Below are 115343 nucleotides of genomic sequence, written 5' to 3' on the forward strand. Positions count from 1 at the left end.
ACACGCTGCTCTCCCGGGCCCTGGACAACGGACTGTTCCAGTCGTACGAGGCGAAGGGCTCCGACCGGATCAAGCCGCAGTACCGGGTCGACCAGGACAAGCACCGGGTCACGCCCATCGACTCCGGCGACATCTGCGTCAACTACGACAAGGCCTACTTCAGCAAGCACAAGCTGACCCCGCCGCAGTCCTTCGACGACCTGGTCAAGCCCGAGTACAAGAACCTCCTCGTCACCGAGAACGCCGCCACCTCATCGCCCGGCCTCGGCTTCCTGCTCGGCTCCGCCGCGCAGTACGGGAACGACGGCTGGCAGGGCTACTGGAAGAAGCTCAAGGCCAACGGCGTCAAGGTCGTCGACGGCTGGGAGCAGGCCTACAACGAGGAGTTCTCCGGCTCGGCCGGCGGCAAGAAGGCCAAGGGCGACCGGCCGCTCGTCGTCTCCTACGCCTCCTCGCCGCCCGCGGAGGTCGTCTACGCCGACCCGAGGCCGAAGACCGCGCCGACCGGAGTGTCGTACGGCACCTGCTTCCGGCAGATCGAGTACGCGGGACTGCTCAGCAACGCGCACAACGACAAGGGCGGCAAGGCGTTCATCGACTTCCTGGTGACCAAGGAGTTCCAGGAGGACATGCCGCTCAACATGTTCGTCTATCCGGTGACCGAAGGGGCCGCGGTGCCCAAGGAGTTCACCGAGTACGGTCCCGCCGCCAAGGACCCCGAGACGATGGCCCCCGCGAAGATCGCCGCCAACCGTGACCAGTGGGTCAAGTCGTGGACGTCACTCGTACTGAAGTAGCGAACCGCCCCTCCAGGGCAAGGGCTCGGCGCGGGAGCGCGGCTCGGCTCGGGCTGCTCGCCGTGCCCGTCGCGTTCTTCGCGCTGTTCTTCGCCTGGCCCGTCGCCGCGATCGTCGCGCGCGGGCTGAAGGTCGACGGGGTGTGGCGGTTCGGGCGGATCGCGGACGTCGTCACCCAGTCCGACATCCGGCACGTCCTGTGGTTCACCACCTGGCAGGCGCTCGCCTCGACCGCGCTCACCCTCCTGGTCGCCCTCCCCGGCGCCTACGTCTTCGCGCGCTTCGAGTTCCCGGGCCGACAGGTGCTGCGGGCCGTCGTCACCGTCCCGTTCGTCCTGCCGACGGTCGTCGTCGGGACCGCCTTCCTCGCGCTCGTCGGACGCGGCGGACTGCTCGACGAGTTGTGGGGCGTACGGCTGGACACGACCGTGTGGGCCATCCTGCTGGCGCACGTCTTCTTCAACTACGCGGTCGTCGTACGGACCGTGGGCGGCCTGTGGGCGCAACTGGACCCGCGGCAGGAGGAGGCCGCGCGGATGCTGGGCGCGTCCCCGCTGCGCGCCTGGCGCAGGGTCACTCTGCCGGCCCTCGCGCCCGCCGTGGCCGCCGCCGCGCTGATGGTGTTCCTCTTCACCTTCACCTCCTTCGGCGTCGTCCAGATCCTCGGCGGCCCCACCTTCTCCACCCTGGAAGTCGAGATCTACCGGCAGACCTCCGAGATCTTCGACCTGTCCACGGCCGCCGTGCTCACGATCGTCCAGTTCGTGGCCGTCGGCGCGATCCTCGCCGTGCACGCCTGGACAGTACGGCGGCGGGAGAGCGCCCTGCGGCTCGTGGACGCGTCCGTGACGGCCCGGCGGCCGCGCGGGGCGCGCCAGTGGGCGCTGCTGGCCGGTGTCCTCGTCACCGTCGCCGTCCTGCTCCTGCTGCCGCTCGCCGTGCTGGTGCAACGGTCGCTGGACGCGCCGGACTTCCGCTACTACCGGGCGCTGACCGGCGAGGTCGGCGACACCTTCCTCGTCCCGCCGATCGATGCGATCGGCAACTCGCTCGAGTACGCCCTCGCCGCGACCGCCATCGCCGTCGTGATCGGCGCTCTGGCCGCCGCGGCCCTCGCCCGCCGGGACGCCGGACGACTGGTGCGCGGCTTCGACGCGCTGCTGATGCTGCCGCTCGGCGTCTCCGCGGTGACCGTCGGCTTCGGCTTCCTGATCGCCCTCGACAAGCCCCCACTGGACCTGCGCCAGTCCTGGATCCTGGTGCCGCTGGCACAGGCGCTGGTGGGCGTGCCCTTCGTCGTACGGACCATGCTGCCGGTGCTGCGGGCCGTGGACGCCCGGCTGCGGGAGGCGGCTGCCGTGCTCGGGGCCTCGCCCTGGCGGGTGTGGCGGGAGGTCGATCTGCCCCTGGTACGGCGGGCGTTGCTGGTCGCCGCCGGGTTCGCCTTCGCCGTGTCGCTGGGGGAGTTCGGGGCGACCGTGTTCATCGCACGGCCCGACAACCCGACCCTGCCGGTCGCCGTGGCGCGGCTGCTCGGGCGGCCCGGCGAACTCAACTACGGCCAGGCGATGGCCCTTTCGACGATCCTGATGGTGGTGTGCGCGGTGGCGCTGCTGGTGCTCGAGCGGCTCCGTACCGACCGGACCGGGGAGTTCTAGATGCTGCTGAGCCTGGAAGAGGCCACCGTCCGCTTCGGTGCGCGGGCCGTGCTCGACGCCGTCGGCCTCGAGGTCGCCGAGCACGAGGTGGTGTGCGTGCTCGGGCCCAGCGGCAGCGGCAAGTCCACGCTGCTGCGGGCGGTGGCCGGGCTGCAACCGCTGGACGCCGGACGGGTGTTGCTCGACGGCCGCGACCAGGCCGGTGTGCCCGCGCACAAGCGTGGGGTCGGCCTGATGTTCCAGGACCACCAGCTCTTCCCGCAGCGGGACGTGGGCGGCAACGTCGCCTTCGGCCTGCGGATGCACGGGGCGCCGAGAGGCGAACAGCAGGAACGTGTGCGGGAGTTGCTGGAACTCGTCGGGCTGCCCGGCGCCGAGCGGCGGGCCGTGGGCGCGCTGTCCGGCGGTGAGCAGCAGCGCGTGGCGCTGGCCCGGGCCCTCGCGCCCCGGCCGCGGCTGCTGATGCTGGACGAGCCGCTCGGTCAGCTCGACCGCTCGCTGCGGGAGCGGCTGGTCGTCGAACTCCGGGAGCTGTTCGGCCGGTTGGGCACCACCGTGCTCGCGGTGACGCACGACCAGGGCGAGGCCTTCGCGCTCGCCGACCGGGTGGTGGTGATGCGGGAGGGACGGATCGCCCAGTCCGGTACGCCCCTGGAGGTCTGGCAGCGGCCGGCGGACGAGTTCGTGGCCCGGTTCCTCGGCTTCGAGAACGTGGTCGAGGGCACGGTCGCGGGGGAGGCCGCGGACACGCCCTGGGGCAAGGTCCCGGTGCCCGAGGACGCCCCCCAGGGCACCCGCGGCCTCCTGGTCCGCCCCGCCGGCGTCCGGCTCGTCCCCGCCGACGAGGGCCTGCCCTGCACGGTCGCCGCCCGCACCTTCAAGGGCACCCATGTCGCCGTACACCTGCAGCCCGAGGACGCACCCCGGCTGGAGGCGGCGTGCGCGCTGCGCGAGGCGCCGGAGGTCGGGGACGTGGTCGGGGTGGAGTTCGACGCGGCGGAAATCGTGGTGCTGGGCTGACGGGTCCGCGCATAGGGTGCGGCCCATGACCTTGCTTGCGTACGACCGCTACTGCGACGAGATAACCCACCAGGTGGCCGAGTTGCGGACCGTGGTGACCTCCGGCGCCGACCTGTCCGCGAAGGTGCCGACTTGCCCGGACTGGACCCTCGAACAACTCGTCCTGCACATGGGCGGGGTGCTGCGCTGGGTGGAGGTGCTGGTCAGGACCCGGGCCGAGGAGGATGTACGGGACGAGGACATCCCCCGCGGCGACGGTCCGGAGACCACGGGCGACGCCGCCGAACTCGATGCCTGGCTCGCCGAAGCCGGTGAACTGGTCGTTCGCGCGCTTCGGGAGGCCGGCCCGGACGCCAAGGTGTGGTCGTGGGCCGGAATGCTCGGCTCCGGCTTCTGGGCGCGCCGGATGACCCACGAGATCACCGTCCACCGGGCGGACGCCACACTGGCCGCCGGACTGCCCTACGAGGTCGCGCCCGACGTCGCGGCCGACGCGATCGACGAGTGGTTGCAGCTCGTGGGGCTGGCGGGCGAGCGCAGGGAGATGGAGCGGCCGCTCGCCGCAGGGCGCAGTCTGCACCTCCACGCCACCGACACCGCACCGGAGTCGAACGCCGAGTGGTTCGTGGAAGGGACCGAGCAGGGCGTCACCTGGCGCCGCGGGCACGAGAGGGCCGACGTCGCCCTGCGCGGCCCGCTCACCTCGCTGCTCCTCGCCTTCTACCGCCGACTGCCGCTGGACGGCTCGGGGTTGGAGGTCCTCGGTGACCGGCAGTTGCTCGAATTCTGGCTGGAACGGGCGACGTTCGGCTGAACGACGAAGGCCCGTCCCCCGGGGATACGGGGAGGGCCTTCGCGATGGTGCTGGTGAGGCGTCAGCGGCCGCTGTTGGCCCCACGACGGCGCATGCCGAAGAACACGGCACCGCCGCCGACGACGACGAGGGCGCCCGCGACACCGGCGATCAGGCCGGTGTTGGAGTTCGCACCGGTCTCGGCGAGGTTGGAGTCACCGGCCGCCGGGGACGGGGCGTTGTCCGTCGTGGTTGCCGGAGCGGTGGTGCTGTCCGAGGCCGACGCGGTCGGGGTGGGGGTCTCCGAGGCCGGGGTGGTGGCCGGGGGAGTCGTGGCGGGCGCAGTGGTGGCCGGCGCCGTGGTCTCGCCCTTCGAGCAAGCCTCGGACGGGGTGGTCACGTTCGGCTTGATGTCCTTGTCGAACTTGAACTTCGCGGTGTCGACCGTGACGTGGACGCGGTACTCCGCGTTCGGCTTCCAGTCCTCGGCGAACGTGACATCCGTGCCCGTGGCCGAGCCCTTGACGGTCTGCGGCTGGCCGACCGGAGTCTCGTTGCCGGCCGGACCCTCGAGGAACACGGTGATGGTGGCGGTCTGGCCGGAGGCGTCCTTGTCCGTGACGGTGATGACGCCCTTGCTGCCGTCGCAGGAAGCCGCGGCGGAGAAGTCCCGGATGTTGCACGCGAGCGCGGAGCCCGCGGCGCTCATGGCGAGCGCTGTCGAGGCCGCGGCGACGCCCAGGATCTGCGCGGAACGTCGGGCGGTACGGCGAGATATGGTCACTTTTGCCCTTCACGGGGATATGCAACTGAGGGGGGTTGTAAGAGAAGTGAGGCAACAGTGAGGTGAGGCTTCACTCTCCCCAGGAGGCTCACAGGTCTATAAGTGTTTCATAAGGAGTGTCAACGCATATGCCCGCCCGGGGCGTTGACTTTACCTTCTCATTAACCACCGACATGTTTCAACGCGTCAGGTGCGTCCTCGATCCGGTCAACGAGGGCGATACGGGACTCCATCGAGCGTTCCCGGGCGAGTGACCGCAAGAGGGGCCATGCCGGCAGCCGCTCCGTCCAGTGCTCCCGGTCGACGAGCACCATCGGCGTCGGCTCGCCGCGCGACTCGTAGTAGTTGGGCGTCGCGTTGTCGAAGATCTCCTGTACGGTCCCGGCCGCGCCCGGCAGGAACACCACGCCCGCGTTGCACCGGGCCAGCAGTCCGTCCTCGCGGGTGGCGTTGGCGAAGTACTTGGCGATGTGCGAGGCGAAGGGGTTCGGCGGCTCGTGGCCGTAGAACCAGGTGGGGATGCCGATGGAGTGGTTGCCTTTCGGCCAGCGGGAGCGCACCTCGAAGGCGGCCCGCGCCCACTCGGTGATCGAGGGGGTGAACGAGGGGGATCCGCCGAGGAGTTCGCATGCCTCGTCCAGCATCGCGTCCTTGTACGGCGCCGCGTACGCGCCCAGGTTCGCCGCCTCCATCGCGCCCGGGCCGCCGCCGGTCGCCACGGTCAGCCCGGCGCGGCTCAGCTCCCGGCCGAGGCGCGCGGCACCGGCGTACGCCTCCGTGCCGCGTGCCATCGCGTGGCCGCCCATCACGCCCACCACCCGGGCGCCGCGCAGGAGTTCGTCCAGGGCGTCGGAGACGGAGTCGTCGTGGACGGCGCGCAGCATCGAGGCGTATATGTCGCCGTCCGCCCTGGTGCGCTGGAACCAGGCGTAGGCGAGGGCGTCGGGTGTCTGCTCGTAGCCCTGGTCCAGGGAGGCGAACAGCTCGTCGGCGGTGTAGAGGTGGCCGCGGTAGGGGTCGAAGGGGAGATGCGGGACCGGGGGGAAGACCAGGGCGCCGTCGGTCCGGATCTTCTGCTCGGCGTCCGCCCGCATCGGGCAGCCCAGGAAGACCGCGCCCGCGGTGTCCGTGGTCAGCAACTCCCTGGTCCGGTCCGTCAGATCGACGCCCTGTACGCGGTGGCCGGCTAGGGTGCCGCGGGCCGAGACCGTCGCGTCGAAGTCCTCGAGCGTCTCGATCTCGCGCTCGTCGTGGTGGGCCGCATGGGCCGGGCTCGTCTGCACGGGCCCATGCTAGGCACCCCGCGGGTTCAGCTCTGGACCGCCGCCGGGTCCATCCACACGACCTCCCAGGAGTGGCCGTCGAGGTCGTCGAAGGAGCGGCCGTACATGTAACCGTGGTCCTGGACGTCGTCGTTGGCCCTGCCGCCCGCGGCGACGGCCTTCTCGACCAGCTCGTCGACCTTCTCGCGGCTCTCGGCGCTCAGACAGATCAGCACCTCGCTGGTCCGCGTCGAGTCCGCGATCTCCTTCTTGGTGAAGTCGGCGTAGCGCTGCTTGCTGAGCAGCATCGTCACGATGGTGTCGCTGATCACGACGCAGGCGCAGTCGTCGCCGCTGAACTGGGGGTTGATCGTGTAGCCGAGCTCCGTGAAGAACTTCTTCGACGCGTCGACGTCGTCGGTGGCCAGGTTCACGAAGATCATCTGCTGGTACATGAGGGTCTCTCCCATCGGGCGGGGTGTGCTGTTCGGTGGGGTAGACCGGGGGCGCCGGCGGAACTCATCGGTGGCCGGCAGATGCGTTTTCCGGGTGCGCTCAGCGGGTGAGGGGCAGCGCCGCGAGTTCGGCCACCAGCAGGGTCAGCGGGGTGAAGAGGGTCAGCAGGGCGGCGGCGCGCAGAGCGGCGGCGGTGCGGAGCATCGTGGCGGGGGCGCCCAGGCGGACCAGGGCCGCCGTGGTGTCGGCCCGGGCCTGTCTGGCCTCCACGGCGGCCGTCAGGAGGGTGGCGAGGGCGCAGCCGGTGACCAGCACGGTGCCGAGGGTGGCGAGGGGCCCGAAGGAGGGCTCCGAGGGGTCGTAGAGCGTGGTCATGGCGTACGCGGCGGAGGCGACGGCGCAGACGATGCCGAGGGGGCGGCCGATGCGGGTGGCCTCCTCCATGAGGACGCGGCCCGCCAGGAGGCGCAGGGCGCCGGGGCCGGCGGACTGGAGCAGGCGGCCGGTGAGATGGGTGAGGGCGGGGGCGGCGAGGGCCAGACCGAGGACGGTCAGGGCGAGGCCGACGAGGACGGCGGGGGTGGCGGTGGTGGTGAGGCCGCCGGGGAGTTCGAAAGTCCGGTTCTGGGTCGTGCGGCTCGCGTAGGCCTCCACGGCGAGGCCCGCGGCGAGGGTCGCGATGCCCCAGGGGAGGCCGGAGGGAGCGGTGCGGGGGACCGGGGGCCGGGTGGGGTCCTGGTCCTGCGGGGGTGTGTCCGTGACGGGTGGCGTTTCGCCGGACCGCGCCGGTGCGGCGCCCGCCGCGCCGTGCCCGTCCCTGGGCGGACGTGACGCGGCGCGGCCCCCTCGGAGGTGGGCGCCGAAGCGGCCGTACGCCCCGACCGTCTCCCGCGTGGCCGATCTGCCGTAGGCGCCGAAGCGGCCGTACGAGCGGGCCGTGCCGCGTGTGGCGCCCGGCCGTGTGTCACGGGGGCGCAGGACGAGAGCCACCGCCGCCGACGCCAGGGCCGGCACCAGGGACAGGAGCGTCACGGACGCCGGGAGGGGCAACGGCCGGCCCGCCGCCAGGGCGTCCGCCGCCGCGCCGTCGAAGGGGATGCCCGTCAGGTCGCCCCGCAGATGCAGGAAGAGCAGGAGGGCCAGCAGGGAGCCCAGGGTGGTGGACAGGGCCGTCGTCGTGGCCGCGATGGTCATCAGACGGGCCGGGCCCAGACCGATGGAGGACAGGCCCGGGCGGGGCTTCGTGGCCGGGTCGGTACGGGAGACCGCGACCGCCAGATGGACCGTGGCCGCCAGTGGCGTCAGACACCAGGCCAGGCGGAGGGCCGAGGCGGACGGGGACTCGGGGTGGCTCAGGGCGTGGCCGAGGCTGCACAGGAGGAGGAAGCCGGTGCCGCCCGAGGCGAGGGTCACCAGCAGACGGCGCAGATGGACGGCCGGACGGGCGGTGCGGGTCAGACGGAGAGCGAGCACGCGGCCCCCTGGCCTTCGGACCCGGTCCCCCGGCCGCCCGGCCCGTTCCGTCGGCTCTCCGCTCCCCGCGCCTCCGCCTCCGCCATCGGCGGGAGGTGGACCGTGTTCACGCGACGGCCGTCCAGCAGCGCCACCGTGCGGTCGGCGAGAGCCGCCGTCTCCGCGTCGTGGGTCGCCAGGACCACCGTGATGCCGTGCGAGCGGGCCGCGGTGGTCAGCGTCCGCAGGACGTGCGCCCGGTCCGCGCGGTGCAGCGGGGCCGTCGGCTCGTCGGCGAACAGGACCGTCGGCGCGGGGGCCAGGGCGCGGGCGATGGAGACGCGCTGGCGTTCCGCCTGGGTCAGTTCGTGCGGACGGTGGCGGGAGCGGTCGCCGACGTCGAGGCGTTCCAGCCACTCCAGCGCGGCCGTCCTGGCCCGGCGGCGGCTCGTGCCGCGCAGCATCAGCGGGAGCGCCGCGTTCTCCCAGACGTTGAGCTCGGGGACCAGGACCGGCGCCGGGTCGATCCAGCCGAACCGGTCGCGGCGCAGCCGTTCCCGGGTCAGCGGGCTCATCGTGTGGACGGGCACGCTGTTGAACCAGACCTCGCCGCGCTGGGCCGGCACCAGTCCGGACAGACAGCGCAGCAGGGTCGTCTTGCCGCTGCCGCGCGGGCCGCTGACGGCGAGGATCTCGCCCTCCTGGACGCCGATGGAGACGCCGAGAAGCGCGGGCGAGCCGTCGCTGTGCTGGAAGTGCAGGGCGCGTGCCCAGAGCACGTCGTTGTCCGGCGGGGCCACCATGGGCGTACACCTCGAGTCAGATCCGTTTGTGCCGTGCCGATCCCCCGTGCGGGGGAACGAAGACAGGGCCGATCGGTCACTCGCACGCTAGGCAGGCATCGCCCGGAGGACGGACAGCACACGGCCCCGGGCGCCCGTTTCTCACTCGAACGGGCGGCACCGGGGCCGTTGTTGATCACAGAGTCAGCTCATCAGAGCTTCGTCCACGCCTCCGTCAGCGTCGCGCGCAGGATCTGCTCGATCTCGTCGAACGTGTCCTGGTTGGAGATCAGCGGCGGAGCGAGCTGGACGACCGGGTCGCCGCGGTCGTCGGCACGGCAGTACAGGCCGTTGTCGAAGAGGGCCTTGGAGAGGAAGCCGTACAGGACGCGCTCGGTCTCCTCGTCGTTGAAGGACTCCTTGGTGGCCTTGTCCTTCACCAGCTCGATGCCGTAGAAGAAGCCGTTGCCGCGGACGTCGCCGACGATCGGCAGGTCGTGCAGCTTCTGCAGGGTGGACAGGAAGGCGCCCTCGTTGTCCAGCACGTGCTGGTTGAGGCCCTCGCGCTCGAAGAGGTCGAGGTTGGCCAGGCCCACCGCGGCGGAGACCGGGTGGCCGCCGAAGGTGTAGCCGTGCAGGAAGGTGTTGTCGCCCTTGTAGAAGGGCTCGGCGAGGCGGTCGGAGACGATGCAGGCGCCGATCGGGGAGTAGCCCGAGGTCATGCCCTTGGCACAGGTGATCATGTCCGGGACGTAGCCGAACTTGTCGCAGGCGAACATCGTGCCGAGGCGGCCGAAGGCGCAGATGACCTCGTCCGACACGAGCAGCACGTCGTACTGGTCGCAGATCTCGCGCACCCGCTGGAAGTAGCCGGGCGGGGGCGGGAAGCAGCCGCCGGCGTTCTGGACCGGCTCCAGGAAGACCGCGGCGACCGTGTCCGGGCCCTCGAAGAGGATCTGCTGCTCGATCTGGTCGGCGGCCCAGCGGCCGAAGGCCTCGGGGTCGTCGCCGAAGATCGGGGCGCGGTAGATGTTGGTGTTCGGCACCTTGTGAGCGCCCGGGACCAGCGGCTCGAACGGTGCCTTCAGGCCGGGGAGACCGGTGATGGACAGGGCGCCCTGCGGGGTGCCGTGGTAGGCGACCGCGCGGGAGATGACCTTGTACTTGGTGGGCTTGCCGACCAGCTTGAAGTACTGCTTGGCCAGCTTCCAGGCGGTCTCGACGGCCTCGCCGCCGCCGGTGGTGAAGAAGACCTTGTTCAGGTCGCCCGGGGCGTGGTCGGCCAGCCGCTCGGCCAGCTCCACGGCCTTGGGGTGGGCGTAGGACCAGACCGGGAAGAACGCCAGCTCCTGGGCCTGCTTGAAGGCGGTCTCGGCGAGTTCCGTGCGGCCGTGACCGGCCTGGACCACGAACAGACCGGCGAGACCGTCGAGGTAGCGCTTGCCCTTGTCGTCGTAGATGTAGGTGCCCTCGCCGCGCACGATCGTCGGGACGGGGGAGTTCTCGTACGAGGACATGCGGGTGAAGTGCATCCACAAGTGGTCGTACGCGGTCTTGCTGAGGTCCTTCTGGCTCACGGTTATCGGGTTCCCCACATGTAGGTCTGCTTCTTGAGCTTGAGGTAGACGAAGCTCTCGGTGGAGCGCACGCCGGGCAGTGACCGGATGCGTTTGTTGATGACGTCCAGCAGGTGGTCGTCGTCCTCGCAGACGATCTCGGCGAGGATGTCGAACGAGCCCGCGGTCATCACCACGTACTCGACTTCCGACATGTCAGTCAGCGCTTCGGCGATCTTCTCGACATCGCCCTCGACGTTGATCCCGACCATCGCCTGCCGGCGGAAGCCCACGGTGAGCGGGTCCGTGACGGCGACGATCTGCATCACGCCCTGGTCGAGCAGCTTCTGCACGCGCTGGCGCACGGCCGCCTCGGACAGGCCCACGGCCTTGCCGATCGCGGCGTACGGACGCCTGCCGTCCTCCTGGAGCTGCTCGATGATGGCGAGGGAGACGGCATCCAGATGGGGAGTGCCGTTCCTGGACTCGCGGGTGGAGTCCCTCTGCTCTGCGCTTCGACTGGCCACGAGGTCACTGTGCACGACGTCTCGACAGTTCCGCAAGCCATGAACAATGAAATTCGTTGTTTACGTGACTGAGATCTGCGGAATTCGCAGGATCGGTGCGAGCGGGGGTGTTGAAAACGTGGGCTCGCGGATTAGGGTGGTGTCTCAGGTAATGGACACCGAACTTGGAGGGCCGGCAGTGAGCACCGAGCTGCGTCGTCTGCGCAACTACATCGACGGTGAGTTCCGGGACGCCGCCGACGGACGGACCACCGAGGTGGTCAACCCCGTGACCGGCGAGGCCTACGCGACCGCGCCGCTGTCCGGTCAGGCGGACGTCGACGCCGCGATGGCGGCCGCCGCCGCGGCCTTCCCGGCCTGGCGCGACACGACTCCGGCCGAGCGGCAGAAGCACCTGCTGAAGATCGCGGACGCCTTCGAGGAGCGCGCCGAGGAACTCATCGCGGCCGAGGTCGAGAACACGGGCAAGCCGATCGGGCTCACGCGGTCCGAGGAGATCCCGCCCATGGTCGACCAGATCCGCTTCTTCGCGGGCGCGGCCCGGATGCTGGAGGGGCGCTCGGCCGGCGAGTACATGGAGGGGCTCACCTCGATCGTCCGCCGCGAGCCGGTCGGCGTCTGCGCGCAGGTCGCGCCGTGGAACTACCCGATGATGATGGCCGTGTGGAAGTTCGCGCCGGCGATCGCGGCCGGCAACACGGTGGTGCTGAAGCCCTCCGACACCACGCCCGCCTCGACCGTGCTGATCGCGGAGATCATCGGGGAGATCCTGCCGAAGGGCGTCTTCAACGTCATCACCGGCGACCGGGAGACGGGCCGGCTGATGGTCGAGCACCCCACCCCGGCGATGGCCTCCATCACCGGGTCCGTGCGCGCCGGTATGCAGGTCGCCGAGTCCGCGTCCAAGGACCTGAAGCGGGTCCACCTGGAGCTGGGCGGCAAGGCGCCGGTCGTCGTCTTCGAGGACACGGACATCGCCAAGGCCGTGGAGGACATCTCCGTGGCCGGCTTCTTCAACGCCGGACAGGACTGTACGGCGGCCACGCGCGTCCTCGTCCACGAGTCCATTCACGACGAGTTCGTCGCGGCGCTCGCGAAGGCGGCCGGCGAGACGAAGACCGGGCAGCCGGACGACGAGGACGTGCTCTTCGGTCCGCTGAACAACCCCAACCAGCTCAAGCAGGTGACCGGGTTCATCGAGCGGCTGCCCGCGCACGCCAAGGTCGAGACCGGTGGCCACCAGGTCGGTGACAAGGGCTACTTCTACGCGCCGACCGTCGTCTCCGGACTCAAGCAGGACGACGAGATCATCCAGAAGGAGGTCTTCGGACCCGTCATCACCGTCCAGTCCTTCCGGGACGAGGACCAGGCCGTGGAGTGGGCCAACGGCGTCGAGTACGCCCTCGCCTCCTCGGTGTGGACCAAGGACCACGGACGCGCCATGCGGATGTCGAAGAAGCTGGACTTCGGATGCGTGTGGATCAACACGCACATCCCGCTGGTCGCGGAGATGCCGCACGGCGGCTTCAAGAAGTCGGGCTACGGCAAGGACCTCTCGGGCTACGGCTTCGAGGACTACACGCGGATCAAGCACGTGATGACGTCGCTGGAGGCGTGAGCAGCAGGGGTACACGGGGACCGGCCATCGACAAGGTGTCCGGTCCCGCCGCCTCCCTCCTCGACGCGGCGTCGATTGTCGCCGCGCGGGCGGGGGCGGGATGCTGCGCCCATGCCCCTGACGCCGAAGAACCTTTCGCTTCCCCGTCGTTCACTGCTGCTCGCGCTCCTCGGCACAGTGGCCGGCTGCGGAGTGCCCGCGGCCTATGTACGGCCGGGTGAGCGCGCCGTCGCGGACCTGTCGGCCCGTCAGAAGAGACTGACCTGGGCGAACTGGCCGCTGTACATCGACGTCGACGACGCCGACCCGAACCGGCGGCCCACGCTCGACGCCTTCGAGAAGCGCACCGGGATCTCCGTCAAGTACACCGAGGAGATCAACGACAACGACGAGTTCTTCGGCAAGATCAGCCCGGCGCTGATGAACCATCAGCAGACCGGACGGGACCTGATCGTCATGTCCGACTGGATGTGCGCGCGGTTCGTCCGGCTGGGGTGGGTCCAGCAGATGGACCGGGCCCGCCAGCCGAACGTGGCCAAGTACCTCGACCCGCAGCTGAGTTCCCCCGCCTTCGACCCGGGCCGCAGGTACACCGTGCCGTGGCAGTCGGGCATCACCGGCATCGCCTACAACCACAGGAGGCTCGGCCGGGAGATCCGTCATGTCTCCGACCTGTGGGCGAAGGACCTCAAGGGCCGGGTGACCCTGCTCTCCGGTCTGGACGAGGCGTTCGCGCTGCTGATGCAGGGCAACGGCGTCGACATCACCCGGTGGACCGCCGCCGACTTCCACACGGTGTGCGACCAGGTGGAGAAGTACGTCAGCGACGGCCAGATCCGCCGCTTCACCGGCAACGACTACACGAAGGACCTGGTGACCGGTGACGTCCTCGCCTGTCAGGCCTACTCCGGTGACGTCATCCAACTCCAGGCCGACAACCCCGACATCCGCTTCGTCGTCCCCGAGGAGGGCGCCGAGCTGTGGTCGGACTCCCTGATGATCCCCGACCGCGCCCTGCACAAGCGCAACGCGGAACGGCTCGTCGACTACTACTACGCCCCCGAGACCGCCGCCGAACTCGCCGCCTGGGTCAACTACGTCTGCCCCGTCCCCGCCGCCCGTGAGGTCCTGGCCTCCTCCAAGGACAAGGACACCGCCGCCCTCGCCGAGAACCCGCTGATCTTCCCCGACACCAAGATGCGCCGACGGCTGGCGATCGCACGGGACATCACGTCGAGGGAGCGGGTGGAGTTCGCGAGGCGGTGGAACGCGATCGTGGGGTTGTAGGTACCACCGCACACGACGGCGCCACGGTGGCCGGCGTCCGTCACCGGCCACCGAGGCGCGCCCGGTTGTGCGTGTGGTCAGGAGGAGTTGGCGTTGGACGGGCCGAAGAACTCGATCTCGGCGATCGCGACCTGCTTGCTGGCGTCCGCGCCGTAGGCAGACTCGATGGTGAAGCGGACCGCGGTGACCTCGCCGACGCGGAAGGGCTCGCGCTGGCTGCCCGGCCCCTGGTCGAGGACGAGTTGGCGGGTGGTCTTCTTGCCGTTGGCCAGGGTGACGGTCGCCTCGATGCGGTGCGGGCGGGCCGACTGCTGGAGCTGGTCGGCGCGGGTGGAGACGCCCGGGGTGATGCGCAGGTCCAGCAGACGCGTCGGCTCGTTGAACTTCGCCTCGATCCACTGGCCCTGGCCCGAGTCCGACACACCCGGGCCCCACCAGGTGTTGTTGAACTTGTCGAAGGCAAGGGCGGGCTTGTGGCCCGGGTAGGAGCGGGAGGCGCTGTAGCTGTCCGGGTCGACCGGGGCGCGCTTGGAGAAGTGGTCCCGGGTCGCCTGGATGCCCTGGGGGAGGTTGACGGCGCCCACGATCAGCAGGGTCAGGACGACCGCCGCGCCGAGCCAGGTCAGTACGCGGTCGAAGGCGCGGCGCAGACGGGGGCGGTCGCCGGCCCACGGGGTCTCGCGGTTGCCCGCCCCGAACAGCCGCCGCCACCAGGGCAGTCGGCCGGGGGACTGGGCATCGCCGGTCATCGGCATCGCGCAGCGCGTGCAGAAGTGCCGGTCGGGGCGATTGCGGGTGCCGCACCAGGGACACGGGGTGCCGCCGTCCGCGCCGAGTTCCTCACCGGGGGCGCGTACGACCTGCGGCCGCTGGGGGACGGGGCGGCCGGGGAGGACGGGGGCGACGGAGGGGGCCGCCGCGGGGCGGGGCTCCGGGTCGGCGACGGGGACGAGGAGTTGGCGGGCGCGGTCGGTGAGGCCGCCCGGGTCCGAGGGGGTTCGAGGCGGGGTGGGCGCGGGCGCCACTTCGGGAAGCGGCGTCGTAGCGGCCGCCGCGGGGACCGGTTCGGTCGGGGCTGTGTCGTCCAGGGGCGGGGCGGGGGTCGAAGAGGCGCTCGGGGAGGGCGAGTTCGGTGCGGCGGCGGGCGCCGGTGCGGCGGCCGGGGCGGGGGGATTGCCGGCGGTGGGGTCGGTACCGGGTGCGGCTGGGTCCGGGTCGGTGGCGGTACCGGAGACCAAGAGGTCCCTGGGGGTACGGGCCAGACCGGCGCCGCCGTCCGGCCGCGAGAAGGCGTTCCAGCCGGGGCCGTGGTCGGAGGCAGCGGAGGAGGCCGGACCGGCCGCCGCCGAGGTGGCTGAAGGGGCGGTCGTGCCGGGTCCCGCCGCGGAGGTGGCTGAAGGCGGGGTCGTGCCGGGTCCCGCCGCCGAGGTCGAGGCGGGGGCGTCTCCCGGCCCACTGCGGCCCGTCGGCTCACCGGAGACCCCGGTGCCTGCGCCGGAGCCGTCCGCACGACCGGCCCCGCCACCAACCGCCCGCCCGACGGCCTCACCCGCGCCACCGGTGCTGGCGTCCGTGCCGGAGGTGTGGTGGGTGGCGCCGCCGGATCCGCTGCTCGGGCCAGCCGTATTGCCGAACCCGGCGCCGGATCCGCCGACCGCGCCGTCCGGCCCGTTGCCCGCGCCAGCCGCGCCAGCCGCGCCAGCCGCGCCAGCCGCGCCAGCCGTACCGCCGAACCCGCCGTCGACGGCGCCGGCCCCGGTTTGCGCGTCGGCCCCGCTGCTGGCGCTGCCGCTCGTGTCGGTCAACACGCCGGCGGAAGCCTCCCGTCGGCCCGCCGTGCCGTCCGATTCGTTGCTCGGGTCGGGCGTGGGGTCCGCGGCCGTCGATGGGCGGTTGCTTCTTGGCTCGCGGTCCTTCCAGCTGAGTACCGCGCCGCAGGCGTCGCAGAATGACTGGCCCGGTTCCGCGCGGGTGCCGCATTCGGCGCAGTTCTGGGTGGTCGTCATGGGGACGGGGTCCTTTCGGCGGGAGCGGTGGCGGTCACCTGGACCGTGTACGGCATATGGGCGGGGCGGGCGGTCGCCACGAGGGTGTCCAGGCGGTGGTGGTCCGCCGGAGTGGGCGCGGGGAGGCGGAGGTGGACGTGGAGACGGGGGCGGGGGGTGCCGGGGAACGGGCCGAGCGGGCGGGCGCTCCAGGACGCGCCGCCGCTCTCCGTGATCTCCGGTTCGACGCCGAACGCCAGCCGCACGGCCTCCGCCAGCCCGCGCCGCGTGCCACGGATGCGGTGGAGGTACGCCGCCGCGGCCACGGCCGCCCGCAGCAGCGGCTCCGGTTCGCCGCCGTCCGTCTCAGCGCCCACCCAACTCCCCAGCCACTGGACGAAGTCGAGCGGGGCGAGGGACGGCCTGAAGTAGGTGTCGAGGCAGTCCAGCACGCTGTGGATCGGCGCGACCGTCTCGTCGAGCCCCGCGACGAACCGCTGGGCGAGATCGTCGTCCGCGAAGACGGCCGGCAGCATCATGCCGATCGGCGCGGAGGAGCCGAGACCGTCGATGGACCCCCTCATGCGCCGTCCCCGATCACGCGGACGCGGTGGTCGAACGAGAAGACCAGCGACGGGGCCGAGAGGTCGATGCGGTCCGTCGCCTCGCCCCGCTTGCCGGTCAGCGGGTCCGCCGGGTGCAGGACCACCTCGTCGACCAGTTCCACCCCGGGCACCCGTTGCAGCACCGCGAACACCTCGCCGGCCTGGACGGGACGGCCGAACGGCCAGCCCGTGCCGTTCGCGCCCCCGGTCAGCGGATCCAGGTGCCGGTAGAGCGCGTCATGGGCCTCGCGTCGCACCTTGTCCGTGTCGACGCCCCGGAAGGCGTGGACGGTGGCGACGACGGTCACGCCCTGGTAGTACGGCGGCCCGACCGCCAACCTCGTGCCGATCAGCCGGCGTTCGTCCAGATGGCGCGTGATGCGGTCCAACAGGGCGTCGCCGGGCACCAGTTGCTCGAAGCGCAGCCTGCCGCCGGGGTCCGGGACGGCCTGCGGCACCACCAACACCCGTACCGCGTAGGCCCCGTGCTCGCCCTCCTCGCCCTCCAGGCAGGTGATGCGCGCGGTCTCCGGGGCGGCGCGACGGGCCAGCTCCTCGTAGTCCCGCAGGGTCACCGCCCGCTCCTGGGCCCGCAGCGTGATCGGCGCCCGTACCTTCGCCTCCTCGACCGTCTCGCCGTCCACCCCGCCGCGCGCGGCCTCACGGTTGACGACCTCGGAGACGTACGGGATGGAGGTGCGCAGGATCTGCACCGCGCCCCGGGCCACGTTGCCGGCCCGGCCGCCGCCGGTGCGGTAGCGGCGGGCGCGGATCGGGGAGCCCTTGGGCGCGACCGTGCCGTACTGCCGCAGCGTGCCGTCCGGTTCGCGCACCGCCGGTCCGAAGGCGATCTCCCCGGTCGTCGCGTCGAGGGTGATGTGCCGGTCGTACGGCCCCGAGCCGGCGAAGTTGGGGACCACCTGCCAGTCGACCCAGCCCTCGTGCTCGGCCGTCTGCAGCAGCACCGGCGGGTCGTCGCCGACCACGGGCGCGTGCATCAGCCGAAGCCGCTGACCGGGCAGGCCGGTCGACTCGCCGAGCGCCTCGTCGTACACCGTCTCGGCGTGGACGACACCCGTGGTGCCGCCGACGGTGAAGGCCTCGGCGGCGCGGATGGTGGGCGAGGTGGTGTAGAAGGGCTGGCCGGGCAGCGGCTCGGTGACCCGGCAACGGATCCAGCCGCCCTCCTGACCGGCGTTGCGGGACAGCACGTGCCCGCCGGGCACGTGCAGGACCACCTCACCGGGACGGTTCAGACCGCCGGTGCCGTCCCGGTCGACCTCGCAGGTCTGCCAGCCGTCCGCGGTCCATGCCTCCCACACCAGCGGCGGCTGCCGCGGGTCCACGCCGACGCCGTCCACCCGGCTGTCCAGGTCCAGCGCGACCGCGCAGTGCGGCACGGCCGCGCTCAGCCCCAGCAGCATGCAGTCACCCGGGTCCGGGGACTCCGAGAAGCAGAGCAGGTCCTTGTCGTCCTCGGCCAGGTCATGTGTGCGCTCCACCGCAGCCTCGCCCTTGTGCTGCACCAACAGATGCCGCAACTCGCACGGCACGACGGTCAGTTCGCGCTCGGTGGCGAAGACCACCGCCTCCTCGCTCTCGGTGCGCATGGTGGCCACCTCGGTGCCCAGCGGCACCGCGATCGACTCCTCCTGGGGCGCCGACAGCCAGAACGTCACGTCCGTGCGCGCGGCCGAGGGCGGGAACAGGGTGATCCCGACCAGGTCCAGGAAGGCCAGATGGTTCTTCTCCGGCACCCGGTTGAGCCGGTAGACGATCTGGTCCGCCATGTGCGCCACCGTCTCGACGAGGGTGACGCCCGGGTCGGAGACGTTGTGGTCGGTCCACTCCGGGGCGCGCTGCTGGATGTAGCGCTTGGCGTCGTCGACGAACTGCTGGAAGCGGCGGTCGTCGAGATTGGGGGAGGGCAGGGCCATCAGCGGTCGCTTTCAGGGGAGTTGCCCGCGCCGGGGCCGGCGTCGGGCTCCTCGTGGGACGGAATGACGTAGAACGGGAAGACCAGGCTGCGCGGGTTGTTGGTGCCGCGGATCGAGTAGCGGACGTCGATGAACAGCACGCTCTGGTCGGCGCCCGCCGTGACCTCGACGTCCTCGACCTCGATACGCGGCTCCCAGCGGTCGAGGCTGACGTGCACCTCGTGCTGGATACGGCCCGCGGTCTGCTCGTTGACCGGCGCGAACACCAGGTCGTGGATCGCGCAGCCGAAGTCCGGCCGCATGGGCCGTTCGCCCGGCGAGGTCGACAGGACGAGCCGGATCGCCTCCTCGATCTCGCGCTCCCCGCTGACCAGAGCGATTCCGCCGGTCGGCCCGATGCGCAACGGGAACGACCAGCCGGAACCGACGAACTGCTCGGCCATCAGAACTCCACCTGCCTTGCTCGGGAACGGTTCACAGCGGCGCCGGTACGGGGATGGTGGCGCACAGGAACGTGGGGGCAGCGACCGTGAAGTTGGCTCCCTTGACCGTCGTCAGTGGGGAGTTGAGCTGGAGGGTCGTGAGGCCGGTGAGGTTGGTGAGGGTGCCCGTCATGTTCAGGGCGCCCGTCGCCGTCAGCCCGATCTCGGGCGCGCGCACGTTGACCATGCCGCCCTGGATGCTCAGCGCGGCGCCGCTCTTGATGGTCAGGTTGCGCCGGGCGCTGAGCGACAGATCGGTGCCCGCCTCCACCGAGACCGACCGGCTGCCCTTGATGGTGACCGATCCCTTGCTGTCGATGGTGATCTCGGTCTTCGTCCGGTCCAGGTTGATGGTCAGCTGCTTGTCGCCGGAGATCAGCCGGACCCCCTGTCTGCGCAGGCCGGTCTTCTGGCTGAGCAGGTCCATCCGGTTGCCGTCCCGGTCGGAGACGGTGTGCCGGCTCGCCTTCTTCCGTACGGTGTCGTGCAGCGGCACATCGCTCACCACGGTCGGTTTGTCCCGGCCGTTGTAGAGCCCGCCGATCACGAACGGATGGTCCAGCGCGCCCCGGTCGAAGGCGACCAGCACCTCGTCGTTGACGTCCAGCGGGAAGATCCCGCCCCCGCCGAGGCCGCCCATCTGCACGGTCCGCGTCCAGTCGCTGACATAGGTGTCGTCCAGCCACGGGAACTGCAGCTTCACCCGACCCTGCTTGAGCGGGTCGTTGACGTCGGTGACCAGCGCGTTGGCCACGCTGGGCAGCCGGGGCGCGGTGTCCGCCCCGCCCGAGGCCAGCCCGTACAGCGACCGCCACTGCCGGCCGCTGACCGTCACCCACGACTCGTAGTGCTTGCCGTCCCCGAACACGTGCCGTACGGACGTCACCGTGTACTTGCCCTCGAACGGCACCCCGACGTCCGCGAGCGCCACCGGAACTCCCGGGCGCAGCTTGGGGTTTCCGCGCGCGACGACCTCCAGCTCGGCGAACGAGCCGGTGACGTCGTCGGCGAGCGCGTCCGCGGCGAACTTCACCTCGTTCTGCTTGTCGTAGGGCGTGCCCGTCTCCACGAGCGTCGCCGACGTGAACTTCCCGGCCGCCGCGCCCGGCGAAGTGCCGATGGTGATACCGGGGTTGGAGGAGGCCGGCGAGGTGGCCGTCAGCTTCTTCTTCGTGGTCACGTCCCATCCGCGGGACTCGACCTTGCCCACCTGGTCGGCGGCGGTGACGGCGGCCCGCAGCCGCAGGATGTCGTGCCCGGCCTGCAGGACGAACGGGCTCTTGTCGCCGTCGGTGTCCGGAGAGGGCGCCCCCGCCGCCGACTTGGGCCGCACGAACTGGAACTTGCCGTCCGCGTCGACGGACATCACCATCTCGTTCTCGTCCGCGAGCCGGGCGAGGAAGTCCCAGTCGGTCACATTGGACTGGGAGATGAACTCGTACACCGTCTTCGTCGACTCGATCCGCCCGATCGGCACACCGTCCTTGGCGGCCAGCTTGCGGGCGATGTCGGAGGCGCTCTGGTTGCGGTAGGCGGCCACGCGGCGCTGGCGCAGCAGCCGGTGGCCGAGGTCGTAGCCGCGGATGACGGTGTAGGAGCCGGTGCCGTCGTAGTCGGCCTCAAGTCCCGTGACCTCACCGGTCAGCAGCGGGTCCCCGGCACCCTCGCCGTCCGCCACGGGAGCGAACACCACCTTGGTGCCGAAGGTGATGTTCAGCTTGCCCAGCAGCAGCCGGTACGGGTCGCGGAAGGTCAGCCGGAACGCGGCCGGGACGCCGACGCCCTGGTCGACGTAACTGTCCACCAGGTCCGGGGCGAACTCGGGCGGCAGCTTGGCACCGCCGATCTTCACGTCGACGACGTTGGAGAAAGCGGACTGCACCATCAAGTACGCACCTCCTCGGCGGCCGGCAGCACCAGTTCGACGCCGGTGCGCAGCTGTTGGGGGTCGTCGATGCCGTTGGCCTCGGCGATGGAACGCCAGGCGGCCGCGTTGCCGTACTCGCGCCAGGCCAGCGACTGCAGGGAGTCGCCCGCCACGACCCGGTGCACGCGCTGCGCGGTGAGCGCGCCGGAGGTCGGGTTCTGCCCCTTGGTCTTGCTGGGGATCTCGTGCAACTGGAGCTTGCAGGTGGCGCGGATGGGCACGCCGGTCGTCGAGAACAGCGTGTAACTGGCCTCGACCGAGCTGACGTACGCCGTGAACCGGGCCGTCGAGAACGACCCCCACTGGAAGACGACCCACGGCGGCGAGGGCTGCTTCGCGGCGATGCTCTTGCTCGTCACCTCGCAGCAGGCCAGCAGCGACTCGACCTTCTTCAGCACGGTGTTGCTGGTCGGCTCGTCGGAGGTGTCGAGGAAGATCTCCACACCCATCTCCCGCGGCTCGGCGCCCATGAACTCCGGGAGCGGGCCGTCCCGTTCGATCTGCGCCGGGGTCACCTTCCACTGCGCGCGGCGGGTCAGCGACAGCTGCGCCGGGTTGAAGTCGAAGCCGAACGTCTTGATGATCCCGCCGGGCGTCCTGCTCTTGCCCTTCGGCGGTTCGTGGATCGCGAGCGTGGCGCGTACGAGGCTCTTGCCGGCGCCGCTCTTGCTGCCCTTGGCCATGTCTGCGGTCCCTCTCAGTCCGTGAACCCGTGGTGGGCGATCTCCAGCACCTCGGTCGCCACGGCCGGGCTGGCGGGGTCCAGGGAGGGGCCGGTCCAGCTGACCGGCAGCACGTCGATCAGCCCCCACCGCGCGACTTCCGAACCGTCCGCCCTGAGCGCCGCGATCTGCGCCGTGGGGCGCTTGATGCCGGTCTGCACGGACGAGATCCACTTGGCGACCTTCGCCGTGTCCGGGGTCAGCGGGCGGGTCAGCCGGATGTTCGAGAACGTCACGCGGGTCGGCAGCTGCCAGACGAAGCCGTTGTTGCCGCCCTCCTGGCGCTGCTCGATCTCCACCTGCGACGACAGTCCCTCACAGCCGTTGAAGTAGCCGAGGCTCTCACCGTCGATGCTGAGGGAGAACCAGATGGTGGAGCCCGGGTCCTGGCGGGACATCGCGGCCGGCCTTTCTGTCGTTCGGGGTGGATGGCGGTTGGGGTCGGATGCGGTCAGTGACGGGGGTCGCGGAGCTTGCCGATGCGTTCGCGGTCCAGGCGGAGTTCGGTACGGATCAGGCGGGTGATGCGGCCGATGATCCGGTGCACGAGCTCGTCGAGCTGGAAGTCGGTGAGTTCGCGGGGGTCGAAGGCGCCGGCAGGGATCTCCGTGTACGCGGGCGGGGGTGTGGCCGGTGGGGTGTAGGGCGGGGGCGGTTCGTACGGCGGCGGGGCGGCGGCCGACGCGCTGTACGGGGGCGGGGGGCTGCCGTGCGACTGCGCCTGCGAGTGCGACGGCCGGTGGATGGGGGCGGGCGTGGCGGAGGCGACGACGGCCGCGGCCGACGCGGCGAGGGCACCGGTGGCGGACTTCGCCGGAGGTCTGGCGGGGGACTTGGTCTTCTTGCCGAACCCGAGGCGCTGGACGACGGGTGGGGGAGTGAGGGGGGCCACGGGGAGGGGAGAGGGGGCGCCGGGGGTGGTGGTACGGGGTGCCGGCTGATGTAGGGGGGCGACCTTGAGGGGGGTGGGCGCGGGGGCCGGGTTCGAGGTCGGGGCCGGGGTGGTCGGTGTTGTGGTGCGCTGGACCGGGGGTGGGGGGAGGAGAGTTGGGGGCGTCGGGGCCGCGGGGGGCTGGGGAGTGGGGTGGTGCGGTACCGCGGCGGATCCGAGGAGGGGGGTGGTGTCGGCGGGGGTTGTGGGAAGGGGCGCGCCCAGGGCGGGGCGGCGGGATGTCGTGGAGGGGGCGGTGCTCGGCGGGGAGATGGACTTGGTCCGCTGGACGGAGGGGGTCGGTGTGTCGGTCGTCGAGGCCGCGGAGGTCGTCGGGCGCGGGGGTGAACCGGGGCCTGAGGAGGGCGAGGTGGTGTCGGTGCGCGGGATCGGCGATGCCGACGGGGAAGCGGGCGGTGCGGGAGTCGCTTTGGGCGCAGGGGAGTTGACCGCCGCAGACCCCCGGTGCGCGCTTCGGGAGGGGGCGGGCTGGGAGGCGATCGGGGCTCCGAGACCGGGGCGGTTGGCGGTTCGCTGGACCGGTGGCGCAGGGGGCGCAGAGGGTGTGGAGCGCGGGGTGACGGGCTTGGGGGCTCGCTGGATGGGGGCGCCGACGGGGACGGATGACGTGGGGTGCGTCGGGCGAACTGCCGTCGGATTGGGCGTCGTCGGCTGCGGTGCGGGCGGGTTGGGGGTGCTGCTGGGGGTGGCGTGCCGCTGAACCGGTGAAGGAGCGGTGACGGAGGACTGCTCCGTCCGCTGGATGGCCGGGCCGGTTCCGATTCCGGTTTCGGTACGCGTGGTGGAGGCCGGAGTGTGGGGCTGTGGCTCCGGGGCCACGGGTGCGCCGCTGCTCGGACTGGCGGTGTTCGAGGCCGGCGTGGCCGCCGTCCGCTGGACAGGCGTGGGATGCGCGGTCGACGCCGTCCCCGACCGATGCGCGGCGGGGGGTGCTGCGGGGCTCGGGGCGCTCGTGGGCGTTGTGCTCGACGGCGCCCCGGGCCGATGTGCCGTGGACGCGGTGGTCGTTGCCCGCTGTACGGAGGGCGCTGCCGGGGAGCCGGTAACGGTGCTGGCCGGCTCCGTGCGCTGGGTGGGGCTCGGGGTGTGTGTCGGCGCGGTGCTCGACGTGGACGTCGGCAGGTGCGACGCCGGTGTGGTCGGCGCGTGCTGGGTCGACGTGGGGTTCGTGTCCGACGTTGGGCGCGGTTGGTGCGCTGGGGCCGTGACACGCTGCACCGGGGGTGACGTCGGGGTGTCGGCGATGGGGGCAGTCGGCTCGCTGCCCTGGACTGGGGCCTCGGAAGAGTTCTGCGTCTGGGTGGGTGCGCTGGTCGGCGTCGGTACCGGCCGGTGAGGGGCGGGCGCGGCCACCGTGCGCTGGACGGACATGGGGCCCGAGTTCGAAGCACCCCCCGCCCGCTGTACGGGGGCTCCCGCGGGGACGCCCGTCGCAGGAGTGGTCGGCCGTGCTCCGGACGGACCGGTAGGTGCGCCGGCCCCCGTGCGCTGTACGTCGACCGGAGGCGCTGCGGGCGAACCGGCCTGGCCGGCCGGTGTGTTCACGGACGTCGGCTGGGACGGAGACGGTGCCGTGGTGCCAGGCGCACTGAGATTCGCAGTCGTCGCGCGGGCACGCTGGACGGGTACCGGTGCCGGGAGTGCCGTACCGCTGCTGTTGCTGGACGAGGAGTGTGAACCGCCGGGGGCTGGGAGTGCCGTATCGCTGCTGTTGCTGGATGAGGAGTGTGATCCGCCGGGGGCTGGGAGTGCCGTATCGCTGCTGTTGCTGGATGAGGAGTGTGATCCGCCGGGGGCTGGGAGTGCCGTACCGCTGCTGTTGCTGGACGAGGGCCGTGATCCGCCGGGGGCCCGGAGTGCCGTACCGCCGCTGTCGCTGGACGAGGGCCGTGAACCGCCGGAGGCCGGAGGTGCCGCACCGCCGCCGTCGTTCGAGGAGGACCGGGGACCGTCCGAGCCGGAGACCGCGCGGCGTTGGACGTCGGGGGATGCCGGGACCGCCGGGATGCGCGGGGGCATGGGCGCCGTCACTGTGCCGCCACTGGACGAGTTCCCGTGCGTGGGCTGCCCCTGTGCAGGCGCATCCGGCGCGACACCGGAAGGCCGACCGGGACCCCGTACAGGACCAGACGGCTCAGCACCCGTGACGGCCCTCGTGCTCCCCGAAGCCGGACCGGCCGGCGTCCGCTGAACCGACGCTCCCACGCCACCGTCGTTCGAGACCGTCCCGGCCGGTGAGGAGGAGGATGTCGGCTCAGGTGCAACTTGGCCCGTGGCACTGTCAGTTGATGCCGACACCGACTCGCTCGCAGGCGTCGGAGTCTGTCGGGCCACCGGCAGGGTCCGTCGCTGTACGGCCGCTGTCCCGGTCCGGGTCTTCGTCAGGGACCTCGGTGGAGATGACGAAGAAGCGGCCGGTACCGGGGTCACCCGGACCCCGGGAGCTGGGCGCGGCGCTGCTGCGGGGGCCTGTGTCGGAGCCGCCCGCCACTGGGGTGCACGAGCCGAAGCCGAGGGGACCGGGGCCTGTTCCCCGTTGCCCGAACCGGAGGTCGGCACAGCCGCGCTCCGCGTCCCCGTCCCCACTCCCGTCCCCGACTCCCGCGCCGGAAGCGCCCGCAGCGGTACCGCCGGAGTGCGCTGCACCGGGGTGACGGGGTCGGCCAGGGGCAGGGCGCCGGCGTGGCGTTCGAGGCCCGGCACCGGCCGGCCCACGGCCGTACGCGGCGCGTCACCGGCGAGACTCGCGCTCGCGCGTCCGTCCAGCACCGCAGGGGAGGCCGTACCCGCGAACGACGGGTTCTGCCAGGTCGGCAACCGCCCACCGAACCCGGCGTCCGCCACCTCGGCCCGCCCGGGCACCACGGCCCGCTGAATCGGCGGCAACCCAGGCCATGAGGCGGCCACGACGGGGCGCGCCCGCGTGTCCGCGGCAGAGGCGGCAGGGTGAGGGCTCGCGGGCTCCACCGCCCGCACACCACCCTCACCGTCAGCCGTGACGTCGACCCGAGGCACGTCCGCGCCTTCGGTCCGCTTCCGCAACCGGTCCAGGAACCCCACCGTTCAGCCCTCCGCCCCGGCCCGGGTCACCAGGGACGCGATCTCGTCCGTGAAGCGGCGGCGGTCGTGGTGCTCCAGGTCCAGGATCTCGTCCATGCTCCAGTGGAAGTGGTAGGCGACGTACGCGATCTCCTCGTGCAGCCGGTCGGTCGCGTACGTCACGATTCCCCCAGGCGGCTCCCGCCGAGTTCCACCTCGAAGGGCTCCGAGCAGTGCGGACACCGGACCGCCGCCCGGGTGTGCCCCTCCGCGTTGATCTGGCGGTAGAAGTCCTGCAGGAACGCCAGGTCGGAGGCGAACATGTTCTCCACGATCCCGTCGTGCACCATGGGCAGCGTGCCCAGACGGGTGATGACCCGGCCGAGCAGGACCACGGACAGGTACGCCGGGTTCTCCTGCACACGGACGTCCCGCAGCGGCACCAGCTCGTCCCGTGCCGTCGACAGACGCATCACGCCGTCCCGGTGGACGGTGCCCGTCTCGTCGACGTACCCGCGCGGCAGCTGGAAGGGGAACTCCGTGCGCAGTGACTCCTGTTGGCGCACGGGGGCCGACGCGGGAGCCGGGGCCGGTGTCGCCTCCGGCCCCGGCAGCTCCCGGTCCGTCTCCGGCGCGGACGCCGCCGCGTCCGCGCCGGAGTACGTGACGGCGGCGCCGGCCCTGGCAGCCGAACGCCGCATTACTCGATGACCAGTTCTTCGAACGCGATGGTCACGGTCTCGGTGAGCGCGGCGGCCTCGCCCGCCTTCACCGTGCTCGCGTCGATCTTGTTGCACCAGGCGTTGCGCAGGTGGTAGCGCTTCACCGGGTTGTTCTGGAAGTCCATCATGATGATCGACGCGTTCTTGCGGGCCGTCGTCATCTGACCGCTGATCGACTCGTTGATCCACTGGGTGAACGAGGCCGACTGGGTCATACCGCGGACGACCGTACAGGTGCCGTTCTTCTTCACGCCCGGCAGGTTCTTGACCACGTTCTGGCCGTTCGGGGTGTTCTGCTGGTAGGTGATGACGTCCTGCTCAATGCTCAGACCGCTGACCTCGGCGAGGTACTCGACCATCACGCCGTCGATCTGCAGGCCGAAATTGTGTGAGGTGAGGGCGTCACCCGGCTGGAGACTCATGTTTTCGCTGTCCTTCTAAGGGTCTCGAAAAGGGCCGTACGGAGGCTCGGCGCGCGGCCTACTCCTCCAACTCCCCGCTGCCGCTGGAGAACTGGGCCAGCCGGAAGATCACGAACTCGGCCGGCTTGACCGGCGCGATGCCGATCTCGCAGACCACCCGGCCGACGTCGACCGACTCCGGCGGGTTGGTCTCCTCGTCACACTTGACGTAGAACGCCTCCTCGGGCCGCTGGCCGAACAGGGCGCCGCTGCGCCACTCGTTGACCAGGAACGCCGAGATGTTGCGCCGGATCCGGGCCCACAGGGCGTGGTCGTTCGGCTCGAACACCACCCACTGGGTGCCGATCAGGATCGACTCCTCCAGGTAGTTGAAGTACCGGCGGATGTTCAGGTAGCGCCAGGCCGGGTCGGAGGAGAGGGTGCGGGCGCCCCAGACGCGGATGCCCCGGCCCGGGAAGGCACGGATGCAGTTGACGCCGATGGGGTTGAGCAGGTCCTGCTCACCGCGGGTGATCTGGATCTCCAGGTCCACCGCGCCGCGGACGACCTCGTTGGCGGGCGCCTTGTGCACACCGCGCTCGGAGTCGTTGCGGGCCCAGATGCCGGCCACGTGACCGCTCGGCGGGATCAGCCGCGAGGAGCCGCTGGCGGGGTCGAAGGTCTTGATCCAGGGGTAGTACAGGGCCGCGTACTTGGAGTCGTAGCCGGCCGTCTCCTGGCGCCAGACCCGGATCTGACGGGCGTTCAGGCCCGGCGGGGGGTCGATGACCGCGACGCGGTCGCCCATCAGCTCGCAGTGCGCGATCAGACCCAGCTGGACCGCCTTGACGGCCTCCAGGTCGATCGCGCCGCGCTGGTAGGCGGCCATCAGGTCGGGCACGGCGACCATGGAGATCTCGTCCACGGCCTCCAGACCGCCGAAGCCGGTGCGGTCGGCGGAGTCGCCGAGGTACTGGGCGGGACCGGGGTGCGAGCCGTTCTCGACGGCCTTGTCCGGTACGGCGGGCGCGGGCGCCGGGGCCGCGAGGGCCACCGTCTGGTTGTCCGGGCGGACCAGCTGCGCGGCCGGCGCGGCCTCGGTCACGGTGATGAGCTTCGAGCGCTCCTTCACCTGCGTGACCACGTAGTTGCGGCCGCCCTTCTTGGCGGTCACGTCGAAGCTCTCGACGGCCTTGTCGCCGTCCTTGACGATCAGCTTGAACCGCTCGGCGGGGCCCTCGCCCTCCGGGTCGGCGACCTCGACGCTCAGCGAGCCGTTGCTGCCGGAGGCGATGGCCGTCACGGAGAACGTGCCGATCTGCTTCGGCTCGGCCGCCGGCAGCGCGGCCTTCGCGGCGGAGCCGGTCACGGCGGCGGGGGTGGCGCCGGCCGCGGCCGCGGCGTCGTCGGCGGAACCGCCCACGCGCACGACGTACGCGGCGCTGCCGCCGTTCTGGAAGAAGCCGTAGACCGAGTGCGCGAGGTAGTACCCGTCGGTGAACTCACCGAAGCTCGCGACGTACTGGCTCCAGTTGGTCACCAGCGTCGGCTCGTCGAGCGGACCGGTCGGGGCGAGCCCCACGAAGGCCGCGACCGACGTGCCCACCCCTTCGATGGGACGCGAGCCGCTGGCCACCTCCTCGACGTAGACGCCGGGCGACAGGTAGGACGGCATGCTCTGCTCTCCTCGGGGTACGAGACAGGAACGCCCTCAGCCTCACGCGCGCGCAAGCTCCCGGGAAACGGCCTCCGGTGCCGGACCTCGGGCAACCCGGCTGCCCCCAAGGGCAGTCGCGTGCTGCCCGCGCCCCGCTCCGCCGCGGGATCTGCCCGCGGGTCTGCCCCTGAGGTCCTTCCCCTCTTGCGCCCGAGCCGTTATCCCGGGAGTCAGACATCCCGTCCGCGACCGGGAAGGCCCATGCGCGCACACGAAGAGAACCGCTCGTCCGCCGACCGCACACCCGCACCCGCCCGGTCCGCCGCCCCGCTGCCGCCGCTGCTCGCCCTGCAGCGCGCCGCCGGCAACGCCGCCGTCACGCGCGCCCTCCAGGAGGCGCGGCACGAGCACGGCCCCGACTGCGGCCACACCGCAGAGGTCCAGCGGGACGCGTCCGCGCAGCCGGCCGTTCAGCGCCGCGCGTCGGTGTTCGAGGCGACGAGCTCGCCGGGCAGCCGGCTGGAGCCGCGGATCCAGGCGAAGGCGGAGCAGGCGTACGGCATGAGCTTCGCCCATGTCCGGGTGCACTCCGGGCCGGTGGCACAGCGCTCGGCCCTGGAGTACGGTGCCCGCGCCTACACCTCCGGCTCCGACATCGTGGTGGGCGCCCAGGGCATCGACGACGAGACGCTGTTCCACGAGATCGACCACGTCCACCAGCAGAGCTCGGGGCCCGTGGCCGGCACCGACGACGGCTCGGGCGCACGGGTCTCCGACCCCGGCGACCCCTTCGAGCGCAGGGCCGCCGCCAACGGCCGCAGGATGGCCCAGGGCGCCGCCCCGGACCTGGGCGGCGCCTGACGGTCCGAGTCCGGCCTATTCGTCGTCCCGGAAGCTCAGCAGGTTCGGGTTCGCCTTCTTTTTCTTCTTCGGCTTCCGGACGACGGTCCCGGGCTCGTCGTCGGGCCGTACCGGCGACTGCGACGCGGGGCGCCGCCTGCTCGGCGCCGCGGGCCGGGGCGCCATCTCCTCGGGCTCCTCCTGGAGGTGCTGGAAGTACTGCCGGAGGTGTTCGGGGACGTTCCCCTCGAACATCGAGTCCCATGTCTCCCGGTCGTTCTCCCGGCGGCCGAGCCGGAACTCCCGCTCCATGAGGTTCCTGCGGGCGTCGAGGTCCATCTCCCTGATGGCGTCCTCGACACCGAACACCTTCGTGACCGCGCCCGCCGGGATCGTGCCCTTGATGAGCACTTCCTGGTCGCTCGTCGCCATGGAACCGATGTCCGACCGCTCCGCCAGGTTGGTCTGCCCGTGGACGGCTGGGTCTCCGAGGTTCACCAGCCGGGTCCCGGAGCCGAGGCCGCTCACGTCGATCTCGATCACCGGGGCCCACTGCTTGACCCGGCGCGGCTTCTGGCCGTATTCCAGGTTCTCCGCGGGCCCCTCCTTGAAGTTGTACCTGGAGTAGGTGGTGGCCCGTTCGCGGCTCGGGCTGAAGGAGATGTACTGCGTGCCGTAGTTGTCTCCCGCCACGTGGTGGGCCACGGTCAACGTCGCGTGCGGATCGACGGGTTCGATGTCCCGGCCCTCCGGCCACTGCCTGAGGGTCTGGTAGATCCGTTTCACCTCGGCGGAGGTCGAGATCCCCTCGCCGAGGTTCCCGTCGGCCCTCGCCGTGACGGACGACGCGTCCTGGCGGCGCTTGACCTGCGACTCGATCCGGATCGCCCGGTACAGCTTCTGCGGTCCGCCCGCGGCGAGGTACTCGGCGACGGTCTGCTCGTACGGCTGGTGCTGCGGCTGCGTCCCGGTCGCCGGCTCCTGGGTGGTCGCCGTGCGCTGAACCGTCCGCGCGGCCGCCGCGTTCCCCGCCGATGCCTGGATCGCGGCCATCGAGCCGGGGCTGAGCGCCCCCCGGGACCGTGGGTCCGTCACGGCCGGGACGGGATGGGGCGGCGGCGTACGGCGAGGTGTCGTCACCCGTGCGCCACCGGCCCGCTGCTCCGTGACTCTTGTGCCGTCCTGGGTGTGCATGCAACCTCTTCCTGGCCGGGAACGCGGTAGGGCTACTCCTCGATACCCGGGCCGGCCGGCCGACGCCAGGTACGGAAGGCCGCAACGGCGCGGCCGAAGGGGCAGACCCTGTCGCACGAGGGGGCCGGAAGCCCTCCGGCCCTGCCCTCGATGGCCCCGAGGGCAGGGAGCTGTGCACGGAAGACTCCTGACCGCCCGCCCGCGCCCGCCTAGCGTCGACGCGTGAGCCTGTGGACTTCCCTGGAACCCGCCTCCGCGACTGTGGACCCGGGTGGCAGTGCACGTGTGCGGTTGCGGTTGCGCAATACCGGTGACGTGGTGGACGAGTACCGGTTCGAGCCGGTGGGGCCGGTGGCGCCCTGGACGAGGGTCGAGCCGCAGTCGTTGCGGTTGTATCCGGGGACGACGGGGACGGTGGAGCTGACGTTCGCTCCGCCGCGTACGCCGGATGCGGCGGCGGGCCCGAATCCGTATGCGGTGCGGATCACGCCGACGGAGCATCCGGAGGCGACGACGGTTCCGGAGGGGAATCTGACGATCACGCCGTTCACGGAGGTGCGGGCGGAGTTGGTGCCGCCGACGGTGAAGGGGCGTTTTCGGGGCCGGCCGCGGCTGGCGGTGGACAATCTGGGCAACACGAAGCTGACGGCGTCCATCGGCGGCAGCGACAACGGTGATCAGTTGTCGTACGACATCCATCCGAGCAATGTGCAGATCGAGCCGGGGCGTGCGGCGTTCGTGAAGGCGACGCTGAAGCCGCGCCGGATCATCTGGTTCGGGAGCAGGGAGCAGCATCCCTACACGCTGAACGTGGTCCGTTCGGGCACCAACCCGCTTCCGGTGGAGGGGACTTACCTGCAGCGGGGGTTCCTGCCCCGGTGGCTTGCGACGTTCTTCGGTGTCTTCATGGCGCTCGGGATCACCTTCGTGATGCTGTGGATCGCCTACAAGCCCGCCGTCAACTCCGGCGCCACCGAGAAGACCGTCGAGGCCGGTGCCACCCTCGCGCCCAGCCCCTCGGCCACCTCGGCGCCGGTGATGCCGGCGCCCCCCGCCACGACCAGCGCCCCGCCGCCCGCCAACTCGGGGGCCGACGCAGGGGCGAACGGATCCGGCGGCGGAGGCGGGGGCGGTGCTTCGGCCCCGAAGCCGGCCAAGCCCAAGCCGGACACCGCGGCGACCGCCGTGAACCGGCTGGCGAAGAACGACCCCGGCGGCCGGCACGTCTGCTACCGCGCCTACGTCCAGGGCGACGGCTGGCAGAAGCCGGTGTGCGACGGCACCGTGGCCGGCACGGTCGGTCAGGGCCAGGCGATCATGGCCCTCAACGTCGCGGTGTACGGCGTCCAGGGGTCCGCCGGCAACGCCATGGTCTACAACCCCCAGTCGACCAACGGCCAGGGCACCTGGAAGCCGAACTGGACGGCCATCGTCGCGGACCGCAAGGACAACTACATCGGCAGCACCAAGGAGGGTGCCCCCTACATGGTGACCTTCGTCTGGAACGTCGGCTCCGGTCAGCTGTGCAGCGTGGTCAAGATCAGCGGCCAGAACTGGGACGGCCAGACCTGCAACAACGCCCGCCCCGACCTCAACACGGCCGGCCACTTCGACAATTCGCGCTTCGTCGAGGCGATCAAGCTGACGGTGTGACGCGTGAGCCTGTGGACTTCCCTGGAACCCGCCTCCGCGACTGTGGACCCGGGTGGCAGTGCACGTGTGCGGTTGCGGTTGCGCAATACCGGTGACGTGGTGGACGAGTACCGGTTCGAGCCGGTGGGGCCGGTGGCGCCCTGGACGAGGGTCGAGCCGCAGTCGTTGCGGTTGTATCCGGGGACGACGGGGACGGTGGAGCTGACGTTCGCTCCGCCGCGTACGCCGGATGCGGCGGCGGGCCCGAATCCGTATGCGGTGCGGATCACGCCGACGGAGCATCCGGAGGCGACGACGGTTCCGGAGGGGAATCTGACGATCACGCCGTTCACGGAGGTGCGGGCGGAGTTGGTGCCGCCGACGGTGAAGGGGCGTTTTCGGGGCCGGCCGCGGCTGGCGGTGGACAATCTGGGCAACACGAAGCTGACGGCGTCCATCGGCGGCAGCGACAACGGTGATCAGTTGTCGTACGACATCCATCCGAGCAATGTGCAGATCGAGCCGGGGCGTGCGGCGTTCGTGAAGGCGACGCTGAAGCCGCGCCGGATCATCTGGTTCGGGAGCAGGGAGCAGCATCCCTACACGCTGAACGTGGTCCGTTCGGGCACCAACCCGCTTCCGGTGGAGGGGACTTACCTGCAGCGGGGGTTCCTGCCCCGGTGGCTTGCGACGTTCTTCGGTGTCTTCATGGCGCTCGGGATCACCTTCGTGATGCTGTGGATCGCCTACAAGCCCGCCGTCAACTCCGGCGCCACCGAGAAGACCGTCGAGGCGGCCAACACACTGGCCCCGACGCCCACGCCGACACCCGCCCTCACGCCCGCCGCCCCTCCGGCGTCCACCCCCGTGCAGGGCGGTGGCGCCGAGCAGCCCAAGGGGAGCGGGGACTCGGGGACTTCGCAGGGGTCCGGCTCGTCCGCGGGCGGTGGCAAGAAGTCCGGGGGCGGGACCTCGAAGGCCACGCCCAGGAAGACCGCGACCCCCGTCGTGGGGCAACTCATCATCGGGCAGGGCTCGAACCGCTGCATCGACGTCACCGACGCGCAGAACGGCGTCGGCAAGGACGGGAAGCAGCTGCAGCTGTGGGACTGTGCCGGAAGCGCCAACCAGAAGTGGGACTTCCGCGGTGACGGCACCGTCCGCTCCGTCGGGATGTGCATGGACGTGGCGTGGGGCTCCAAGGACGACGGGGCGCACATCCAGCTGGCGCGGTGCAGCGGCAACCCGGCCCAGCAGTTCGTCCTGAGCCAGGCCGGCGACCTGGTCAACCCGCAGGCCGACAAGTGCGTGGACGCCACGGACAACGGCACCGGCAATGGCACCAAGCTCCAGCTGTGGACCTGCTCCGGCACACCCAACCAGAAGTGGCGCGTGCAGAACTGATCCGGGAGGGCGCCGCTACCAGGCGCCCTCGCCCGGCACCAGACGGCCGGCCTTGCGGTACTCGCGCCGGGCGCCCTCCAGCAGATCGGTCGCGGTGACCAGGTCGCCGCGGCCGGCGGCCAGGTACGCGGCCGTCACCACGGCGCTGCGGATGGAACCGCCCGCCAGCTCGAAGTCGGCCGCCACCGGCCCGAGTTGGACGTCCTCGGCGCACGGCACATGGGACAGGCTGTGCCGCCACAGCGCGAGCCGCTGCTCGGCGTCCGGGAACGGGAAGTCGACCACCAGGTCCAGCCGACGGGTGAACGCCTCGTCGATGTTGGCCCGCAGGTTGGTGGTGAGCAGGGCGATCCCGTCGAAGGACTCCAGCCGCTGGAGGAGATAGGCGCTCTCCATGTTGGCGTACCGGTCGTGCGCGTCCTTCACCTCGGAGCGCTTGCCGAAGACGGCGTCGGCCTCGTCGAAGAGGAGCACGGCGTCCGTGCGGTCGGCCTCGGTGAAGATGCGTTCGAGGTTCTTCTCCGTCTCACCGACGTACTTGTCGACGACCGAGGACAGCTGGACGACATAGAGATCGAGGCCGAGTTCGGCGGCCACGACCTCCGCGCTCAGCGTCTTTCCGGTGCCGGACTCGCCCGCGAACAGACCCAGCACGCCCCGGCCCCGGCCACCACCGGCGCTCAGCCGCCAGTCGCCGAGAACCCGGTCACGGTGCCGGGCACGCAGCGCGAGCTCGCGCAGCTGGGTGAGCGGGCGGTCGGGCAGCACGAGGTCGGTCCAGTCCACGGCCGGGCGGATCCGGCGGGCGTGCTGCTCCAGCCCCGAGGCGGACTGCTGCCGGGCGGCCAGGCGCAGATGGGCGGGGGAGAGCGGGGTCCCCTCGAAGCGGGCCAGGTCGAGAGCGGCCCGCGCCGCCCGGGAGATGTGCTCGCCGGGGAGGTGGTACGGGGCGACGGTGGCCGCCAGATCGAAGCCGTGGACGTTCTCCGCGCCGAGCGCGGCCGTCCAGGCGTCCACCGCCCCCGCGTGCTGCCGGGGCACGTCCAGCACGAGGGGGTCGTGGTCACACCAGTGGGGGTCGTAGGGGCGCGGGGCCGTGATCAGCACGGGTACGTCGGCGGCTGCCACCAACTGCCGTATCAGACCGGCGGGTTGGTCCGGCACCCCGGACACGACCACCGTCAGCCCGCCCAGCCGGGCCTCCCGCAGCAGGTCGGGGACCCGGTCCTCGGGCCCGGAGAAACGCAGGGCGGGGACGCCGGCGGCACGCAGAGCGGCGGCCGCACAAGCGAGCCCGTCGCCCTCACGGCGCTCGCGGAGATAGACGGTGAGCGGGGGGCCCGCGCCGAGGCGGGCGGCCAGCCGTTCGACGAACCGTCCGAACTCGTCCTCGGTCCCGCCGTCCGACGGCGCGCTCAGCGGATGCAGATGCCCGGCGAGCGCCGCGTCGGGGGTGTCGTCGCCGAGAAGGTGGGCGGCCAGACGGTCCGGGACGCGCAAGGAGCGGCCGAGGAAGGGGCGTTCGGGTTCCTCGACCGTGAGGAGACCGAGCGCGGACAGGGGGGCGGCCGGCTGGAACCGGGCCCGTCCGGCCGGGGAGTGGACGGGGACGCCGACCAGGTCCAGGGCGAGCGCGACGGTGGCCCGGCGGCGGCTGACGTCGTCGTTGAGGTAGCCGTACAGCGGCTCGAAGGTGCGGTCCAGGTCGGGCGCGAGGGCGATGAGCAGCAGCATCGCGTCGAGCTCGGTCAGCCCGAGCCGCGCGGACAGCTCGCCCAGCCGGTCGTACGGCTGCTCGGCGGAGTCGGGAAGAGGGAGCCGCACCGGCGGCACCGGCCGCAGCAGATGCCGTACCGCCTCCTCCGACAGATACAGCCCGCGCAGCGGATCGGCCGCCGTCGGATCGTCCGCGGACCGCTGCTCCACGACCAGGGCGACCCGCTCGCGCAGTGCCTGGAGCCGCGCGACGAGGGCGACGGTGGGATCGGTTTCGGCCAACTCGGCCATGTCGTACGGCACGTGGGGCGCCTCGGCCCCCGGGGTACGAGGCGTCACGGTGTCCGGTCCGTGGTGCGGGCCGCCGCTCGGGCCTCCCTGGCTGCCGCCACCTGGGCCGGGCGGTGGGCGCGTTCGTCCGTGACCGGGGCGTCGTCCAGGGTGCGGACGCGGACCGCGGCGCCCTCGGTGACCGGCGGACCGGCGTCGTACTCGGGGTAGGCCGGGAAGGGGGCCGTGACCACCAGGTCCAGGGACGGCTTGAGTTCGCCGCCGAGCGCGGACCAGATCTCGGCAAGCGAGCGGGACTCGGTCTGGATTCCGGCCACCGACAACGGGATCGTCAGGCCCAGCGCGCCGAGCGCGCCCGGGAGTTCGGACGGTCCGATCAGCTCACGCGGGATCAGTGTGGCGAGCACCGCGGACAGCAGCCGGTGTTCGTCCTGCGGCCGCTTCGTCCACGCCGTCACCAGGTACGACAGCCGGAACCAGCGTGGCGGCTGGCGTCGCTTGACGATCACGTCCCGCTCGTCGTGCACGGCGACATGACCCCGCTGCCGGCGGTTGATGTCCTCCCGGATGTCGTACAAGTAGGCGTTGATCGTGGGCGAGTTGCGGCGCGCGGCCCAGTCGCGGGTCGGGGCGTCGAAGGCGACGTCGATGCCCGAGCCGGACAACGCGCCGCCGCTCAGCAGGCCCTTGAGGACCTCGTCCACCTCGTGGATCACCGTCTTGCTCCCGCCCCGCGATGCCCCGCACCGCATGAAACCCGCTGCCGTACCCGATCCTGCCCTCCGTCCCGGCCGTCCGCGCAGGCGCGCGGGGGACGGCTCACGGGCGCACTCCGCTGCCCAAGGGGGCGCAGTGGGCTGCCCGTTCGGTCAGATGTAGCCTTCCCGTAGGGCATGCGCGACCGCGTGCGCCCGGTTGCGCAGATGCAGCCGGGTGGTCAGCCCGTGGATCACGTTCTTGACGGTGCGTTCGGAGTAGGACAGCTTGCCGGCGATCTCTCCGGTGTCGAGGCCCTCGGCGACCAGACGCAGCACGTCGACCTCGCGCGGGGTCAGTCCCGAGGACGGTCCGCCGGGCCGTCCGGCCGCGCTGCGGTGCAGGGTCCCCACCTGGTTGATCAGCCGGCCCAGCAGGTCGGCGGGCAGATCGCCGTCGCCGCGCGCCGCCGCGAGCACGGCCTGCACCAGCCGGGTGGAGGTGGCCTCGTGCCGCCAGACGATGGCGCCGACCCCGCACTCGATCACGTCGAGCAGTTCGCTCTCGCGCAGGGAGCCGACGACGAGCACCGCCCGTGCCCCCTCACTGCGCACCAGCCGGCGCAGCCGGGTCAGCGCGGTCTCGTCGAGCGCGTCGCCGACGAGCAGCGCCACCGTGCCGGGGCCGGACTCCTCGCGCAGGTCGATCTCGGGGTACCGGCGCAGCTGGCCGGTCGCCCCCTCGCGCAGGATCGGGTCGGAGGCGAGCACCGCCACGGGTATCCGCTCGGGCACTTCGGCCGTACCGGAGCGTGTGGTCCGCGATGAGCTGAGCAAGCGTTTCCCCTATGTCCACGTGCACGCAACCTCTGGGGGGTTGGTGACAGGCGTGCGTTTCCCACACTCGTGTGACGGGTGGGGCGGCCGCAATCGTGGAGGACCACGAGCAGCACCACGAGATCGGCCGTACGACTACCACGACGGCGGCCGGCCGCCCGGTTCCGCGAGGGCCGGATCCGGCCGCCGTGGGACTTGTCACGCCACCGCCGCGGGACGAGGGCCGTCCTCGACTGCGGAACACGTCCGGTCCGAGCAAGGAGGCAGGCATGGCCCTAGCACAGGGTGAGCAGCCGCGCGAACACCGGGAAGCCGCCGCGCTGTTGGCGGACGCCGCGGCGCGCGCCCGCACCGGGGCGGGCGGTCTGGTGCTGCTGCGCGGCGCCACCGGCACCGGCCGGACCACCGTGCTGGAGGCCGCCGCCGAGGCCGCCGCCGCGCACGGCATGCGGGTGCTGCGCGCCCGCTGCGCCCCCGCCGACGCCGCGGTGCCCTTCGCCGCCGTCTTCCAACTCCTCGGCCGGGTGACGGGGTTCGACGCGGCCGACACCGAACGCGAGCAGGGCGCCGTGCTGCAAAGGGCGTTGGACGCCCGCGCCGAACGCTCGCCGCTGCTGGTCGCCGTGGACGACGTCCACCTCGCCGACGCGCCCTCGTACCGCTGGCTGGTGGAGTACGCCCGCCATGTGGACCGATTAGCCCTGCCGATCCTGTTGGCCGTCACCGAGCGCAGCCAGTACGACGTCGAACTGCCCGCGCCGGGCTTCACCCACACCCTCTCGCCGGCCCTCGTCGGCACCCACACCCTCGCCCCGCTCACCCCGGAGTCGGCGGCCGCCCTGGTGCGCGCCGAGTTCCCCGGCGTGGCCGCGTCCTGGGTGGACGACTGCGTCCGGGCCGGCGCGGGCAGCCCCCTGCTGCTGCGGGCCCTCCTCGACGATCTGCGGGCGTCGAGCGAGCCCGCGTCCGTGCCGGAGAGCTGCGCCGCGCTGTATCCGGGGGCGTATCCGGCGGCCGTGTCCTGGTGGCTGGACAGCGCCGGTCCGGGCACCGCGGAGGTGGCCCGCGTCCTGGCCGTGCTCGACGAGGGCTGGGACCACAAGGGGCCGTCCCGAACGGGCCGTGCGTACACGGATCTGGGCGAGGTGCGCGGCGCCTTCAGCGGCTCAGACGAGCGGTGGGAGCGCTCCGCCCCCGAGTTCGGCCGTGTCCCCGAGCGGCTCGGCGCCCTGCTCGCCGAGCTGGCCGGGGCCGACCCCGCCCGGGTGGTGGGCTGGCTCACCGCCATGACCGGGCTCGGTCTGCTGCGCCCCGACGGCCACGGCCGCCCGCGCTACGGCCATCCGCTGCTGCGGGACGCCGTGCTCACCGGCGTGCCCGTGTCCCGGCGGCGGGCCGCGCACCGTACGGCCGCCGAGACCATGCTGCACCGCGGCGCCCCCGTCGAACCCGTGGCCCGGCAACTGCTGCTGGCGGACCCGGTGCACGCCCCCTGGGCCTCGACCGTACTGCAGGACGCCGCCTCGTTCGCCCTGCGCGACGACCGCGCCGAGGACGCGGTGGCCTTTCTGCGCCGGGCCCTGGACGAGCCGCTGGCCGACGAGCGCCGGCAGCGGCTGCTGACCGAACTGGGCTCCCTGGAGGTCGCCGACCGCACATCCTCGGCCGGCATCCCCCGGCTCACCCAGGCGCTGCGGCTGCCCGGCACCCCGCAGGACCGGGTGCGCGCGGCGATCGCCCTCGGTACCGCGCTCGCCGGGCGCGGCCGGCCCCGCGCCGCCGTGGACGTCCTGCGCTCCGTCGGCGAACAGCTCGCCGACCGGCCCGAACTCGCCGCCACTCTGCAGAGCGCCTCCGCCCTGCTCTCCGAACAGGACCAGACGGTCCGCCGCGAGGTGTACCGCGAGCTGTGCGACACCGCGGAGAACGCGCCGGAGCTGCTCGGCCCGGCCACCCGGGCCCTTCTCGTCCGGTACGCGGCCACCGCCGGACTGACCTCGGCGGCCGAGGCGATGCACCGGGTGCGCGCCCTGCTCGCCGAGCCCGCCGACCCGCTGACCGAGCCCTTCCTGCTGGGCACGGCCGCCGCCCTCGCCCAGTGGGCCGACGAACTCGACGAGGCGGAACGGCTGGTGGAGCGCGGCCTGGCCGGCCAGCGCCCCGGGCTGCTGCACCCGATGCACCAGGCGCTGCTCAGCACCCGCGACGACATCGCGGCGGCCCGCGGCGAGTTCGGGCGCCTCCCGGCCGAACCGCCCGTGCTGCCCGCCACCGGCCCCTCCAACGCGCACGCCCACATCCTGCTGGCGCTCGTGGAGACCGGCCGCGCGGCGGAGGCGCAGCGCCTCGCGGACGGCTTCGACCTGCGCGAGGCCCCGGACAGCTGGGAGTTGAACCGCTTCCTGTACGCGCGTGGGGTGCAGCGCGCCGCCGCGGGCGATCCGGCGGGGGGCTTGCACGACTTCATGGAGTGCGGGCGCCGTCAGTCGGCGCGCGAGGTGGTCAGTCCGGTCGTCACCCCGTGGCGGTCGGCCGCCGCCGAGTGCTGGTTCGCCCTCGGCAACCCGAAGGAGGCCCTCGCCCTGGCCGAGGAGGAGCTGCGGCTGGCCCGCGAATGGGGCACGCCCCGCACGGTGGGCCGTGCCCTGCGCACCCTCGGCTCCGTCACGGGCGGCCGCCGGGGCCTGAAGCTGACCGAGGAGGCCGTACGACTGCTGCGGGACGCGCCCGCCGCGACGGAACCGGAGCTGGCGGCCGCGCTGCTGGCGCAGGGCCGGCTGCTGACCGCCGCCGGGGAGCGCGGCAGGGCCCGGGAGTGTCTGCGGGAGGCGGCCGAACGTGCCGAAAGACTGGGCGCGTTGCGGCTGCGGGAGCTCGCCGAGGAGGCGCTGCGCGAGGGCGGCGCACGTCGCCCCGCCCTCGTCCGCACCGGCTCGGGCTCCCTCACCGGCAGCGAGCTGCGCATCGCCCGCCTCGCCGCCGACGGCCGCACGAACACCGAGATCGCCGGGCTGCTGCACCTCGCCCGGCGCACCGTGGAGACCCATCTCACCAGCGCCTACAAGAAGTTGGGCATCCGGCGGCGCGGCGAGCTGAAAGAGGCGCTGAGCGCCGACTAGGGGGCCGGCGGGGGCGGCGGCGCGACCGTCGCCGTGACGCCCAAGTGGTTGTCGGGGTCCTGGAGTCGCGCGCCCTCCGTCGTCAGCATGCGGCGGACCATCGGCTCCGGCATACGGATCACCACCGGCGTCGGCAGGGTCAGCTCGCGCACCGCCGTGTTCGTACGGCCGCTGCGGACCCGGTTGGTCACCTTGGCCACCACCCTGACGTCCAGCGTGAACTGGACCAGGACCGCCTTCATCTTCGGCTTGTGCAGCGGCATCGAGCCCGCCGAGTTGGCCGCGGCGTCCGAGACACCGCCCGATCCGCCCGTATTGGCCATCAGCTGGTTGAGCCGGAACTCGTCCGCGTTGAGCAGCCCCGCGCCGCCGAGCGCCCGGGCCTGTCTGCCGTGCTCGGCGGAGCTCACGCCGTCGGTCTGGGTGGGCCGGGGCGCCTGGAGGTGGCTCTGGCCCACCGTCTCGAACGTCATCGTGTCACCCAGGCCCAGCACCCGCCCGTCCCGCATCCGCGCGTGCAGGGAGGCCCGCAGGTCCTGCCCCTCCGCGCCGGAGGCGTGCACCGGCGGCAGGCCCACGCCGGCGGAGGTGAGCAGCGGCAGCGCGGCGATCATCCACTCGGTGGAGACGGCCTCGTTGAGCGCGTACGCGGCGGCCTGTCCCTTGTCCCGGAACCGCTCGCCGCCGCCCGCCTGCCGGACCGCCGCGGTCACCAACTCCCGTACCCTGGGCGCCCCTTGGAAGCCGTTGACCTGCGCCTCCATCGGCAGCCGCACCCCGCCCGCGTGCCAGGAGCCGAGTCCGGACGGGCCGTCGTCGCGTGGGCCCCGCACCGGGGGCGCCGTGGCCCGCACCGGTGCGGTCACCCGGCTCAGCGCGGCCAGGTCCTTGTGCAGCACACGGTGGGTCAGCGCCAGGTTGTCCATGCGGGCCAGCGCCAGCCGGGTACCGCCCTTGTACAGTTCGAGGCTCGCCCGCACCGGCAGCCGCATCCTGGCGGACGGCGCGGACTTCGCCTCGGCGACCGTCTTCATGCCGAGCTGGCCACGGCTCGCCGCACCGCTGCGCCGTGAGTCGCCGGAGGCGTAGCCGACGCCCGCCGCGCCGCCGGTGCTCTTCAACTGCCCGGCACCCCCGTCCGGTTTGCCCGATCCGGCGAGGACGCCCTCGACGCCGGTCACCGTGCCCTCGTCGTGGGAGACGGCCTGCTGGGAGACGGCCGCGGTGATGTACTCCATGTCCCGGCCGTCGCCCGCGTCGCCCGTGTACGCGCCCTCGCCCCTGCGGTCGACGCGGAACACCGCCCAGTAGGGCGTCCTGCGGCCGTCGAGCAGTTCCACCGTGACCCCGCCGTCCATGGCGCTGGACAGCAGCCCGGCCGAGCCGTCCCGGTCCAGGACGCGCAGCAGCCGCTGCACGTTGTCGTTGCGGTCCTTGAGCTGCTGCCGGGGCAGCAGGTCGTCGGCGACGTCCTGGTGCCGGTTCCGGACCAGGTCGGACCGCAGCCGTCCCAGCAGCGGCACGAAGTCCGGCAGGTCCTCGACCATGCCGAAGCCGAGGGGCAGCCCGCTGCCGAAGCCGGGTCGATCCGTCCGCGAGGACGCGGGTCCACCGCTGCTCCGGGCCGGCGCGGACGAGGACGTACCCGCGGTGGCCCGCGCCCGTTCGGCGGCCATCCGGGAACTCTCCGCCCTGCTCGCGCCCGGCGCCGCCGGGGGGCGCATGACGAGGTCGGCGTCGGCGTCGAGGTTCAGCTGCCGCCTGATCCGCTGCGGCAGCTGTGCCTCCGTCAGCCACACCGCCGCAGCGCCCGGCAGCGTGCGGGCGCCCTGGCTCACATAGGGGCCGCCGCCGGTGACCTTGACCTCCGCGACCATGTTGACCAGCACATCGCACTGGACCAGATACAGCGGGGCCTTCTTCGGCGTGTGCGCGTTGCGCTCCACCGTGCCGGACAGCGCGGCGGCCCGGCTGTCACCGTGGCCCGTGGTGCGGAACGTCGACAGCCCCTGCCCGGTGCGCCACTCGGGGCCGTTCTCGGAGCCGGTCGCCCCGAACTGCACGGTGCTGGTGGTCCCTTGGCCCACCTGACCGGCGGACTGGTGGCCGCCCAGGATGAAGGTCTCGGTGCCCGGCCCCTCGCCCTTGTGCACGAACTTCGGGTTGGCCAGCGTCAGCCGGGTGCCGACCGCGCCGTTGAGGGCCGCGAGCCGGCGCGGATAGCGGAGGTTCTTCACCACCCAGCCGGAGGACGCGGCCTGCCTCAGGGCCGCCTTGACCGCCCGCTCGCCGAACCGGTCCTCCAGTGCCAGCCGGGGCGCGAGCCCCTCCGTCGCCAGCGCCGGATCCTCTCGCAGCCCCTTGTTGCGGGCCGCGGCCTGCGCCAGCAGCTGGAAGGCGAGCGCCCGGACCGGCTCCGAGTCGAGGTTCTCCACCAACTGCCAGTCGCGCAGCGCCCGCCCGGTGGACGGCCGCGGGGTGATCGAGGCCAGGTCGCCGATGCCCTCGGCGTTGAAGGCGTGATCCGGGGCGGGCGCCTGCGCCCTGCGCGCCCCCGCCACCGCGTCCCGCCGGTCCCGGCCCTCCTGGTCCAGCGTGAACTCCGCCGGGGTGAGCAGCCGTACGTCCTGCGGCTCCATGTGCAGCCCCGCCAGCAGCTTGGCGTCCGGCGCGTCCTGGCCGGGCGAGCCGACGCTGAGGCCGCGTGCGAGCTTGCGGGGCCGGGAGGTCATGGTGACGTCCACGTGCATGCTCAGGGCCGCCGCGAAGGCGCTCGCGGTCTCCGAGCCGTTGGTCAGGATGTCCGAACGGCCCGTGGGTCCCGCCTGGTTGCGGCGGGTGCCGGTGCTGTGCCTCTCGTAGCGGGCCGCGCCGGTCAGCGCCCCCGGGATCAGCCGGGCCTGTCCGAGGACCAGACCGCCGATCGAGCGCGAACTGCTGCGCCCGCTGGTCGAGTTGCTGGTGACGCCGGAGTGGGCGCGCACCATCCAGTCCTTGATGTCACCCTGGTACTCGGCGTCCGACATCTCGCCCTTGACGAGGAGTTGCACGTCGTGCGAGTGCAGGGAGGTCTTGCGGCGCAGCCGCACCCGGATGCCGGTGGACAGCAACTGGTCCTTGTTGACCCGGAGGTTGGTCTCCGACAGGACGGTCATCAGCTCGCGGTAGTTGCGGCGCTGGGCCTCGGCCTCCTCGTCGCTGGTCCGCAGGGCCGGCGGAGTGGCGCCGAGGGCCGGCAGATAGCCCGCCAGCCTCGGGTCGGTGGCGAACAGCTCCCGCACGGCCCGAACCATGGGCCCGGTGTCGAGCCGGCTCAGCGTGACACTCGATCCCTTCGCGCCGTACGGGAGATGGCGCTCGACCTCCGCCTCCTCGCCGTTCTCGTCGGTCCGCCGGGGCTTCTCGGCGAACGGCCCGGCGTTGGTGCCCTGCGGCAGCGGCAGGCCCAACTCCTGTGCCTCGTCGGCCCGCAGGCTCATCCACACGTTCATCGAGTGGGTGGCGACCCGGCGCCCGGGATTCAGGATGTGCTCGGCCGAGCGCGGGCCCGTGCCCTCCGCGGTGAACAGCACCGTCCCGAAGTACAGCACCTTCTCGCCCCGCACCTCCGCGCCCTGCCGGGTGGAGACGGTCTGCTCGGTCACGCTGAAGCGGGCCTTGCGGGCCGCCGCGACCGGCATCGCGGTCCCCCGCACCACGGCCGCGTTGCCCGCCGCGCCGACACCGATCGCCGGGCCCAGACCGGCGGCTACGGCCCGGCCCTTGCCCGCGGACTCGGTCACCGTGTGCTGGGTCTGCTGATGGGTGCGCAGCTGGGTCTTGCCGGTGCCCCAGGCGGGGGAGAGGCCGGTCAGCGCCGCCCGCAGGTGGTAACTGCCCGCCGTCTTCCCGTCCTTGGACTGCAGGTCCTCGCCGACCACGCCATCGCGCAGCAGCCGGGGCATGTCCTCCAGCACGGTCGCCGTGGCGGTCGCCTCGTACAGCCGGGCCCGGCCCGGCGCGCCCGGCGCGGTGAGCGAGGGGTGCAGCACGGAGGCGACCGCGTCGAAGAGCCCACGGCCGCTCTGGTGCGGGGCCGCCGTGTCGGTGATCGCGACCGGGGCCAGGGAGTCGGCGAGCGAGACGCTGTGCGCGGTGTCCGCGGCGAGCGGCCGCCCGGGCGCCGGTGCGCCCGTGCCGACCGGGACCAGATGCTCGGTCGGCACCCGCTGGGTGAGCGTCCCCTTGTCCCGGAAGGTCTGCGTCTCCTCGGTGCCGGTCTTGTGCACCCGTACCTCGTAGACCACCTTGCGGTGGACCTCGACCGAGCCCTTGTCGCTGCGCAGGACGCGCGGCTCGGCCACGTTCCTCTGGTGCCGGGACTCCCGCGAGGACTGCCAGGGCTGGACGTTGCCGGTGGTGGCGCCGCCGACCCACAGGCCGGGCGCCACGGGAGCCAGCCCGAACGCCAGCCCGCCGACGCCCTTGGAGGACGAGCCGCCGGCCGTACTGCTCACCGTGGCCGCGGTGTTGTGCTGGACGTCGACCTTGGTGTCCTTGCCCTCCGGATCCTCCAGCTCGGCCACCTCGTCGGTGCCGGAGACGGCGGCGGCCGGCAGGTCCTTGGAGCGGAAGACGGGCGGCCGGTCGTCGGGGGCCCGGCGGACGGCGACCGTGACGTCGTACCACTCCTTGCCGGTGCGGCCCCGCACGGCGAAGGCGCGGCCCTGTCCGAAGAAGCTCTCCGGCCGTCCGGCCAGTTCGGCCGCGATGTCACCGACCGTGCCGTCGGCGTGCCCCACCGCGGCGGCCACGGCGTGCCGCACGAACTCGTGCCCGGTCAGCCCGTACGCCGTCGACAGCCCGGCCGCCTCCAGCCCCATCAGGTACGACGGCAGCTCGAACCCGGCCTCGGCGCGCTCCTCGATGCCCGGCAGTGCGGGCCGGGAGCGATCGGTGCGCGCCCGCCGCACCGCCCGGGCCGTGGCCGCGTTCCCCGCGGACTGCTGGAAGGCGAGCAGGGGATGGGCGGGTGGTCCGGCGGTGCGGGGCGCCGGGGGCGCCTGCTGGGAAGTGCCGGTTCTGCCGTCCCGTGGCTGCTGCTGGTTCCACACGGCCTCAACGTAATCAAGGCACACGCACGGCAGACGCCCCTTGGGCCACCCCGGTCCCATTCGCCGCGCCCACGCCATCGGTGGGCCAACTCCCGTACATCTGAAGGACATTCGACGACTTTGCCAGCTCTTTACAACCCACTCCCGTGCTGTCTCGTCTCTCCGCTCGATCCACGCCACAGCCCGCCCGGCCCGACCGCCGGGCGGACCGACGAAAGAGAGCGATTCATGCGCCGAACCGGCCTCAGTGCCATGGTGATCGCGGCCACCGCCGTCCTGGCGGGCGCGGTGCCCGCGTTCGCCGCGGGGACGTCCGCGACCCCGAGCCCCACCGAGCGGGCCACCACCGCTCCCAGCGCCGTCCCGACCAAGACCCGTCCGGCCGGCCAGGAGCCCAGCGCCGTCCCCACCAAGCGCCGTCCCGGCACCCTGGCCCCGAGCCCCGTCCCGAGCCGGGTGCCCTCGGGCGGCCAGGTCTCCGTCGTGCCGAGCGGCGCGCCGAACACCGGCGTGGCGACCACCTCGGACTCCTCGAACACGGGCGCGCTGATCGGCGGGGGCGCCGCCGTGGCCGTCGTCGTGGGCGGCGGCGCGGTCTTCCTCCTGCGCCGTCGGCAGGCGAACGGGGCGAACGGGGAATGAGCCGCCTCTCCGGGCGCGCCCTCGCCGGCCTCGCGCTGGCCGCGCTGCTCGTGGGCTGCGGCGGCCCCGGAGCCACGACCGGAAGCGCCCCGCAGGGGAGTTCCGAGAGCACCTCGTCCTCGGCGTCGTCCTCGTCCTCGGCGCCGCCCGCCGCGAAGCAGGTGCCGGCGGTGGGGCGATCCGTCCCGGTCGGGCTCCGGATACCGGCCATCGGGGTCGACACCCCGGTGATGAAGCTGGGGCTGGCCGCCGGCGGGACCGTACAGGTGCCGCCGATCCAGGCGCACGACCGGGCGGGCTGGTACGAGAACTCGCCGACGCCGGGACAGACCGGACCGTCGGTGATCCTCGGTCATGTCACCGTCGGCGCCTACGGGGACGGCGTCTTCCGCCACCTCGGGGAACTGCGCCGGGGCGAGCGGATCGAGGCGCGCCTGGAGAACGGCACCACTGCGGTGTTCACCGTGACGGACATACGGACGGTGGCCAAGGCGGACTTCCCGACCAAGGAGGTGTACGGGAACGTGGACCGGCCGGAGCTGCGCCTGATCACCTGCGGCGGGGAGCGCACCGGTGACGGCTACCGCGACAACGTCATCGTCTTCGCGGTACTGACCGGCACCGGCCACTGACCACCGACCGGAACCCGGGCCCGCGGAACGTACGCCGCAGGCCCGGGCTCTTCCTCCACGAGTGACCCCCCACGAACCCGGGAGAACGTTGAAACGGTCCCGCGAGAAGGCCGCGTCCGAGCTGTTCGCCGCCCTCTATCCGCGTCTCGCCGGCTGGTGCCGCCGTCTCGTCGACGACGACGAGACGGCCCACGAGATCGCCTCGGAGGCGTTCACCCGGCTGTGGGCGCGCTGGACGGCCGTCACCGAACCGCGCGGCTTCCTCTACGTCACCGCGGCCAACCTCGTCCGGGACCACTGGCGCAAGCTGGAGCGCGAGCGCCGGGCCGTGCGGCGCGCCACCAACGAGGTCGCGGTGAGCGCGCCGACCGAACAGGCGGACCCCTCGGTGCGGCTGCTCGTGCAGTCCCTGCCCGAACGCCTGCGCGTGCCGATCCTGCTGCACTACTACGCTGACATGCCGATCCGGGAGGTGTCCGTGCTGACCGGACGCAAGGAGGGAACCGTCAAGGCCGACCTGCACGCCGCCCGTGAACTGCTCCGCGCCCACCTGAGGAGAAGCGTTGACCACACACTCTGACGAGGGCCCGGACTCCAACCACGAGAACGAGCGCCCTCACTTTGGCGCCGAGAGCACCGGAAAGGGCTCCGGCAATGAAAACGCCGGGCGGAGCTCCGGGGCGGAGGACACTGATCGGGGCTCTGGGTTCGGGGATGCCGGGCGGGGCTTCGGTTCTGCGGGCGGCGGACGGGATTTCGATGCCGAGGGCACCGGGTGGGGCTTCGGGGGTGAGGGGGCCGGGCGGGGTTTCCAGGCTGCGTATGCCGACGGCCCCGGGGGCGATTTCCCCGGTGGGCGGCGGGAGTTCGGCTTCGGTGGCGATGAGCACGTAAACCTGGACTCCGACGACGAGCTCACCGTGCTTCTACGCCCGCCGGCCGAGTACCTCGGCCCGCCCCCCGGTCGTTACGAGGCGATCCGGCGTGGTGCGTCCCGGCGGCGTCTGCTGCGCGCGGCCGCCGGTGCGGCACTGACGTGCGGAGTGGCGGCTCTGGTGATCCTGCCCCTGCGCCTGACGGCCTCCGACGCCCCATCCTCCCCGACGGTTCCGATGGCCCCGCCCCGGGTCAGCAGCACCTCCGCCCCACCGTCCCGTACTCCCACCCCCGAGCCGTCGAGCGCCACACCCGGCCCGGACCGGCGCACCCTCGTCCCGAGCGTGCCGCCCACCACCAGCGACCGCACCAGCCCCTCCACCGCCCCCTCCGCCGCGACGCGCACCCAACTCCCCTCGGCCCGCCCGTCCAAGACCCGCTCCGACGTCCGGGCGACCCCGACGAGCGTGCCCTCCGCCGTGGAGGGCCGCTGACCCGAGCCCTCCCGAAAGAGTTTTGAACACGTTCAATTACAGGCGTACGCTGCCCCCATGAGCGACAGAGCCGCCCTTCTCAGGGGCATCCGCGTCTGGCTGGTCCTGTTCGTCGTCTGCCTGGTGCTCAGCGGCGCCACGGCCTTCCCCCTGGTGCACGAACTGCGCTGGACCGAGGACGTGTTGCGGTCCCTGCCCACACCGGACCCGCTCATGGACTGGATCGCCCGCGTCCGGCGCGGACTCGACACCGCCGACACCGACTACCCGTTCCTCCTCTACGGCACGGACTGGCTGGCCTTCGCCCACCTCGTCATCGCCGTCGCCTTCTACGGGCCCTACCGCGACCCCGTACGCAACATCTGGGTCGTCGAGTTCGCGATGATCGCCTGCGCCGGCATCATCCCGCTCGCCCTGATCTGCGGGCCGATCCGGGGCATCCCCTTCTGGTGGTCGGTGATCGACATGTCCTTCGGGGTGGTCGGGGTGATCCCGCTGTACGTCCTGCGCAGGAAGATCAATCGCCTCGAAGCGCTCACCCTGAACCCCGGCCCCACCCCCGCGCTCGCTACCTGAGCGCGGCCAGCGCGACGCGTTCGGCGACCGGGTTCATCGACTCCCCCTTGGCGGCGGTGGAGCCGACCGAGTAGACGAGGGTACGGCTCAGGTCCCGGGTCGCCGCCACGACCGCGCTGTAGCCGTACCGCGCCCCCGACTTCAGCCAGTACACCCGGCCCCCGTACTCGAACCGCTGGAGCCCCGCGCTGTAAGTGGCGCCCTTGATGCCCGCCGGAACCGTGAACATCTCCTCCAGCTGCGGCCCGGGCACGATCCGGCCCCGGAACAGCGCCGTGACCAGCCGCTCCAGGTCGGCGGTGGTCGAGATCATGTCCCCGGCCGCCATCCGGTCCGCCTGGTTCCAGTCGGTGACGTCGACGAACTCGGTACCGCCGTCGGCCCGTCGGACCACCTGGTAGCCGTGGTTGTGCGGTCCGCGGATGCGGGGATCGGCGCCCGGGAAGTACGTGTCCCACATCCCGGCCGGCCGCAGCACGAGCCGCGTGGCCTCCTCGGCGTACGAGTGCCCGGTCACCTTCTCGATCAGCAGCCCCAGGATCGTGTAGTTGATGTTCAGGTACTCCTGCCGGGTGCCCGGCTGGAACTCCGGTCCCTTCGCCACCGCCGACGCCACCACCTGCCGCGGTGTGAGCGTGTCGAAGCGGTGCGCGTACTGCGTCTCGAAGGAGTCGCCCCAGCCGTCCCCGGCCCGGATGCCGCTGGTGTGGTTCAGCAACTGCCGTACGGTGACCGGCTTGAAGGCGGACGTCAGCAGCCCCGGCAGATAACGCTGGACCGGCCCGTCCAGATCGACCCTGCCCTGCGCCGCGAGCCTCAGCACGGCCGCCGCCGTCACGACTTTCGTCGTGGACCCGGCGCGGAAGCGTGCGTCCGGGTCCGCCGCCCGGCCGCTCGCCAGATCGTGCACGCCCGCGCTGCCGCGCCAGGTGCCGTCGCGACCACCTACCCGGACGAGGGCGGCGGTCGCGTCCGCGTCCGGGAGTCCGGCGATCGCGGCCCGCAGGGCGTCGGCGTCGGGTCCCGAGCCGGCGTGCGCCGAGCTCGCCGAGGTGACGGCGAGGGCGGGCGCGGCGAGCGGACCGGCGGACAGGGCGAGGACGAGACAGGCGGCGAGGATCGGGGTGCGGGCGCGCATCGGCTGCTCCGGGGGCCTTGGCGGTCAGTGTCGTCGATCATCCTGGGCGCGGGCGAGGCACCGCGGATCGTCGGCGGGGAGGGGCCGCGCCCCTGACCGGACCCGGATCAAATGCTGTACGCGGTAAGGGAGTTGCCGGGGTCTTCCCCTACGGGGACCGACGGCGGGGTGGCGGGCGCGACGACACCCCCGTCCCGCAGTACGTCACCCGCTCGACCCCGGCCGACCCCGCGACGGTGCCTCAGCGCTCCCGCGGGTAGTCCCGCAGCGCGCACAGCAGGTCGATGCGGTTGCTGGTGATCGAGTCGACGCCCAGATCGATCAGCCGGCGCATGGAACGGCGGGTGTCCGGGGTCCACACGGACAGCAGACAGCCGTCGTGGTGGACGCGGGCCGCGAGGTCGCGGTCGACCAGGGAGAAACGGTAGTTGAGCCAGCGCGGCTTGACCGCGTCCAGCAGGGCGGGACGCGGGGGAGCGAGACTGGTGCAGGTCAGGGCGATCTCGGCGGCCGGATCGGCGCCGCGCACGGCGAGCATCGCGGCGGCGTCGGCGCAGTAGTAGACCCGGTCGGCCGCGCCCGCCTCCCGGACGACGTCCACGACCCGCCGCGCGGTGCGCACCTCCCGGGTCCCCGGCAGGTCCAGCATCACCCGGCTGCCCCCGGTCGCCGCGAGCGCCTCCGCGAGGGTCGGCACCGCTCCCGCCGTCAGCCCGCGCACCTCGGCCGCGGACAGCGCGAGCAGCGGACGGTCCTGCTCCCACAGCCGCTTCAGCGTCTCGTCGTGCAGCAGCACGGGTACGCCGTCCTTCGTGAGCCGCACGTCGATCTCGACCGCGTCCGCGCCCCGGTCGAGCGCGGAACGCAGCGAGTCGATCGTGTTCTCACGGAAGCGGTAGGGGTCGCCGCGATGGGCCACGGCAGTCAGCGTCTGCATGCGCCCATTGTGTCGGGACGTACCAGGACCGGGGGAGGCGAGGTGACTCTGGGAGGCGAGGTGACTCAGGGAGCGAGCCAGTCCGTCGTGTACGTGTCGATCTCGTCCTTGACACGGCGCTTGCCGGCCTCGTCCAGGAAGGACGCCTCGACCGCGTTCTTCGCGAGGTCGGCCAGTCCCCGCTCGTCGAGGTCCAGCAGGCGGGCGGCGACGGCGTACTCGTTGTCGAGGTCGGTGCCGAACATCGGCGGGTCGTCGGAGTTGATCGTGACCAGGACGCCGGCCTTCACGAACTGCGCCAGCGGGTGCTCGTCGAGGGTGCGGACGGCGCGGGTGGCGATGTTGGAGGTCGGGCAGACCTCCAGCGCGATGCGGTGCTCGGCGAGATGGGCGAGCAGCTTCTGGTCCTGGGCGGAGCTGGTGCCGTGTCCGATGCGCTCGGCGCGCAGGTGGGTGAGCGCGTCCCAGACCGTCTCCGGGCCGGTGGTCTCGCCCGCGTGCGGCACGGAGTGCAGGCCGGCGGCGATGGCACGGTCGAAATACGGCTTGAACTGCGGCCGCGGTACGCCGATCTCGGGGCCGCCGAGACCGAAGGAGACCAGGCCCTCCGGGCGCAGCCTGTCGTCGGTGGCGAGCCGCGCGGTCTCCTCGGCGGCCTCCAGGCCGGCCTCGCCGGGGATGTCGAAGCACCACCGCAGTACGGTCCCGAACTCGGCCTCCGCGGCCTTGCGGGCGTCCTCGATCGCCTCCATGAAGGCACGCTCGTCGATGCCGCGCCGGGTCGAGGAGAACGGCGTGATCGTCAGCTCGGCGTACCGCACCTGCTGCCGGGCCAGGTCGCGCGCCACCTCGTACGTCAGCAGCCGGACGTCCTCCGGGGTACGGATGAGGTCGACGACGGACAGATACACCTCGATGAAGTGGGCGAAGTCCGTGAACGTGAAGTAGTCGGCCAGGGCCTCGGGGTCGCTCGGCACCCGGGAGTCGGGGTGCCGGGCCGCCAGTTCCGACACGATACGGGGGGAGGCGGAGCCGACGTGGTGGACGTGCAGTTCGGCCTTCGGCAGCGAGGCGATGAAGGCGTGCAGATCACGTGGTACCCGCGGCTCGACAAGATGCTCGGACAAGGTTCCTCCCCGGAACGGCGCCCCGAGCGCTGCGGCACGGGACGCGGGTGATCGGCTGATCGATGACTCGAGATCATCGTAGGCCGGGGGTGACGGGTGGATGGGGGTGGTGGGGATGGCGAGGACGGGAGCGTGTGGGGCGCCGGGACGGCTTGCGGTGGTGGCATGGACGGTGGCGTGGCTTTGACTCCGGGGTTGCGCCGGTGGGGAGTTGGTGGTCGGTGACCGGGCGGTGAGCCAGGTGGAGTGAGCATTTACCATGGCGTGACGATCGACTGAGGGGGACGGGGACGTGGCGGATCAGACACAGCCGGGTGGGGGCGCGGGAGCCGAACAGGACCCGTGGGCGCCGCCGGAGCGCAAGACCTCGCTGGACAAGGGCGCCTCGTCGGCCCCCGGTACGCAGCCCGTGCCGCAGGACCGGCAGCCGTCCGTGCACGACCAGGCCACGGTGACGTCCTTCCCGTCAGACGGCTTCGGCCCACCAGCCCAGGGCACCCCCGGCCAGTCCACCCCCGGCTTCGGCGCGCCGGTCCCGCCCGCACCGGCGTCCGGTTTCGCCGCCCCGGGCCAGGACGCCTCCGGCCAGGGCACCCCCGCCCAGGGCACCCCCGGTTTCGGTACCCCCTCCTACGCCCCGCCCGGCACCCCCGGCGCGCCGAACGGCTGGGCCGAGTCCGCCGTGCCGCCCCCGCCCGTCGCGCCCGGCGCGGGTGGTGGATACGGCTACCCCGCCTACCCGCAGGGCTACGGCTGGCCCGGTATGCAGGCGCCCCCGCAGAACGGCATGGGCACCGCGGCGATGGTGCTGGGCATCCTGTCCTGCTGCCTGTTCTGCCTCTACGGCGTCGTCGGCCTGATCCTCGGCGTCCTCGCGGTCGTCTTCGGCGTCAAGGGCAAGCGGCGCGCGGACCGCGGCGAGGCGACCAACCGCGGACAGGCCCAGGCGGGCTTCATCACCGGCATCATCGGCATCATCCTGGGCCTCGCCACCATCGCCCTGCTGATCGTCGGCATAGTCCTCGCCATCAACGACGAGAAAAACCGCACGGACGACGAACCGTCCTACAACTCCGCCCCCAGCATCTCCGCCCCCCTCGTCGTCCAGAACTGACGGCGCCAGACTGACGGCGCCAGACTGACGGCGCAGGGCTGAGCGGGGGCGAACCCCCGCTCGGCCCCGGCTCACCCCTCCCGCAACCGCCCCCGCGCCTCCATCAACGCGAACCCCAGTAGGTTCGGTCCCCTCCACCGGTCCGGATCCGTTGCCGCCTCGTCGTCCGCCGGGAGGCCGATGCCCCATACGCGGTCCACGGGGCTCGCCTCCACCAGCACCCGGTCACCCGTGCCCAGCAGAAAGTCCCGCAGGTCGGCGTGCGCGGCGAACTTGTGGACGCTGCCCTCGACGACGATCCCGAAGCGCTCGCGCTCCCAGACCGCCTCGTCGAAGCCCCGCACCAGCCGCCCCGCCTTTTTGGCCTGCGAGGGATGCCCGGCCTCCAGGGCCCGCCGCTCCGCCTCCGCGTCGCCGAACAGCCGCGCCTTGCGCGCCATCATCCAGTGCTCGGCGGTCGCGTAGGTGACCCCGTCCACCGTGAACGGCGACGGCCACCACTGGCTCAGACAGCTCGCCCCGACCTGTCCGTCCGCCCGCGGCCGATGCCCCCAGAAGTGCAAGTACTTGATCTTCGCCCCCGCGCGGACCTCCCTGACCAGGGCCTCCCGCGAGTCGATCCTCCCCGTGATCCTCTCCATGCATGCGAGTCTCGCAGCCACCACTGACACTCCGTCCCCCCTTTTCCGCCCTCACTCGACACCTGGTCGACAGATTTCGTCGCGTAACCGAAAGGCAACAACGGAATCACTTGTCGACCGCCATTCCCTCTGTCAGGATCGGCACTCAAATCGAGCTGGAGCTACGCCACCCGCCCCCTTCCCCGTGGGGCGACGGCGGAGGAGAGCGACATGCAGAACCCGGGCACCGCCACCCCGGAACGATTCCCCGCACAGGACCGCCTCGCGGACGGCGCGCAGTACATCGCGGGACGCCTGACCAAGGGCACGTCCGGCCGTACGCACGCCGTCGTCGACCCGGCGACCGGCGAGGAGGTCTACACGTACGAGCTGGCCGGCCCGGACGACGTGGACGCGGCCGTCGCCGCCGCCCGCGAGGCCTTCCCGGGCTGGGCGGGTGCCACCCCGGGCGAGCGCTCGGACGCCCTGCACCGTTTCGCCGCCGTGATCGCCGACCGTGCCGAGGAGTTCGCGCGCGCCGAGGCACTGCAGTGCGGCAAGCCGCTGAAGCTGACCCGCGAGTTCGACGTGCCGGGCACCATCGACAACACCGCCTTCTTCGCGGGCGCCGCCCGGCACCTGCAGGGACAGTCGGCCGGCGAGTACTCCGGCGACCACACCTCGTACGTCCGCCGCGAACCGATCGGCGTCGTCGGCTCCATCGCGCCCTGGAACTACCCCCTCCAGATGGCCGCCTGGAAGATCCTCCCGGCGATCGCCGCGGGCAACACCATCGTGCTGAAGCCCGCCGAGCTGACCCCGCTCACCTCGCTGCTGTTCGCCCGGGCCGCCACCGACGCCGGCATCCCGGACGGTGTCGTCAACATCGTCACCGGGACCGGCAAGGAGGCCGGCGAGCACCTGGTCGGTCACCCCGACGTGGCCATGACCTCCTTCACCGGCTCCACCGCCGTCGGCAAGCGCGTCGCCGAGATCGCCACCGCGACCGTCAAGCGCCTGCACCTGGAGCTCGGCGGCAAGGCCCCCTTCGTCGTCTTCGACGACGCCGACCTGGAGGCGGCCGTCAACGGCGCGGTCGCGGGCGCCCTCATCAACACCGGGCAGGACTGCACGGCCGCCACGCGCGCGTACGTGCAGCGGCCCCTCTACGAGGCGTTCGTCGAGCGGACGGCCGCCCTCATGGAGACCGTCCGTCTCGGCGACCCGTTCGCGCCGGGCACCGACCTCGGACCGCTGATCTCGCACGTCCAGCGCGACCGCGTCGCCGGTTTCGTCGATCGGGCGCGCTCCTACGCGCGCGTGGTCACCGGCGGCGAGGCTCCGCAGGGGGAGCTGAAGAACGGCGCCTACTACCGCCCGACCCTGGTCGCCGACGCCGCCCAGGACAGCGAGATCGTCCAATCCGAGATCTTCGGCCCGGTGTTGGTGGTCCTGCCGTTCGACAGCGACGATGAAGGCATCGGACTCGCCAACGACACGCCGTACGGCCTCGCCGCCTCGGCCTGGAGCCGGGACGTCTACCGGGCGAACCGCGCGACCCGCGAGATCAAGGCGGGCTGCGTGTGGGTCAACGACCACATTCCGATCATCAGCGAGATGCCGCACGGCGGGTACAAGGCGTCCGGCTTCGGCAAGGACATGTCCGCGTACTCGTTCGAGGAGTACACCCAGATCAAACACGTCATGTTCGACAACACGGCGGTGGCCCGCAAGGACTGGCACCGCACGATCTTCGGGGACCGACAGCAGTAGAGCAGGCCGCCCGACCCGCGGCCGCGACTCCCGAAAGGGCAGCAGCGCATGGAGCAGTACGAGCCCGACCGCCTGTCACCGGCCGTGGCGGCCGCGATGCGGCGCAGCCTTCGCAACGGCCGGGCGGCGATGACCCGCCGGTCCCTGTTGCGCGCCTCCGCGGGCGGCGCCCTCACCCTCGGCGGCCTCGGCGCGCTGAGCGCCTGCGGCATCCCCGCGGCCGGCAAGACGAGCGGCGGTGTCTCCGCGGACGACCACTCGGCCAAGGAGAAGGAGGTCAACTTCTCCAACTGGCCCGAGTACATCGACGTCGACGACAGCGGGAAGCACCACCCCACGCTGGACGCGTTCCGCAAGCGGACCGGCATCACGGTCAAGTACACCGAGGACATCAACGACAACGACGAGTTCTTCGGCAAGATCCAGCCGCAGCTCGCCGCCGGGCAGGACACCGGCCGTGACCTGATCGTCCTCACCGACTGGCTGGCGGCCCGCATGATCCGGCTCGGCTACGTGCAGAAACTGGACGCGTCGAACCTGCCGCACGCCTTCGCCAACCTCTCGGACCAGTTCCGCAGTCCCGACTGGGACCCGGGCCGCGCCTACTCGTACGTGTGGCAGGGCATCTCGACCGTCATCGCGTACAACAAGAAGGCGCTCGACGGTGTCGAGGTGAAGTCGGTCTCCGATCTGCTCGACAACCCCAAGCTCAAGGGCCGGGTCGGCCTGCTGACCGAGATGCGTGACACCGTCGGCATGACCATGCTGGACATGGGCAAGGACCCGGCGAAGTTCACCGACGACGACTACGACGCCGTCATCGCCCGCCTCCAGAAGGCCGTCGACAAGGGCCAGATCCGCCGCTTCACCGGCAACGACTACACGTCCGACCTCACCAAGGGCGACTTCGCCGCGTGCGTGGCCTGGGGCGGCGACATCGTCCAGCTGCAGGCGGACAACCCGCACGTCGGCTACGTCATCCCCGACAGCGGCTACATGACCTCGACGGACAACATGATGATCCCCAACAAGGCCCGTCACAAGACGAACGCCGAGCGGCTCATCGACTACTACTACGAGCCCGAACCGGCCGCCGAGCTCGCCGCCTACGTCAACTACGTCAGCCCCGTCGCGGGAGTGGTGCCCTACCTTGCCAAGATCGACAAGTCGGCGGCGAGCAACCCGTTGATCGTCCCCGACCGGGCCATGCAGGCCAAGTCCCACGCCTTCCGCGCCCTGAGCTCGAAGGAAGAGACGGCCTACCAGCAGAAGTTCGCGAAGCTCACAGGGGCGTGACGAAGATGACCAAGGACACCAGCGGCGACGTCCGCCTCTCCGGTATCAGCAAGACGTACGACAACGGTTTCACGGCGGTGCACCCGCTCGAGCTGACCGTGCCGCAGGGCTCCTTCTTCGCCCTGCTCGGCGCCTCCGGCTGCGGCAAGACCACCACCCTGCGCATGATCGCCGGCCTGGAGGACCCCACCAGCGGCACCGTCCACCTCGGCGAGCAGGAGGTCACCCAGCTCCCGCCCTACAAGCGGCCGGTGAACACCGTCTTCCAGTCGTACGCCCTCTTCCCGCACCTCGACATCTTCGAGAACGTCGCCTTCGGCCTGCGCCGGCGCGGCATCAAGAGCGTGAAGAAGCAGGTCGAGGACATGCTGGAGCTGGTCCAGCTCGGCGAGCAGGCCCGCAAGAAACCGCACCAGCTCTCCGGCGGCCAGCAGCAGCGCGTCGCCGTCGCCCGCGCCCTGATCAACCACCCCAAGGTGCTGCTGCTCGACGAGCCCCTCGGCGCCCTCGACCTCAAGCTGCGCCGCCAGATGCAGCTGGAGCTCAAGCGCATCCAGACCGAGGTCGGCATCACCTTCATCCATGTCACGCACGACCAGGAGGAGGCCATGACCATGGCCGACACGGTCGCCGTGATGAACGCGGGCCGTGTGGAGCAGCTCGGCTCCCCGACCGACCTGTACGAGAACCCGCAGACCACGTTCGTCGCCAACTTCCTCGGCACGTCCAACCTGATCGAGGCCGAGGTCGACTCCAAGAGCGGCGACGACATCGTGCTGAAGGCGGGCGGCGGCAAGCTCGTGCTGCCCGAGGCGCGCTGTTCGGCGCCCACCACGACCGGCGGCAAGGTCCTGGTCGGTGTGCGCCCCGAGAAGATCTCCCTCACCCACGCCGACGACGCGGGCGAGATCGCCGAGGGCCGCAACCGCATCACCGGGAGGATCGCCGACTCCTCCTTCATCGGCGTCTCCACCCAGTACGTCATCGACAGCCCCGTCTGCCCCGAGTTCGAGGTCTACGCGCAGAACATCGACCGCGACGCCCGGCTGGTGCCCGGCGCCGAGGTCGTCCTGCACTGGAACCCGGCCCACACCTTCGGTCTCGACGCGGCGCAGGACATCGACGCCGGTGTCGCCGAGGTCGAGGAGGAGGCAGCCTGATGGCCGCCGTCACCGAGGCGCCGCCCCTGGCGCCGGCCCCCGAGAAGAAGCCCCCGCGCAAGCGGGGCCGCCTGGTGCCGTACTGGCTGCTGCTGCCCGGCATCCTCTGGCTGATCATCTTCTTTGCGCTGCCGATGATCTACCAGGCCTCCACGTCCGTGCAGACGGGCTCCCTGGAGGAGGGCTACAAGGTCACCTGGCACTTCGCCACCTACTGGGACGCCCTGTCCGAGTACTGGCCGCAGTTCCTGCGCTCGGTCCTCTACGCCACCGCGGCGACCGTGCTGTGCCTGCTGCTGGGGTACCCGCTGGCGTACCTGATCGCGTTCCGGGCGGGACGCTGGCGGAACCTGATCATGATCCTGGTGATCGCGCCGTTCTTCACCAGCTTCCTGATCCGCACCCTGGCCTGGAAGACGATCCTCGCCGACAACGGCCCGGTCGTGCACACCCTCAACTCGCTGCACATCCTGGACCTGACCAACTGGCTGGGCTGGACGGCCGGTGACCGTGTGCTGGCCACACCGCTCGCGGTGGTGTGCGGACTGACGTACAACTTCCTGCCGTTCATGATCCTGCCGCTGTACACCTCGCTGGAGCGCATCGACGGGCGGCTGCACGAGGCGGCGGGCGACCTGTACGCGAAGCCGTTCACCACCTTCCGCAAGGTGACCTTCCCGCTGTCGATGCCGGGCGTGGTCTCCGGCACGCTGCTGACCTTCATCCCGGCGGCCGGCGACTACGTCAACGCGGACCTGCTCGGTTCGACGGACACCCGCATGGTCGGAAACGTCATCCAGACGCAGTTCCTGAGAATTCTCGACTATCCGACGGCCGCCGCCCTTTCCTTCATCCTCATGGCCGCGATCCTCGTCATGGTCACCTTCTACATCCGCAGGTCCGGGACGGAGGATCTGGTTTAAATGGCCTTCGTCAACTGGCTCAAGCGCCATCTCGTCGTCATCGCGGGGCTGATCACCCTCGGATATCTCCTGCTCCCCAACGTCATCGTGACGGTGTTCTCCTTCAACAAACCGAAGGGGCGCTTCAACTACGAGTGGCAGCAGTTCTCCCTGGACGCCTGGAAACAGCCCTGCGGGGTCGCCGACATGTGCGGCTCGCTCTCCATCAGCCTGCGGATCGCCACGCTCGCGACCATCGGCGCGACGATCCTCGGCACGATGATCGCCTTCGCGCTGGTCCGCTACCGCTTCCGCGCGCGGGGCGCCGTGAACTCGCTGATCTTCCTGCCGATGGCGATGCCCGAGGTCGTCATGGCGGCCTCGCTGCTCACCCTGTTCCTCAACCTGGGTGCCCAGCTGGGCTTCTGGACGATCCTGATCGCCCACATCATGTTCTGCCTCAGCTTCGTCGTCGTCGCCGTCAAGGCGCGCGTGATGTCGATGGACCCGCGCCTCGAGGAGGCCGCGCGGGATCTGTACGCCAGCCCGGCGCAGACCTTCCTCAGGGTCACCCTGCCGATCGCGGCACCGGGAATCGCCGCGGGCGCGCTGCTGTCCTTCGCGCTCTCCTTCGACGATTTCATCATCACCAACTTCAACGCGGGCTCGACCGTCACCTTCCCCATGTTCGTCTGGGGTTCGGCACAGCGCGGAACGCCCGTTCAGATCAACGTCATCGGCACGACCATGTTCCTGGTCGCCGTCCTGCTGGTCCTGACGTCCATGGTGATCAGTAATCGCAGGAACAAGCAAAAGGCATAAGCCTGTAGGGAGTTGACATCATGGCCCCAGGCGCCATGAACCGCTGGACGACATCTCTTTCCGACGCGCAGCCGGTCCCGTACTGGCTGGAGGACCCCGGCAAGCCCCACCCCGAGCCCGCGCTCACCGGTACCGAGACCTGCGATCTGCTGGTCGTCGGCGGTGGCTACAACGGACTGTGGACCGCGCTGATCGCCAAGGAGCGCGACCCCGGACGGGATGTCGTCCTGCTGGAAGGCCGGGAGGCGGGCTGGGCCGCCTCCGGGCGCAACGGCGGCTTCTGCGCCGCCTCCCTCACCCACGGCCTGTCCAACGGCCTGACCCGCTGGCCGGACGAGATCCACAAGCTCCAGGAACTCGGCGCCCGCAACCTCGACGAGATCGAGAAGGCGGTCGACCGCCACGGCCTGGACTGCGACTTCGAGCGCACCGGTGAGATCGACGTGGCCACCGAGACCTACCAGGCCTGGGAACTGCGGGACTGGTACGAGGAGATGGAGCGCCAGGGGCTCGCCGAGGGCGTCGAGTTCCTGGACGCCGACGCGGTCCGCGAACAGGTCGACTCACCGACCTTCCAGGCGGGCCTGTGGGACCGCAGGGGCGTCGCCATGCTGCACCCCGCCAAGCTGGCCTGGGGCCTCAAGCGGGCCTGTCTCCGCCTCGGTGTCCGCATCCACGAGCACACCCCGGCCCTCACCCTGAAGCCGTACGGCGCGGGGATGGCCGTACGCACGCCGTACGGCTCGGTGCGCGCTCGCAAGGTCGCGCTCGGCACCAACGTCTTCCCGAACCTGCTCAGACGGGTGCGGGCGTACACCGTCCCGGTCTACGACTACGCCCTGATGACCGAGCCGCTGACCGCCGACCAGCTGGCCTCCGTCGGCTGGAAGAACCGCCAGGGTCTCGGCGACTCGGCGAACCAGTTCCACTACTTCCGTCTCTCCGCCGACAACCGCATCCTGTGGGGCGGTTACGACGCGGTCCACCACTACGGCGGCCGGGTGCGCGCCGAGTACGACGACCGTCCGGAGACCTACGCCAAGCTCGCCGGGCACTTCTTCACCTGCTTCCCGCAGCTGGAGGGCGTCCGCTTCACGCACGCGTGGGGCGGCGCGATCGACACCTGCTCCCGTTTCTCCGCGTTCTTCGGCACCGCGCACCAGGGCCGGGTGGCGTACGCGGCCGGCTACACGGGCCTGGGCGTCGGCGCCACCCGCTTCGGCGCCGAGGTCATGCTCGACCTGCTGGCGGGGGAGGCCACGGAGCGCACGTCGCTGGAGATGGTCCGCAAGAAGCCGCTCCCCTTCCCGCCCGAACCCTTCGCCTGGACCGGCATCGCCCTCACCAAGTGGTCCCTCGCCCGGGCCGACTCCCACGCCGGCCACCGCAACCTGTGGCTGCGCACGATGGACAGACTCGGACTCGGTTTCGACAGCTAGTCGTTCACATGTGACCCGGTTCACTCCGAAGGGTGAACGAAACCCGCGTAATGCAGACCAGGAGACCTCGCTCTCTCCCGTGACGTGACCAGCGTCCAGGAGAGAGGGAGGTCTTCTCATGGCTGGGGAGAAGACGGCGGTCGAGTGGCTGGCATCCGTTGCTCCGGATCCCGAGGCCTGCCGCTGGGAGTGGGAGCGCAACCCCCTCGGGGTCGCGCTGCTGCCCGCCGGCAAGGCCTGGGACGTGCTGATCCTGCCGGGCGAGCTCGGCTATCCCACGCTCGACGTCCTCACCCGCATCCTCGACCAGCTCGGCCCGGTGCTGGTCGACTTCGGGGACGCGCGCATGGGCTTCTTCGTGCCGCCCGGAACCGCCGCCCGCTGGCTGGGCACCGGCATCCGTACGGCGGGCGCCGGCACCTGGATCGTGGTGCCGTACCCGGGCCGCTCCACCGGCGGCGTCCGCTGGCTGGTGCCGCCGGACGGCTCGGGCACCCTCACGGACCCGGCGCTGCTGGAACTGGCCATGCACGAAGCTGCCGCGGGCTTGGCCGAGGACGACTGAGCGCCGTGGGGCGGGAGGCCGTTGGCCGTCTGAGGCGCCGTGGGGGCCGGTCGCGCAGTTCCCCGCGCCCCTTCGGGACGTCGGCAGACCGGCTGCCGGGTTGTTGCCGTAGCCCTTGACAACACAATTGGTCTGGACCAAGTTGGGCGCTCCGCCCCCGTAACGCCCTCCAAATCCCCCATGCCCGGAGGCTCTTGTGGACCGCCCCAGACGCATCAGATCCCTCCTCGCCGTGCTCACGGCCACCGTGCTGGCCCTGCCCGGCCTCACCGCGCTCTCGTCGGCCGCCCGTGCGGCCGACGCGGACCTGGCGCGCAACGGCGGCTTCGAGTCCGGCCTCGACGGCTGGAGTTGCAGCGCCGGCACGACGGTCGGCTCACCCGTGCACAGCGGAAACGCGGCACTGCGGGCGACCCCGGCCGGCAGCGACAACGCCCAGTGCGCGCAGACGGTGACCGTCCAGCCCAACTCCACCTACACGCTGAGCGGTTACGTCCGCGGTTCGTACGTCTACCTCGGCGCGTCCGGCACCGGCACCACCGACGTCTCCACCTGGACACCGACCGCCGCCGACTGGCAGAAGCTGACCACCACCTTCACCACCGGCGCGGCCACGACCAAGGTCACCATCTACACCCACGGCTGGTACGGCACCGGCGCCTACAACGCCGACGACATCTCGCTCGTCGGCCCGGGCGGCGGCTCCACCGGACAGCCCCCGGCCGCCCCCACCGGCCTCAGGGCCGACGCTGTCACCTCTTCCTCGGTCACCCTGTCCTGGTCCGCCGTCACCGGCGCGACGAGCTACGCCGTCTACCGCGACGGCGCCAAGGTCCAGTCGGCGAGCGGCACTTCGGCCACCGTCTCCGGACTGTCCGCGTCCACCGCGTACAGCTTCCAGGTCACCGCCGTGAACGACGCCGGCGAGTCCGCGAAGTCGGCCGCCGTGACGGCCACGACCACGACCGGCTCGACCGGCGGGACGCCGGACCTGCCCGCCCACGCCCTGGTGGGCTACCTCCACGCGAGCTTCGCCAACGGCTCCGGCTACACCCGCCTGGCCGACGTCCCGGCGAGCTGGGACGTCATCGACCTGGCCTTCGGCGAGCCGACCTCCGTCACCTCCGGCGACATCCGCTTCACCCGCTGCCCGGTCACCGAGTGCCCGAACGTCGAGTCCGACGCCGAGTTCAAGGCGGCGATCAAGGCCAAGCAGGCGGTCGGCAAGAAGGTGCTGATCTCGATCGGCGGCCAGAACGGCCAGGTCCAGCTGACCACCACCGCGGCCCGTGACACCTTCGTCTCCTCGGTCTCGAACATCATCGACACCTACGGACTCGACGGCCTGGACATCGACTTCGAGGGCCACTCCCTCTCCCTCAACGCCGACGACACCGACTTCAAGCACCCGACCACCCCCGTGATCGTCAACCTGATCTCCGCGCTGAAGACCCTGAAGGCGAAGTACGGCAGCGGGTTCGTGCTCACCATGGGCCCGGAGACCTTCTTCGTGCAGATGGGCTACCAGTACTACGGCACCGGCAAGTGGGGCGGCCAGGACCCCCGTTGCGGCGCCTACCTCCCGGTCATCCACGCCCTGCGCGACGACCTGACCCTGCTGCACGTCCAGGACTACAACTCGGGCCCGATCATGGGGCTGGACAACCAGTACCACTCGATGGGCGGCGCCGACTTCCACATCGCCATGACCGACATGCTGCTCACCGGCTTCCCGGTCGCCGGCGACCCGGCCAACGTCTTCCCGCCGCTGCGCCCCGACCAGGTGGCCATCGGCATGCCCGCCTCGACGAACGCGGGCAACGGCTACGTGGCCCCCGCCGAGGTCGTGAAGACCCTCGACTGCCTGACCAGGAAGGCGAACTGCGGCTCGTACCCCACCCATGGCACCTGGCCGGCGCTGCGCGGCCTGATGACCTGGTCGATCAACTGGGACCGCTACTCGAACGGGGAGTTCCAGAAGACGTTCGACGGCTATTTCGGCTGACGAGCATCCAGAAGCCCGTCAGCAGCGGCGCGCACAGGCACCAACTGGCCACGACATCCAGTGGCCAGTGGTAGCCGCGCCGCACGAGGCCGTAGCCGACGGCGAGATTCACCACCGCGCAGGCGACGACGAGTCCCCGCCGGGCGTACACCGCGCGGAGCCGGGGGAGGAGGAGCAGGACCGCCGCGCCGTACGCGACGGAGGCGGTGGCGGTGTGGCCGGACGGGTAGTAGCCGGTGCCCGGGCCCGTGACCGGTGGCCCCGGACGGTCGATCAGCACCTTGAGCGGGACGACCAGGGCCGGGACCAGGGCCATCAGGACGGCCGCCGCGAGGGGCGGCAGCCACCAGCGGTCTGTACCGGTGGCGCGCCCGCGCCAGGCGACGTAACCGATGGCGACGGCGAGCACGGGGACGGCGACACCGATGTTGCCCAGGTCGGCGAGGACCTCGTAGAAGCGCCGCGGGTCCACGAGCGCGTGGCTGACCCGCCTGTCCACGCGCACCAGCAGGCCGCCGGCCGCGACCTGCCAGGTGATCAGCGTGAAGAGCAGGGCGGGAAGCCCGAGGAAGAGAAGGAAGAAGGAGGCCGGCCGCCCCGGAACAGGGGGGGGCGTTCCGAGGCGGCCGATCTGACCGGATGGACGCCCACCCCGGGGGGTTTGGGGCGGGCGACTGTCCGATCGGTGAGGAGATCCGGAGCCTGAGACTCCGGGTGTGTGCGCGAGGGCACGACCAGGTCGTAGCTGGGGAGGCCACGGCCTGAAGTCGCCCACAGTCCCCTGTGGGCGGGGTGTATCTCTCATCTGGGTAGAACCTACGGCAGTCCGGTGGCCGAAGACAGGCGGAATCGAGTCCCGACAGACACCTCGCACACGTTCTTCACACGGCCTGCCGCTCGCCGCCCCAGCCGCGGCGCCCCGGCGCTCGAAAGGGCTGGGACGGCTGGGGCGCGGGAGACCGGTTTCCTGTGCGTGAGCTGCGGATTCCCTGTGTCTCAGATCCGTGCGAGGGCCTGCTCGATGATATCGAGACCCTCGTTCAGCAGGTCCTCGCCGATGACCAGCGGGGGCAGGAAGCGGAGGACGTTTCCGTAGGTGCCACAGGTCAGGACCAGCAGGCCCTCCTGGTGGCAGGCCTTGGCCAGCGCGGCGGTCGCCTCCGGGTTCGGCTCCTTGGTCGTACGGTCCTTGACCAGCTCGACGGCGATCATGGCGCCGCGGCCGCGGACGTCGCCGATCACGTCGAACTTGTCGGCCATGGCGGTCAGCCGGGGCTTCATGATCGACTCGATGGTCTTCGCCCGGGCGTTGAGGTCGAGCTCCTTCATGGTCTCGATGGAACCCAGCGCACCCGCGCAGGCGACGGGGTTGCCGCCGTACGTGCCGCCCAGTCCGCCCGCGTGCGCGGCGTCCATGATCTCGGCGCGACCGGTGACGGCGGCGAGCGGGAGCCCGCCCGCGATGCCCTTGGCGGTGGTGATCAGGTCCGGGACGATCCCCTCGTCCTCGCACGCGAACCACTGGCCGGTGCGGCAGAACCCGGACTGGATCTCGTCGGCGACGAAGACGATGCCGTTGTCCGCGGCGAACTTGCGGATCGCCGGCAGGAAGCCCTTCGCCGGCTCGATGAAGCCGCCCTCGCCGAGCACCGGCTCGATGATGATCGCGGCCACGTTGTCCGGACCGACCTGCTTGCTGATCTGGTCGATGGCCTGCGCGGCGGCCTCCGGACCGGCGTTCTCCGGACCGGTCGGCCAGCGGTAGCCGTAGGCCACGGGCACCCGGTACACCTCGGGCGCGAACGGACCGAAGCCGTGCTTGTACGGCATGTTCTTCGCGGTGAGCGCCATCGTCAGGTTGGTCCGCCCGTGGTACCCGTGGTCGAAGACCACCACGGCCTGCCGCTTGGTGTACGCCCGCGCGATCTTCACGGCGTTCTCGACGGCCTCGGCGCCGGAGTTGAACAGCGCCGACTTCTTCGCGTGGTCACCCGGGGTGAGCTCGGCGAGGGCCTCGGCGACCTCCACGTAGCCCTCGTACGGGGTGACCATGAAACAGGTGTGGGTGAAGTCGGCGAGCTGGGCGGAGGCCCGGCGTACGACGGCCTCGGCGGACGCGCCGACGGACGTCACGGCGATGCCGGAACCGAAGTCGATCAGCCGGTTGCCGTCGACGTCCTCGATGATCCCGCCGCCCGCGCGCGCGGTGAACACGGGCAGCACGGAGCCCACGCCCTGCGCGACCGCGGCGGTACGGCGGGCCTGCAGCTCCTGCGACTTCGGGCCGGGGATGGCGGTGACGACGCGGCGCTCCTGCGGAAGGTCGCTCATGAGGGGCTCCTGGGGGGAATTGCGGTTTCTTGCCTTCTTTTCTCGCAGGCTAGGACGGGGAGCGGGGGGTGGGCATGCTCCATGTGGGCGTTGTCGGCGGATCGGGTTGTCCGCGGTGGACATGGCGCATCCGGGAGCACCCGGGCCCGCTCGGCCGCGCAATCGGTGAACTCCCTTGGTGAGGGCGTTAGATTGACCGCTGAAGGTGGACGGAAGCGGCTGGTCAGGGAGCGAGGGTGATGGACAGCGACGGGACGCGGGACGCGCGGGAGACGCATGCGAATCCTGTGCCGCGGGCACGCTCCGCGGTGCCACCGATGCCCTCGCGGGCGCCGTCGGTGCCGCCACCGGACAGCTCGGCGTTCCTGACCTGGCTGCGGGCGCCCCGCCCGGAGGCGCTGCCCGGGGTGTGGCGGTTCGGGCACAAGCCCCGCGCGCAGGAGGAACCGGAGCTCATCCCCGCCCGCCAGCTGATCAGCGGCGCGCTGATCGCCTTCCTCGTCGGCTGGCTCGTCTGGTCGCTGCTGTGGAACGGCTACCTCGGCGGCTGGTGGCTCCTGCCGCTCTACGCGATGATCCCGGACTCCTGGGCCGAGCCGCACAGCTTCGCCTCGGTCGTGGTCGTCTACGCCTACTACGTGCTGATCGCCCTGATCATCATGCTGGCCGTCGGCAGGCTCGGCCGCTGGAACGAGATCTGGCGCCGCTACGGCCCGCCCGCCTGGCGCGGCAAGACCGCTCCCCGCACCGAGCGTCCGCCCGCCCCCGACCACGACCCCGCCGAGTGGCCGCAGCTGCGCGCCGCCGGAGCCGTCGACGCCGCCGAGCGGCTCGCCGCCGAGGCGCGTGCCGGGAGGATGCGGGACGTCGACCACGCGCGGATCGTCCGGGCCTGGCAGGGCGTGCGCAGCGGCCGGTTCAACCTCGCCTCGTTCACCGGTGCCGTGCTCAAGGACGGCGCCGCCGCCTGTCTGCACCCCTCCGGCGAGCGCGACCTGCCCACCCGGATCGCCCGCCACGACCTGCTCACCGGCCAGGTACGGCTGGGCACCACCGCCGACGACCCCCGCAACCCCTACGCCTACCGCGGCGCCGGGCTCGGTCTCGGCACCGAACTGCTCGGCACCTCCCTGCTCGCGGTCGGCCCGGCCGGCTCCGGCAAGACGGGCACCGTGGTGCGCCCGCTCGCCGAGTCGCTGTGCCTGCACGCGCTGGCCGGACGGGCCGCGGTCGTCGTGGTCGGCGCGGCGGGCGCGGGGCTCGGACCGGCCGACGCCTTCGACGTCGTCGTACGGATCGGGAATCCGGAGTCGGAGTACGACCTGGACCTGTACGGCGGGAGCGCCGATCCCGACGAGGCGGCGGCCGTGCTCGCCGAGGCGCTGGTCGGGGACCTCGCCGATCCGCACCCGGGCAGCGACAGCCGGCGCTCCACGACCGTGCTCGCCCAGCTGCTCGGACCGTTCCGGGCGGTCCACGGCCGCTTCCCCTCCGTACCCGAGCTGCGCCGGCTGCTCGACGGAGCGCCCGAGCCGCTGCGGGAGCTGCGCACCGCGTTGCAGGGCTCCGGGCAGGAGTCGCTGATCCGTGAACTCGACGCGCGGGAGCGGCAGTCGGGGCATCCGGGCGATGTGGCGGCGGTGCTCGCGGACCGGGTGGCGCTGCTCGACCGGCCGGCCTTCGCCGGGTTCTTCGACACCTCCGGTCAGTCCAAGCCGTTCTCCCTCAAGGCCCTCGACCACCCGGTCCGGGTGCGGATCGACCTGCCCGAGCGCGGACACGCGGACGCCTCCCGGATGCTGGCGCGGCTGGTGCTCGCGCAGTTCACGGCCAGCGTGGCGGTACGGGAGGACCGGTCGCTGTTCGCCTGTCTGGTGCTGGACGACGCGACGGGCGTCGTCACCCCGGAGGCGGTGCGCGGCATCCAGCGGCTGCGGTCGGGGAACGCCGGCGTCGTGCTGACCCTGCGCACCCTGGACGACGTACCCAGGCCCCTGCGCGGTCCGCTGCTCGGTGCCGTCGGCTGCCGGATGGCGCTGTCCGGGCTTACCCCCTGGGACGGACAGGACTTCGCCGAGGTGTGGGGCAAGGAGTGGATCGAGGCGCGGGACGTCACCGACCGGCAGATCATCGCCGAGACTCCGGCCGGCAAGGCCCTGCACATACTGCGCCGGGTGATCACCGGAAAGGCGCCCACGCAGCGCGCGGTGACCGTGCGTCAGGTGGAGCGGGAGCGCTGGTCGGCGTCGGAGCTGGCGCACGGGGTGCCGCCGGGCCACGCGGTGCTGTCCCTGACGAACGTGAAGGGGGAGCACGCGCCGCCGCTGCTGGTGGACCTCAGGGGCTGAAACCGGATCGTACGGTACGGCGGAGTCGGCATAGTCTGTTCATACACGGCGGCCAAGTGATCACAGGGATCACGCTGCCCACACAGACCTGAAGGCCCCATGCCCCCGACGCTCGCCTCGCTCGTCCACCACTCCGCGCTCAAGCTGACGGTGCGCGCGGGCGAGGACCGGCTGGACGTGCCCGTCCGCTGGGCGCACGTCAGCGAACTCGCCGACCCCGTGCCGTACATGGAGGGCGGCGAGCTGCTGCTGATCACCGCGCTGAAGCTGGACGCGGAGGACCCTGAGGCGATGCGGCGGTATGTGAAGCGGCTGGTGGGCGCCGGGGTCGTCGGACTCGGCTTCGCGGTCGGGGTCAACTACGAGGAGATCCCCAAGGCCCTCGTCGACGCGGCGGAACAGGAGGGGCTGCCCCTGCTGGAGGTGCCGCGCCGGACGCCGTTTCTCGCCATCAGCAAGGCCGTGTCCGCCGCGATCGCGGCCGAACAGTACCGGGCGGTCACGGCCGGCTTCGCCGCCCAGCGGGAACTGACCAGGCAGGCGCTCGCCGAAGGCCCGGAGGGACTGCTCGCCGCGCTCGCCGGACAGGTCGACGGCTGGGCCGCGCTGTATGACGCCTCCGGTGCCGTCGTCGCGACCGCGCCGGACTGGGCGGGGCGGCGGGCCGCGCGGCTCACGGCGGACGTGGAGCGGCTGCGGGAACGGCCGGCCCCGGCGTCCTCCGTGGTCGGCGGCCCGGACAACGAGGACCGGGTCGAGCTGCACTCGCTCGGCACGGGACGCCGGCCGCGGGCCGCGCTCGCGGTGGGGACGGCTTCGGCGCTCGGCACGGCCGAGCGGTACGCGGTCCATTCGGCGATCGCCCTGCTGACGCTCACCACCGAGCGGTCCCGCTCGCTGCGCGCCGCCGAGCAGCGGATCGGGGTGGCGGTGCTGCGGATGCTGCTGGCGGGAGAACCGGACCACGCGCGAGCTGTCGCCGGGGACCTGTACGGCGGGCTCCTGGACGCCCCCTTCCGGATGATCGTCGCCGAGTCGGCCCCGGCCGTCCGGATGAGCGTCGACTCCCACGCGCACCTGGAGACGGCCCGAACCGGGACCGACGCCGTCGGCGCCGATCCGCTGGCCGCGCTCGCCGAGGCCGCGGAGTCCGCCGCCGCGCGGGCGGGGGAGGCCCTGCTGGTCGTACCCGACGGGGAGCGGCTGATGGTGCTCGCGGCCGACGAGGGCGCGGTTCTGGCGGCCTGCGCGGACTTCGCGGCGGGCCTGGAGGCCGCGCGGACGGGGGCGGCCCGGGAGCAGCTGGGCGGCGACGAGGACGAACTGGTCGTCGGCGTGTCGGCGCCGGTCGGCCCGATCGCCGTGGCGGCGGCCTACAAGCAGGCCGAGCAGGCGCTGTCGGTCGCCCGGCGACGCGGGCGGGTGTACGTGGCCCATGAGCAGCTGGCCTCCGGTTCCGTGGTGCCGCTGCTGGCCGACGACGCGGTGAAGGCCTTCGCGGACGGCCTGCTGCGCCCGCTGTACGAGCACGACGCGACCGGCCGGGGCGACCTGGTGGCCTCGCTGCGGGCCTGGCTGTCACGGCACGGCCAGTGGGACGCGGCAGCGGCCGACCTGGGCGTCCACCGCCACACCTTGCGCTACCGGATGCGCCGCGTAGAGGAGATCCTCGGCCGCTCCCTGGACGACCCGGACGTACGCATGGAGCTGTGGCTGGCGCTTAAGGCGACGTCGGCGGAGTAGGGACGCGCCGAAGAGGAGCACGCGGCTGGTCGACAGCTGCCCGCCGGAGGCACCCGTGTCCGGTGCTTCGGGAGATGGGCGACTACGGGTAGGCGTACGCGGCTGGTCACCCGCTGCCCGCCGGGGTCCTCGTGTCCGGCGCTGCGACGAGATGGCCGATGAGGCGTGCGCGGGTGGTCGACCGGCGCCTACCGGAGGCACTTGTGCGCGGCGCTTCGAGGTGATGGCTAATGGGGCCAATGTGGTTGGGATACAGCTGCCCGCCGAGGGGACTCTGTCCGGCGCGTCGAGGAGATCCGCGGACTGGCCGGTGAAGCAGACGCGGCTGGTCGAGCTGCCCGCCGGAGGCCCTCCAGCCCGGCGCTTCGAGGAGATGGGCGAGTAGGCGCACGCGGCTGGTCGACGGTTGCCTGCCGGACGCCAGCCCCCTTGCTCGGCACGGGCGAGGAGATCCGCGGACTGGCCGGTGAGGCGTGCGAGGCTGATCGACAGCTGCCCGCCGGAGGCACTCGTGTCCGGCGTGTCGAGGAGATCCGCGGACTGGCCGGTGAGGCGCACGCGGCTGGTCGGCCGTTGCTCGCCGGACGCCCCCCGCCCGGGCTTCGCGGACTCGGCAAAGAGGCGCGTCCGCCCGGTCGGCCGTTGCTCGCCGGACGCCCCCCGCCCGGTCTCCGCGGACTCGCCAAAGAGGCGCGTCCGCTCGGTCGACCACTACATGCCGGACAAACGCACCCCCGTCCGCCGCGGCCTACCGTGGACGCGAACCCCCTGTACATCCCAACGGAAGGGCCGGGATCCCGCAATGACTTCCACCACCGCCTTCTGGCTCGCCGGCCGCCAGGTCACCGGCGAGGACACCGTCGACGTCACCTCCCCGTGGGACGGCCGCGTGGTCGGACGGGTGAGCGTGCCGACGGACGCGCAGGTCGAGGAGGCCGTCGCCGCCGCGTACGCCGTGCGCGACGAGTTCGCCGCCACCCCCGCCCACGTCCGTGCCGCCGCCCTGGACCACGTCAGCCGCCGTCTCGCGGAGCGCACCGAGGAGATCGCGCGGCTGATCTCCGCCGAGAACGGCAAGCCCGTCAAGTGGGCGCGCGGCGAGGTCGGCCGTGCCGTCTCCGTGTTCCGGTTCGCCGCCGAGGAGGCCCGGCGCTTCAACAGCGGCGAGGCCCAGCGCCTCGACACCGACCTCGGCGGCCAGGGCCGGCTCGCGCTGACCCGCCGCTTCCCCAAGGGTGTCGTCCTCGGCATCGCGCCGTTCAACTTCCCGCTCAACCTCTGCGCCCACAAGATCGCCCCGGCGATCGCCGCCGGTGCGCCGATCATTCTGAAGCCCGCCCCGGCCACCCCGCTCTCCGGCCTGATCATCGGTGACCTCCTCGCGGAGACCGAGCTCCCGGCCGGCTCCTGGAGCATCCTGCCGGTCGCCAACGACAAGATGCCCGCCCTGGTCCAGGACGAGCGGCTGCCGGTCATCTCCTTCACGGGCTCCGACAAGGTCGGCTACGCGATCATGGACTCGGTGCCGCGCAAGCACCTCACGCTGGAGCTCGGCGGCAACGGCGCGGCCGTCGTCCTCGCCGACTTCGCGAGCGACGCCGACCTCGACTGGGCCGCCACCCGCATCGCCACCTTCTCCAACTACCAGGGCGGCCAGTCCTGCATCTCCGTGCAGCGGGTCATCGCCGACGCCTCCGTCCACGACCGTCTGCTGCCGCGCATCGTCGCCGCCGTCGAGGCCCAGGTCACCGGCGACCCGAGCGACGACAAGACGGACGTCGGCCCGCTGGTCAGCGAGGACGCGGCCAAGCGCGTCGAGTCGTGGGTCAAGGAGGCCGTGGAGGCGGGCGCGACCCTGCTCACCGGCGGCGACCGTGACGGCGCCTCCTACGCTCCGACCGTCCTCACCGACGTTCCGGCCGACGTGACCATCTCCTGCGAGGAGGTCTTCGGTCCCGTCCTGACCGTGCAGAAGGCGGACGGCGAGGACGCGGCCTTCGCGGCCGTCAACTCCTCCAAGTACGGCCTCCAGGCAGGGGTGTTCACCCACGACCTGCAGGCCGCCTTCCGCGCCCACCGCGCCCTCGAGGTCGGCGGCGTCGTCATCGGCGACGTCCCCTCCTACCGCGCCGACCAGATGCCGTACGGCGGTGCCAAGCAGTCCGGTGTGGGCCGCGAGGGCGTGAAGTTCGCGATGGACGACTACACCTACGAGCGCGTCCTCGTGCTGACCGGCCTCGCCCTCTGAGCCGACCCCTCTGGCTAATGGGAACCATTTTCATATAGGCTCCCCGAAGGGGCCCGGCACCGATGCCTTCCGGTGCCGGGCCCCTTCCTCACGCCGGCCTTCCCCGGCCCCTCAACCGGAGAAGCCGACACGCGCGAGCCGCAGCGGGCCGCGCAGCCTGAGACGCACGTCGTGCACGCCCTCGGCGACGATGTCGGCGCGCAGCGTGGTGTAGTCGTACGGCCCCGGGGTGGGCGTCCTCGGACTGAGCACGGCCAGCACCGCGCCCCCGTCCAGGGACACCTCGACGGCTCCCTCGCCCGCCACCGTCACCCGCACCTCGCTGACGCCGTCCCCCAAGTCGCAGTCCCGGTAGAGCAGTTCGGCGACCCGATCGGCCTCCGGCGTCACCGCGTCCGCCGCCACCTTCGTCCGGTCGACGAGGACGGCCCCGCTCTGCTCGTCGAAGTCGGCCGCCTCCAGCCCGCGTCGGAGCACCGGCCGCGGGGCGCCGGGCTCACCGTCCAGGATCACCGTCGTACGCAGCCGGACGTCCTCGCTGGAGGCGCCCGCCAGGATGTCGTACGGGCCCGGCTCCAGCCGCCACCCGCCCCGTGCCACGTCCCAGAACTCGAAGGCGGACAGCGGGACTTCGAAGTCCAGCTCCGCCCGCTCGCCCGGCGCGAGCGTGACCCGGCGGTGCGCGAGCAGCTCGCGCCGCGGACGCGGCACCGTGGGCTCCACGGCCCGGGTGTAGAGCTGGGCGACCTCGTCTGCCGTCACGTCGCCGGTGTTGGTGACCGTGAAGGAGACGCGCAGCGCGTCGCCCTCCATCCCGGCCGTCAGGTCGCCGTAGGAGAAGGCGGCGTAGGACAGGCCGTGTCCGAACGGGAACAGTGGCGTGCCCTCGAAGTACAGACAGGTCTGCCGGCCGCCGATCACGTCGTAGTCGAGCAGCCCGGGCAGATCGGCGTCGCTCTCGTACCAGGTCTGCGGGAGCCGGCCGGCCGGGGAGACGTCTCCGGCCAGCACTCGGGCGAGCGCGGTGCCGGTCGCCTGGCCGCCGTGCGCGGTCCACAGCACCGCCGGGAGCGAGGTGGTCCGTACGGCGTACGGATAGGCCGAGACCAGTGCCAGCACCGTGCGCGGGTTGGCGGCGCGGGCCGCGCGCAGCAGGCGCTCCTGGTGGCCGGGCAGCCGCAGCGTCGTACGGTCCTCGGTCTCGCGGCCGTTGATGTGCGGGTCGTTGCCGGCGACGACCACGACCACGTCCGCCTGCTCGGCGACCCTGCGCACGGCCTCCTCGCCCCGCTCGGCGAAGACCAGCTCGAAGACTTCCGGATTCCCGTCGGCAACCTTCACTCCGTCGGCGGCGACAGTGACATGGCGACCTGTGCCGAGGTGCCGGAGGAGGTGACCGTTCTCGTGGCGTTCCAGGCGGAAGGTCTCCTGGACGACCCAGCCGCCGGGCTGGTCCGCGGAGGCGCGAACGCGGCCTTCGTCGGCGACCGAGAGGTAACGGCCGTCGGGGGCCCGGAGCGTGAGGACGCCGTCCCCCCAGTCCACCAGGGCGAGTTCGGTGCCGACCGGACCGGTGGTCAGCGGTGGCAGGTCGGTGCGGCCGGCCAGCAGCGCCGGGTCCAACGCCCCTTCCGCGCCGCGCACTTCGTCGTCCGCGTCGGCCGAGGGGACCTCCACGTACGCGCCGGACGAGGTCCTGAGGCGGACGCGGTCGACGCCCTCCGCGAACTCCACGCGGTCCGCGCCGAAGCGTTCGTACAGACCCTCCAGCGGGGTGGAGCGGTGGATCAACGTGCCGCTGTACCAGTCGAGTTTGCACTCGTCGGCCAGCAGACCCACCACGGCCACGCGGGTGTCGGGGGCGAGGGGCAGCAGACCGTCGTTCTTCAGCAGCACGATCGCCTGCTCGGCCGCCTCCCGGGCGAGCGCGCGGTGCGCCGGGGTGTCGAAGTCGAGGGTGCCCGCGTGCGGATCGTGGAGCGGGTCGAACTCGCCGAGACGGAAACGTACCGAGAGCTGGCGGCGGACGGCCGTGTCGATGTCGGCCTCCGTCAGCAGGCCCTGGTCCAGGGCCCCCCGGACCCGGGCGGTGATCTTCGAGGGGTCCGTCCCGTGATCGGTGAAGCTGTCCACGCCCGCGTGCAGCGCGGCAGCCGTCGCCTCCTCGTGCGTGTCGAAGTAGTGCTCGAAGTCGACCAGGTTGGAGGGCGCGCCCGCGTCCGAACAGACCAGCAGCTCCTCCTCGGTCCAGGTGCGCAGATGCTCGCGCAGATACGGCGAGACGTGGTTGGGGCGGCCGTTGACCAGGTTGTACGCGGGCATCACCCCGGCGACCGCGCCCGCCTCGACCGTCTCGCGGAAGGCGCGCAGGTCGTACTCGTGCAGGACGCGCGGACGCACCGAGGAGGACGAAGTGGCGCGGTCCGTCTCGTTGTTGTGGGCGAGCCAGTGCTTGAGGACCGGCGCCGTGCGCCAGTACGTCGGGTGGTCGCCACGCAGACCCCGGGTGTACGCCGTCGCGATGGCCGAGGTCAGTTTCGGGTCCTCCGAGTAGCCCTCCTCGTTGCGGCCCCACAGCGGATGCCGCAGCAGATTCACCGTCGGGGACCAGACGTTGAGGCCCACGCGGTCGTCCCGTGCGCGCATCGCGCGGATCTCCTTCGAGACCGCCTCGCCGACGCGGCGCACCAGGTCCGGGTTCCAGGTGGCGCCGAGGCCGACGGCCTGCGGGAAGACCGTCGCCGGACCCATCCAGGCGACGCCGTGCAGGGCCTCCTGGCCCGTGCGGAACGCGGCGATGCCGAGCCGCTCCACGGCGGGCGCGAACTGGTGCAGGAAGGAGATCTTCTCATCGAGCGTCAACCGCTCCAGCAGGTCGTCGATGCGCTTCGCGAAGGGCAGCTGCGGATCGCGGAACGGCGGCGTGGGCGGCGTCTGTTCGGTCACGTGGGGATCCCCTTGCGATGGAGCGACGGAACGCTTTCGAAGCGCTTCGATGCTCATTCGACGGATGGGCGGGTGTCAAGAGAGAGGCACGTTTACTTCATGCGGCATATGCGAACCGGTCGAGTGTGAGGGAGCGTAGGAATCTTGGAATCGACCCTTGTGCACCCCCAGGCGTTCACCTAACCTCACACCGACATCGAAGCGCTTCGACTAATCGAATGCACTCGCCTGATCGAATGCACCCGCACCGTGTCGAAGGACCGCTTCAGCTCAGCCAGTTCCACTCAAGACACCGCAGCCGACGGCCACCGCCGGGTGTCCTGGTGTGCCACGAAGGGTTGACGCAATGACGCCGAACGCCGCTTATCCCTCCGGGCCGAGCCGGAGAAGCTTCCTCGCCTCGACCGCGGTCGTCACCGCGGCGATCGCCGGCGGGATGCCGCTGCTGGCCGCGTGCGGAGGGTCGGACAGCAGCTCGCGCGGCGGGACCACCTCGGGCAAGGACGCGAAGAAACTGCTTCCGGCCTACGTGGCCAGCAACGTGGTGACGCCCGACATCCCGGCCAAGAACGGCTCGGCGATGGGCTTCACCCGTGAGCTCGCGATCGCCGACCTCAAGACCTCGGTCCCCAAGAAGCTCGGCAAGGGCGGCAAGGTCACCGTCATGTCGCCGTTCTGGGGCTCCCCGCCGAAGCAGGGCAACCCCTACTACAAGGCGATGAACGACCTGATCGGCGTCGACGTCCAGTGGCGGAACCAGGACGGCAACACCTACGACCAGAAACTCGGCGCGGTCCTCGCCTCCAGCGACATCCCGGACGTGGTCGTGATCCCCGGCTGGAACATGACCGGCCGGATACCCAGCGCCATCACGGGCAAGTTCGCCGACCTCGGCCCCTACCTGTCCGGGGACAAGGCCAAGGAGTACGCGAACCTCGCGGCGATCCCCAGCGACGCCTGGCAGCGGTCCATCTTCGGCGGCAAGCTGCTGGGCCTGCCGATGCCCGCCCCGTTCGTCCAGAACATCGTGCCCCTCTACCGCCAGGACATCTTCGACAAGGAGGGCTACGACGTCCCGAAGTCCGCCGACGAGTTCACGGCCCTGTGCAAGGAGATCACCCGGCCCAAGTCCAAGCGGTGGGCCTGCGGTGACATGAAGTGGACCGCGTTCAACACCTTCGGCGTGATCAGCGGCGGGGAGAAGTCGCTCGGCTGGACCGTGGTCGACGGCAAGATGATCAACCGTATCGAGACTCCGGAGTACCTCGAAGCGCTGGAGTGGGCGCGCAAGCTGATGGCCGCGGGTTACGTCCACCCGCAGTTCCGGCTGGGCAAGAGCCAGATCGGCGACCCCGCCCCGCTGTTCGCCGCCGGCGAGTTCCTGATCTGGAACGACGACATCTCCAACTGGTACGGCCGGCAGGCCTCCCAGATCACCCAGAACCCCGACTTCAAGGTCTGGGGCATGGACCTCTGGGGCCACGACGGCGGCACCCCGAAGCTGTGGGCCGCGAATCCGGCCGGCATCTTCGCCTTCGTCAACAAGAAGGCCTCCGAGTCCGTCATCCACGACGTCCTGGCGGTCGCCAACGTCACCGCGGCGCCGTACGGCACCAAGGAGTGGATGATGACCAACTACGGCGTCGAGGGCACCCACTACACCCTCAAGAACGGCGTGCCCGTCAAGAACGACAAGGGCAACAACGAGGTCGTCAACGCCTTCGTCATGGTCGCCAGTCCGGCCGCCACCATCGCGCACCCCGACCTCCCGGACTACACCAAGGGCATGGTCGGGTGGCAGCAGCGGATGGGCTCCTTCACCAGCAAGTCGTCCTTCTGGGGCCTGCAGGTCGCCGAGCCGAACCGTTACACCAACCTCGCCGACAACTTCGAGCAGCTCGAGGACGACATCGTCCGCGGCCACAAGAAGATCAGCGACATGCAGCAGGCCATCGCCGACTGGAAGTCGAAGGGGGGCGACAAACTGCGCGACTGGTACAAGAAGCTGCTCGACGAGAACGGCTCGGCCGCGAGCTGATCAGCCCCCGAGGCAAGGAGAACCGCCGTGTCCCACAGCACGGTGCCTCGGAGCAGTGCCGAGGCCAGCATGCTCGAGAAGACCCCGGTGGCGTCCCACGACGCCACCGGTTCCAGGGAGAAGCGACGTCCGGGGAGACTGAGCCTGCGCGTCAGGTTCCGGCGCGACCGAGTCCTGCTCCTCATGACGCTGCCGGCCGTCGTGCTGCTCCTGGTCTTCAACTACCTGCCGATCCTCGGCAACATCGTCGCCTTCCAGGACTACGACCCCTACGTCAGCGACAACGGCATCGTCTCCATCCTGCACAGCCCCTTCGTGGGACTGGAGAACTTCCAGCAGGTCTTCGCGGACTCCGCGTTCTGGAGCGCCGTCGAGAACACGCTGGTGCTGTTCCTCGTCCAGCTCGTGCTGTTCTTCCCCGTCCCGATCCTGCTCGCGCTGCTCATCAACAGCCTCGTCCGGCCCCGGGTACGGGCCGTCGCACAGGCCGTCCTCTATCTGCCGCACTTCTTCTCCTGGGTCCTGGTCATCGCCGTCTTCCAGCAGATGTTCGGCGGCGCGGGCATGCTCTCCCAACTGCTGCGGCAGCACGGCTACAACGGCTTCGACATCATGACCGACCCGAACACCTTCCCCCTCCTGGTCACCGCGCAGAGCGTCTGGAAGGACGCCGGATGGGGGATCATCGTCTTCCTCGCCGCGCTCGCCTCGGTTCCCCCGGACCTGTACGAAGCCGCCGCGATGGACGGTGCCGGCCGCTGGCGCCGGATGTGGCACGTGACGCTCCCCGCCCTGCGCCCGGTGATCGCCCTGCTTCTCGTGCTGCGCGTCGGCGACGCCCTGACCGTCGGGTTCGAACAGATCCTGCTCCAACGCGATGCCGTCGGACCGGACGCGGGTGAGGTCCTCGACACGTTCGTGTGGTGGAACGGCGTACGCAACCAGGACTTCGGCTACGCGGCCGCCGCCGGTCTGATCAAGGGCGTGGTCAGCATCGGCCTGGTCCTCACCGCGAACAAGGTGGCCCATCTCATGGGCGAGCAGGGGGTGTACAAGAAGTGACCACTGTCATCGACGAACCGGCGACCAAGCCGTACCGGTGGGCCGCAGCCGAGCGCCCGGCGTGGGAGGAGGAGCCCTCGAAGGCCGGCCTCGCGGGCAAGGGGCTGGTCCTGACGTTCGCCTGCCTGGCGGTCCTCTTCCCGCTGTGGATCGTGGTCGTCACCAGCCTCTCCTCGCGCAGGACCATCGACGAGGCGGGCGGCCTGGTGATCGTGCCCAAGGGGATCACCCTCATCGCCTACAAGGAACTGCTCAGCGGCGGTCAGGTCACCCGGGCCACGATGGTCAGCGTTCTCGTCACCCTGGTCGGCACGCTGTTCTCCATGGCGGTGTCCGTCCTGTGCGCCTACGGCCTGTCCCGCAGCGGCTCGCTCGCCCACCGCGGGATTCTCATGACGCTGCTGGCGACCATGTTCTTCAGCGCCGGCCTCATCCCCACCTATCTGCTGGTGCAGTCCGTCGGCCTGACGGACTCCTACCTCGCGCTGATCCTGCCGAGCGCGGTGAGCGTCTTCAACATCCTGGTCCTGCGCGGGTTCTTCATGGGGATCTCGCAGGAACTCATCGACAGCGCGCGCATCGACGGGGCCGGGGACTTCCGGATCCTGTGGACGATCGTGATGCCGCTGTCACGGGCCGTCCTCGCGGTGATCACGCTGTTCTACGCCGTCGGGTACTGGAGTGCCTGGTTCAACGCCTCGCTCTACCTGAACGACCAGGACAAGATGCCGTTGCAGAACGTCATGATCCAACTGGTGCAGAGGCAGCAGCAGCCGGTCGGGCTGGGGCAGGCCATCAGGACCGGTCAGCTGTCCGGGCTCGCCATCCAGATGGCGGTCATGGTGATGGCGCTGCTGCCGGTGGCTGTGCTGTCGCCGTTCGTGCAGCGGCATTTCAAGAAGGGGATGTTGACCGGAGCGGTGAAGGGGTGACCGGCGCCCACTGAAGTGGGGGCTGTTGTCCGACGGCGGCTGCGGGTTGTCAGTGGCTGGTCGCGCCGTTCCCCGCGCCCCTTTGGGGCGCTCTCCAGACCGTCGATAATGAGAACGAGGTATGTGTCATGTTCACGTCCCGTCTGAGTCGCCGGGCCGTTCTTGCCGGTACCGCTGCTGCTGCAGTCACCACCGTGCCGTTTCTTCCCGGCCCTGCGCAAGCAGCCGGAGCCCCCGCCACTGCCCCCTCCTACCGCTGGCGCAACGCCGTCATCGGAGGGACCGGGTTCGTGACCGGTGTGCTGTTCCATCCTGCCGTCCCCGGTCTCGCCTACGCCCGTACCGACATCGGCGGGGCCTATCGCTGGGACGATCGCTCCGCGCGCTGGATCCCCCTCATCGATCACATCGGGTGGGACGACTGGAACCTGCTGGGCGTCGAGGCGATCGCCGTCGATCCCGTTCACCCGGACCGGCTTTATCTCGCTCTCGGCACCTACACGCAGTCCTGGGCGGGCAACGGTGCCGTCCTGCGGTCCGAGGACAGGGGCGTGACCTGGAGCCGTAGCGACCTGACCGTGAAGCTCGGTGCCAATGAGGACGGGCGGGGGGCGGGGGAGCGGTTGCTCGTCGATCCCCGGGACAGTGACGTGCTGTGGCTGGGGACGCGGCACGACGGGCTCCTGAAGTCCACTGACCGTGGCGCGACCTGGGCGGCCGTCAGCTCCTTCCCGGGCATCCCGAGCGCGGGCGGGCAGGGCGTGACCCTGCTCGTCGCCGTCGGGCGCCGCGTCCATGCCGGGTGGGGAGACGGAGACGGCTCCTCCCCGAACCTCTTCCGGACCGCCGACGGCAGCAGGTGGGAAGCCGTGCCCGGGCAGCCCTCCGGTGCGTCCGCCAAGGTGCCGATCCGGGCCGCGTACGACTGCCACGCCCGTGAGCTGTACGTGACGTACGCCGACGCGCCCGGGCCCAACGGGCAGGCGAACGGCAGTGTGCACAAGCTCGCCACCGGCAGCGGGAAGTGGACCGAGGTCACCCCCGTGAAGCCCGGCGGGACCGCCGATGGGGGCACCGCCCGCTCGAGCGAAGCCGAGAGTGGGGGAGGGTCCGCCGACACCTTCGGCTACGGCGGTGTCGCCGTCGACGCCCGTCGTCCCGGGACCGTCGTCGTCTCCACCAACAACCGGTGGGCGGCCGTGGACACCCTGTACCGGACCACCGACGGCGGTCGCAGCTGGACCTCCCTCAAGGACAAGGCGGTCCTCGACGTCTCCGAGACCCCCTTTCTCACGTTCGGCGCCGAGCAGCCGAAGTTCGGCTGGTGGATCCAGGCCGTCGCCGTCGATCCGTACGACTCCCGGCATGTCGTGTACGGCACCGGCGCGACGCTCTACGGCACACGGGACCTCGTCCACTGGGCTCCGCGGATCCGGGGCCTGGAGGAGACGTCCGTGCGTCAGCTGATCTCGCCCCCGGTCGGGGAGGCGCACCTGATCAGCGGGTCCGGGGACATCGGCGTGCTGTACCACGAGCGGCTCACCGCCTCGCCCTCCCGCGGCACGGCGACGAACCCCGTGTTCGGGTCGGCGACGGGACTCGCGCAGGCCGCGGACAGGCCGGCGTACGTGGTGCGCACCGGCTGGGGCGACAACGGCAACGGCGCGTACTCGAACGACGGCGGACGGACCTGGGCGCCCTTCGCGGGCTCGCCCTCCATCGCGCACGACGCACCGGGGCCGATCGCCATCAACGCCGACGGCAGTGTGCTGCTGTGGTCCTTCGTGCACTGGGACGGCACGAAGTACGCTGCTCACCGCTCGGCGGACAACGGCACGACCTGGACCGAGATCTCCTCCTTCCCGAAGGGCGCCACGCCGGTCGCCGACCCGGCCGACCCGACGCTCTTCTACGCGTACGACACCGATACAGGAACGCTACTCGCCAGCACTGACAGTGGCCGTTCCTTCACCGTACGTGCGAGCGGGCTGCCCTCCGGCGACAGTCAGTTCAAGGTGGTCGCGGCGCCCGGGCGCTCCGGTGACCTGTGGCTGAGCGCCAAGGGGAACGGGCTTTTCCGGTCCGTCGACGGCGGTGCCACCTTCTCGAAGGTGGACAGCTGCAGGGCCTCGTACACGCTGGGCTTCGGCAAGGCCGCCGACGGGGCGGATTATCCGGCTGTCTACCAGGTGGGTTCGACCGAGAGCGGCACCGCCGTCCACCGCTCCGACGACGGTGCCAGGACCTGGGTGCGGATCAATGACGACCGGCATCAGTGGGGGTACATCGGCGATGTGATCGTCGGTGATCCCCGGATCCACGGGCGGGTCTACCTCGCCACCAACGGGCGGGGGATCCAGTACGGGGAGCCCGTCTGATGCCGGGGCTCGGTGACGCCACCCGTGGCCGCATCCTCTTCGGCGGCGACTACAACCCGGAGCAGTGGCCCGAGGAGACCTGGTACGAGGACGTCCGGCTGATGAAGGACGCCGGCGTCAACTCCGTCACCCTCGGCGTCTTCTCCTGGTCGAAGCTCGAACCCCGGCCGGGGGAGCGGGACTTCGGCTGGCTGGACCGTTTGACGGACCTCCTGCACGACAACGGCATCGGTGTCGTCCTCGCCACCCCGACCTCCTCGCCGCCGCCCTGGCTGGGACACCTCCACCCCGAGACCCTGCCCCGTGACGAGGACGGCCGTGTCGAGTGGTGGGGCGGACGGCAGCACTTCTCGCACTCCAGCGCCGTCTACCGCCGCTACGCCGCCGCCATCACCGAGGACCTCGCCGCCCGCTACGGCGGCCACCCCGCCCTCACCATGTGGCACATCAACAACGAGTACTGCACCTACGACTGGGGCGACGAGGCCGCCGCCCGCTTCCGCGACTGGCTGCGGACGAGGTACGGCACGCTCGACGCCCTCAACTCCGCCTGGGGAACCGCCTTCTGGAGCCAGGGATACGGGTCGTGGGAGGAGGTGCTGCCGCCGCGCCACGCCCACTATCTGAAGAACCCCGGGCAGGTGCTGGACTTCAAGCGGTTCACCTCCGACATGCTCCTGGAGTGCTACGTCGCCGAGCGGGACATCGTCCGCCGGCACTCCCCGGCCCACATCCCGGTCACCACCAACTTCATGCCGCTGTGGGCCGGACAGGACGCCTGGCGGTGGGCCGAGGAGGAGGACGTCGTCTCCGTCGACCTGTATCCCGACCCGCGTGACCCGTTCGGCGCCCAGCACGGCGCCCTCGTACAGGACATGACCCGCTCACAGGCCCGCGGTCCCTGGATGCTGATGGAGCAGGCGGCCGGGCCGGTGAACTGGCGGGGGGTCAACCACCCCAAGCCGCGCGGACTCAACCGGCTCTGGTCCCTCCAGGCCGTCGCCCGCGGCGCCGACGCCGTCTGCTACTTCCAGTGGCGGCAGTCACGACAGGGCGCGGAGAAGTTCCACTCCGGGATGGTCCCTCACGCGGGGGAGGAGGGGCGCACCTTCCAGGAGATCAAGCGGATCGGTGCCGAACTCGCGCGCGTCGGCGGCGAGGTGGCGGGCAGTCACACCGACGGCGACATCGCGATCCTTCACGACTGGCACTCCTGGTGGGCCGCCTCCCACGAGGGCCGGCTCTCCACCGAGGTCGACCACCCGCAGCTCCTCACCGCCTGGCACCGGGCGCTCTGGCAGGCCCACCTCGCCACCGACTTCGCCCACCCCGAGCACGACCTCACCCGGTACAAGCTGGTCGTCGTCCCGCAGTCGTACGCCCTCACGGACGCGGCGACCGACAACCTCCTCTCCTACGTCCGCGGCGGCGGAACCCTCGTCTGCGGTTTCCTGACCGGCGTCGCCGACCAGGACGACCGGGTGCGCCCCGGCGGCATGGACGCCCGGCTGCGCGCACTGCTCGGCATCCGCACGCTGCACGAGTGGTGGCCGCTGGACGAGGACGAGACGGTCGAGACCGACCGGTTCCGCGGGATCCTGTGGTCGGAGGAGATCGACCCCGCCGAGGACGCCTCGGTGGAGGCCGTGTACAAGGGCGGGGAACTCGACGGCCTGCCCGCCGTGCTGCGCAACGGCCGTGCCTGGTACGTCTCCACGCTCCCCGAGCCGCACGCGCTGCGTGTCCTGCTCGCCCGGATCGCGGCCGGGGCGGGGGTCCGTCCCGTCCTCGACGGTCTGCCGGACCAGGTCGAGGCGGTCCGCCGCGGGGATCTGCTCTTCCTGCTCAACCACGGGCGGGAATCGGTGGCCGTGGAGGTCCCGGGCAGCCATCAGGACGTGCTCACGGGGGTGAAAGTCGGGGGCGAGGTCACACTCGACCGGTACGGCGTGGTGGTGTTGCGCCCATGACCATCACGCACGGTACCTGGGAACCCCGCCCCGCAGAACGCTGGGAGGACGGCTTCCTCAGCGGCAACGGCCACCACGGCGCTCTTGTGTTCGGCGATCCGGACGACGAGCGGACCGTCGTCACCCATCACGCCCTCGTCCGCCCGAACGGCGGGGAGAAGGCTCGTCCGCCCCGGCTCGCCGCGCAACTGCCACTGCTGAAGGATCAGTTGCTCGCGGGCGAGCTGCGCGCCGCCGAGGCATTCACCGACGGCCGGGACCTGCAGTGGGTGCAGCCCTTCCATCCCGCCTTCCAGGTACGGCTGCGCAGGGCGCCCGGCGAGGAGCCGCACCGCTACCGCCGCTCGGTCGACTTCACGACCGGTGTCGTCGAGACGGAGTGCGGTGCCCGGCACAGCCGGGTGTTCGTGTCGCGGGCCGACGACGTGATCGTCCAGTACACAAGCGGCGGCGACCTCGACATCGCCCTGGACCACCGCCTCCCCGGCGCGCCCCACGGGCTCGCCGTCGGGGACGGTGCCGTGCTCACCCCCGAGGGCGCCCTCCTCACGCTGCGCGTCCGCTACCCCGGCAGCGAGACGGCGTACACCGGGCTCACCCTCGTCGTGACCAAGGGCGGCCGCACGGCGCTCGCCCCGCCCGGGGTCCGGATCACCGGCGCCGCGTCGGTGCTCCTGCTGACCCGGGTCCTGCGGCACACCGGTGAACTGGACACCACCCCGCACGCCCGCGCCCTGCGCGACACGCTGCCCGACGCCGAGGACCCGTACACCGTCCTCCTGGACCGTCACACCGCCTTGCACCGCACCGCCTATGAGCGCGTGAGCCTCGACCTCGGCGCCGATCCCGCCCAACGTGCGCTGCCGGGTTCTGAGTTGCTGGCCCTCCCCGACAGCCCCGCCCTGCTGGAGCGTCTCTTCGCCGCCGGCCGCTACCACCTGCTCTCCGCGAGCGGCCTCAACCCGCCCCGGCTGACCGGGCTGTGGACCGGCGACTGGGACACCGGCTGGTCCGGCGCCTTCACCAACGACGCCAACCTCAACCTCCAGACCGCGTCCGCGGCGGCAGCCGCGCTGCCCGAAGTGACACGGGCCCACGCGTCGCTGATCCATCGTCAGCTCGACGACTGGGCCGTCAACGCCCGTACGGTCTTCGGCGCCCGGGGCGTGGTCGCCCCCGCCCACACCGACGGCGAGTCGGGGCTGTCGTACCACTTCAGCCGCGAGTACCCGCTGCATCTGTGGACGGCCGGCGCCGACTGGCTGCTCAAGCCGCTCGTCGACCACGACGAGACCGACGGCTCCCGCGAACGGCAAACCGCGCACGCCCTCGGCCAGGTCGCCCTCTTCTACGAGGACTTCCTCGACCGTGTCGACGAGGACGGCCATCTCGTCGTGGTTCCCTCCTACTCACCCGAGAACCGTCCGGCGAACGCGAGTTGGGGCGCCATCAACGCGGCGATGGACCTCTCGGCCGCCCGGCACGCCCTGCTCACCGCCGCCGAATACCACCCCGGCACCCCGGAGGCCGACCGGTGGCGTGCCCTCGCCGAACGGCTGCCCCCGCACCGGATCAACGCGGACGGCGCCCTCGCCGAATGGGCCTGGCCCGGCCTCGACGACTCCTACGACCACCGCCATCTCAGCCACCTCTACGGCGTCTGGCCGCTCGACGAGATCAACCCCTACGACACCCCGGACCTCGCGGCGGCCGCTCACCGCGCCCTCGAACTGCGCGGCGCCGAGAACGACTCCGCGCACGGCCATCTGCACCACGCCCTGATCGCCGCCCGGCTGTGCGACGGAGAACGGGTCGCCCACGCCCTCGGTCAGGTCCTGGGGGGCGACTTCTTCCACACCTCGCTGATGAGCGCGCACTACCCGAACCGGGACGTCTACAACGCGGACGCCGCGCACACCCTGCCCGCCGTGCTCCTGGAGATGCTCGTCCAGTCCACCCCGGACCGTCTGGTCCTGCTGCCCGCACTCCCGGCCGCCTGCCCGACGGGGCAACTCGTCGGTGTCCGGACCCGGTTCGGAGCCGACCTCGACCTCACCTGGAACCGCCAGGAAGCGACCGCGGTGATCCGCCCCACCCGGACCCTCCGCGTCGAACTGCGGACTTCCTCCGGCGCGCGACCGCTCGACCTCGTCGCCGGAGAAGACCACGTCCTCACCCTGGGGGCGTGGTAACCCCCGCAAAATCCCCCCACCCATGGAAGGGACACCATGGCACACAGCACCCTGCGCAAGGTCACCATGGCCGTGCTGGCCCCGGCGATGGCCCTCGGCGCCACCGTCGGCCTCGCGTCCGCCCCCGCCTCCGCCGCCGTCTGGAGCTCCTGCGACCAGTGGGGCAACACCACGCTGAACGGCTACACGCTCTACAACAACATCTGGGGTTCCGGCGCCGGCAGCCAGTGCATCTGGGCCAACTCCGGCACCAACTGGGGCGTCAACGCCAACCACCCCAACACCGGCGGCATCAAGTCCTACCCCAACGCCAAGAAGGTGATCAACAAGTCGATCACCTCGCTCGCCTCGCTCACCAGCGGCTACAACGTCTCGGTCCCGTCGTCCGGCGCCTACAACACGTCGTACGACATCTGGGACACCGGCTACAAGTACGAGATCATGCTCTGGGTCAACAAGACCGGTGCCGTGGGCCCGCTCGGCACCTCGCAGGGCAACGTCACGCTCGGCGGCCACACCTGGACCGTCTACAAGGGCAACAACGGCTCCAACGAGGTCTTTTCCTTCGTCCGCACCTCGAACTCGACCTCCGGCACGGTCAACGTCCTGCCCATCCTGAAGTGGATCAAGGACACCAAGGGCTGGTTCGGCAACGTCACCATCGGGGATCTGCAGTTCGGCTTCGAGATCACGTCGTCCTCCGGTGGCCTGAACTTCACCGTCAACAGCGAGAGTGTCAGCAGCAGTTGACCCGAAGGTCGGCGGGCTGGGGTTTGATGAGCCCATGCGCATCACCACCCCCCTGAGCACCACAGCGATCGCCGCCGCCGCGCTGCTCGCCCTGCCGGGCACCGCGACGGCGGCCCCCACGTCCTCTCCGCTGCTTCCCGTGGTCTCCCTGGCCGCCGAACGCGTCGCCACCGCCGACCTGGTGGCCGCCGCCAAGTGGGGCACCGACAGCCCCATCGACGACCCGGCCCGAGAGCAGCAGGTCCTGGACACGGCGGCCGCGCAGGCCCAGCGGATCGGTGCCGACCCCGACGAGATCCGCCGCGTCTTCCGCGACCAGATCGAGGCCAACAAGATCGTCCAGCGTGCCCTCTACGCCCGCTGGACGGCCCACCCGGACCAGGCGCCGACCACCAAGCCGGACCTGAACGTCGTCCGCCAGACCATCAACCGCATCAACACCGACCTGGTCCAGGCCGTCGCCGACTCCACCCCGCAGCGCGGCACGGCACTCTGCCGCCCCGACGTCGCGGTGGCGGTCATCGAGGTCTCCTCCGCCAAGCACCCGGACCTTCTGCACACGGGGGCACTGGTACGGTCCCTGGCCTCCGTCTGCCGTAACTGACACCTCGGGATCCGGCCACGCCGGTCTCAGGGGCGCGGTGGCTCGTCCGCAGCGATCGGAAGCCGCGCCCCGTCCCGCAGGAACAGCGGGATACGGTCCAGCGGCGCGTCGACCGTCACCGGCGAACCGCCCTCGTACACCTCGCCCGTCCACGCGTCCGTCCATGTCGACCCCGCCGGCAGATACGTGCCGCGGGTGGTCCCGCCCGCCTCCAGCACAGGGGCCACCAGCAGGTCCCGTCCGAACAGATAGGCGTCGTCGACCGACCAGGCCGCCGGGTCCTCCGGGAACTCCAGGAACAGGGGCCGCATCACCGGCAGCCCCTCCTCGTGCGCCTCCCGCATGACCTCCAGCACGTACGGCCTCAGACGCTCACGCAGACGCAGATACCGCTCCAGGATCGCGCCCGCCTCCTCCCCGTACGACCAGACCTCGTTCGGACCGCCGGTCATCTCCGGGCCGAGCGGCATCGCCGGGGCACGGAAGCCGTGCAGCCGCATCAGCGGGGACAGCGCCCCGAACTGGAACCAGCGCACCATGACCTCGCGGTACGCCGGATCGTCGGGGTCGCCGCCGTGGAAGCCGCCGATGTCCGTGTTCCACCAGGGGATGCCGGACAGCGCGGTGTTCAGCCCCGCCGCGATCTGCCGCCGCAGCGTCGCGAAGTCCGTGCCGATGTCCCCGGACCACAGGGCGGCGCCATAGCGCTGACTGCCCGCCCACGCCGAGCGGTTGAGGGTGATGACCTCCTCGCCCTCGGCCCGCAGACCCTCGTGGAACGTCCGGGAGTTCTCGGCCGGATAGATGTTGCCGACCTCCAGCCCCGGTCCCGCCCAGTACCGCAGGTTCTCCTGGAAACCCGGCTTCAGCTCGGGCTCACAGGCGTCCAGCCAGAACGCCGTGATGCCGTACGGCAGCAGGTAGTTGTCCCGCACCCTCGACCACACGAATTCCCGCGCCTCAGGGTTCGTCGCGTCGTAGAAGGCCACCTGGACCGTCGACGCGACCCCCTTGTCCGGCCAGTCGGCGTGCGCCATCGGCCCGTACTGCGTGCCGATGAAGTAGCCGCGCTGCTCCATCACCGGATGGTTCTCGCTGAGCGGCGACACCGACGGCCACACGCTGACCACCAACTTGATGCCCAGCTCGTCCAGTTCACGGACCATCGCCGCCGGGTCCGGCCACTCGGCCGGGTCGAACCTCCACTCGCCGAGGTGCGTCCAGTGGAAGAAGTCGCACACGATCGCCGAGATCGGCAGCCCCCGACGCCTGTACTCCCGCGCCACCCGCAGGAGTTCCTCCTGCGTCCGGTAGCGCAGCTTGCACTGCCAGAAGCCCGCCGCCCACTCCGGCAGCATCGGCGTCCGGCCCGTCACCGCGCTGTAGCGGCGCTGACCGTCGGCCGGACTCCCCGCGGTGATCCAGTAGTCGATCTGCCGGGCCGAGTCGGCCACCCACCGGGTGCCGTTCCCGGCCAGCTCAACCCGGCCGATCGCCGGGTTGTTCCACAGGAAGGTGTAGCCGCGGCTGGAGGACAGCACCGGGATGCCGACCTCGGCATTGCGCTGCACCAGATCCAGGACCAGCCCCTTCTGGTCGAAGCGGCCGTGCTGGTGCTGGCCCAGCCCGTACAGCCGCTCGTCGTCGTAGGCGGCGAAGCGCTGCTCGAGACGGTGGTGGCCGTTGCCCACGGCCGTGTACAGCCGCGACCCCGGCCACCAGAAATGGGCGCGCTCCTCCGCCAGCACCTCGCCGCCGTCCTCGGTGCGCAGGAAACGGAGCAGGCCCTCGGCGCTCACCTCGACGGTCAGCGCGCCGACGGTCAACCGCCCCTCCCCGTCACCGATCTTGATGCTGCTCTCGGTGGCCGGCGCCGCGTCGAGCAGCGCGCCCGGCAGCCCCTCGAGGACCGGCCCGCCGAGCCGGGCACGCACCCGGACCGCGTCCGGACCCCACGGCTCCACGCGCAGGGTCTCCTGGCGGCCGCTCCACTCCAGCGCGCCGTCCCGCTCACGGAAGGTGCCGACGGTGGGCGACGACTGCGCGAGGCTGACCTGATGCCGCTGATCGGCGGGCTGGTTCACGAAGGGTGCTCCCGGAAGTTCGTGCGGGTGCCGGCGGGCACCCGGAAGCGGGGTCAGGAAGTACGGCCGGAAGGCGCCGGGCCCGTACTCGCCCGGACCGTCAACTCGGGTGCGATCAGCACCACTTCGTCCGTGCCCCGGCCGTCGAGCTTGGCGACGAGGTGCTCCACGGCGTACCGGCCCATCTCCTGCGCGGGGATGGCGACGGACGTCAGCCGCACCGAGGCCTGGACGGCGACCTGTTCCGGACAGACCGCCACCACGGACACGTCCTCGGGAACGGCACGGCCCTGCTGACGCAACAGGGCGAGCAGGGGCTCCACCGCCGACTCGTTCTGCACGACGAACCCGGTGGTGCCCGGGCGCTCGTCCAGGATGCGGGCGAGCGTCACGGCCATCGCGTCGTACCCGCCCTCGCACGGCCGGTGCAGCAGCCGCACCCCCAACTCCCGGGCGCGCGAACGGAGTCCGTCCAGCGTGCGCTCCGCGAAACCGGTGTGCCGCTCGTAGACCGCCGGGGCCTCGCCTATGACAGCGATGTCACGGTGACCGAGCATCGCCAGATGCTCCACACACAGCGCGCCCGTCGCCCGGAAGTCCAGGTCGACACAGGTCAGACCGGTCGTCTCGGCGGGCAGCCCGATCAGCACCGACGGCTGGTCGGTGCCGCGCAGCAACGGCAGCCGCACGTCGTCGAGTTCGACGTCCATCAGGATCATCGCGTCCGCCAGCCCGCTGCCAGTGACCCGGCGGACGGCGTCCGGGCCCTCCTCGCCGGTCAGCAGCAGCACGTCGTACCCATGGGTGCGGGCCGTCGTGGCCACCGCAATGGCGATCTCCATCATCACCGGCACATACATGTCGGTGCGCAGCGGGACCATCAGCGCGATGATGTTCGACCTGCTGCTGGCGAGCGCCCGGGCGCCCGCGTTCGGGTGGTAGCCGAGCTCGCGGATGCTCTGCTCGACCCGCTGCCGGGTGGTCGCGGAGATGGACCGCTTGCCGCTGAGGACATAGCTCACCGTGCTCGCCGAGACTCCGGCGTGCTGGGCGACCTCGGCGAGGGTGACCATCCAGCTCTCCAAGCGGTGTGAAGCGCTTCGACAGTGCGCATGACTGACAGGGGTGGGTGTGGGGGTGGTTCGACACTAGCTCTGCCGCCCCTGGGTGTCCATAGTCTGTCGAAGCGCTTCGACAGCATTTCTCGCACCAACACGACAACGGTGGATGCCAGCCTAGACACCCCTTCGGCCGAACGGCCGCGCGAAGGGTGGTGGGGTCGCCCGGTATCGGGTACATACGATCGGGTAGCACCCGTCGGTAACCAATACGCCCAAGATCCCCCTTCGCGACGAGGTGAGCCGCATGTCCGCCAGTACCACCAAGCCCACCGTCTCCGAACGTGAGGCCCGCCAGGTGGCCGAGGCGGCCCGGGAACAGGAATGGCGCAAGCCCAGCTTCGCCAAGGAACTGTTCCTCGGCCGCTTCCGCCTCGACCTGGTCCACCCCCACCCCACCCCCTCCACCGAGGCCGCCCAGCGCGGCGAGGAGTTCCTCGCCAAGCTCCGCGACTTCTGCGAGACCAAGGTCGACGGCGCCCTCATCGAACGCGAGGGCCGCATCCCCGACGAGGTCATCAACGGCCTCAAGGAGATCGGCGCCCTCGGCATGAAGATCGACACCAAGTACGGCGGCCTCGGCCTCACCCAGGTGTACTACAACAAGGCCCTCACCCTGGCGGGCTCCGCGTCCCCGGCCATCGGCGTCCTGCTCTCGGCACATCAGTCGATCGGCGTACCCCAGCCGCTCAAGTTGTTCGGCACCCAGGAACAGAAGGAACAGTTCCTGCCCCGGTGCGCCCGCACCGACATCAGCGCCTTCCTCCTCACCGAACCGGACGTCGGCTCCGACCCCGCCCGCCTCGCCACCACCGCGGTACGCGACGGCGACGACTACGTCCTCGACGGCGTCAAACTCTGGACCACCAACGGCGTCGTCGCCGACCTCCTCGTCGTCATGGCCCGCGTCCCCCGGAGCGAGGGCCACAAGGGCGGCATCACCGCCTTCGTCGTCGAGACCAACTCACCCGGCATCACCGTCGAGAACCGCAACGCCTTCATGGGCCTGCGCGGCATCGAGAACGGCGTCACCCGCTTCCACCAGGTCCGCGTCCCCGCCGCCAACCGCATCGGCCCCGAGGGCGCCGGCCTGAAGATCGCGCTCACCACCCTCAACACCGGCCGCCTCTCCCTCCCCGCCTCCTGCGTCGCCGCCGGCAAGTGGTGCCTGAAGATCGCCCGCGAATGGTCCGCCGCCCGCGAGCAGTGGGGCAAGCCGATCGCCCAGCACGAAGCCGTCGGCGCCAAGATCTCCTTCATCGCCGCCACCACCTTCGCCCTGGAGGCCGTACTCGACCTGTCCTCCCAGATGGCCGACGAGGACCGCAACGACATCCGCATCGAAGGCGCCCTCGCCAAGCTCTACGCCTCCGAGATGGGCTGGCTCATCGCCGACGAACTCGTCCAGATCCGCGGCGGCCGCGGCTTCGAGACGGCGGACTCCCTCCGGGCCCGCGGCGAACGCGCCGTCCCCGCCGAACAGGTCCTGCGCGACCTGCGCATCAACCGCATCTTCGAGGGCTCAACCGAGATCATGCACCTCCTCATCGCCCGCGAGGCCGTCGACGCCCACCTGTCCGTCGCCGGCGACCTCATCGACCCCGACAAGTCCCTCCAGGACAAGGCCAAAGCAGGCATGGGCGCGGGCGTCTTCTACGCCAAGTGGCTGCCGAAACTCGTCGCCGGGCCGGGTCAACTCCCCGCCTCCTACAGCGAGTTCAAGCGGGAGGTCGACCTCTCCGTACACCTGCGCTACGTCGAACGGCACGCCCGCAAGCTCGCCCGCGCCACCTTCTACGCCATGTCCCGCTGGCAGGGGAAGATGGAGACCAAACAGGGCTTCCTCGGCCGGATCGTCGACATCGGCGCCGAACTGTTCGCGATGAGCGCCGCCTGCGTCCGCGCCGAACTCCTGCGCAGCCAGGGCGACCACGGCCGCGAGGCCTACCAGCTCGCCGACGTCTTCTGCCGCCAGGCCCGCATCCGCGTCGAGGAACTCTTCAACCGGCTGTGGACCAACACCGACGACGTCGACCGCAAACTCGTCAAGGGCGTCATGTCCGGCACCTACGCATGGCTCGAACAGGGCATCGTCGACCCCTCCGGCGAAGGCCCCTGGATCGCCGAGGCCGCCCCCGGCCCCTCCGAGAAGGAGAACGTCCACCGCCCCATCGGCTGACCGACACGACGAAGAAGCTCGGGGCTGAGACTGACCGAAAGGACGAAGACGCTCGGGGGTGAGGGTGACCGAAGGGACGAAGACGCGTCCCCCTCACCCCCCGTGCGGGGGACGAGGGGGACGCGCTGTCCTCACACACTGTCCTTACGGCCACAATGGAGGAATGAGCGACAGTCCATCCCCACTCGCTGACCCGCACCTCGTCTACGACCCCGTGGCGGGCAGCGGCCCGAAGGACGTGGTGATCCTCGGCTCCACCGGGTCGATCGGCACCCAGGCCATCGACCTCGTACGGCGCAACCCCGACCGCTTCCGGGTCACCGGCCTCTCCGCCAACGGCGGCCGCGTCGCCCTCCTCGCCGAGCAGGCGCACCAGCTCCGGGTACGGACCGTCGCGGTCGCCCGCGAAGACGTCGTACCCCAGCTGCGCGAGGCACTCACAAGCCTGTACGGCCCCGGCGAACCGCTCCCCGAGATCCTCGCCGGCCCCGCCGCGGCCACCCACCTCGCCGCCGCCGACTGCCACACCGTGCTCAACGGCATCACCGGCTCCATCGGACTCGCCCCCACCCTCGCCGCCCTGGAAGCCGGCCGCACCCTCGCGCTCGCCAACAAGGAATCGCTCATCGTCGGCGGCCCCCTCGTCAAGGCCCTCGCCAAGCCCGGCCAGATCATCCCCGTCGACTCCGAACACGCCGCCCTCTTCCAGGCGCTGGCCTCCGGCACCCGGGCCGACGTACGCAAACTGGTCGTCACCGCGTCCGGCGGCCCCTTCCGCGGCCGTACCAAGGCCGACCTCGCCCGGGTGACCGTCGAGGACGCCCTCGCCCACCCCACCTGGGCCATGGGCCCCGTCATCACGATCAACTCCGCGACCCTCGTCAACAAGGGACTGGAGGTGATCGAGGCCCACCTCCTCTACGACATTCCCTTCAGCCGCATTGAGGTGGTCGTGCACCCCCAGTCGTATGTCCACTCGATGATTGAGTTCACGGACGGATCGACGATCGCCCAGGCGACACCCCCCGACATGCGCGGGCCCATCGCCATCGGCCTCGGCTGGCCCGAACGCGTCCCGGACGCGGCACCCGCCTTCGACTGGAGCAAGGCGTCGACCTGGGAGTTCTTCCCCCTCGACAACGACGCCTTCCCCTCGGTGAACCTCGCCCGGCACGTCGGAGAACTCGCGGGCACCGCCCCGGCGGTGTTCAATGCGGCCAACGAGGAGAGCGTCGAGGCCTTCCGCACCGGCGCGCTCCCCTTCAACGGGATCATGGAAACCGTCACGCGGGTGGTCGAGGAACACGGCACACCGCGTACGGGAACCTCACTCACCGTGTCGGACGTCCTCGAAGCGGAGACCTGGGCACGAGCCCGGGCGAGGGAACTGACGCAGACCACGGCGACCGCGGAGGCGCGTGCATGACGACCCTGATGATGATCCTCGGCATAGTCGTCTTCGCGTTCGGCCTGCTGATCTCGATCGCCTGGCACGAGCTGGGGCACCTGTCCACGGCCAAACTCTTCGGCATCCGCGTGCCCCAGTACATGGTCGGCTTCGGCCCGACCATCTGGTCACGCAAGAAGGGCGAGACCGAGTACGGCATCAAGGCCGTCCCCTTCGGCGGCTACATCCGCATGATCGGCATGTTCCCGCCCGGCGACGACGGCAAGATCACCGCACGCTCCACCTCACCCTGGCGCGGCATGATCGAGGACGCCCGCTCCGCCGCCTTCGAGGAACTGCGCCCCGGCGACGAGACCCGCCTCTTCTACACCCGCGCCCCCTGGAAGCGGGTCATCGTGATGTTCGCGGGCCCCTTCATGAACCTGATCCTCGCCGTCGCCCTCTTCCTCACCGTCCTGATGGGCTTCGGCATCTCCCAGCAGACCACCACCGTCAGCTCCGTCTCCCAGTGCGTGATCGCCCAGAGCGAGAACCGCGACTCCTGCAAGAAGGGCGACCCCGCCTCCCCGGCCGCCGCCGCGGGCCTCAAGCCCGGCGACAAGATCGTCTCCTTCGACGGCGTACGGACCGACGACTGGAACAAGCTGTCCGACCTGATCCGCTCCGACCCCGGCAAGCCCGTCGCGATCGTCGTCGACCGCAAGGGCAAGGAGGTCACCCTCCACGCCACCATCGCCACCAACCAGGTCGCCAAGAAGGACTCCAGCGGCCAGATCGTCCAGGGCAAGTACGTGAGCGCCGGCTTCCTCGGCTTCAGCGCCGCCACCGGCATCGTCAAGCAGGACTTCGGCCAGTCGCTGACCTGGATGGGCGACCGCGTCGGCGACGCCGTCGACTCCATCGCCGCCCTGCCCGGCAAGATCCCCGGCCTCTGGGACGCCGCGTTCGACGGCGGCAAACGCGCCCCCGACTCCCCGATGGGCGTGGTCGGCGCGGCCCGCGTCGGCGGCGAGATCTTCACGCTGGACGTCCCGGCCACCCAGCAACTGGCGATGTTCGTCATGTTGGTCGGCGGCTTCAACCTCTCCCTGTTCCTCTTCAACATGCTCCCGCTGCTCCCCCTGGACGGCGGCCACATCGCGGGCGCCCTGTGGGAGTCCCTCCGCCGAAACCTGGCCAGGCTCCTCAAGCGCCCGGACCCGGGCCCCTTCGACGTGGCGAAGCTGATGCCGGTGGCTTATGTGGTGGCGGGGATCTTTGTTTGCTTTACCCTTCTCGTCCTGATCGCCGACGTAGTTAATCCGGTCCGATTGACCTAAGAAGCGGTCATTTTCTGTCACTGCGAATCGGTGCCGCGCCCTTCACTCGTGTAGCTCACATGGGTGAAGGGCGCGGCGGCCTCACCGCTGTCACCGCTTATATTCCAAGTACGGGGCGCTCCATTTTCGGCCACCGCTGGACTTGATCTCCCGGAACGATTCGGTACCCCCGACAAGGTGCGGTGCAGGCAACGAACCTTGTTGGCGGATGACGTGTGGCAGGACGTTGTGAAGTTCCTTGGTGGGGAGAGGAAGGGCACACCGGTCCTGGGTTACGAGGCCGCCCCCGCACTGGCCGTCCGCACCGACCTGGACGTCGACACTCTCTGCTGAGCCCCCCGTGCGACCGGGCATGGCGCGCAACCGGAGATCCTGTCCTCCGGAGCGCGCGTCATGCCCGGTGCGGCTGTCAGGGACACCATCGGGCGGATCGTCGGGCCGCCGTGTGCTCGCGTTCATGTCCGTGCCGTAATCTCGATGTTCGGAGCCCGCTGCTGACGGGACCGGATCTTGATCCACGACTTGGGGTTGCACAGCAGATGACTGCGATTTCTCTCGGCATGCCGTCCGTTCCGACCAGGGTTGCCGAGCGTCGGAAGAGCCGGCAGATCCAGGTCGGGTCCGTGGCGGTGGGCGGTGACGCGCCCGTGTCCGTGCAGTCCATGACCACGACCCGTACCTCCGACGTCGGCGCGACCCTGCAGCAGATCGCCGAGCTGACGGCGTCCGGCTGCCAGATCGTGCGGGTGGCGTGCCCCACGCAGGACGACGCGGACGCGCTCGCGACGATCGCCCGCAAGTCGCAGATCCCGGTCATCGCCGACATCCACTTCCAGCCGAAGTACGTCTTCGCGGCCATCGAGGCCGGCTGCGCCGCGGTGCGGGTGAACCCCGGGAACATCAAGCAGTTCGACGACAAGGTCAAGGAGATCGCGCGGGCCGCCAAGGACCACGGCACGCCGATCCGGATCGGCGTCAACGCGGGCTCGCTCGACCGGCGGCTGCTGCAGAAGTACGGCAAGGCGACGCCCGAGGCGCTGGTGGAGTCCGCGCTGTGGGAGGCGTCGCTCTTCGAGGAGCACGACTTCCGGGACATCAAGATCTCGGTCAAGCACAATGACCCGGTCGTGATGATCGAGGCGTACAAGCAGCTCGCCGCGCAGTGCGATTACCCATTGCATCTCGGGGTGACCGAGGCGGGGCCGGCCTTCCAGGGCACGATCAAGTCTGCGGTCGCCTTCGGCGCGCTGCTCTCGCAGGGCATCGGCGACACGATCCGGGTCTCGCTGAGCGCCCCTCCGGTCGAGGAGGTCAAGGTCGGCAACCAGATCCTGGAGTCCCTGAACCTCAAGCAGCGGGGCCTGGAGATCGTGTCGTGTCCGTCCTGCGGGCGCGCGCAGGTGGACGTGTACAAGCTCGCGGAGGAGGTCACGGCGGGGCTCACGGGGATGGAGGTTCCGCTTCGGGTGGCCGTCATGGGGTGTGTCGTCAACGGTCCGGGTGAGGCGCGTGAGGCCGACCTCGGCGTCGCGTCCGGCAACGGCAAGGGGCAGATCTTCGTCAAGGGCGAGGTCATCAAGACCGTCCCCGAGTCGAAGATCGTGGAGACCCTCATCGAGGAGGCCATGAAGCTGGCCGAGCAGATGGAACAGGACGGGGTCGCGTCGGGGGAGCCCGAGGTGTCGGTCAAGGGCTGACGCCCCGCACGTCCAGCCGTTTCCACCCGGCCGCGGGTCTCGTCGTGGCTGGTCGCGCAGTTCCCCGCGCCCCTACGGGGGCGCGTCTGCCGGACCCGGCTTCATCAGTCCCGCCCGGCTCGCCCCGCCATGGCCGAACCGCGCGTCCCCGCCCCGCCACCACCGGCACGGGATCTTCCCCACCCGGCTCCCCACCGCTAGCTTCTCCCCAGTAGCCGTCGTCGTCGAGAAAGCGCTCCCTCGGGCCTTCTCGGGACCGACCGGAGGGAGAGCCCGATGGCCATGGCGGAACCCCCGCGGGTGCGGGAACCCCGGTCGGCTCGGAGTGGGGGGCGGGCCAAGCGCGTCACCATCGCGGATGTGGCCCGCGCGGCCGACGCCTCCGTGTCCACCGTCTCCCGGGTGCTCAACGGCATCGGGACCGTGGACCCGGTTCTCGCGGACCGGGTGCGGCTCGCCATCGAGGAGCTGGGGTACCGGCCGAGCGCGGCGGCCCAGGGGCTGGCCCGGGGGCGTTCGGGGAGTATCGGCGTGCTCGTGCCCGATCTCGCCAACCCGCACTTCAGCGACCTGATCAAGACCTTCTCCGCGAGCGCGCGGGAGCGCGGCGCGCGGGTCGTCGTCATGGACTCCGACGAGGATCCGGGCGTGGAGCGGGAGCTGGCCGAGGAGCTGATGCGGTACGCGGACGGGCTGCTGCTCGCCTCGCCCCGGATGCCGCGGCAGGAACTCGCCGCCCTCGTCGCGCGCGGTGTCCCGCTGCTCGTCGCCAACCGTCAGGAGCCCGGCCTCGCCCTGACCTCCGTGTGCGTGGACTTCTACCAGGGCCTGCTCGCGCTGTGCGGGCACCTCTCCCAGCTCGGCCACCGCAAGGTCGCCTACCTCGCCGGCCCCCAGGGCTCCTGGGCCAACAAGGAGCGGCTGCGGGCGCTCTCCGGGGCCCGGGCCTTCGGGCTGGAGGTGACCGTCCTGGCCTGCGGATCCACCACGGACGAGGGGTACGGCGCCGGGCCCGCCGTCGTCGAGAGCGCCGCCACCGCGGTCGTCGCCTACAACGACTTCGTCGCCCTGGGTCTGCTGTCCCGGCTGACCGAGATGGGCGTACGGGTGCCCGGGGAGCTGTCCCTGACCGGCTTCGACGAGATCGACCTGGCCCGTTACTCCTCGCCGCCGTTGACCACGGTAGCGGTACCCCGCGGCGGTCTCGGCCGCGTGGCCGGCGACGCGCTCGCCCGGCTGATGGCGGGCGACGAAGGCATCGAATCGGTAACGCTCCCCGTTGAGCTGCGGGTTCGTGGTTCGTCCGGACCAATCTGAGCTCAGCGCCTTGACAGATCCGATGTCTCGCAGGACCTTGTTCGAGCACACGGACCGAGGAAGCGCTGTCTCATTGCCGGGCCCCCACCCGGCCGACGCCTGCAGGAGCCGCCGTGTTCCGAAAGCAGTACAGCTCCAGAGCTCGTCAAGCTCGTCGACACCCCGCACCACGGCTCGCTGTGGCGGCCCTGCTGCTCATGGGGGTCGTTGCTGCCTGCGGGGCTCCGGACGACAAGTCATCCGATGACAAGGGGGCGGATCAGAAGATTCCCGCCAAGCCCTCCAAGCCTGTCGCCCTGGACATCCTCGATGTGGCGGGCAACCTCCAGCTCACCCAGGGGATGATCGAGGAGTTCCGCAAGGAGCACCCGGACATCGTCAGCAAGGTGACGTACGGCAAGGCCCCGGCGCCCGACCTCGCCGGAAAGATCAAGGCGCAGCAGCAGGCCGGCCGGGTCCAGATCGACCTGGTGCTCACCGGCACGGACGGACTCGCGGCCGGTCTCTCGCAGAACCTGTGGTCGGACCTCGCCGCCCACCAGGACCTGATCGGCAGCCCCGACTATCTCCCGCCGGCCGCCGACATGGCCAAGCTGGCGCAGGGCAAGGGGCAGGCGATCGTCTACTACCCGTCCGGACCGCTCGTCGAGTACGACCCGGACAAGGTCAAGAGCCCGCCGAGGACCCCGCAGGAGCTGCTCGCCTGGGCCAAGGCCCACCCCAAGCGCTACCAGTACGCCGACCCCGCCAACTCCGGGCCCGGCCGCACCTGGCTGATGGGGCTGCCGTACCTGCTCGGCGACAAGGACCCGAGCGACCCCGAGCACGGCTGGGACAAGACCTGGGCGTATCTGAAGGAGCTTGACAAGTACGCGGCGCCGTACGCCTCCGGGACCACCGAGACGATGAAGAACCTCGCCTCCGGTCAGGTCGACATGATCCAGAGCACCACCGGCTGGTACATCAACCCGCGCGCCCTCGGCACCGTCCCGAAGAAGATGGCGGTCGCGCACTTCGACCACATGACGTGGGTGACCGACGCCCAGTACGCGGTCGTACCGAAGGGCGTGAGCGCGGACGTCATGTCCGCCGACCTCAACCTGATCAAGTGGATCCTGACGCCGAAGCAGCAGGCGAAGGCGTACGACGACGGCTACTTCTACCCGGGCCCGGCGGTGAAGGACGTACCGCTGTCGATGGCTCCCGCCAAGTCGCGGCAGACGATCGCCACGTACGGGAACAAGGACTTCGACTCCTGGATCGACCAGTTCCCGAAGAAGCCGTCCCTCCCGGCCCAGCAGCAGGTCACCGCGTTCGACCTGTGGAGCCGGAACGTGGCGGGCGGTTGATCGCATGGCCCGGTTCCACACCCTGCGCCTGGAGCGTGTCTCGCGCCGGTTCGGACGTCATCAGGCGCTGCATGAGCTGGAGTTGGAGATCTCGGGCGGCGAGTTCGTCGCGCTGCTCGGCCCCTCCGGCTGCGGCAAGTCCACCGCGCTCAACTGTCTGGCCGGGCTGCTGCCGCTGACCGGCGGCGCGATCCTGCTGGACGGTGAGCGCATCGACCAACTGGCCCCTGAGCGGCGCGGGTTCGGCATGGTCTTCCAGAACTACGCCCTTTTCCCGCACATGACCGTGCGCGGCAACGTCGCCTTCGGGCTGCGGATGGGCCGGGTGCCGAAGGCGGAGGCGGCCGAACGCACCGACCGGGCCCTTGAGCTGGTGCATCTCACCGAGCACGCGCACAAGCGGCCCGGGCAGCTGTCCGGTGGGCAGCAGCAGCGCGTCGCCATCGCCCGGGCCGTCGTCCTCGAACCGCGTCTGGTGCTGATGGACGAGCCGCTGTCCAACCTGGACGCGGCCCTGCGGCTGGAGATGCGCGCCGAGATCAAGCGCCTGCACCGGCGTCTCGGCCTCACCACGGTGTACGTCACCCATGACCAGGAGGAGGCTCTGTCGCTGGCGGACCGGCTGGTCGTGCTGCGTGACGGGCGCACACAGCAGATCGGCACGCCCGAGGAGGTGTACGCCCGTCCGGCCAACCGTTATGTCGCCGGGTTCATGGGTTACCGCACGATGCTCGACGCGACGCTCATCTCTACCGACGGTGAGCACGCCCGAGTGGACCTCGCCGGAACCCGGTTGACCGGCCTGGACCGGTCCGGTGCGGCCGCCGGTGGCCGGGTGACGGTTGCGGTACGCCCGGAGGACCTGGACGTCGTCGCCGACGGGGGAGCGGGGCTGCCCGCCCGGGTCGAGGTCGTCGAGTACCACGGTCGCGAACTCGCCGTCGAGGCGGCGCTGTCGGACGGCCGGCAGGTCCACTTCCGTACCCGCGCCCGGCTCGCCCCGGACGACGAGGTGCGGCTGGCCGCGCCCGCGGAGCGGGTGCTGTTGTTCGCGGCCGACGACGACCGTACGCGGACGGCGGCGGCCAACCCGGAGGCGGTGACAGCCTCATGAGCGCCGTCGGCACGGGAAAGCCGGCCCTGCGCCATCGCCTCGCCGAACGGGGGGTCGACCGCACGCTGTTGCTCGCGCTCCCCGGCGTCGTCTTCCTCGTCCTGCTGTTCTGCTACCCCTTCCTCTACGGCCTCCAGCTCTCCTTCCAGCCGCAGCACGGCGGGGGAGCGTTCGCCAACTACCGGCGGTTCTTCGACGATCCGTATCTGCGCGAGACGATCTGGATCACCCTCAGGCTCGCCGTGCCCGCCGCGCTGATCAACTGCCTCGCGGCCGTCCCCGTCGCCTTCGGTACCCGCCGCCCCTTCCGCGGCCGCCGACTGCTGACCACGATCCTGGTCATGCCGATCACGCTGGGCACGGTCCTCACCGCCGAGGGCCTGCTCGGCTACCTGGGTCCCAGCGGCTGGCTCAACAAGATCCTCCACGGTCTCGGCCTGACCGATCAGCCCCTTCAACTCGTGCACGACTACTGGGGAGTTCTGGCCTCGCTGGTCATCACCGGCTTCCCCTTCTCCTACCTGCTGACGCTGTCGTACCTCACCGGCATCGACCCCAGCCTGGAGCAGGCGGCGGCCACGCTCGGCGCGGGACGGTGGCACCGCTTCCGGCACGTCATGCTGCCGCTGCTCGCCCCCGGTCTCGCGATCACCTTCTGTCTCTCCTTCGTGCTGGCCTTCGCGGTGTTCCCCTCCGCGCAGCTGGTCGGTGACCCGCGCGCCGCCACGCACGTCATCTCCATCGAGGCCTACCAGGCGGCCTTCCAGAAGTTCGACTACTCGCTGGGCTCGGCGATCGCGATGGTCATGGCCGCCGTGATGCTCGCGGTGGTCGTCCTGGTGCTGGGCTGGCGCTCGCTGCTGTACCGCGGGGCGACGGGAGGCAAGGGCTGATGACCGACGTACTCGAAGTGCCCGCGCCGGCGAAGGAGGCCTCCGCGCGCCCGCGGCCCTGGTGGCGCAAGCCCGGTGCCTGGGCCGCCGTGCTCGTCTTCGGGCTCTTCCTGGTCAACCTCGCCGGGATCGTGGGCGTCCCGCTCGCCGACTCCTTCGGCACGCGCTGGTTCACCAGCTGGCTGCCCGAGGGCTGGACGACGAAGTGGTACGGCGAGGCCTGGCGGGAGTTCTCGCTGGGGCAGGTCTTCTGGACGACCGCGCTGGTCTCGCTGCTGGTGGTCGCGGTGTCGGTGGTCGTCGGCGTCCCGGCCGCCTACGCGCTCGCCCGCCGCGACTTCCCCGGCAAGAAGCTGGTCCTGTTGCTGTTCCTGCTGCCGATCCTGGTCCCGCCGCTGACGTACGGCATCCCGCTCGCCACCGTGCTGTACAAGTTCCAGCTGGCGGGCACGCTGACCGGGGTCGTGCTGGCGAACCTCGTGCCGTCGGTGCCGTTCGTGGTGCTGACCATGACCCCTTTCATCGAGCAGATCGACCCTCGCATCGAGGCGGCGGCGCGGATGTGCGGGGCGCGGACGGCGTCCGTGCTGCTGCGGGTCCTCGCGCCGCTGCTGGTGCCGGGCATCCTCGCCGCGTCCGTGCTGGTCCTCGTCCGCACGGTCGGCATGTTCGAGCTGACGTTCCTGACCGCGGGCCCGGACAGCCAGACGCTGGTCGTCGCCCTTTACTACGCCGTCTTCTCGGCCGGCATCCGTACGCAGCAGTCCATCGACGCGATGGCCGTGATGTACACGGCGTCGATGCTGGTGCTGCTGGTGATCGCGCTGCGCTTCGTCAATCCGACGCAGCTGGTCACCCGGGTGAGGGAGGAGCAGGCCCACGGCTGACCGACCGGACCGAACCCGCACCGTCCGTCAGAAACAGGTGATCCCCCTTGCGTGCAAGTTTCCCCCGACGCACCGCCCGTATCTCCCGACGCACCGCCCTCGCCGCGGGGGGCCTGGCCGCGGCCGCCCCGCTGTTGACGCCGCCGCCCGCCGAGGCGGCCCCCGCCGACCCCTGGACCCGGGTGCCCGGCATCCTCGCCCGGATCAGGCCGCCGCGATTCCCCGGACGCCGCTTCGACATCCGGGACTTCGGCGCCGTCGCCGGGGGAGTGACCCCGTGCACCGAGGCGTTCCGGCGGGCCGTCGCCGCCGCTCATGAGGCGGGCGGCGGCCGGGTCGTCGTACCGGATGGCAGGTACCTGACAGGGGCGATCCATCTGCGGAGCAACGTCGACCTCCATGTCACCGAGAACGCCGTCATCGCCTTCAGCCCCGACCCCGCCGACTACCTCCCCGCGGTGCTCACCCGCTGGGAGGGCACCGAGTGCTGGAACTACTCGCCGTTCGTCTATGCCCACGGCTGCGAGAACGTCGCCGTCACCGGCACCGGCATCATCGACGGGCAGGCCCGGCTCGGCCCGTGGGAGAGCTGGTACCGCGACGGCAGGCTCCAGTCGCCCGACCAGAAACTCCTGCGCCAGATGGGCAGTTCGGGCGTCCCGGTCGCCGAGCGGGTCTTCGGCGCCGGGCACTACCTGCGGCCCCAGCTGATCCAGTTCCACCGCTGCCGCAACGTCCTGGTCAGCGACGTCACGCTGGTCGACCCGCCGATGTGGACCGTGCACCCGGTGCTGTCCAGCAATGTCACCGTCCGCCGCGTCACCGTCGACAGCACCCTCTACAACACCGACGGCTGCGACCCCGAGGCCTGCCGGGACGTGCACATCAGCGAGTGCTCCTTCGACACCAACGACGACTGCATCGCCGTGAAGTCGGGGCGCGACGAGGACGGCCGGCGTGTCGGCGTGCCCAGTGAGAACGTCGTCGTGCAGGACTGCCGATTCTCCGGGCGTTGGGGCGGACTCGCGGTCGGCAGCGAGATGTCGGGCGGGGTACGGAACGTCTTCGCCGAGCGGTGTGTCGTCAACTCGCCCGAGTTCCCCGGCCGTTACCCGGTCAAGTATCCGCTGTACGTCAAGACCAGCAAAAAGCGTGGCGGCTTCGTCTCCGGCGTGCACATCCGGGACTTCACGGGGACGGACGTGGACCGCGAGGCCGTCTACGTCACCGCCAACTACAACGGCGGTGAGAACGGCACCCTCCCGGTCACCGTCGAGGACATCACCGTCCGCCGCACCCGCCTGGACGGAGCGAAGGCGGTCCTGAACCTCGAGGGCCTCGCCACCGACCACCTCCACGGCGTCCACCTGGACCACTGCGACTTCACCGGGGTCCGCGGCCCGGACAGCGTGACGTACACCGACGACCTCACCGAACGGCACGTCACCGTCAACGGCACGGAGGTGACGGCGCCATGAGACGCCGTACGCTCCTGAAGGCGTCCGGCGCCGCCCTCGCCCTGCCGAGGCCGCCGGCCTCGGGCGCCCCCGCCGACCCCTGGTCCCGCGTCCCGCGCATCCTCGCCCGCATCCGGCCGCCCGCCTTCCCGCACCGCTTCTTCGACATCCGCCGCTACGGCGCGGTCGGCGACGGCACCACCAAGAACACGCTCGCCTTCCGCCGGGCCGTCGAGGCCTGCCACGAGGCCGGGGGCGGCCATGTCGTCGTCCCCGAGGGCGTGTTCCTCACCGGTGCGATCCACCTGCTCAGCGGGGTGGACCTGCGTGTCGAGGGCACGGTCCTGTTCAGCACCGACCCCGCCGACTACCTCCCGGTCGTCCTCACCCGCTTCGAGGGCACCGAGTGCTACAACTACTCGCCCTTCATCTACGCCCACGGCCAGCGCGACCTGGCGATCACCGGCCCCGGCACCCTCGACGGACAGGGCATGGCGGGCCCCTGGAAGAGCTGGCGCGACCCCGGCGGCGGTGCCCCTGCCGACCAGGAGGCGCTGCGCGGCATGGGCGAGCGGGGCGTGCCCGTCGCCGAGCGGGTCTTCGGCGCCGGCCACTATCTGCGCCCCAACATGGTCCAGTTCTACCGCTGCCGGAACATCCTCATCCGCGATGTCACGGTCCTCGAACCGGCCATGTGGACCCTGCACCCGGTGCTGTCCCGCAACATCCTGGTCCAGGACGTCGACGTCATCGGCCGCATCAACAACAGCGACGGCTGCGACCCCGAGTGCTGCGAGGACGTCTACATCACCGGATGCCGCTTCCACACCGAGGACGACTCGATCGCCGTCAAGTCCGGGCGCGACGAGGACGGGCTGCGGGTCGGCACGCCGAGCCGGAACATCGTCGTACGCGACTGTGTGTTCTCCGGGCGGTGGGGCGGTATCGCCGTGGGCAGCGAGATGTCCGGCGGGGTGTACGACGTCTTCGCCGAGGACTGCCGCATCAACCCCCTTGATTTCCCCGGCCGTTACAACCCGCGGCATCCCGTCTTCCTGAAGACCAACAAGAAGCGCGGCGGGGCCATCGACGGCGTGTACGTCCGCCGCTTCACCGGACGGCAGATCGACCGGGACTGCGTCTACCTGACCACCCGCTACTCCGGCCAGACCGGCGACCGCCCGGCGGTCATCCGCAACGTCCACGTCCAGGACATGGTCCACGACGGCGCCCGCCGCGCCATCAACCTCGAAGGCCTGGACTCCGACCCCTTCCGCCACATCCGCATCGAGCGTTGCGACTTCACGGGCATCGCCGAGCCGAACGTCATCGAGTCCGCCCCGGATCTCGTCCTGAGGAAAGTGTTCGTCAACGGAACAGAGGTCACGTATCCATGAGACCCGCACGGAGCACCGTCCACCTGCTGTGGGTGGCCGTACTCGCCCTGCTCTGCGGCCTGTTCGCCGCGCCCGCGTCGCAGGCGGCGGCAGCGCACCACCCCGCGTACCCGCCCCGCCAGACCATGCTGCGCAATGCCACCGCCGGCATGTTCCTGCACTGGGGCATGTTCACCGCGCCCAAACACCTCGACTGCGCGAGCTGGGAGAAGGACGTCACCGACGGCGGCTGGAACCCGGACTACTGGGTCGACGAGGCCCGCAAGATCCGCGCGAGCTACATCGTCCTCGCCACCTTCCACTCCCGCCTCGGCTACGCCCGCCCCTGGCCGTCGGCGATCCCCGGCTCCTGCTCGACCAAGCGGGACATCCTCGGTGAACTCATCGGCGCGGCCGCCAAGAAGGGCCTGAAGGTCATCCTCTACATGACCGACGACCCCAAGTGGCACAACGAGCAGGGCATCGAGACCCTCGACTCCGCCGCCTACTCGGCCTACAAGGGCCACGACGTCGACCTCACCACCCGTGAGGGCTTCGGCGAGTTCAGCTACGACAACTTCTTCGAGGTCATGAAGAAGTACCCGAAGCTGTCGGGCTTCTGGATCGACAACGACAACGAGTACTGGGAACAGCACCAGCTCTACGAGCAGATCCGCCAGTTGCGCCCGGACATGACCCTGAGCAACAACAACGAGGACACCCCGATCATGGACATGGTGTCCCATGAGCAGAAGGTCGGCATGACGCCGCCGTACGACCAGCCGTCGGCGATCTGGACCCCGATGCCCCGCCTGACCGAGTCCTGCTACAAGGTCCCCGACACGGGCAGCTGGTGGTACGACGGCCAGGACCGCCCGGTGTCGACCGGTCTCAACGTCGACCGGTACATCGCCAACGCGGGCAACTCCATCCTCTCCCTCGCCGACTTCACCGCCATGGTCAACGGCCGCTTCCCCGCCCAGCAGGAGAAGTTCCTCGACCTGATGAAGGACTACCTCCCGCCCATCTGGCAGTCCCTGCACGGGGTGTACGGCGGCGGGTTCATGTACGGCGGTATGCAGCCCGGCAGTTGGAACGACGGCTCCTACGGCTACATCACCGTCAGCCGCACCGACCGCACGACCCAGTACGTCCACGTCACCACGAAGCCGGCCTCCGGCGACCAGGTCCGCATCCGTGACAACGGCTACCGGATCGAGAGGATCACCGACCTGCGCACCGGCAAGCGGTTCCACTTCGACCAGCAGGGCGGCACCCTCACCATCAAGGGCGTCACCGACTGGGATCCTTACGACACCGTCTTCAAGGTCCGTACGGCACCCGTGCGCGAGGGCGTCTACCCGACCGGTGTGGTCAAGGCCTCCGATCCCGCCCTCACCGACGGCGACTTCACCACCTACAGCGACAACAAGGGCGTCCTGCCCGCCGGTTACACCCTCGACCTCGGCCGCGTCCGCAAGGCGTCCTTCCTCGGCGTCAACCAGCGCGAATGGTCGCCGACATACAACCGGGAGACCTTCGGCAGGAAGGAGGACTCCGCGCGGATCAAGGACTACACGGTGTCCGTGAGTGATGACGGCACGACATGGAGTGAGGTGAAGGCCGGGGTCCTGGAGAGCGCCCGCGGCATCCGCTTCATCGACCTCCCCGCCGCTCTGCGCACCCGGTACATCCGCCTCGACGTGCCCACCACCTGGGGTGCCCCCACCGTGCCCGCGTTCTACCAGCAGCTGCGGATCGACGAGATACAGGTCGGCTACGGCCATCCCACGAGCCACGGCTGACGCACGGGCCCTGCCGCGTCGCCGCACGGGGCGGCGCGGCCCACATTCGGCAGGTACAGTGCGGAGATCAGCAGAACCCTCAGCGTGAGGTCCCGCACGTGTTGACCCAGACCACCTCCCGAGTGCTCGAACCGAGCGACCTGGACGCCGCGCTCGCCGTCCTCGACCGCGAGCCGGTCGCGAACGCCTTCGTGACGTCCCGCGTCCAGGTCGCCGGCCTCGACCCGTGGCGGCTCGGCGGCGAGATGTGGGGCTTCTACGAGGACGGCATGCTCACGTCCCTCTGCTACGCCGGCGCCAACCTGGTCCCCATCTGCGCCACCCCGCGCGCCGTGCGCTCCTTCGCCGACCGCGCCCGCCGGGCCGGCCGCCGCTGCTCCTCCATCGTCGGCCCCGCCGAGGCCACCACCCAGCTGTGGCGGCTGCTCGAACCCAGCTGGGGCCCGGCCCGCGAGGTCCGCGCCCACCAGCCGCTCATGGTCGCCGACCGCATGCCCGCCGACATAGCCCCCGATCCGTACGTCCGTCGCATCCGCAAGGACGAGATCGAAACGATCATGCCGGCGTGCGTGGCGATGTTCACCGAGGAGGTCGGCGTCTCCCCGCTGGCCGGCGACGGCGGTCTGCTCTACCAGGCCCGGGTCGCCGAACTCGTCGGCGCCGGACGCTCCTTCGCCCGCCTCGACGAGCACGGCAAGGTCGTCTTCAAGGCCGAGATCGGCGCGGCGACCCCCCAGGCCTGCCAGATCCAGGGCGTCTGGGTGGCCCCCGAGTACCGGGGCAGGGGCCTCGCGGCACCCGGCATGGCGGCGGTCCTGCGCTACGCCCTGGCCGACGTGGCGCCGGTGGTCAGCCTGTACGTCAACGACTTCAACACCCCGGCGCGGCGGACCTACCTGAAGGTGGGGTTCCAGGAGGTCGGCGCGTTCACGAGCGTGCTCTTCTAGCCGCTGTTCACAGTGCTGTTCTGAGCCTGGTGGGAGACCTGTAGTCTCCCCCGCATGGACCTCGTCATCGGCCCCCTCGACCTCCCCGCCCACGTAGACGAGGCTCTCGCCGTCCAGGCCGTCGCCTTCGGTCTCGGCGCGGACGAGGTGGCCGTCCGCCGGCAGATCGTCCTGCGCCACATGACCTACCCCGGAGCCCGCGCCCTCGGCGCCACCAGCGGCGGCCGGCTCGTCGGGTTCGTGTACGGCATGCCGAACGACCGCACCCACTGGTGGTCGACCGTCGTCGAGCCCTACCTCCGTGCCCAGGGGCACGACGCCTGGCTCGACGACTCCTTCGTGATCACCGAGCTGCACGTCCACCCCCGCTACCAGAACCGGGGCATCGGCCGCTCCCTGATCACCACCATCACCGACGCCGCCGCCGAACCCCGCTCGATCCTGTCCGCGATCGACACCGACAGCCCGGCCCGCGGTCTCTACCACTCCCTCGGCTACGAGGACCTGGCCCGCCGCGTCCTGTTCCCCAGCGCCCCGAAGCCGTACGCCGTGATGGGCGCCCCCCTCCCGCTGCGCCGCCGGTAACGGATTTCCACCGGCACAGCGACCCCGGCTAACCTCCTAGCCATCACCCTTTCCCGGCAGGAGTACGAGAACCATGGCCAACGCACCGGTCCAGCGCATGTCCCAGTTGATGGCGAAGACGCTGCGCGACGACCCGGCGGACGCCGAGGTCCTCAGCCACAAGCTGCTCGTCCGCGCCGGTTATGTCCGCCGCACCGCGGCCGGCATCTGGAGCTGGCTGCCGCTCGGCAAGAAGGTGCTGGCCAACGTCGAGCGCGTCGTCCGTGAGGAGATGGACGCGATCGGCGCCCAGGAGGTCCTGCTCCCCGCCCTGCTGCCCCGGGAGCCCTACGACGCCACCGGCCGCTGGGACGAGTACGGCCAGGAGCTGTTCCGCCTCAAGGACCGCAAGGGCGGCGACTACCTCCTCGGCCCGACCCACGAGGAGATCTTCACCCTGCTGGTGAAGGACCAGGCGTCCTCCTACAAGGACCTGCCGGTCATCCTCTACCAGATCCAGCACAAGTACCGCGACGAGGCCCGCCCGCGGGCCGGCATCCTGCGCGGCCGCGAGTTCCTGATGAAGGACTCGTACTCCTTCGACACCGAGGACGAGGGCCTCGCCCAGTCCTACGCCCTGCACCGCCAGGCCTACCAGCGGATCTTCGAGCGCCTCGGCCTCGACTACCGCATCTGCGCCGCCACCGCCGGCGCCATGGGCGGCTCCAAGTCGGAGGAGTTCCTCGCCCCGGCCGGGGCCGGCGAGGACACCTTCGCCGACTGCCCCAACTGCGACTTCGCCGCCAACACCGAGGCGATCACCTACGAGCTGAAGCCGGTGGACGCCGACGGCGTGCCCGCGCTCGAGGAGATCCCCACCCCGGACACCCCGACCATCGAGACCCTCGCCGCCCACCTCGGCGTCGAGGCCTCCGCCACCCTCAAGAACCTCCTCGTCAAGGTCGACGGCGAGATCGTCGCCGTCGGCGTCCCCGGCGACCGCGAGGTCGACATGGACAAGGTCGAGGCGCACTTCGCCCCGGCGGTCGTCGAGATGGTGACCGAGGCCGACTTCGCCGGCCGCCCGGACCTGGTCCGCGGCTACGTCGGCCCGCAGGGCCGCGGCGAGAAGGTCAGGTACATCGCCGACCCGCGCGTGGCCCCCGGCACGGCCTGGATCACCGGCGCCAACAAGGCCCACACGCACGCCAAGAACGTCGTCGCCGGACGGGACTTCCAGGTCGACGAGTACGTCGACGTCGTGGTCGTCCAGGAGGGCGACCCCTGCCCCAAGTGCGGCACCGGACTGAAGCTGGACCGCGCCATCGAGATCGGCCACATCTTCCAGCTCGGCCGCAAGTACGCCGACGCGCTCAAGCTCGACGTCCTCGGCCAGAACGGCAAGCCGGTCCGCGTGACCATGGGCTCCTACGGCATCGGCGTCTCCCGCGCCGTCGCCGCGCTCGCCGAGCAGACCGCCGACGACAAGGGCCTGGTGTGGCCGAAGGAGGTCGCGCCCGCCGACGTCCACGTCGTCGCCGCCGGCAAGGCCCTGCAGACCGAACTGGCCCTGGAGGTCTCCGAGAAGCTCCGCGCCGCGGGCCTGCGCGTCCTCGTCGACGACCGCGCCGGCGTCTCCCCGGGCGTGAAGTTCACCGACTCCGAGCTCATCGGCGTACCGCAGATCCTGGTCGCCGGGCGCCGCTCCGCCGAGGGCGTCCTGGAGCTCAAGGACCGCAGGACCGGTGAGCGCGAGGAGCTGACGGTGGACGAGGCGATCGCCCGCCTCACCGCCTAAAGGAACTCCTCAGAAACCTCTGGGGGCACCTGAAGCTGCCTCACAGACTTCTCTGAGGGTCGTACCCGACCGTAGTGCGTGACAGAACGTCACCAGGGAGGGAACGACATGACCAGCAGGGAACGAGGTGCTCTCGCCGCGGTCCGCAGAGGGACCCGGCGCACCGCGGCGACAGCGGCGGCCGTCACACTGGCGGCCGCCGCCGGAATGTTCGCGCTGATCGGCACGATGCACACGGACACCGGCGCGGTGTCCTCGACGACGAACAGCAGCACCGGGTCGAGCGGAAGCACAGGCACGGGCAGCAGCGACACCAGCGGTACGAGCTCGTCCTCGTCGTCCGGCGACACCTCTTCCTCCGCCTCGTCCACGGGGGGCCTGACCTCCTCCAATGGCAGCGGCTCCACCGACTCCACCTCGGGGGCGTCGTGATGAGCGCGCCGGCCGAGCCCCGCACCACGGCCGCCGTCGAGTGGCGTGCCCTGGGCACCACGGTCCGCCTGGTCGTCACCGACCCGGCCCTGCTGGACTCCTGCAACCTGCTGCTGGCCCGGCACCTCGCCGAGGTCGACGCGGCCTGCAGCCGCTTCCGCAGCGACTCCGAACTGGCCGCCCTCGACGACAGCGTGGGCCGCCCGGTCCGGGTCAGCCCGCTGCTCGCCGAGACCCTCGCGGTCGCCCTGGACGCGGCGGAGACGACCGACGGCGCCGTCGACCCCACGGTCGGCTCGGCGATGGACGCGATCGGCTACGACCGCGACTTCACGCTGGTCCAGGAGGACGACCGCCCGATCCGGCTCACCGTGAGGCGCGCCCCCGGCTGGCGCACCGTCCACCTCGACCGCGCGACCGGTACGGTCACCGTCCCGGCCGGCGTCCGCCTCGACCTCGGTGCCACGGCGAAGGCCTGGGCCGCCGACAAGGCCGCCGCGCTGCTCGCGCGGACGGCCGGCTGCGGAGTCCTGGTGAGCCTCGGCGGCGACACCGCCGTCGCGGGCGAGCCCCCGGCCGACGGCTGGCAGATCCGCGTCCAGGACATCACCGGCCCGGTCGGAAAGACACCGCCCCAGGGCCCGTACGCCCTGGTCGGCCTGCACAGCGGAGGCCTCGCCACCTCGGGCACGGCTGCCCGCAACTGGCGCCGCGGCGACCACACCCTCCACCACATCATCGACCCGCACACGGGCCTCCCGGCCCACACCCCATGGCGCACGGTCACGGTAGCGGCCGCGACGTGCGCCGAGGCCAACGCGGCGACGACAGCGGCCCTGGTGAAAGGGGCGGGGGCGGAGGGTTGGCTGACGAGGATGGCCCTGCCGGCGCGTTTGGTGAGCCAGGAGGGGCAGGTCATAACGACTCCGGGCTGGCCAGACGCCCTCAGGGGCGCGGGACTGTGTCAATCAGCGGCTTCGCCGCGGAGCGCGACCAGCCCCCACCGGCGGTCGGCCGCATGACAACCGAAACCCTCTGGTACGCCAACCGAGCCACAGGTGCCATCAGCCTCATCCTCGTCACGGTCGTCGTACTCCTCGGCATCGCAGTGAAGCTCCGCGGCAGACTCCCCGGCCTCCCCCACTTCGGCACGGTCTCCCTCCACCGCACCCTCTCCCTCTCCGCGACGGCCTTCCTCACCCTCCACATCGCCCTCGCGGTACTCGACAGCTACGTCAACATCACCCTCACCGACGTCGTCGTCCCCTTCGTCTCCGACTACCAACCCCTCTGGCTGGGACTCGGCACGGTCGCCCTCGACCTGATGCTCACCGTCCTGATCACCAGCCTCCTGCGCGAACGCCTCGGCCACCGCACCTGGCGCGCCCTCCACTGGCTGGCCTACGCCTCCTGGCCGGTCGCCCTGTTCCACGGCATCGGCATCGGCACGGACACCGGCACCGGCTGGATGACCTGGCTGACGATCTCCTGCGTGGCCGCGGTCGTGGCCGCCGGCGGCATCCGCCTGGCGCAGTCCGCCCGCGCGGCCCGCCGTACCCCCGAAGCCCTTCTCCGCACGGCCGAAGGAGCCCGCTCATGACCGCGAGCCACCCCGACCTCCACATGCCCCCGCGCCTGCTCGCGCCCACAGGCACCCCGGCCGACCTCGCCACGCACGAACAGCGCTACGGCCCACTCTCCTACGGCGACCAGGCCGCGCTCCTCACCACCATCGCCGCGTCCGGGCTCACCGGCCGCGGGGGAGCGGCGTTCCCGGTGCACCGCAAGCTGACCGCGGTCGTCGAGGCCGCCCGCCGCACGGGCCGTACTCCGGTCGTCGTCGCCAACGGCGCGGAGGGCGAGCCCGCGAGCCGCAAGGACAAGACGCTGCTCGCGCTGTCACCGCACCTGGTCCTCGACGGCCTGCAGGTGGCGGCCCGGGCGGTCGGCGCGGGGGAGGCCCACCTGGCGGTCGAGGAAGGTGTCTCCTCCCTCGAATCGGCCGTCGCCCACCGCGGGGACCCGGTCCCCGTCCGGGTCGTACGGCTCCCCAAGCGGTTCCTGTCCGGCCAGGCCTCGGCGCTCGCCCAGTTCGTCGGCGGAGCCGCCGCGCTGCCGTCGTACCAGGACCCGCCGGTCCGCGAACGCGGTGTGCGCCGGGCGCCGACCCTGGTCCAGAACGTCGAGACCCTCGCCCACCTGGCCCTGATCGCCCGCTACGGCCTGGAGTGGTTCCGCTCGGCGGGCACGCCCGGCCAACCCGGCAGCGCCCTCTGCACGGTTCACGTACCGGGCCGCCAACCCCGCGTGACCGAGGCCCCGTTCGGCACACCGCTGCACCGCGTCGTTCCTCTGCACGGCATGTCCGCCGTCCTCCTGGGCGGCTACCACGGCGGCTGGATCCCGGCAGCGGAGGCGGCCCAACTCTCCCTGGACGCGACGACGATGGGCGCCGGAGTCCTGGCCGCCCTCCCCGCCGACCGCTGCGGCCTCGCGGAGACCGCCCGGGTCCTGCGCTACCTGGCCCTCCAGTCGGCCGGCCAGTGCGGCCCCTGCCTCAACGGCCTGCCCCGCATCGCGGCCGGATTCCAGACCCTGGCGACCCCGGGCCCCCAGGGCACCACCCGCACCGATGTGTCCCGCTGGTCCGGCCTGGTCGAGGGCCGCGGCGCCTGCCACCACCCCGACGGCACGGCCCGCCTGGTCCGCAGCGCGCTCACGACCTTCACATCCGAACTGGACGCCCACGCAAGGGGCTTGTGCACCGCAACCGACCGCACACCCCTGCTCCCCGTACCCCAGGAGTTCTGACATGGACCAGCGCATCGACATCGACTGGACGTCCTGCCAGGGTCACGGCCTGTGCGCGGAACTCCTCCCGGAGCACATCACCCCGGACGAGTGGGGCTACCCGCTGACCGACGGGGCTCAGGTCCCGGCCCGCACTCTGAAACGGGCACGCAGAGCGGCGGCGGACTGTCCGGTCCTCGCCTTGAAACTGACGGCGAGGTGAGCGCCCCTCCAGGCACGACCTCAAAGCCACCCGGCAAACTCGAGCAACAGCTCCGCATCCTTCGCCCGCCCCACCCGAAGGGCCCGCACTCCCGACTCCACGGCCCGGAACAACGTCCACCCCCGCAACCGCTCCTGATCCACATCCAACGACTCGGCCAACCGCTTGACCCGCCGCCGTGTGGTCGCCGCCCCCGACGGCGAGGCGATCAAGTCCTCCACCCGATCCCGCACCAACCGCGCCAGATCGAACGCGCTCTCCCCGACCACCGGATCCGGCCCCACGGCCAACCACGGCATCCGCTCCCCGGCCAGCACCTTGCTCTGCCGGAACGTCCCGTGCAGCAGCCGCCCCTCGGGCGGCGACCCCAACAGCTCGGCCCGCGCACCCAGCGCCGCGTCGACCAGCGAGGCCACCTCGCCGAAGGCACCCGCGCCGGCCCGCATCGCCTCCGCCTGCCGCCCCGTCCGCTCGGCGACCGTCTCGAAGACATGACCGGCGGGCGGCTCCACCCACAGCCGCCGCAAGGTCCCCGCCGCCTCCAGCAGCGCCTTCGCCTCCGGCAGCGACCGCACGGAGACGTCAGGATGCAGCCGCTCCAGCAGCAGCACACCGTCCTGCGCGGTGTCCTGCGCACGGTCCTGCGCATCGTCCTGGGTCACGTTTTCGACGAGCTGTACGGCCCCGAGGCCGCCCCAGTGGGACAGCGCCGCCCGTTCGGCCCCCGGCCGCGACCGCGGCGGCGCCAGTTTGAGCACGGCCGGGCTGCCGTCGGGGCGCCGGACCAGTACGACCAGGCTGCTGCGGCCCCCGGGCACCTGCACCCGCTCCACGGTCAACTCGCGTAGCGCGACGGCCCGTTCCGCCGCCTCGGGCAGCTTCTCCAGCCAGCCGTCACCGTCCGGTGCCGTCTCGCCGAGCGCCCGCACCAGACGCTGCGGGGGTTCGAAAGCCATACCCGAGTCGTTCCCTTCCCGTGCCGGTCACGCCGAGGGCGTCGGCGAGGCGGAGGTCGTGCCGGTCGTGCCCGCCCGCTCGGCGAGCCCAGGGAAGGCTACGCTCTCCCCGCTCCAGCGCACCGCCCGCACCGCCGCCTCCCGCAGCGCCTCGGCACCCGAGCGCCGCCGCTCGCCCTCGGTGGCCCGCACCACGTCGGAGTACACCCCGGCCACCCGGTCCTCCAGCACCGCGGCCAGCTTCACCGCCGCCGCCGGGTCCGGCACCGGGAACGGCAGCGCGTACGCGGCCGCCGCGGCGACCGGCATGCCCCCGAGGCCCCGGATGTCGCGGGTGAGGGCGTCACGGCGGGAGCGGTGGGCGTCGTACGCGGAACGGGCCTCGGCGCGCCGGGCCTCGCCGATCCGGCCGCCGACCACTCCGTAGCCGTAGACCGCCGCGTGCTCGGCGGCCAGCGCCGCCTGCAGGGCCTTCAGCGCTTTCTGCCTGCTCTCGTCGCTCACCTGGCACCTTCCGTCAGCAGATACGCGTGCGCCGCCCCGGCCGCCGCGACCGACGCCAGCAGTCGCGCCAGCTCTCCCGGCACGTCCAGGAGCGCCGCCGTACGCCGCTCGGCCAGCGCCCGCTCGGCGGCGGCGAGCTGCGCGACGGCCTCCTTCTCGTCGACCGGTACGGCGGCGGACGCCGACGCCGACGCCGACACGGACGCCGAGGACGGCGATGCGGA

94 protein-coding genes (2 of these 94 running past the window's edge) are annotated in these 115343 nt (G+C 71.4%); 57 read left to right on the top strand and 37 right to left on the bottom strand.

Annotated features, from left to right (window positions below):
• The 4 genes in view from ACWCQ1_RS10100 to ACWCQ1_RS10115 are tightly spaced (at most 25 nt apart) and all read left to right on the top strand, a layout consistent with a single transcriptional unit that may run on beyond the window.
• A protein-coding gene (locus ACWCQ1_RS10100) for a thiamine ABC transporter substrate-binding protein (protein ID WP_451026226.1) crosses the window boundary here: on the top strand, positions 1 to 797 show its 3' portion. Its footprint begins 277 nt before the window's first position; 797 of the gene's 1074 nt are visible here — the last part of the coding sequence; its start codon lies off the left edge, out of view; the stop codon is at positions 795 to 797.
• Positions 773 to 2455 (top strand): ABC transporter permease, encoded by a 1683-nt coding sequence (locus ACWCQ1_RS10105; protein WP_451026227.1) that lies wholly within the window; start codon positions 773 to 775, stop codon positions 2453 to 2455. Before ACWCQ1_RS10100 ends, ACWCQ1_RS10105 begins: the two co-directional genes overlap by 25 nt.
• The gene (locus ACWCQ1_RS10110) at positions 2456 to 3475 is read left to right on the top strand and encodes an ABC transporter ATP-binding protein (RefSeq protein WP_451026228.1); all 1020 of its coding nucleotides are present in this window, start codon (positions 2456 to 2458) and stop codon (positions 3473 to 3475) included.
• 25 nt (positions 3476 to 3500) lie between these two features.
• Positions 3501 to 4289, top strand: coding sequence for a maleylpyruvate isomerase family mycothiol-dependent enzyme (locus ACWCQ1_RS10115; protein WP_451026229.1), 789 nt, complete (start codon positions 3501 to 3503; stop codon positions 4287 to 4289).
• A gap of 61 nt (positions 4290 to 4350) precedes the next feature.
• Here the strand turns inward: ACWCQ1_RS10115 and ACWCQ1_RS10120 are convergent, their stop codons facing one another.
• The 7 genes from ACWCQ1_RS10120 to ACWCQ1_RS10150 all read right to left on the bottom strand — a co-directional run bounded on the left by ACWCQ1_RS10120 (position 4351) and on the right by ACWCQ1_RS10150 (position 11102).
• Entirely contained in the window at positions 4351 to 5052 is a 702-nt protein-coding gene (locus ACWCQ1_RS10120; protein ID WP_165955042.1) for an LAETG motif-containing sortase-dependent surface protein, read from the bottom strand.
• Between the two features lie 161 nt (positions 5053 to 5213).
• Positions 5214 to 6335 carry an LOG family protein gene (locus ACWCQ1_RS10125; RefSeq protein WP_451026230.1) on the bottom strand — a complete coding sequence of 374 codons (1122 nt, stop codon included), beginning with the start codon at positions 6333 to 6335 and terminating at the stop codon, positions 5214 to 5216.
• 26 nt (positions 6336 to 6361) lie between these two features.
• Positions 6362 to 6769, bottom strand: coding sequence for a VOC family protein (locus tag ACWCQ1_RS10130; RefSeq protein ID WP_356949461.1), 408 nt, complete (start codon positions 6767 to 6769; stop codon positions 6362 to 6364).
• A gap of 100 nt (positions 6770 to 6869) precedes the next feature.
• Positions 6870 to 8243: a hypothetical protein gene (locus ACWCQ1_RS10135; RefSeq protein WP_451026231.1), complete on the bottom strand. Its 1374-nt coding sequence runs from the start codon at positions 8241 to 8243 to the stop codon at positions 6870 to 6872.
• Entirely contained in the window at positions 8225 to 9025 is an 801-nt protein-coding gene (locus tag ACWCQ1_RS10140) for an ABC transporter ATP-binding protein (protein ID WP_451026232.1), read from the bottom strand. Before ACWCQ1_RS10140 ends, ACWCQ1_RS10135 begins: the two co-directional genes overlap by 19 nt.
• A gap of 191 nt (positions 9026 to 9216) precedes the next feature.
• Complete coding sequence (locus ACWCQ1_RS10145; RefSeq protein WP_133047360.1) at positions 9217 to 10599, bottom strand: aspartate aminotransferase family protein; 1383 nt, start codon at positions 10597 to 10599, stop codon at positions 9217 to 9219.
• Positions 10584 to 11102 carry an Lrp/AsnC family transcriptional regulator gene (locus ACWCQ1_RS10150; RefSeq protein WP_133047361.1) on the bottom strand — a complete coding sequence of 173 codons (519 nt, stop codon included), beginning with the start codon at positions 11100 to 11102 and terminating at the stop codon, positions 10584 to 10586. Before ACWCQ1_RS10150 ends, ACWCQ1_RS10145 begins: the two co-directional genes overlap by 16 nt.
• Positions 11103 to 11265: 163 nt before the next feature.
• On the opposite strand from ACWCQ1_RS10150, the gene ACWCQ1_RS10155 reads away from it, so the two are divergent.
• Both ACWCQ1_RS10155 and ACWCQ1_RS10160 read left to right on the top strand, forming a co-directional pair.
• The gene (locus ACWCQ1_RS10155; protein WP_133047362.1) at positions 11266 to 12705 is read left to right on the top strand and encodes a gamma-aminobutyraldehyde dehydrogenase; all 1440 of its coding nucleotides are present in this window, start codon (positions 11266 to 11268) and stop codon (positions 12703 to 12705) included.
• Between the two features lie 111 nt (positions 12706 to 12816).
• Positions 12817 to 13992, top strand: coding sequence for a polyamine ABC transporter substrate-binding protein (locus tag ACWCQ1_RS10160; protein ID WP_133047363.1), 1176 nt, complete (start codon positions 12817 to 12819; stop codon positions 13990 to 13992).
• A 77-nt stretch (positions 13993 to 14069) separates the two neighbouring features.
• On the opposite strand, the gene ACWCQ1_RS10165 is transcribed toward ACWCQ1_RS10160, so the two are convergent.
• The 8 genes from ACWCQ1_RS10165 to ACWCQ1_RS10200 form a co-directional block, all read right to left on the bottom strand.
• Positions 14070 to 15230, bottom strand: a complete 1161-nt coding sequence (locus ACWCQ1_RS10165) for a zinc ribbon domain-containing protein (RefSeq protein ID WP_451026276.1) — start codon at positions 15228 to 15230, stop codon at positions 14070 to 14072.
• A gap of 764 nt (positions 15231 to 15994) precedes the next feature.
• Complete coding sequence (locus ACWCQ1_RS10170; protein WP_133047364.1) at positions 15995 to 16561, bottom strand: phage tail protein; 567 nt, start codon at positions 16559 to 16561, stop codon at positions 15995 to 15997.
• On the bottom strand, positions 16558 to 18519 hold the full coding sequence (locus tag ACWCQ1_RS10175; RefSeq protein WP_451026233.1) for a putative baseplate assembly protein: 1962 nt from the start codon (positions 18517 to 18519) through the stop codon (positions 16558 to 16560). The genes ACWCQ1_RS10170 and ACWCQ1_RS10175 overlap by 4 nt, the downstream gene beginning before the upstream one ends.
• The gene (locus tag ACWCQ1_RS10180) at positions 18519 to 18962 is read right to left on the bottom strand and encodes a GPW/gp25 family protein (RefSeq protein ID WP_133047366.1); all 444 of its coding nucleotides are present in this window, start codon (positions 18960 to 18962) and stop codon (positions 18519 to 18521) included. The genes ACWCQ1_RS10175 and ACWCQ1_RS10180 overlap by 1 nt, the downstream gene beginning before the upstream one ends.
• 31 nt (positions 18963 to 18993) lie before the next feature.
• The gene (locus ACWCQ1_RS10185; protein ID WP_133047367.1) at positions 18994 to 20886 is read right to left on the bottom strand and encodes a VgrG-related protein; all 1893 of its coding nucleotides are present in this window, start codon (positions 20884 to 20886) and stop codon (positions 18994 to 18996) included.
• Positions 20886 to 21611, bottom strand: a complete 726-nt coding sequence (locus ACWCQ1_RS10190) for a CIS tube protein (protein ID WP_133047368.1) — start codon at positions 21609 to 21611, stop codon at positions 20886 to 20888. Before ACWCQ1_RS10190 ends, ACWCQ1_RS10185 begins: the two co-directional genes overlap by 1 nt.
• Before the next feature lie 14 nt (positions 21612 to 21625).
• Complete coding sequence (locus tag ACWCQ1_RS10195; RefSeq protein ID WP_133047369.1) at positions 21626 to 22048, bottom strand: phage tail protein; 423 nt, start codon at positions 22046 to 22048, stop codon at positions 21626 to 21628.
• 53 nt (positions 22049 to 22101) lie between these two features.
• Positions 22102 to 22542: an extensin gene (locus ACWCQ1_RS10200; RefSeq protein WP_358595782.1), complete on the bottom strand. Its 441-nt coding sequence runs from the start codon at positions 22540 to 22542 to the stop codon at positions 22102 to 22104.
• Positions 22543 to 23317: 775 nt separating this feature from the next.
• On the opposite strand from ACWCQ1_RS10200, the gene ACWCQ1_RS10205 reads away from it, so the two are divergent.
• Positions 23318 to 23938, top strand: a complete 621-nt coding sequence (locus ACWCQ1_RS10205) for a hypothetical protein (RefSeq protein ID WP_451026234.1) — start codon at positions 23318 to 23320, stop codon at positions 23936 to 23938.
• A 1727-nt stretch (positions 23939 to 25665) separates the two neighbouring features.
• Here ACWCQ1_RS10205 and ACWCQ1_RS10210 read toward each other — a convergent pair.
• The 4 genes from ACWCQ1_RS10210 to ACWCQ1_RS10225 are packed head-to-tail and all read right to left on the bottom strand — an operon-like array spanning position 25666 to position 28439.
• Positions 25666 to 25824, bottom strand: a complete 159-nt coding sequence (locus ACWCQ1_RS10210; RefSeq protein ID WP_165955043.1) for a DUF6760 family protein — start codon at positions 25822 to 25824, stop codon at positions 25666 to 25668.
• Positions 25821 to 26342 (bottom strand): hypothetical protein, encoded by a 522-nt coding sequence (locus ACWCQ1_RS10215; RefSeq protein WP_133047372.1) that lies wholly within the window; start codon positions 26340 to 26342, stop codon positions 25821 to 25823. Before ACWCQ1_RS10215 ends, ACWCQ1_RS10210 begins: the two co-directional genes overlap by 4 nt.
• The gene (locus ACWCQ1_RS10220) at positions 26342 to 26785 is read right to left on the bottom strand and encodes a phage tail protein (protein ID WP_133047373.1); all 444 of its coding nucleotides are present in this window, start codon (positions 26783 to 26785) and stop codon (positions 26342 to 26344) included. The genes ACWCQ1_RS10215 and ACWCQ1_RS10220 overlap by 1 nt, the downstream gene beginning before the upstream one ends.
• Before the next feature lie 58 nt (positions 26786 to 26843).
• Entirely contained in the window at positions 26844 to 28439 is a 1596-nt protein-coding gene (locus ACWCQ1_RS10225) for a phage tail sheath subtilisin-like domain-containing protein (RefSeq protein ID WP_451026235.1), read from the bottom strand.
• Between the two features lie 243 nt (positions 28440 to 28682).
• Between ACWCQ1_RS10225 and ACWCQ1_RS10230 the strand changes: the two genes are divergently transcribed.
• Entirely contained in the window at positions 28683 to 29282 is a 600-nt protein-coding gene (locus ACWCQ1_RS10230; protein ID WP_358595793.1) for an eCIS core domain-containing protein, read from the top strand.
• Between the two features lie 15 nt (positions 29283 to 29297).
• Here ACWCQ1_RS10230 and ACWCQ1_RS10235 read toward each other — a convergent pair whose 3' ends face one another.
• Positions 29298 to 30356, bottom strand: coding sequence for a hypothetical protein (locus ACWCQ1_RS10235; RefSeq protein WP_358595796.1), 1059 nt, complete (start codon positions 30354 to 30356; stop codon positions 29298 to 29300).
• 321 nt (positions 30357 to 30677) lie between these two features.
• Here ACWCQ1_RS10235 and ACWCQ1_RS10240 point away from each other — a divergent pair, with 321 nt between their 5' ends.
• Positions 30678 to 32108, top strand: coding sequence for a hydrolase (locus tag ACWCQ1_RS10240; RefSeq protein WP_451026236.1), 1431 nt, complete (start codon positions 30678 to 30680; stop codon positions 32106 to 32108).
• Positions 32109 to 32111: 3 nt separating this feature from the next.
• Positions 32112 to 33491, top strand: coding sequence for a ricin-type beta-trefoil lectin domain protein (locus ACWCQ1_RS10245; protein ID WP_451026237.1), 1380 nt, complete (start codon positions 32112 to 32114; stop codon positions 33489 to 33491).
• A 15-nt stretch (positions 33492 to 33506) separates the two neighbouring features.
• Here ACWCQ1_RS10245 and ACWCQ1_RS10250 read toward each other — a convergent pair whose 3' ends face one another.
• From ACWCQ1_RS10250 to ACWCQ1_RS10260, 3 genes are all read right to left on the bottom strand, one after another.
• Complete coding sequence (locus ACWCQ1_RS10250; RefSeq protein WP_358595998.1) at positions 33507 to 35498, bottom strand: ATP-binding protein; 1992 nt, start codon at positions 35496 to 35498, stop codon at positions 33507 to 33509.
• 44 nt (positions 35499 to 35542) lie between these two features.
• On the bottom strand, positions 35543 to 36214 hold the full coding sequence (locus tag ACWCQ1_RS10255) for a DUF4255 domain-containing protein (RefSeq protein WP_133047379.1): 672 nt from the start codon (positions 36212 to 36214) through the stop codon (positions 35543 to 35545).
• Positions 36215 to 36367: 153 nt separating this feature from the next.
• Positions 36368 to 37030, bottom strand: coding sequence for a helix-turn-helix transcriptional regulator (locus ACWCQ1_RS10260; protein WP_358595805.1), 663 nt, complete (start codon positions 37028 to 37030; stop codon positions 36368 to 36370).
• Positions 37031 to 37299: 269 nt separating this feature from the next.
• Between ACWCQ1_RS10260 and ACWCQ1_RS10265 the strand changes: the two genes are divergently transcribed.
• A complete protein-coding gene (locus ACWCQ1_RS10265) occupies positions 37300 to 40149 on the top strand; it encodes an AAA family ATPase (protein WP_451026238.1) in 2850 nt (949 codons plus the stop codon).
• On the opposite strand, the gene ACWCQ1_RS10270 is transcribed toward ACWCQ1_RS10265, so the two are convergent.
• Positions 40146 to 45242: a hypothetical protein gene (locus tag ACWCQ1_RS10270; protein WP_451026239.1), complete on the bottom strand. Its 5097-nt coding sequence runs from the start codon at positions 45240 to 45242 to the stop codon at positions 40146 to 40148. The genes ACWCQ1_RS10265 and ACWCQ1_RS10270 overlap by 4 nt on opposite strands.
• Positions 45243 to 45470: 228 nt before the next feature.
• On the opposite strand from ACWCQ1_RS10270, the gene ACWCQ1_RS10275 reads away from it, so the two are divergent.
• The 5 genes from ACWCQ1_RS10275 (at position 45471) to ACWCQ1_RS10295 (ending at position 48462) form a co-directional block, all read left to right on the top strand.
• Positions 45471 to 45884, top strand: a complete 414-nt coding sequence (locus tag ACWCQ1_RS10275; protein ID WP_358595814.1) for a sortase-dependent protein — start codon at positions 45471 to 45473, stop codon at positions 45882 to 45884.
• Positions 45881 to 46516: a class F sortase gene (locus tag ACWCQ1_RS10280; protein ID WP_358595817.1), complete on the top strand. Its 636-nt coding sequence runs from the start codon at positions 45881 to 45883 to the stop codon at positions 46514 to 46516. Before ACWCQ1_RS10275 ends, ACWCQ1_RS10280 begins: the two co-directional genes overlap by 4 nt.
• An 88-nt stretch (positions 46517 to 46604) precedes the next feature.
• Entirely contained in the window at positions 46605 to 47096 is a 492-nt protein-coding gene (locus ACWCQ1_RS10285) for an RNA polymerase sigma factor (protein WP_358595820.1), read from the top strand.
• A gap of 340 nt (positions 47097 to 47436) precedes the next feature.
• Complete coding sequence (locus ACWCQ1_RS10290) at positions 47437 to 47886, top strand: hypothetical protein (protein WP_451026240.1); 450 nt, start codon at positions 47437 to 47439, stop codon at positions 47884 to 47886.
• Between the two features lie 57 nt (positions 47887 to 47943).
• Positions 47944 to 48462 (top strand): hypothetical protein, encoded by a 519-nt coding sequence (locus ACWCQ1_RS10295; RefSeq protein ID WP_451026241.1) that lies wholly within the window; start codon positions 47944 to 47946, stop codon positions 48460 to 48462.
• Here the strand turns inward: ACWCQ1_RS10295 and ACWCQ1_RS10300 are convergent.
• The 3 genes from ACWCQ1_RS10300 to ACWCQ1_RS10310 form a co-directional block, all read right to left on the bottom strand.
• Positions 48455 to 49600: a serine hydrolase domain-containing protein gene (locus ACWCQ1_RS10300; protein WP_451026242.1), complete on the bottom strand. Its 1146-nt coding sequence runs from the start codon at positions 49598 to 49600 to the stop codon at positions 48455 to 48457. The genes ACWCQ1_RS10295 and ACWCQ1_RS10300 overlap by 8 nt on opposite strands.
• A gap of 241 nt (positions 49601 to 49841) precedes the next feature.
• Positions 49842 to 50537, bottom strand: coding sequence for a glycerophosphodiester phosphodiesterase (locus tag ACWCQ1_RS10305; RefSeq protein ID WP_451026243.1), 696 nt, complete (start codon positions 50535 to 50537; stop codon positions 49842 to 49844).
• Positions 50538 to 50602: 65 nt separating this feature from the next.
• Positions 50603 to 51664: an adenosine deaminase gene (locus ACWCQ1_RS10310; protein ID WP_358595832.1), complete on the bottom strand. Its 1062-nt coding sequence runs from the start codon at positions 51662 to 51664 to the stop codon at positions 50603 to 50605.
• A gap of 292 nt (positions 51665 to 51956) precedes the next feature.
• Between ACWCQ1_RS10310 and ACWCQ1_RS10315 the strand changes: the two genes are divergently transcribed.
• On the top strand, positions 51957 to 52778 hold the full coding sequence (locus ACWCQ1_RS10315; RefSeq protein ID WP_451026244.1) for a DUF4190 domain-containing protein: 822 nt from the start codon (positions 51957 to 51959) through the stop codon (positions 52776 to 52778).
• 71 nt (positions 52779 to 52849) lie between these two features.
• Here the strand turns inward: ACWCQ1_RS10315 and ACWCQ1_RS10320 are convergent, their stop codons facing one another.
• Positions 52850 to 53419, bottom strand: coding sequence for an NADAR family protein (locus tag ACWCQ1_RS10320; RefSeq protein ID WP_358595838.1), 570 nt, complete (start codon positions 53417 to 53419; stop codon positions 52850 to 52852).
• 210 nt (positions 53420 to 53629) lie between these two features.
• Here ACWCQ1_RS10320 and ACWCQ1_RS10325 point away from each other — a divergent pair, with 210 nt between their 5' ends.
• From ACWCQ1_RS10325 to ACWCQ1_RS10360, 8 genes are all read left to right on the top strand, one after another.
• Positions 53630 to 55171, top strand: a complete 1542-nt coding sequence (locus tag ACWCQ1_RS10325) for a gamma-aminobutyraldehyde dehydrogenase (RefSeq protein WP_451026245.1) — start codon at positions 53630 to 53632, stop codon at positions 55169 to 55171.
• Positions 55172 to 55219: 48 nt separating this feature from the next.
• Positions 55220 to 56467, top strand: a complete 1248-nt coding sequence (locus ACWCQ1_RS10330) for a polyamine ABC transporter substrate-binding protein (RefSeq protein ID WP_133047393.1) — start codon at positions 55220 to 55222, stop codon at positions 56465 to 56467.
• Positions 56468 to 56472: 5 nt separating this feature from the next.
• Complete coding sequence (locus tag ACWCQ1_RS10335; RefSeq protein WP_133047394.1) at positions 56473 to 57627, top strand: ABC transporter ATP-binding protein; 1155 nt, start codon at positions 56473 to 56475, stop codon at positions 57625 to 57627.
• Complete coding sequence (locus ACWCQ1_RS10340; protein WP_133047395.1) at positions 57627 to 58550, top strand: ABC transporter permease; 924 nt, start codon at positions 57627 to 57629, stop codon at positions 58548 to 58550. The genes ACWCQ1_RS10335 and ACWCQ1_RS10340 overlap by 1 nt, the downstream gene beginning before the upstream one ends.
• Positions 58551 to 59351 (top strand): ABC transporter permease, encoded by an 801-nt coding sequence (locus ACWCQ1_RS10345; protein ID WP_133047396.1) that lies wholly within the window; start codon positions 58551 to 58553, stop codon positions 59349 to 59351. It abuts the gene before it with no gap.
• A 20-nt stretch (positions 59352 to 59371) separates the two neighbouring features.
• A complete protein-coding gene (locus ACWCQ1_RS10350; protein WP_358595849.1) occupies positions 59372 to 60790 on the top strand; it encodes an NAD(P)/FAD-dependent oxidoreductase in 1419 nt (472 codons plus the stop codon).
• 118 nt (positions 60791 to 60908) lie between these two features.
• Positions 60909 to 61355, top strand: coding sequence for a bifunctional DNA primase/polymerase (locus ACWCQ1_RS10355; protein ID WP_358595852.1), 447 nt, complete (start codon positions 60909 to 60911; stop codon positions 61353 to 61355).
• Positions 61356 to 61551: 196 nt separating this feature from the next.
• Positions 61552 to 63360: a chitinase gene (locus tag ACWCQ1_RS10360; protein ID WP_451026246.1), complete on the top strand. Its 1809-nt coding sequence runs from the start codon at positions 61552 to 61554 to the stop codon at positions 63358 to 63360.
• Here ACWCQ1_RS10360 and ACWCQ1_RS10365 read toward each other — a convergent pair.
• Together ACWCQ1_RS10365 and gabT are read right to left on the bottom strand one after the other, a co-directional pair.
• Complete coding sequence (locus ACWCQ1_RS10365) at positions 63299 to 63859, bottom strand: phosphatase PAP2 family protein (protein WP_451026247.1); 561 nt, start codon at positions 63857 to 63859, stop codon at positions 63299 to 63301. The two genes, ACWCQ1_RS10360 and ACWCQ1_RS10365, sit on opposite strands and share 62 nt — an antisense overlap.
• A 497-nt stretch (positions 63860 to 64356) precedes the next feature.
• On the bottom strand, positions 64357 to 65691 hold the full coding sequence (gene gabT / locus ACWCQ1_RS10370) for a 4-aminobutyrate--2-oxoglutarate transaminase (RefSeq protein WP_133047401.1): 1335 nt from the start codon (positions 65689 to 65691) through the stop codon (positions 64357 to 64359).
• A gap of 239 nt (positions 65692 to 65930) precedes the next feature.
• Here gabT and ACWCQ1_RS10375 point away from each other — a divergent pair, with 239 nt between their 5' ends.
• From ACWCQ1_RS10375 to ACWCQ1_RS10390, 4 genes are all read left to right on the top strand, one after another.
• A complete protein-coding gene (locus ACWCQ1_RS10375) occupies positions 65931 to 68039 on the top strand; it encodes an ATP-binding protein (RefSeq protein ID WP_451026248.1) in 2109 nt (702 codons plus the stop codon).
• 99 nt (positions 68040 to 68138) lie between these two features.
• Positions 68139 to 69782: a PucR family transcriptional regulator gene (locus ACWCQ1_RS10380; protein WP_451026249.1), complete on the top strand. Its 1644-nt coding sequence runs from the start codon at positions 68139 to 68141 to the stop codon at positions 69780 to 69782.
• Positions 69783 to 70023: 241 nt separating this feature from the next.
• On the top strand, positions 70024 to 70167 hold the full coding sequence (locus tag ACWCQ1_RS10385; RefSeq protein WP_451026250.1) for a hypothetical protein: 144 nt from the start codon (positions 70024 to 70026) through the stop codon (positions 70165 to 70167).
• Positions 70168 to 70584: 417 nt separating this feature from the next.
• On the top strand, positions 70585 to 72030 hold the full coding sequence (locus ACWCQ1_RS10390) for an aldehyde dehydrogenase family protein (RefSeq protein ID WP_358595870.1): 1446 nt from the start codon (positions 70585 to 70587) through the stop codon (positions 72028 to 72030).
• A gap of 111 nt (positions 72031 to 72141) precedes the next feature.
• On the opposite strand, the gene ACWCQ1_RS10395 is transcribed toward ACWCQ1_RS10390, so the two are convergent.
• Positions 72142 to 74976: a glycoside hydrolase family 3 C-terminal domain-containing protein gene (locus tag ACWCQ1_RS10395; protein WP_451026251.1), complete on the bottom strand. Its 2835-nt coding sequence runs from the start codon at positions 74974 to 74976 to the stop codon at positions 72142 to 72144.
• A 346-nt stretch (positions 74977 to 75322) separates the two neighbouring features.
• Here ACWCQ1_RS10395 and ACWCQ1_RS10400 point away from each other — a divergent pair, with 346 nt between their 5' ends.
• From ACWCQ1_RS10400 to ACWCQ1_RS10435, 8 genes are all read left to right on the top strand, one after another.
• Positions 75323 to 77014, top strand: coding sequence for an extracellular solute-binding protein (locus tag ACWCQ1_RS10400; protein ID WP_358595875.1), 1692 nt, complete (start codon positions 75323 to 75325; stop codon positions 77012 to 77014).
• A gap of 27 nt (positions 77015 to 77041) precedes the next feature.
• Positions 77042 to 78076: an ABC transporter permease gene (locus ACWCQ1_RS10405; protein WP_133047407.1), complete on the top strand. Its 1035-nt coding sequence runs from the start codon at positions 77042 to 77044 to the stop codon at positions 78074 to 78076.
• Positions 78073 to 79008 carry a carbohydrate ABC transporter permease gene (locus ACWCQ1_RS10410; RefSeq protein WP_358595878.1) on the top strand — a complete coding sequence of 312 codons (936 nt, stop codon included), beginning with the start codon at positions 78073 to 78075 and terminating at the stop codon, positions 79006 to 79008. The genes ACWCQ1_RS10405 and ACWCQ1_RS10410 overlap by 4 nt, the downstream gene beginning before the upstream one ends.
• A gap of 128 nt (positions 79009 to 79136) precedes the next feature.
• Positions 79137 to 81386 (top strand): 1,4-beta-glucanase, encoded by a 2250-nt coding sequence (locus tag ACWCQ1_RS10415; protein ID WP_451026252.1) that lies wholly within the window; start codon positions 79137 to 79139, stop codon positions 81384 to 81386.
• Complete coding sequence (locus ACWCQ1_RS10420) at positions 81386 to 83356, top strand: beta-galactosidase (protein WP_451026253.1); 1971 nt, start codon at positions 81386 to 81388, stop codon at positions 83354 to 83356. Before ACWCQ1_RS10415 ends, ACWCQ1_RS10420 begins: the two co-directional genes overlap by 1 nt.
• Positions 83353 to 85548 carry a glycosyl hydrolase family 95 catalytic domain-containing protein gene (locus tag ACWCQ1_RS10425; protein ID WP_451026254.1) on the top strand — a complete coding sequence of 732 codons (2196 nt, stop codon included), beginning with the start codon at positions 83353 to 83355 and terminating at the stop codon, positions 85546 to 85548. Before ACWCQ1_RS10420 ends, ACWCQ1_RS10425 begins: the two co-directional genes overlap by 4 nt.
• Before the next feature lie 36 nt (positions 85549 to 85584).
• Positions 85585 to 86298 (top strand): glycoside hydrolase family 12 protein, encoded by a 714-nt coding sequence (locus ACWCQ1_RS10430; protein ID WP_133047412.1) that lies wholly within the window; start codon positions 85585 to 85587, stop codon positions 86296 to 86298.
• 34 nt (positions 86299 to 86332) lie between these two features.
• Positions 86333 to 86902, top strand: a complete 570-nt coding sequence (locus ACWCQ1_RS10435) for a chorismate mutase (RefSeq protein ID WP_451026255.1) — start codon at positions 86333 to 86335, stop codon at positions 86900 to 86902.
• Between the two features lie 26 nt (positions 86903 to 86928).
• On the opposite strand, the gene ACWCQ1_RS10440 is transcribed toward ACWCQ1_RS10435, so the two are convergent.
• Positions 86929 to 88986: a glycoside hydrolase family 31 protein gene (locus tag ACWCQ1_RS10440; RefSeq protein WP_451026256.1), complete on the bottom strand. Its 2058-nt coding sequence runs from the start codon at positions 88984 to 88986 to the stop codon at positions 86929 to 86931.
• Positions 88987 to 89039: 53 nt separating this feature from the next.
• Complete coding sequence (locus ACWCQ1_RS10445) at positions 89040 to 90059, bottom strand: LacI family DNA-binding transcriptional regulator (RefSeq protein ID WP_451026257.1); 1020 nt, start codon at positions 90057 to 90059, stop codon at positions 89040 to 89042.
• Positions 90060 to 90351: 292 nt separating this feature from the next.
• Between ACWCQ1_RS10445 and ACWCQ1_RS10450 the strand changes: the two genes are divergently transcribed.
• The 16 genes from ACWCQ1_RS10450 (at position 90352) to ACWCQ1_RS10525 (ending at position 110214) form a co-directional block, all read left to right on the top strand.
• Positions 90352 to 92283: an acyl-CoA dehydrogenase family protein gene (locus ACWCQ1_RS10450; RefSeq protein WP_358595899.1), complete on the top strand. Its 1932-nt coding sequence runs from the start codon at positions 90352 to 90354 to the stop codon at positions 92281 to 92283.
• A 163-nt stretch (positions 92284 to 92446) separates the two neighbouring features.
• The gene (gene dxr / locus ACWCQ1_RS10455; protein ID WP_358595902.1) at positions 92447 to 93709 is read left to right on the top strand and encodes a 1-deoxy-D-xylulose-5-phosphate reductoisomerase; all 1263 of its coding nucleotides are present in this window, start codon (positions 92447 to 92449) and stop codon (positions 93707 to 93709) included.
• A gap of 8 nt (positions 93710 to 93717) precedes the next feature.
• Positions 93718 to 95010 (top strand): M50 family metallopeptidase, encoded by a 1293-nt coding sequence (locus tag ACWCQ1_RS10460; RefSeq protein ID WP_133047464.1) that lies wholly within the window; start codon positions 93718 to 93720, stop codon positions 95008 to 95010.
• Between the two features lie 201 nt (positions 95011 to 95211).
• A complete protein-coding gene (locus ACWCQ1_RS10465) occupies positions 95212 to 95343 on the top strand; it encodes a hypothetical protein (protein ID WP_451026258.1) in 132 nt (43 codons plus the stop codon).
• Between the two features lie 206 nt (positions 95344 to 95549).
• Positions 95550 to 96707 (top strand): flavodoxin-dependent (E)-4-hydroxy-3-methylbut-2-enyl-diphosphate synthase, encoded by a 1158-nt coding sequence (gene ispG, locus ACWCQ1_RS10470; protein WP_133047418.1) that lies wholly within the window; start codon positions 95550 to 95552, stop codon positions 96705 to 96707.
• Between the two features lie 276 nt (positions 96708 to 96983).
• A complete protein-coding gene (locus ACWCQ1_RS10475) occupies positions 96984 to 98024 on the top strand; it encodes a LacI family DNA-binding transcriptional regulator (RefSeq protein WP_451026259.1) in 1041 nt (346 codons plus the stop codon).
• Positions 98025 to 98221: 197 nt separating this feature from the next.
• Positions 98222 to 99373: an ABC transporter substrate-binding protein gene (locus tag ACWCQ1_RS10480; protein ID WP_358595906.1), complete on the top strand. Its 1152-nt coding sequence runs from the start codon at positions 98222 to 98224 to the stop codon at positions 99371 to 99373.
• A gap of 4 nt (positions 99374 to 99377) precedes the next feature.
• Positions 99378 to 100487: an ABC transporter ATP-binding protein gene (locus ACWCQ1_RS10485; protein WP_358595909.1), complete on the top strand. Its 1110-nt coding sequence runs from the start codon at positions 99378 to 99380 to the stop codon at positions 100485 to 100487.
• On the top strand, positions 100484 to 101380 hold the full coding sequence (locus ACWCQ1_RS10490; protein WP_451026260.1) for an ABC transporter permease: 897 nt from the start codon (positions 100484 to 100486) through the stop codon (positions 101378 to 101380). The genes ACWCQ1_RS10485 and ACWCQ1_RS10490 overlap by 4 nt, the downstream gene beginning before the upstream one ends.
• On the top strand, positions 101380 to 102267 hold the full coding sequence (locus ACWCQ1_RS10495) for an ABC transporter permease (protein ID WP_358595915.1): 888 nt from the start codon (positions 101380 to 101382) through the stop codon (positions 102265 to 102267). The genes ACWCQ1_RS10490 and ACWCQ1_RS10495 overlap by 1 nt, the downstream gene beginning before the upstream one ends.
• A gap of 47 nt (positions 102268 to 102314) precedes the next feature.
• A complete protein-coding gene (locus ACWCQ1_RS10500) occupies positions 102315 to 103745 on the top strand; it encodes a glycoside hydrolase family 28 protein (RefSeq protein ID WP_451026261.1) in 1431 nt (476 codons plus the stop codon).
• Complete coding sequence (locus tag ACWCQ1_RS10505; RefSeq protein ID WP_451026262.1) at positions 103742 to 105121, top strand: glycoside hydrolase family 28 protein; 1380 nt, start codon at positions 103742 to 103744, stop codon at positions 105119 to 105121. The genes ACWCQ1_RS10500 and ACWCQ1_RS10505 overlap by 4 nt, the downstream gene beginning before the upstream one ends.
• On the top strand, positions 105118 to 106905 hold the full coding sequence (locus ACWCQ1_RS10510; RefSeq protein ID WP_451026263.1) for an alpha-L-fucosidase: 1788 nt from the start codon (positions 105118 to 105120) through the stop codon (positions 106903 to 106905). The genes ACWCQ1_RS10505 and ACWCQ1_RS10510 overlap by 4 nt, the downstream gene beginning before the upstream one ends.
• Positions 106906 to 107003: 98 nt before the next feature.
• Positions 107004 to 107852: a GNAT family N-acetyltransferase gene (locus tag ACWCQ1_RS10515; RefSeq protein WP_133047426.1), complete on the top strand. Its 849-nt coding sequence runs from the start codon at positions 107004 to 107006 to the stop codon at positions 107850 to 107852.
• 54 nt (positions 107853 to 107906) lie between these two features.
• The gene (locus ACWCQ1_RS10520; RefSeq protein WP_133047427.1) at positions 107907 to 108437 is read left to right on the top strand and encodes a GNAT family N-acetyltransferase; all 531 of its coding nucleotides are present in this window, start codon (positions 107907 to 107909) and stop codon (positions 108435 to 108437) included.
• 73 nt (positions 108438 to 108510) lie between these two features.
• Entirely contained in the window at positions 108511 to 110214 is a 1704-nt protein-coding gene (locus ACWCQ1_RS10525; RefSeq protein WP_133047428.1) for a proline--tRNA ligase, read from the top strand.
• 89 nt (positions 110215 to 110303) lie between these two features.
• Here ACWCQ1_RS10525 and ACWCQ1_RS10530 read toward each other — a convergent pair whose 3' ends face one another.
• Positions 110304 to 110621 (bottom strand): hypothetical protein, encoded by a 318-nt coding sequence (locus tag ACWCQ1_RS10530; protein ID WP_451026264.1) that lies wholly within the window; start codon positions 110619 to 110621, stop codon positions 110304 to 110306.
• Between the two features lie 24 nt (positions 110622 to 110645).
• Between ACWCQ1_RS10530 and ACWCQ1_RS10535 the strand changes: the two genes are divergently transcribed.
• The 4 genes from ACWCQ1_RS10535 to ACWCQ1_RS10550 are packed head-to-tail and all read left to right on the top strand — an operon-like array spanning position 110646 to position 113659.
• Positions 110646 to 111668 carry an FAD:protein FMN transferase gene (locus ACWCQ1_RS10535; RefSeq protein WP_358595930.1) on the top strand — a complete coding sequence of 341 codons (1023 nt, stop codon included), beginning with the start codon at positions 110646 to 110648 and terminating at the stop codon, positions 111666 to 111668.
• The gene (locus ACWCQ1_RS10540) at positions 111665 to 112246 is read left to right on the top strand and encodes a ferric reductase-like transmembrane domain-containing protein (protein WP_451026265.1); all 582 of its coding nucleotides are present in this window, start codon (positions 111665 to 111667) and stop codon (positions 112244 to 112246) included. The genes ACWCQ1_RS10535 and ACWCQ1_RS10540 overlap by 4 nt, the downstream gene beginning before the upstream one ends.
• A complete protein-coding gene (locus ACWCQ1_RS10545) occupies positions 112243 to 113457 on the top strand; it encodes an NADH-ubiquinone oxidoreductase-F iron-sulfur binding region domain-containing protein (protein WP_451026266.1) in 1215 nt (404 codons plus the stop codon). Before ACWCQ1_RS10540 ends, ACWCQ1_RS10545 begins: the two co-directional genes overlap by 4 nt.
• A 1-nt stretch (position 113458) precedes the next feature.
• The gene (locus tag ACWCQ1_RS10550) at positions 113459 to 113659 is read left to right on the top strand and encodes a ferredoxin (RefSeq protein WP_133047432.1); all 201 of its coding nucleotides are present in this window, start codon (positions 113459 to 113461) and stop codon (positions 113657 to 113659) included.
• 20 nt (positions 113660 to 113679) lie between these two features.
• On the opposite strand, the gene ACWCQ1_RS10555 is transcribed toward ACWCQ1_RS10550, so the two are convergent.
• The 3 genes in view from ACWCQ1_RS10555 to ACWCQ1_RS10565 are tightly spaced (at most 27 nt apart) and all read right to left on the bottom strand, a layout consistent with a single transcriptional unit that may run on beyond the window.
• Positions 113680 to 114615, bottom strand: a complete 936-nt coding sequence (locus ACWCQ1_RS10555) for an aminoglycoside phosphotransferase family protein (RefSeq protein WP_451026267.1) — start codon at positions 114613 to 114615, stop codon at positions 113680 to 113682.
• A gap of 27 nt (positions 114616 to 114642) precedes the next feature.
• Positions 114643 to 115119, bottom strand: a complete 477-nt coding sequence (locus ACWCQ1_RS10560; protein WP_451026268.1) for a ferritin-like domain-containing protein — start codon at positions 115117 to 115119, stop codon at positions 114643 to 114645.
• Positions 115116 to 115343, bottom strand: partial view of a hypothetical protein gene (locus ACWCQ1_RS10565; RefSeq protein WP_451026269.1) — the final stretch only. Its footprint extends 315 nt past the window's final position; 228 of the gene's 543 nt are visible here — the last part of the coding sequence; the start codon falls outside the window, past its right edge; it ends in the stop codon at positions 115116 to 115118. Before ACWCQ1_RS10565 ends, ACWCQ1_RS10560 begins: the two co-directional genes overlap by 4 nt.

The organism is Streptomyces sp. NPDC002144 (assembly GCF_053593695.1).

Bases quoted from the DNA above. Each gene is read 5' to 3' on its own strand.
- ACWCQ1_RS10110 (WP_451026228.1), top strand. From the start codon at position 2,456: ATGCTGCTGAGCCTGGAAGAGGCCACCGTCCGCTTCGGTGCGCGGGCC.
- ACWCQ1_RS10115 (WP_451026229.1), top strand. From the start codon at position 3,501: ATGACCTTGCTTGCGTACGACCGCTACTGCGACGAGATAACCCACCAG.
- ACWCQ1_RS10130 (WP_356949461.1), bottom strand. From the start codon at position 6,769: ATGTACCAGCAGATGATCTTCGTGAACCTGGCCACCGACGACGTCGAC.
- ACWCQ1_RS10140 (WP_451026232.1), bottom strand. From the start codon at position 9,025: ATGGTGGCCCCGCCGGACAACGACGTGCTCTGGGCACGCGCCCTGCAC.
- ACWCQ1_RS10160 (WP_133047363.1), top strand. From the start codon at position 12,817: ATGCCCCTGACGCCGAAGAACCTTTCGCTTCCCCGTCGTTCACTGCTG.
- ACWCQ1_RS10170 (WP_133047364.1), bottom strand. From the start codon at position 16,561: ATGAGGGGGTCCATCGACGGTCTCGGCTCCTCCGCGCCGATCGGCATG.
- ACWCQ1_RS10175 (WP_451026233.1), bottom strand. From the start codon at position 18,519: ATGGCCCTGCCCTCCCCCAATCTCGACGACCGCCGCTTCCAGCAGTTC.
- ACWCQ1_RS10180 (WP_133047366.1), bottom strand. From the start codon at position 18,962: ATGGCCGAGCAGTTCGTCGGTTCCGGCTGGTCGTTCCCGTTGCGCATC.
- ACWCQ1_RS10185 (WP_133047367.1), bottom strand. From the start codon at position 20,886: ATGGTGCAGTCCGCTTTCTCCAACGTCGTCGACGTGAAGATCGGCGGT.
- ACWCQ1_RS10190 (WP_133047368.1), bottom strand. From the start codon at position 21,611: ATGGCCAAGGGCAGCAAGAGCGGCGCCGGCAAGAGCCTCGTACGCGCC.
- ACWCQ1_RS10195 (WP_133047369.1), bottom strand. From the start codon at position 22,048: ATGTCCCGCCAGGACCCGGGCTCCACCATCTGGTTCTCCCTCAGCATC.
- ACWCQ1_RS10215 (WP_133047372.1), bottom strand. From the start codon at position 26,342: ATGCGGCGTTCGGCTGCCAGGGCCGGCGCCGCCGTCACGTACTCCGGC.
- ACWCQ1_RS10220 (WP_133047373.1), bottom strand. From the start codon at position 26,785: ATGAGTCTCCAGCCGGGTGACGCCCTCACCTCACACAATTTCGGCCTG.
- ACWCQ1_RS10225 (WP_451026235.1), bottom strand. From the start codon at position 28,439: ATGCCGTCCTACCTGTCGCCCGGCGTCTACGTCGAGGAGGTGGCCAGC.
- ACWCQ1_RS10230 (WP_358595793.1), top strand. From the start codon at position 28,683: ATGCGCGCACACGAAGAGAACCGCTCGTCCGCCGACCGCACACCCGCA.
- ACWCQ1_RS10250 (WP_358595998.1), bottom strand. From the start codon at position 35,498: ATGGCCGAGTTGGCCGAAACCGATCCCACCGTCGCCCTCGTCGCGCGG.
- ACWCQ1_RS10265 (WP_451026238.1), top strand. From the start codon at position 37,300: ATGGCCCTAGCACAGGGTGAGCAGCCGCGCGAACACCGGGAAGCCGCC.
- ACWCQ1_RS10275 (WP_358595814.1), top strand. From the start codon at position 45,471: ATGCGCCGAACCGGCCTCAGTGCCATGGTGATCGCGGCCACCGCCGTC.
- ACWCQ1_RS10280 (WP_358595817.1), top strand. From the start codon at position 45,881: ATGAGCCGCCTCTCCGGGCGCGCCCTCGCCGGCCTCGCGCTGGCCGCG.
- ACWCQ1_RS10295 (WP_451026241.1), top strand. From the start codon at position 47,944: ATGAGCGACAGAGCCGCCCTTCTCAGGGGCATCCGCGTCTGGCTGGTC.
- ACWCQ1_RS10300 (WP_451026242.1), bottom strand. From the start codon at position 49,600: ATGCGCGCCCGCACCCCGATCCTCGCCGCCTGTCTCGTCCTCGCCCTG.
- ACWCQ1_RS10305 (WP_451026243.1), bottom strand. From the start codon at position 50,537: ATGCAGACGCTGACTGCCGTGGCCCATCGCGGCGACCCCTACCGCTTC.
- ACWCQ1_RS10320 (WP_358595838.1), bottom strand. From the start codon at position 53,419: ATGGAGAGGATCACGGGGAGGATCGACTCGCGGGAGGCCCTGGTCAGG.
- ACWCQ1_RS10325 (WP_451026245.1), top strand. From the start codon at position 53,630: ATGCAGAACCCGGGCACCGCCACCCCGGAACGATTCCCCGCACAGGAC.
- ACWCQ1_RS10330 (WP_133047393.1), top strand. From the start codon at position 55,220: ATGGAGCAGTACGAGCCCGACCGCCTGTCACCGGCCGTGGCGGCCGCG.
- ACWCQ1_RS10335 (WP_133047394.1), top strand. From the start codon at position 56,473: ATGACCAAGGACACCAGCGGCGACGTCCGCCTCTCCGGTATCAGCAAG.
- ACWCQ1_RS10340 (WP_133047395.1), top strand. From the start codon at position 57,627: ATGGCCGCCGTCACCGAGGCGCCGCCCCTGGCGCCGGCCCCCGAGAAG.
- ACWCQ1_RS10345 (WP_133047396.1), top strand. From the start codon at position 58,551: ATGGCCTTCGTCAACTGGCTCAAGCGCCATCTCGTCGTCATCGCGGGG.
- ACWCQ1_RS10350 (WP_358595849.1), top strand. From the start codon at position 59,372: ATGGCCCCAGGCGCCATGAACCGCTGGACGACATCTCTTTCCGACGCG.
- ACWCQ1_RS10355 (WP_358595852.1), top strand. From the start codon at position 60,909: ATGGCTGGGGAGAAGACGGCGGTCGAGTGGCTGGCATCCGTTGCTCCG.
- gabT (WP_133047401.1), bottom strand. From the start codon at position 65,691: ATGAGCGACCTTCCGCAGGAGCGCCGCGTCGTCACCGCCATCCCCGGC.
- ACWCQ1_RS10375 (WP_451026248.1), top strand. From the start codon at position 65,931: ATGGACAGCGACGGGACGCGGGACGCGCGGGAGACGCATGCGAATCCT.
- ACWCQ1_RS10380 (WP_451026249.1), top strand. From the start codon at position 68,139: ATGCCCCCGACGCTCGCCTCGCTCGTCCACCACTCCGCGCTCAAGCTG.
- ACWCQ1_RS10390 (WP_358595870.1), top strand. From the start codon at position 70,585: ATGACTTCCACCACCGCCTTCTGGCTCGCCGGCCGCCAGGTCACCGGC.
- ACWCQ1_RS10400 (WP_358595875.1), top strand. From the start codon at position 75,323: ATGACGCCGAACGCCGCTTATCCCTCCGGGCCGAGCCGGAGAAGCTTC.
- ACWCQ1_RS10415 (WP_451026252.1), top strand. From the start codon at position 79,137: ATGTTCACGTCCCGTCTGAGTCGCCGGGCCGTTCTTGCCGGTACCGCT.
- ACWCQ1_RS10420 (WP_451026253.1), top strand. From the start codon at position 81,386: ATGCCGGGGCTCGGTGACGCCACCCGTGGCCGCATCCTCTTCGGCGGC.
- ACWCQ1_RS10425 (WP_451026254.1), top strand. From the start codon at position 83,353: ATGACCATCACGCACGGTACCTGGGAACCCCGCCCCGCAGAACGCTGG.
- ACWCQ1_RS10430 (WP_133047412.1), top strand. From the start codon at position 85,585: ATGGCACACAGCACCCTGCGCAAGGTCACCATGGCCGTGCTGGCCCCG.
- ACWCQ1_RS10435 (WP_451026255.1), top strand. From the start codon at position 86,333: ATGCGCATCACCACCCCCCTGAGCACCACAGCGATCGCCGCCGCCGCG.
- ACWCQ1_RS10445 (WP_451026257.1), bottom strand. From the start codon at position 90,059: ATGGTCACCCTCGCCGAGGTCGCCCAGCACGCCGGAGTCTCGGCGAGC.
- ACWCQ1_RS10450 (WP_358595899.1), top strand. From the start codon at position 90,352: ATGTCCGCCAGTACCACCAAGCCCACCGTCTCCGAACGTGAGGCCCGC.
- dxr (WP_358595902.1), top strand. From the start codon at position 92,447: ATGAGCGACAGTCCATCCCCACTCGCTGACCCGCACCTCGTCTACGAC.
- ACWCQ1_RS10460 (WP_133047464.1), top strand. From the start codon at position 93,718: ATGATGATCCTCGGCATAGTCGTCTTCGCGTTCGGCCTGCTGATCTCG.
- ispG (WP_133047418.1), top strand. From the start codon at position 95,550: ATGACTGCGATTTCTCTCGGCATGCCGTCCGTTCCGACCAGGGTTGCC.
- ACWCQ1_RS10475 (WP_451026259.1), top strand. From the start codon at position 96,984: ATGGCCATGGCGGAACCCCCGCGGGTGCGGGAACCCCGGTCGGCTCGG.
- ACWCQ1_RS10480 (WP_358595906.1), top strand. From the start codon at position 98,222: ATGGGGGTCGTTGCTGCCTGCGGGGCTCCGGACGACAAGTCATCCGAT.
- ACWCQ1_RS10485 (WP_358595909.1), top strand. From the start codon at position 99,378: ATGGCCCGGTTCCACACCCTGCGCCTGGAGCGTGTCTCGCGCCGGTTC.
- ACWCQ1_RS10490 (WP_451026260.1), top strand. From the start codon at position 100,484: ATGAGCGCCGTCGGCACGGGAAAGCCGGCCCTGCGCCATCGCCTCGCC.
- ACWCQ1_RS10495 (WP_358595915.1), top strand. From the start codon at position 101,380: ATGACCGACGTACTCGAAGTGCCCGCGCCGGCGAAGGAGGCCTCCGCG.
- ACWCQ1_RS10505 (WP_451026262.1), top strand. From the start codon at position 103,742: ATGAGACGCCGTACGCTCCTGAAGGCGTCCGGCGCCGCCCTCGCCCTG.
- ACWCQ1_RS10510 (WP_451026263.1), top strand. From the start codon at position 105,118: ATGAGACCCGCACGGAGCACCGTCCACCTGCTGTGGGTGGCCGTACTC.
- ACWCQ1_RS10520 (WP_133047427.1), top strand. From the start codon at position 107,907: ATGGACCTCGTCATCGGCCCCCTCGACCTCCCCGCCCACGTAGACGAG.
- ACWCQ1_RS10525 (WP_133047428.1), top strand. From the start codon at position 108,511: ATGGCCAACGCACCGGTCCAGCGCATGTCCCAGTTGATGGCGAAGACG.
- ACWCQ1_RS10535 (WP_358595930.1), top strand. From the start codon at position 110,646: ATGAGCGCGCCGGCCGAGCCCCGCACCACGGCCGCCGTCGAGTGGCGT.
- ACWCQ1_RS10540 (WP_451026265.1), top strand. From the start codon at position 111,665: ATGACAACCGAAACCCTCTGGTACGCCAACCGAGCCACAGGTGCCATC.
- ACWCQ1_RS10545 (WP_451026266.1), top strand. From the start codon at position 112,243: ATGACCGCGAGCCACCCCGACCTCCACATGCCCCCGCGCCTGCTCGCG.
- ACWCQ1_RS10550 (WP_133047432.1), top strand. From the start codon at position 113,459: ATGGACCAGCGCATCGACATCGACTGGACGTCCTGCCAGGGTCACGGC.
- ACWCQ1_RS10555 (WP_451026267.1), bottom strand. From the start codon at position 114,615: ATGGCTTTCGAACCCCCGCAGCGTCTGGTGCGGGCGCTCGGCGAGACG.